General features: G+C 69.6%; 108 protein-coding genes, 1 tRNA gene and 1 pseudogene (2 of these 110 running past the window's edge). 68 read left to right on the top strand and 42 right to left on the bottom strand.

What is annotated here, in order from left to right; genetic code table 11:
• Together ACWGLC_RS05175 and ACWGLC_RS05170 are read left to right on the top strand one after the other, a co-directional pair.
• Positions 1-363 carry the 3' end of an ABC-F family ATP-binding cassette domain-containing protein gene (locus ACWGLC_RS05175; RefSeq protein ID WP_452098882.1) on the top strand. The gene continues 1269 nt to the left of window position 1, outside the view, so 363 of the gene's 1632 nt are visible here — the last part of the coding sequence; its start codon lies beyond the left edge, outside the window; it ends in the stop codon at positions 361-363.
• A 136-nt stretch (positions 364-499) separates the two neighbouring features.
• A complete protein-coding gene (locus ACWGLC_RS05170; protein WP_452098881.1) occupies positions 500-847 on the top strand; it encodes a hypothetical protein in 348 nt (115 codons plus the stop codon).
• Positions 848-991: 144 nt separating this feature from the next.
• Here ACWGLC_RS05170 and ACWGLC_RS05165 read toward each other — a convergent pair whose 3' ends face one another.
• Together ACWGLC_RS05165 and ACWGLC_RS05160 are read right to left on the bottom strand one after the other, a co-directional pair.
• Entirely contained in the window at positions 992-2185 is a 1194-nt protein-coding gene (locus tag ACWGLC_RS05165; RefSeq protein ID WP_452098880.1) for an alpha/beta fold hydrolase, read from the bottom strand.
• 52 nt (positions 2186-2237) lie between these two features.
• Positions 2238-3449 (bottom strand): carbamoyl-phosphate synthase large subunit, encoded by a 1212-nt coding sequence (locus ACWGLC_RS05160; RefSeq protein ID WP_452098879.1) that lies wholly within the window; start codon positions 3447-3449, stop codon positions 2238-2240.
• A 103-nt stretch (positions 3450-3552) separates the two neighbouring features.
• Here ACWGLC_RS05160 and ACWGLC_RS05155 point away from each other — a divergent pair, with 103 nt between their 5' ends.
• Together ACWGLC_RS05155 and ACWGLC_RS05150 are read left to right on the top strand one after the other, a co-directional pair.
• Positions 3553-3834: a hypothetical protein gene (locus ACWGLC_RS05155; protein WP_452098878.1), complete on the top strand. Its 282-nt coding sequence runs from the start codon at positions 3553-3555 to the stop codon at positions 3832-3834.
• On the top strand, positions 3795-4301 hold the full coding sequence (locus ACWGLC_RS05150; RefSeq protein WP_452098877.1) for a hypothetical protein: 507 nt from the start codon (positions 3795-3797) through the stop codon (positions 4299-4301). Before ACWGLC_RS05155 ends, ACWGLC_RS05150 begins: the two co-directional genes overlap by 40 nt.
• Before the next feature lie 42 nt (positions 4302-4343).
• On the opposite strand, the gene ACWGLC_RS05145 is transcribed toward ACWGLC_RS05150, so the two are convergent.
• The 5 genes from ACWGLC_RS05145 to ACWGLC_RS05125 form a co-directional block, all read right to left on the bottom strand.
• A complete protein-coding gene (locus ACWGLC_RS05145) occupies positions 4344-5858 on the bottom strand; it encodes a pyridoxal phosphate-dependent decarboxylase family protein (RefSeq protein ID WP_452098876.1) in 1515 nt (504 codons plus the stop codon).
• On the bottom strand, positions 5855-7225 hold the full coding sequence (locus ACWGLC_RS05140) for an MFS transporter (protein ID WP_452098875.1): 1371 nt from the start codon (positions 7223-7225) through the stop codon (positions 5855-5857). Before ACWGLC_RS05140 ends, ACWGLC_RS05145 begins: the two co-directional genes overlap by 4 nt.
• Before the next feature lie 60 nt (positions 7226-7285).
• Entirely contained in the window at positions 7286-8128 is an 843-nt protein-coding gene (locus tag ACWGLC_RS05135) for an aldo/keto reductase (protein ID WP_452098874.1), read from the bottom strand.
• Positions 8129-8151: 23 nt separating this feature from the next.
• Positions 8152-8721 (bottom strand): TetR/AcrR family transcriptional regulator, encoded by a 570-nt coding sequence (locus ACWGLC_RS05130; protein ID WP_452098872.1) that lies wholly within the window; start codon positions 8719-8721, stop codon positions 8152-8154.
• A 93-nt stretch (positions 8722-8814) separates the two neighbouring features.
• Positions 8815-11622, bottom strand: a complete 2808-nt coding sequence (locus tag ACWGLC_RS05125; RefSeq protein WP_452098871.1) for an aconitate hydratase — start codon at positions 11620-11622, stop codon at positions 8815-8817.
• Positions 11623-11864: 242 nt separating this feature from the next.
• Here ACWGLC_RS05125 and ACWGLC_RS05120 point away from each other — a divergent pair, with 242 nt between their 5' ends.
• From ACWGLC_RS05120 to ACWGLC_RS05085, 8 genes are all read left to right on the top strand, one after another.
• Positions 11865-12404 carry an Rv1476 family membrane protein gene (locus ACWGLC_RS05120; RefSeq protein ID WP_452098870.1) on the top strand — a complete coding sequence of 180 codons (540 nt, stop codon included), beginning with the start codon at positions 11865-11867 and terminating at the stop codon, positions 12402-12404.
• A 348-nt stretch (positions 12405-12752) separates the two neighbouring features.
• Positions 12753-14312 (top strand): NlpC/P60 family protein, encoded by a 1560-nt coding sequence (locus tag ACWGLC_RS05115; protein WP_452098869.1) that lies wholly within the window; start codon positions 12753-12755, stop codon positions 14310-14312.
• 141 nt (positions 14313-14453) lie between these two features.
• Entirely contained in the window at positions 14454-15518 is a 1065-nt protein-coding gene (locus tag ACWGLC_RS05110; protein ID WP_372459525.1) for an AAA family ATPase, read from the top strand.
• Positions 15515-16492 (top strand): DUF58 domain-containing protein, encoded by a 978-nt coding sequence (locus tag ACWGLC_RS05105; RefSeq protein WP_452098868.1) that lies wholly within the window; start codon positions 15515-15517, stop codon positions 16490-16492. Before ACWGLC_RS05110 ends, ACWGLC_RS05105 begins: the two co-directional genes overlap by 4 nt.
• Positions 16489-17469, top strand: a complete 981-nt coding sequence (locus tag ACWGLC_RS05100; protein ID WP_452098867.1) for a VWA domain-containing protein — start codon at positions 16489-16491, stop codon at positions 17467-17469. Before ACWGLC_RS05105 ends, ACWGLC_RS05100 begins: the two co-directional genes overlap by 4 nt.
• 69 nt (positions 17470-17538) lie before the next feature.
• Positions 17539-18270, top strand: a complete 732-nt coding sequence (fabG1, locus tag ACWGLC_RS05095; RefSeq protein ID WP_230928934.1) for a 3-oxoacyl-ACP reductase FabG1 — start codon at positions 17539-17541, stop codon at positions 18268-18270.
• A gap of 1 nt (position 18271) precedes the next feature.
• Positions 18272-19111: an NADH-dependent enoyl-ACP reductase InhA gene (inhA, locus tag ACWGLC_RS05090; protein WP_452098866.1), complete on the top strand. Its 840-nt coding sequence runs from the start codon at positions 18272-18274 to the stop codon at positions 19109-19111.
• Position 19112: 1 nt separating this feature from the next.
• Positions 19113-20156: a ferrochelatase gene (locus tag ACWGLC_RS05085; RefSeq protein WP_452098865.1), complete on the top strand. Its 1044-nt coding sequence runs from the start codon at positions 19113-19115 to the stop codon at positions 20154-20156.
• Positions 20157-20166: 10 nt separating this feature from the next.
• Here the strand turns inward: ACWGLC_RS05085 and ACWGLC_RS05080 are convergent, their stop codons facing one another.
• On the bottom strand, positions 20167-20994 hold the full coding sequence (locus tag ACWGLC_RS05080) for a hypothetical protein (RefSeq protein ID WP_452098864.1): 828 nt from the start codon (positions 20992-20994) through the stop codon (positions 20167-20169).
• Between the two features lie 67 nt (positions 20995-21061).
• Here ACWGLC_RS05080 and ACWGLC_RS05075 point away from each other — a divergent pair, with 67 nt between their 5' ends.
• Positions 21062-21883, top strand: a complete 822-nt coding sequence (locus tag ACWGLC_RS05075) for a DUF3097 domain-containing protein (RefSeq protein WP_452098863.1) — start codon at positions 21062-21064, stop codon at positions 21881-21883.
• On the opposite strand, the gene ACWGLC_RS05070 is transcribed toward ACWGLC_RS05075, so the two are convergent.
• Positions 21867-22502, bottom strand: a complete 636-nt coding sequence (locus ACWGLC_RS05070; protein WP_452098862.1) for a TVP38/TMEM64 family protein — start codon at positions 22500-22502, stop codon at positions 21867-21869. The genes ACWGLC_RS05075 and ACWGLC_RS05070 overlap by 17 nt on opposite strands.
• A gap of 232 nt (positions 22503-22734) precedes the next feature.
• Here ACWGLC_RS05070 and ACWGLC_RS05065 point away from each other — a divergent pair, with 232 nt between their 5' ends.
• The 3 genes from ACWGLC_RS05065 to meaB all read left to right on the top strand — a co-directional run bounded on the left by ACWGLC_RS05065 (position 22735) and on the right by meaB (position 27873).
• Positions 22735-24480 carry a methylmalonyl-CoA mutase family protein gene (locus tag ACWGLC_RS05065; RefSeq protein ID WP_452098861.1) on the top strand — a complete coding sequence of 582 codons (1746 nt, stop codon included), beginning with the start codon at positions 22735-22737 and terminating at the stop codon, positions 24478-24480.
• Between the two features lies 1 nt (position 24481).
• Positions 24482-26773, top strand: a complete 2292-nt coding sequence (gene scpA, locus ACWGLC_RS05060; RefSeq protein ID WP_452098860.1) for a methylmalonyl-CoA mutase — start codon at positions 24482-24484, stop codon at positions 26771-26773.
• A 65-nt stretch (positions 26774-26838) separates the two neighbouring features.
• Complete coding sequence (gene meaB / locus ACWGLC_RS05055) at positions 26839-27873, top strand: methylmalonyl Co-A mutase-associated GTPase MeaB (protein WP_452098859.1); 1035 nt, start codon at positions 26839-26841, stop codon at positions 27871-27873.
• Positions 27874-28041: 168 nt separating this feature from the next.
• On the opposite strand, the gene ACWGLC_RS05050 is transcribed toward meaB, so the two are convergent.
• On the bottom strand, positions 28042-28836 hold the full coding sequence (locus tag ACWGLC_RS05050) for a class I SAM-dependent methyltransferase (RefSeq protein ID WP_452098858.1): 795 nt from the start codon (positions 28834-28836) through the stop codon (positions 28042-28044).
• Positions 28837-28960: 124 nt separating this feature from the next.
• Positions 28961-30394 (bottom strand): acyltransferase family protein, encoded by a 1434-nt coding sequence (locus ACWGLC_RS05045; RefSeq protein WP_452098857.1) that lies wholly within the window; start codon positions 30392-30394, stop codon positions 28961-28963.
• A 167-nt stretch (positions 30395-30561) separates the two neighbouring features.
• Between ACWGLC_RS05045 and ACWGLC_RS05040 the strand changes: the two genes are divergently transcribed.
• Complete coding sequence (locus tag ACWGLC_RS05040; RefSeq protein WP_452098856.1) at positions 30562-31635, top strand: NAD(P)/FAD-dependent oxidoreductase; 1074 nt, start codon at positions 30562-30564, stop codon at positions 31633-31635.
• A gap of 17 nt (positions 31636-31652) precedes the next feature.
• On the opposite strand, the gene ACWGLC_RS05035 is transcribed toward ACWGLC_RS05040, so the two are convergent.
• From ACWGLC_RS05035 to ACWGLC_RS05020, 4 genes are all read right to left on the bottom strand, one after another.
• Positions 31653-32702 (bottom strand): nucleoside hydrolase, encoded by a 1050-nt coding sequence (locus ACWGLC_RS05035; protein ID WP_452098855.1) that lies wholly within the window; start codon positions 32700-32702, stop codon positions 31653-31655.
• Positions 32699-33211 (bottom strand): mycothiol transferase, encoded by a 513-nt coding sequence (locus tag ACWGLC_RS05030; protein ID WP_452098854.1) that lies wholly within the window; start codon positions 33209-33211, stop codon positions 32699-32701. Before ACWGLC_RS05030 ends, ACWGLC_RS05035 begins: the two co-directional genes overlap by 4 nt.
• A gap of 2 nt (positions 33212-33213) precedes the next feature.
• Entirely contained in the window at positions 33214-34662 is a 1449-nt protein-coding gene (locus tag ACWGLC_RS05025; RefSeq protein WP_452098853.1) for an SDR family NAD(P)-dependent oxidoreductase, read from the bottom strand.
• Positions 34663-34847: 185 nt separating this feature from the next.
• Positions 34848-34933: transfer RNA gene (locus ACWGLC_RS05020), tRNA-Leu, on the bottom strand.
• A gap of 190 nt (positions 34934-35123) precedes the next feature.
• On the opposite strand from ACWGLC_RS05020, the gene ACWGLC_RS05015 reads away from it, so the two are divergent.
• A complete protein-coding gene (locus ACWGLC_RS05015) occupies positions 35124-35666 on the top strand; it encodes a YbhB/YbcL family Raf kinase inhibitor-like protein (protein ID WP_452098852.1) in 543 nt (180 codons plus the stop codon).
• Positions 35667-35685: 19 nt separating this feature from the next.
• Here the strand turns inward: ACWGLC_RS05015 and ACWGLC_RS05010 are convergent, their stop codons facing one another.
• Together ACWGLC_RS05010 and ACWGLC_RS05005 are read right to left on the bottom strand one after the other, a co-directional pair.
• Positions 35686-36771: a quinone-dependent dihydroorotate dehydrogenase gene (locus ACWGLC_RS05010; protein WP_452098851.1), complete on the bottom strand. Its 1086-nt coding sequence runs from the start codon at positions 36769-36771 to the stop codon at positions 35686-35688.
• 37 nt (positions 36772-36808) lie between these two features.
• Complete coding sequence (locus ACWGLC_RS05005) at positions 36809-37837, bottom strand: YncE family protein (RefSeq protein WP_452098850.1); 1029 nt, start codon at positions 37835-37837, stop codon at positions 36809-36811.
• A 187-nt stretch (positions 37838-38024) separates the two neighbouring features.
• On the opposite strand from ACWGLC_RS05005, the gene ACWGLC_RS05000 reads away from it, so the two are divergent.
• The 5 genes from ACWGLC_RS05000 to mshC are packed head-to-tail and all read left to right on the top strand — an operon-like array spanning position 38025 to position 42316.
• Positions 38025-38870, top strand: a complete 846-nt coding sequence (locus tag ACWGLC_RS05000) for an undecaprenyl-diphosphate phosphatase (RefSeq protein WP_452099059.1) — start codon at positions 38025-38027, stop codon at positions 38868-38870.
• 41 nt (positions 38871-38911) lie between these two features.
• Positions 38912-39616, top strand: coding sequence for a histidine phosphatase family protein (locus ACWGLC_RS04995; RefSeq protein WP_230928951.1), 705 nt, complete (start codon positions 38912-38914; stop codon positions 39614-39616).
• Positions 39617-39671: 55 nt separating this feature from the next.
• Complete coding sequence (locus tag ACWGLC_RS04990; protein ID WP_452098849.1) at positions 39672-40259, top strand: DUF3090 domain-containing protein; 588 nt, start codon at positions 39672-39674, stop codon at positions 40257-40259.
• Positions 40256-41035 carry an SCO1664 family protein gene (locus tag ACWGLC_RS04985; RefSeq protein ID WP_452098848.1) on the top strand — a complete coding sequence of 260 codons (780 nt, stop codon included), beginning with the start codon at positions 40256-40258 and terminating at the stop codon, positions 41033-41035. Before ACWGLC_RS04990 ends, ACWGLC_RS04985 begins: the two co-directional genes overlap by 4 nt.
• Positions 41036-41062: 27 nt before the next feature.
• Positions 41063-42316 carry a cysteine--1-D-myo-inosityl 2-amino-2-deoxy-alpha-D-glucopyranoside ligase gene (gene mshC, locus ACWGLC_RS04980; RefSeq protein WP_452098847.1) on the top strand — a complete coding sequence of 418 codons (1254 nt, stop codon included), beginning with the start codon at positions 41063-41065 and terminating at the stop codon, positions 42314-42316.
• 6 nt (positions 42317-42322) lie between these two features.
• Here the strand turns inward: mshC and ACWGLC_RS04975 are convergent, their stop codons facing one another.
• Positions 42323-43249: a PAC2 family protein gene (locus tag ACWGLC_RS04975; RefSeq protein WP_452098846.1), complete on the bottom strand. Its 927-nt coding sequence runs from the start codon at positions 43247-43249 to the stop codon at positions 42323-42325.
• Between the two features lie 50 nt (positions 43250-43299).
• On the opposite strand from ACWGLC_RS04975, the gene metH reads away from it, so the two are divergent.
• The 4 genes from metH to hisG all read left to right on the top strand — a co-directional run bounded on the left by metH (position 43300) and on the right by hisG (position 48871).
• Positions 43300-46860, top strand: a complete 3561-nt coding sequence (metH, locus tag ACWGLC_RS04970) for a methionine synthase (RefSeq protein ID WP_452098845.1) — start codon at positions 43300-43302, stop codon at positions 46858-46860.
• Between the two features lie 136 nt (positions 46861-46996).
• The gene (locus tag ACWGLC_RS04965; RefSeq protein ID WP_452098844.1) at positions 46997-47713 is read left to right on the top strand and encodes an HAD family hydrolase; all 717 of its coding nucleotides are present in this window, start codon (positions 46997-46999) and stop codon (positions 47711-47713) included.
• Positions 47710-47973, top strand: a complete 264-nt coding sequence (locus tag ACWGLC_RS04960; protein WP_230928958.1) for a phosphoribosyl-ATP diphosphatase — start codon at positions 47710-47712, stop codon at positions 47971-47973. The genes ACWGLC_RS04965 and ACWGLC_RS04960 overlap by 4 nt, the downstream gene beginning before the upstream one ends.
• 46 nt (positions 47974-48019) lie before the next feature.
• Entirely contained in the window at positions 48020-48871 is an 852-nt protein-coding gene (gene hisG, locus ACWGLC_RS04955; protein WP_230928959.1) for an ATP phosphoribosyltransferase, read from the top strand.
• Between the two features lie 116 nt (positions 48872-48987).
• On the opposite strand, the gene ACWGLC_RS04950 is transcribed toward hisG, so the two are convergent.
• Both ACWGLC_RS04950 and ACWGLC_RS04945 read right to left on the bottom strand, forming a co-directional pair.
• Positions 48988-49755, bottom strand: a complete 768-nt coding sequence (locus ACWGLC_RS04950) for a thioesterase family protein (RefSeq protein ID WP_452098843.1) — start codon at positions 49753-49755, stop codon at positions 48988-48990.
• Entirely contained in the window at positions 49752-50654 is a 903-nt protein-coding gene (locus ACWGLC_RS04945; protein WP_452099058.1) for a RecB family exonuclease, read from the bottom strand. The genes ACWGLC_RS04950 and ACWGLC_RS04945 overlap by 4 nt, the downstream gene beginning before the upstream one ends.
• Before the next feature lie 115 nt (positions 50655-50769).
• Here ACWGLC_RS04945 and ACWGLC_RS04940 point away from each other — a divergent pair, with 115 nt between their 5' ends.
• From ACWGLC_RS04940 to ACWGLC_RS04895, 10 genes and pseudogenes are all read left to right on the top strand, one after another.
• Complete coding sequence (locus ACWGLC_RS04940; protein ID WP_344996005.1) at positions 50770-51609, top strand: tRNA (adenine-N1)-methyltransferase; 840 nt, start codon at positions 50770-50772, stop codon at positions 51607-51609.
• 103 nt (positions 51610-51712) lie between these two features.
• A pseudogene (arc, locus tag ACWGLC_RS04935) lies at positions 51713-53383 on the top strand (proteasome ATPase); the annotation flags it as partial.
• 26 nt (positions 53384-53409) lie between these two features.
• Entirely contained in the window at positions 53410-54915 is a 1506-nt protein-coding gene (dop, locus tag ACWGLC_RS04930) for a depupylase/deamidase Dop (protein ID WP_452098841.1), read from the top strand.
• A 43-nt stretch (positions 54916-54958) separates the two neighbouring features.
• A complete protein-coding gene (locus tag ACWGLC_RS04925; RefSeq protein ID WP_452098840.1) occupies positions 54959-55135 on the top strand; it encodes a ubiquitin-like protein Pup in 177 nt (58 codons plus the stop codon).
• A 5-nt stretch (positions 55136-55140) separates the two neighbouring features.
• On the top strand, positions 55141-56547 hold the full coding sequence (gene pafA, locus ACWGLC_RS04920) for a Pup--protein ligase (protein WP_452098839.1): 1407 nt from the start codon (positions 55141-55143) through the stop codon (positions 56545-56547).
• A gap of 11 nt (positions 56548-56558) precedes the next feature.
• Positions 56559-57527: a helix-turn-helix transcriptional regulator gene (locus ACWGLC_RS04915; RefSeq protein ID WP_452098838.1), complete on the top strand. Its 969-nt coding sequence runs from the start codon at positions 56559-56561 to the stop codon at positions 57525-57527.
• On the top strand, positions 57524-58498 hold the full coding sequence (locus ACWGLC_RS04910; protein ID WP_452098837.1) for a helix-turn-helix transcriptional regulator: 975 nt from the start codon (positions 57524-57526) through the stop codon (positions 58496-58498). The genes ACWGLC_RS04915 and ACWGLC_RS04910 overlap by 4 nt, the downstream gene beginning before the upstream one ends.
• A gap of 108 nt (positions 58499-58606) precedes the next feature.
• Positions 58607-58993 carry a Sec-independent protein translocase subunit TatA gene (gene tatA / locus ACWGLC_RS04905; RefSeq protein WP_452098836.1) on the top strand — a complete coding sequence of 129 codons (387 nt, stop codon included), beginning with the start codon at positions 58607-58609 and terminating at the stop codon, positions 58991-58993.
• A 12-nt stretch (positions 58994-59005) separates the two neighbouring features.
• Complete coding sequence (tatC, locus tag ACWGLC_RS04900) at positions 59006-60082, top strand: twin-arginine translocase subunit TatC (RefSeq protein ID WP_452098835.1); 1077 nt, start codon at positions 59006-59008, stop codon at positions 60080-60082.
• Positions 60066-62744 carry a DEAD/DEAH box helicase gene (locus ACWGLC_RS04895; protein ID WP_452098834.1) on the top strand — a complete coding sequence of 893 codons (2679 nt, stop codon included), beginning with the start codon at positions 60066-60068 and terminating at the stop codon, positions 62742-62744. The genes tatC and ACWGLC_RS04895 overlap by 17 nt, the downstream gene beginning before the upstream one ends.
• A 127-nt stretch (positions 62745-62871) precedes the next feature.
• Here ACWGLC_RS04895 and ACWGLC_RS04890 read toward each other — a convergent pair whose 3' ends face one another.
• Positions 62872-63801 carry a 5'-3' exonuclease gene (locus ACWGLC_RS04890; RefSeq protein WP_452098833.1) on the bottom strand — a complete coding sequence of 310 codons (930 nt, stop codon included), beginning with the start codon at positions 63799-63801 and terminating at the stop codon, positions 62872-62874.
• A 90-nt stretch (positions 63802-63891) separates the two neighbouring features.
• Here ACWGLC_RS04890 and ACWGLC_RS04885 point away from each other — a divergent pair, with 90 nt between their 5' ends.
• Positions 63892-64998, top strand: a complete 1107-nt coding sequence (locus ACWGLC_RS04885) for a M24 family metallopeptidase (RefSeq protein WP_452098832.1) — start codon at positions 63892-63894, stop codon at positions 64996-64998.
• Between the two features lie 5 nt (positions 64999-65003).
• On the opposite strand, the gene ACWGLC_RS04880 is transcribed toward ACWGLC_RS04885, so the two are convergent.
• The gene (locus ACWGLC_RS04880; protein ID WP_452098831.1) at positions 65004-65411 is read right to left on the bottom strand and encodes a PPOX class F420-dependent oxidoreductase; all 408 of its coding nucleotides are present in this window, start codon (positions 65409-65411) and stop codon (positions 65004-65006) included.
• 85 nt (positions 65412-65496) lie between these two features.
• Here ACWGLC_RS04880 and ACWGLC_RS04875 point away from each other — a divergent pair, with 85 nt between their 5' ends.
• Both ACWGLC_RS04875 and ACWGLC_RS04870 read left to right on the top strand, forming a co-directional pair.
• Entirely contained in the window at positions 65497-66270 is a 774-nt protein-coding gene (locus ACWGLC_RS04875) for an SDR family NAD(P)-dependent oxidoreductase (RefSeq protein WP_452098830.1), read from the top strand.
• Entirely contained in the window at positions 66267-67517 is a 1251-nt protein-coding gene (locus tag ACWGLC_RS04870; RefSeq protein WP_452098829.1) for a cobalt-precorrin-6A reductase, read from the top strand. The genes ACWGLC_RS04875 and ACWGLC_RS04870 overlap by 4 nt, the downstream gene beginning before the upstream one ends.
• A 7-nt stretch (positions 67518-67524) precedes the next feature.
• Here the strand turns inward: ACWGLC_RS04870 and ACWGLC_RS04865 are convergent, their stop codons facing one another.
• Positions 67525-68733, bottom strand: coding sequence for a precorrin-3B synthase (locus ACWGLC_RS04865; protein WP_452098828.1), 1209 nt, complete (start codon positions 68731-68733; stop codon positions 67525-67527).
• A 74-nt stretch (positions 68734-68807) separates the two neighbouring features.
• Here ACWGLC_RS04865 and ACWGLC_RS04860 point away from each other — a divergent pair, with 74 nt between their 5' ends.
• Genes ACWGLC_RS04860 through ACWGLC_RS04850 form a run of 3 tightly spaced genes read left to right on the top strand, consistent with a single transcriptional unit; the run spans position 68808 to position 72097 of the window.
• Positions 68808-69722 carry an amidohydrolase gene (locus ACWGLC_RS04860; RefSeq protein WP_452098827.1) on the top strand — a complete coding sequence of 305 codons (915 nt, stop codon included), beginning with the start codon at positions 68808-68810 and terminating at the stop codon, positions 69720-69722.
• Entirely contained in the window at positions 69719-71317 is a 1599-nt protein-coding gene (gene lnt, locus ACWGLC_RS04855; protein ID WP_452098826.1) for an apolipoprotein N-acyltransferase, read from the top strand. The genes ACWGLC_RS04860 and lnt overlap by 4 nt, the downstream gene beginning before the upstream one ends.
• A 15-nt stretch (positions 71318-71332) precedes the next feature.
• The gene (locus ACWGLC_RS04850; protein WP_452099057.1) at positions 71333-72097 is read left to right on the top strand and encodes a polyprenol monophosphomannose synthase; all 765 of its coding nucleotides are present in this window, start codon (positions 71333-71335) and stop codon (positions 72095-72097) included.
• A gap of 97 nt (positions 72098-72194) precedes the next feature.
• On the opposite strand, the gene ACWGLC_RS04845 is transcribed toward ACWGLC_RS04850, so the two are convergent.
• Entirely contained in the window at positions 72195-72539 is a 345-nt protein-coding gene (locus ACWGLC_RS04845) for an RNA polymerase-binding protein RbpA (protein ID WP_230928980.1), read from the bottom strand.
• 99 nt (positions 72540-72638) lie between these two features.
• On the opposite strand from ACWGLC_RS04845, the gene ACWGLC_RS04840 reads away from it, so the two are divergent.
• From ACWGLC_RS04840 to ACWGLC_RS04830, 3 genes are all read left to right on the top strand, one after another.
• Positions 72639-73055 (top strand): hypothetical protein, encoded by a 417-nt coding sequence (locus ACWGLC_RS04840; RefSeq protein ID WP_452098825.1) that lies wholly within the window; start codon positions 72639-72641, stop codon positions 73053-73055.
• Positions 73052-74764 (top strand): alpha/beta hydrolase, encoded by a 1713-nt coding sequence (locus tag ACWGLC_RS04835; RefSeq protein ID WP_452098824.1) that lies wholly within the window; start codon positions 73052-73054, stop codon positions 74762-74764. The genes ACWGLC_RS04840 and ACWGLC_RS04835 overlap by 4 nt, the downstream gene beginning before the upstream one ends.
• Before the next feature lie 107 nt (positions 74765-74871).
• On the top strand, positions 74872-77235 hold the full coding sequence (locus ACWGLC_RS04830) for an ATP-binding cassette domain-containing protein (RefSeq protein ID WP_452098823.1): 2364 nt from the start codon (positions 74872-74874) through the stop codon (positions 77233-77235).
• Positions 77236-77279: 44 nt separating this feature from the next.
• Here the strand turns inward: ACWGLC_RS04830 and ACWGLC_RS04825 are convergent, their stop codons facing one another.
• The 3 genes from ACWGLC_RS04825 to ACWGLC_RS04815 are packed head-to-tail and all read right to left on the bottom strand — an operon-like array spanning position 77280 to position 79271.
• Positions 77280-77444 carry a hypothetical protein gene (locus tag ACWGLC_RS04825; protein WP_452098822.1) on the bottom strand — a complete coding sequence of 55 codons (165 nt, stop codon included), beginning with the start codon at positions 77442-77444 and terminating at the stop codon, positions 77280-77282.
• 24 nt (positions 77445-77468) lie between these two features.
• Positions 77469-79049, bottom strand: a complete 1581-nt coding sequence (locus ACWGLC_RS04820) for an FUSC family protein (RefSeq protein ID WP_452098821.1) — start codon at positions 79047-79049, stop codon at positions 77469-77471.
• 15 nt (positions 79050-79064) lie between these two features.
• Complete coding sequence (locus tag ACWGLC_RS04815; protein WP_452098820.1) at positions 79065-79271, bottom strand: hypothetical protein; 207 nt, start codon at positions 79269-79271, stop codon at positions 79065-79067.
• A 117-nt stretch (positions 79272-79388) separates the two neighbouring features.
• Here ACWGLC_RS04815 and ACWGLC_RS04810 point away from each other — a divergent pair, with 117 nt between their 5' ends.
• The 6 genes from ACWGLC_RS04810 to ACWGLC_RS04785 all read left to right on the top strand — a co-directional run bounded on the left by ACWGLC_RS04810 (position 79389) and on the right by ACWGLC_RS04785 (position 85052).
• Complete coding sequence (locus ACWGLC_RS04810) at positions 79389-80006, top strand: pyridoxamine 5'-phosphate oxidase family protein (RefSeq protein WP_452098819.1); 618 nt, start codon at positions 79389-79391, stop codon at positions 80004-80006.
• A gap of 171 nt (positions 80007-80177) precedes the next feature.
• The gene (locus ACWGLC_RS04805) at positions 80178-81797 is read left to right on the top strand and encodes an ABC-F family ATP-binding cassette domain-containing protein (RefSeq protein WP_452098818.1); all 1620 of its coding nucleotides are present in this window, start codon (positions 80178-80180) and stop codon (positions 81795-81797) included.
• A gap of 15 nt (positions 81798-81812) precedes the next feature.
• The gene (locus ACWGLC_RS04800; protein WP_452098817.1) at positions 81813-82466 is read left to right on the top strand and encodes a GyrI-like domain-containing protein; all 654 of its coding nucleotides are present in this window, start codon (positions 81813-81815) and stop codon (positions 82464-82466) included.
• A gap of 95 nt (positions 82467-82561) precedes the next feature.
• Positions 82562-83464 (top strand): P1 family peptidase, encoded by a 903-nt coding sequence (locus ACWGLC_RS04795; RefSeq protein ID WP_452098816.1) that lies wholly within the window; start codon positions 82562-82564, stop codon positions 83462-83464.
• A gap of 208 nt (positions 83465-83672) precedes the next feature.
• Positions 83673-84416, top strand: a complete 744-nt coding sequence (locus tag ACWGLC_RS04790) for a DUF981 family protein (RefSeq protein ID WP_452098815.1) — start codon at positions 83673-83675, stop codon at positions 84414-84416.
• 132 nt (positions 84417-84548) lie between these two features.
• Positions 84549-85052, top strand: a complete 504-nt coding sequence (locus ACWGLC_RS04785; RefSeq protein ID WP_452098814.1) for a DUF309 domain-containing protein — start codon at positions 84549-84551, stop codon at positions 85050-85052.
• 128 nt (positions 85053-85180) lie between these two features.
• Here the strand turns inward: ACWGLC_RS04785 and ACWGLC_RS04780 are convergent, their stop codons facing one another.
• Positions 85181-85615 (bottom strand): nitroreductase family deazaflavin-dependent oxidoreductase, encoded by a 435-nt coding sequence (locus ACWGLC_RS04780; protein WP_452098813.1) that lies wholly within the window; start codon positions 85613-85615, stop codon positions 85181-85183.
• Positions 85616-85665: 50 nt separating this feature from the next.
• Positions 85666-86202, bottom strand: a complete 537-nt coding sequence (locus tag ACWGLC_RS04775; protein ID WP_452098812.1) for a GNAT family N-acetyltransferase — start codon at positions 86200-86202, stop codon at positions 85666-85668.
• Positions 86203-86412: 210 nt separating this feature from the next.
• Between ACWGLC_RS04775 and ACWGLC_RS04770 the strand changes: the two genes are divergently transcribed.
• From ACWGLC_RS04770 to ACWGLC_RS04755, 4 genes are all read left to right on the top strand, one after another.
• The gene (locus ACWGLC_RS04770; RefSeq protein WP_452098811.1) at positions 86413-87330 is read left to right on the top strand and encodes an SDR family oxidoreductase; all 918 of its coding nucleotides are present in this window, start codon (positions 86413-86415) and stop codon (positions 87328-87330) included.
• Positions 87331-87374: 44 nt separating this feature from the next.
• Positions 87375-87653 carry a hypothetical protein gene (locus ACWGLC_RS04765; RefSeq protein ID WP_452098810.1) on the top strand — a complete coding sequence of 93 codons (279 nt, stop codon included), beginning with the start codon at positions 87375-87377 and terminating at the stop codon, positions 87651-87653.
• Between the two features lie 100 nt (positions 87654-87753).
• Positions 87754-89184: an L-lactate permease gene (locus tag ACWGLC_RS04760; RefSeq protein ID WP_452098809.1), complete on the top strand. Its 1431-nt coding sequence runs from the start codon at positions 87754-87756 to the stop codon at positions 89182-89184.
• Between the two features lie 503 nt (positions 89185-89687).
• Entirely contained in the window at positions 89688-90179 is a 492-nt protein-coding gene (locus ACWGLC_RS04755) for an N-acetyltransferase family protein (protein WP_452099056.1), read from the top strand.
• Positions 90180-90192: 13 nt separating this feature from the next.
• On the opposite strand, the gene ACWGLC_RS04750 is transcribed toward ACWGLC_RS04755, so the two are convergent.
• Positions 90193-90960 carry a thioesterase family protein gene (locus ACWGLC_RS04750; protein WP_452098808.1) on the bottom strand — a complete coding sequence of 256 codons (768 nt, stop codon included), beginning with the start codon at positions 90958-90960 and terminating at the stop codon, positions 90193-90195.
• Positions 90961-91025: 65 nt separating this feature from the next.
• Here ACWGLC_RS04750 and ACWGLC_RS04745 point away from each other — a divergent pair, with 65 nt between their 5' ends.
• A complete protein-coding gene (locus tag ACWGLC_RS04745) occupies positions 91026-91508 on the top strand; it encodes a MaoC family dehydratase (RefSeq protein ID WP_452098807.1) in 483 nt (160 codons plus the stop codon).
• Between the two features lie 64 nt (positions 91509-91572).
• On the opposite strand, the gene ACWGLC_RS04740 is transcribed toward ACWGLC_RS04745, so the two are convergent.
• Together ACWGLC_RS04740 and ACWGLC_RS04735 are read right to left on the bottom strand one after the other, a co-directional pair.
• Complete coding sequence (locus ACWGLC_RS04740) at positions 91573-92052, bottom strand: nitroreductase family deazaflavin-dependent oxidoreductase (protein WP_452098806.1); 480 nt, start codon at positions 92050-92052, stop codon at positions 91573-91575.
• 33 nt (positions 92053-92085) lie between these two features.
• A complete protein-coding gene (locus tag ACWGLC_RS04735) occupies positions 92086-93402 on the bottom strand; it encodes a class I SAM-dependent methyltransferase (RefSeq protein ID WP_452098805.1) in 1317 nt (438 codons plus the stop codon).
• Positions 93403-93627: 225 nt separating this feature from the next.
• On the opposite strand from ACWGLC_RS04735, the gene ACWGLC_RS04730 reads away from it, so the two are divergent.
• Positions 93628-95088: an NAD(P)/FAD-dependent oxidoreductase gene (locus ACWGLC_RS04730; protein ID WP_452098804.1), complete on the top strand. Its 1461-nt coding sequence runs from the start codon at positions 93628-93630 to the stop codon at positions 95086-95088.
• Positions 95089-95209: 121 nt separating this feature from the next.
• On the opposite strand, the gene ACWGLC_RS04725 is transcribed toward ACWGLC_RS04730, so the two are convergent.
• Together ACWGLC_RS04725 and ACWGLC_RS04720 are read right to left on the bottom strand one after the other, a co-directional pair.
• A complete protein-coding gene (locus ACWGLC_RS04725; protein WP_452098803.1) occupies positions 95210-95623 on the bottom strand; it encodes a PaaI family thioesterase in 414 nt (137 codons plus the stop codon).
• 112 nt (positions 95624-95735) lie between these two features.
• Entirely contained in the window at positions 95736-96500 is a 765-nt protein-coding gene (locus ACWGLC_RS04720) for a hypothetical protein (RefSeq protein ID WP_452098802.1), read from the bottom strand.
• 300 nt (positions 96501-96800) lie between these two features.
• Between ACWGLC_RS04720 and gndA the strand changes: the two genes are divergently transcribed.
• The 3 genes from gndA to ACWGLC_RS04705 are packed head-to-tail and all read left to right on the top strand — an operon-like array spanning position 96801 to position 100626.
• Positions 96801-98273: an NADP-dependent phosphogluconate dehydrogenase gene (gene gndA, locus ACWGLC_RS04715; protein ID WP_452098801.1), complete on the top strand. Its 1473-nt coding sequence runs from the start codon at positions 96801-96803 to the stop codon at positions 98271-98273.
• Complete coding sequence (locus tag ACWGLC_RS04710) at positions 98240-99661, top strand: DEAD/DEAH box helicase (RefSeq protein ID WP_452098800.1); 1422 nt, start codon at positions 98240-98242, stop codon at positions 99659-99661. The genes gndA and ACWGLC_RS04710 overlap by 34 nt, the downstream gene beginning before the upstream one ends.
• The gene (locus tag ACWGLC_RS04705; RefSeq protein WP_452098799.1) at positions 99658-100626 is read left to right on the top strand and encodes a hypothetical protein; all 969 of its coding nucleotides are present in this window, start codon (positions 99658-99660) and stop codon (positions 100624-100626) included. The genes ACWGLC_RS04710 and ACWGLC_RS04705 overlap by 4 nt, the downstream gene beginning before the upstream one ends.
• A 3-nt stretch (positions 100627-100629) precedes the next feature.
• Here the strand turns inward: ACWGLC_RS04705 and ACWGLC_RS04700 are convergent, their stop codons facing one another.
• On the bottom strand, positions 100630-101565 hold the full coding sequence (locus ACWGLC_RS04700) for a hydrogen peroxide-inducible genes activator (RefSeq protein ID WP_452098798.1): 936 nt from the start codon (positions 101563-101565) through the stop codon (positions 100630-100632).
• 154 nt (positions 101566-101719) lie between these two features.
• Here ACWGLC_RS04700 and ACWGLC_RS04695 point away from each other — a divergent pair, with 154 nt between their 5' ends.
• The 3 genes from ACWGLC_RS04695 (at position 101720) to ACWGLC_RS04685 (ending at position 103998) form a co-directional block, all read left to right on the top strand.
• Complete coding sequence (locus tag ACWGLC_RS04695; RefSeq protein ID WP_230929008.1) at positions 101720-102316, top strand: peroxiredoxin; 597 nt, start codon at positions 101720-101722, stop codon at positions 102314-102316.
• Entirely contained in the window at positions 102313-102837 is a 525-nt protein-coding gene (locus ACWGLC_RS04690; RefSeq protein WP_230929009.1) for a carboxymuconolactone decarboxylase family protein, read from the top strand. Before ACWGLC_RS04695 ends, ACWGLC_RS04690 begins: the two co-directional genes overlap by 4 nt.
• 183 nt (positions 102838-103020) lie before the next feature.
• Positions 103021-103998, top strand: a complete 978-nt coding sequence (locus ACWGLC_RS04685; protein WP_452098797.1) for a hypothetical protein — start codon at positions 103021-103023, stop codon at positions 103996-103998.
• Positions 103999-104088: 90 nt separating this feature from the next.
• Here the strand turns inward: ACWGLC_RS04685 and ACWGLC_RS04680 are convergent, their stop codons facing one another.
• The 4 genes from ACWGLC_RS04680 to dut form a co-directional block, all read right to left on the bottom strand.
• Positions 104089-104874: a DUF3159 domain-containing protein gene (locus ACWGLC_RS04680; RefSeq protein ID WP_452098796.1), complete on the bottom strand. Its 786-nt coding sequence runs from the start codon at positions 104872-104874 to the stop codon at positions 104089-104091.
• Positions 104861-105271, bottom strand: a complete 411-nt coding sequence (locus tag ACWGLC_RS04675) for a single stranded DNA-binding domain-containing protein (RefSeq protein ID WP_230929011.1) — start codon at positions 105269-105271, stop codon at positions 104861-104863. Before ACWGLC_RS04675 ends, ACWGLC_RS04680 begins: the two co-directional genes overlap by 14 nt.
• 25 nt (positions 105272-105296) lie before the next feature.
• Entirely contained in the window at positions 105297-106214 is a 918-nt protein-coding gene (locus ACWGLC_RS04670) for a DUF3710 domain-containing protein (RefSeq protein WP_452098795.1), read from the bottom strand.
• 79 nt (positions 106215-106293) lie between these two features.
• Positions 106294-106773 carry a dUTP diphosphatase gene (gene dut / locus ACWGLC_RS04665; protein WP_452098794.1) on the bottom strand — a complete coding sequence of 160 codons (480 nt, stop codon included), beginning with the start codon at positions 106771-106773 and terminating at the stop codon, positions 106294-106296.
• Positions 106774-106826: 53 nt separating this feature from the next.
• Here dut and ACWGLC_RS04660 point away from each other — a divergent pair, with 53 nt between their 5' ends.
• A complete protein-coding gene (locus tag ACWGLC_RS04660) occupies positions 106827-107333 on the top strand; it encodes a DUF3093 domain-containing protein (protein WP_452098793.1) in 507 nt (168 codons plus the stop codon).
• A 109-nt stretch (positions 107334-107442) separates the two neighbouring features.
• Here the strand turns inward: ACWGLC_RS04660 and ACWGLC_RS04655 are convergent, their stop codons facing one another.
• On the bottom strand, positions 107443-107745 hold the full coding sequence (locus ACWGLC_RS04655; protein WP_230929015.1) for a DUF4193 domain-containing protein: 303 nt from the start codon (positions 107743-107745) through the stop codon (positions 107443-107445).
• A 204-nt stretch (positions 107746-107949) separates the two neighbouring features.
• Here ACWGLC_RS04655 and cei point away from each other — a divergent pair, with 204 nt between their 5' ends.
• The gene (gene cei / locus ACWGLC_RS04650) at positions 107950-108588 is read left to right on the top strand and encodes an envelope integrity protein Cei (protein WP_452098792.1); all 639 of its coding nucleotides are present in this window, start codon (positions 107950-107952) and stop codon (positions 108586-108588) included.
• A gap of 51 nt (positions 108589-108639) precedes the next feature.
• On the opposite strand, the gene ACWGLC_RS04645 is transcribed toward cei, so the two are convergent.
• Positions 108640-109494: an inositol monophosphatase family protein gene (locus ACWGLC_RS04645; RefSeq protein ID WP_452098791.1), complete on the bottom strand. Its 855-nt coding sequence runs from the start codon at positions 109492-109494 to the stop codon at positions 108640-108642.
• A 160-nt stretch (positions 109495-109654) separates the two neighbouring features.
• On the opposite strand from ACWGLC_RS04645, the gene ppgK reads away from it, so the two are divergent.
• Together ppgK and ACWGLC_RS04635 are read left to right on the top strand one after the other, a co-directional pair.
• A complete protein-coding gene (gene ppgK, locus ACWGLC_RS04640) occupies positions 109655-110500 on the top strand; it encodes a polyphosphate--glucose phosphotransferase (RefSeq protein WP_452098790.1) in 846 nt (281 codons plus the stop codon).
• Between the two features lie 104 nt (positions 110501-110604).
• Positions 110605-112047 carry an RNA polymerase sigma factor gene (locus ACWGLC_RS04635; protein ID WP_452098788.1) on the top strand — a complete coding sequence of 481 codons (1443 nt, stop codon included), beginning with the start codon at positions 110605-110607 and terminating at the stop codon, positions 112045-112047.
• 113 nt (positions 112048-112160) lie between these two features.
• Here the strand turns inward: ACWGLC_RS04635 and ACWGLC_RS04630 are convergent, their stop codons facing one another.
• On the bottom strand, positions 112161-112875 hold the 3' end of the coding sequence (locus ACWGLC_RS04630) for a DEAD/DEAH box helicase (protein ID WP_452098787.1). The gene runs 1124 nt beyond the window's last position; only the last 715 of its 1839 coding nucleotides appear in the window; its start codon lies off the right edge, out of view — the gene reads right to left on this strand; its stop codon occupies positions 112161-112163.

The raw sequence follows: 112875 nt of genomic DNA, 5'->3' as shown, positions 1-112875 counted from the left end.
GCCGCCCCGGACGCGGGGGAGCAGGACCTGCGGGGGCTGCTCGGCGCGTTCATGTTCTCCGGTCCGCAGCTCGATCAGCCGGCCGGAACGCTGTCGGGCGGTGAGCGGACCCGCCTCGCGCTCGCCGGCCTCGTCTCGTCCGCCGCGAATGTGCTGCTGCTCGATGAGCCGACGAACAACCTCGACCCGATCTCGCGTGAGCAGGTCCTCGATGCGCTGCGGACCTACGAGGGCGCCGTGGTTCTGGTGACACACGACCCGGGTGCGGTGGAGGCCCTGGAGCCAGAGCGGGTCATCATCCTGCCGGACGGCACCGAGGATTTGTGGAACCAGGAATATATGGAGATCGTCGAACTGGCGTGAGCGTGCGAACGCCACGTTCGCTATGTGACCGTCGAACTGGCGTGAGCGTGCGCCTCTGGCCACGCGATGTGTAGCCCCCGACACTTAGCAGACCCTTACCTCCTGCGCAGTGTGGTTGCCCTGAGACTATGAGGGCATGGACATCGCCATCAAGATAGTTCTCATCCTGCACTTCGTCGGTCTCGCCGGCATCATCGGTGGCTGGATGGCCACGATGAAGGCGCCCGCGGTCAACAAGGCAATTCTCCACGGCTCCATCCTTCAGGTCGTCACCGGCCTCATCCTCGTGGGCCTGAACGAGATGAACGATGCCGACATGAATCACATGAAGATCGGCATCAAGCTGGTCATCGCGATCGTCATCTTGGTGCTCGCCATCGTCGGCACCAAGAAGGAGGCCAAGGCTCCCGGCAGCACCGGCACTCTGGCGATGTCTGCGGGCCTTCTCGCCATCCTCAACGTGATCATCGCGGTGTTCGTCTGACACCTCGAACGTCTCAGCGTCGCGCGCCCCCGGACATCACGTCCGGGGGCGTTGCTTCATGTGGCTCGGTCGCCCAGATCCGACCGGCGGATATGCGTCGGCCGGCTCGGCGCTGGCCGCCGGCGATGTGATCGAGCCACCGTCTCAGAGCCCTGCCCGGACCATTGCCGCGAGAAGCGCCGGAGATCGTGCGGCGAACCCCCGGCGAGGGAGCCGGTTCAGTTCCGCCGCCTGCTGCTCGAGCTGCGCGTGTGTCCCTGCGGCCAGCGACCCGGCCACCGCGAGCAGCGCCTCGGGGTGGGTCTCCAGCGCGCTGTGGCCGTTCTCGATGCGAACCAGCGTCGTGCCCGGCGCTGCCGACGCCACCCGCTCGGCGATCGCGGGAGGGGTGCGCAGATCCCGATCACCGGTGAGAAGCACTATCGGCCAGGTGAATCCGGTGGCTGCGGACTGTAGGTTCATCAGCTCCGCCTCGAAGGTCGGGAACCTGGGTGCGAGCGGTGCGTAGGTGAGCGCCGGATCCAGCGGCAGTCCGTCCGCCTCGGCCCCGTACCCCAGTTCGCGGAACCCGATCGCCCCGACGAGGTCGAACTCGTAGACACCGGGGACGTGGACGATCGACTCTCCCCGGGAGGCGTAGGCCTCCACAGTCCGCCACGCCACACCGCCGCGCCGACGAACCTGCGAACGGAGCAGCGGGCCCAATAGGTCCGGCCCGCCGAGTTCGTACGCAGCGCGGGAGACGTCGAGGAGCTCGCGCCCGCCCACCCCGTCGGCGTGCAGCCGCCGGATGTCCGCGGCGATGTCGGTGTCGGCGTCCCAGAACAGCGATCTGACCGCTCTCCGCTCGACGTCGATGTCCGCCGCTGACTGCAATGCCGAATCCAACACCATGCCGGCAACACGATCGGGGTGCAGCGCACCGAAGCTCGACGCGAGGTAGCTGCCGTAGGACGACCCGACCAGCAGCGCCGACTCAACCGACTCGCGATCCAGGACGGCGGCGATGTCGTCGACGACCGCCCGGATCCACATCGCCGACATCGGCAGGTCCCGGCCGGTGAGGTCGACCCGGGACAGTCCGACACCGCGGTGCTCGATCATGATCACGTCATGTCCGAGGCTCGCGGCCCGCCGTCGGAACGACCGGTAGGGCACCACCGATCCGAGCCCGGGCCCTCCGGGCACCACGACCAGCGGGGGCGCTCCGTTCCGCGGACCGACTCGGACATAGGCCAGATCGAAGGCGGGGCCGTTCTCGTCCGCCGGGCGTCTGACCCGGTCGAGGCCCGTAGTTCGCGCTGTCAACGCGCGCAGAAAGCCGCTCCGCACGGTCATCCCCGCACCGATCCTCGGTGGGGGATGACCGTGGCAGGAATCGAGGAGATCGTCAGACCCTCTGTTCGTGAACGTCCTCGAGCAGGGCCGCGTCCTCGTCGGTCATCCCGCTGATCGGCTCACCGTTCCACACGATGTCGTCGCCCAACGCCTCGAGCACGGCCTCGTGCTGGCCGCGACTGAGCTTGGCGCCGTGGACGAGGGTGGCGGGGCTCCACATCATCGCGATGGAGTCGTGCCACCCGGCGCCCACGTTCTTCACGTGGGTCAGGTCCTGTAGCGAGATCGGCAGGTGCTTGAGCGGCTCGGCGAACGCATCGGCGAGCACTGCCAGGCTGATCTGGCGCTCCACGCCGGGCTCGACGACGAACGTCTCCGCATTCTCTCTGGTGAGTGCCTGCTCCAACTGGTCCGCTTCCAGGAGGATCACGCCGTTGGTCGGACGGGGGTTGCATTCGATCGCGTAGAGCTGACCGTCGTTGTCCACGAAGTCGAACGAGAGCTGACCCGTGAAAGTCGGATCGAGCGCGTCGATGATGCGCTGCGTGTAATCGAGGGTGTCGGTGCTGTCCACGGCCAGGAACGCGATCCCGGTACTGTGCGCCCACTGTTCCGGCGCCCGATAGGTGCACTGCGAGGTCACCCGGCCGTTGACGACGGTGCTGTAGGTGCAGACCATCGGGCCGTCCACGAACGGCTGGACCAGCCAGGGCTGATCCTCGGTCGGGTGGCACTCCTCCACGGTCATCTTCCCGGCCAGCGGCCCGGTGTTCGTCAGGAGGGCGACACCGCCACGTGAGAACGCCGCCCGGGCGAAGTAGCGGGGGTATTTGGCGATGGCGGCCGTCAGCGAGTCGTGATCCGTCGCTACGATCGTCTCGGGGATCGGCACACCCGCTTCCTCCACCAGTCGCTGGAAACTGGCCTTGTCGTGCAGTCGTGCGAGCTTCGCGAACTTCCCGGCGAACAGTGTCACGCTCTCGGGCAGGTCCGCCGCCCGGGCGGTGAGGTAGAACGCCTCTTCGAACGTCGGGATGATCAGATCGATGTCGTACTCCGCGACGATCTTGTTCACATCCGCGATGAACTGATCGGTGTCGTATCGGGGAGAGGCCGTCACCGCATGACCCGCGAGGTACTTCGAGTGGCTGCCCGACGCACCGCCGTAGGTGTCCGCGGCCACGACCGTGTGGCCACGACTTCCGAGCTTGCGGATGATGTCCAGGGCGAAGGTGTTCCTGGAGCTGGTGACGAGTACGCGCATTGCCGACCTCTCGACGTGGGGTTTGATGCGCTTAGGTTAACTGTGAACCGGCGGGTCCACTTCCGCCTTGAGTGTTAACCGCCCCTGAAGGGAGCGAGCGCAGATGACGCACGTGACGACCTGGTTCGCCGCTGTACGGACGCTCGTCGGTCTGGGACTCGCCCTGGGTATGAATCCGGTGCTCTACGGGGCCACCGCCGACACGCTGGCGCGTGGCCGGGGTGTCCGGTCCGGACTCGCCGCGCTGCTTGCCGGGGTGATGACCGGGGCGACGGTTCTGGTGTTGGTCGTCCACGGTCTCAATCCCGCGAACCTGGTCTCGCGGGTCCCGCATCGTGCGGACGCGTGGTGGAGGATCGGGCGGTCGACCTGGTCGTCGGCGTGATCGTTCTGGTTGCCGCGGGTGCGATCGCCGTATGGGCTCGTCTGGCGCCCGCCCCTGCCTCTGCCCCGACAGCTCGCGACGACGCCGCGGGAGCGTCCGGTCCGACGCCCCACCCGGCTCCCGATTCTCATAAGAACTCCAAGGCCACCAGCTTGTTCGTTCTCGGAGCCACCTCGTCTGTGGTGGGGTTCACCACCCTGCCGATCGCCTATCTGGTCGGGCGGGCAGTCGAGAGCGTCAGCTCCGATCCCGTGCTCAGACTCCTTGTCTACGCCGTCTTCCTCATGTCGCTGATCGCACCTTTCGTCCTCTTGGCCTGGGTGTGGTCGCGTTTCCCCGCCGCCACGCGGAAGGTCACGGCGACGTACGACCGGATGCTGGCGTGGGATTCGCGGCTCGTCGCGGTGGTGATCATGGTGATCGTCGGTCTGATCCTGCTCGCCCTCGCCTTGTTCGGCCATCACTGAACCGGCCGTCGAGCCCTCCTCCGCGATGCGCGGGTCGCATTGTCACGTCTCCGTGACAGCCGCGAGATAGGCGCGGACGAGCCGCGACCCGACCTCGTCAGGGAGGCGCTCGATCGCGGCGATCAGTGTCGCCATCCCGGCCTCGTCATCGTCGTCACCGGTCAGAACATCGACGATCATCGCGTGGACGTCGTCCTCGGGCAGTGCGAGCACGTCCGCCGAGGAGAGGTCCCCGGATTCGAGGGCGTCCAGGACGCCGGCCAACCCCGGCGGTGGGGTGGGGGCCGCCAGGCCGCGGACGTCGTCCGCCGCCGCGACCGCGACCCGGAGGATCTCCTCGACCATCCGGTGGGTCACGGGGGTGATGGTCAGGTGCGACGACGACGGCAACGTGCCCCGCTCCTGACGGAACGCCGGTTGCGCCTGCACGGCTATGCCGAGACGCCCGCACGCGTCCGCCCACAGGTGAGGATGAACGCGTCGATCGTCGGGAACCGATTCGTCGATCGCGACCGCGATGATCGGACCGGGGTCGCGATCCAGGATGGCCAGCCCCTCGATGGCGCCCAGCCCTTCCAGGAGTTCATCGGTGGCCCGGGCCGTGCGCGCCACCAGTTCGCACTGCCCCTCCTCGCCGAGTGCCTCCATCACGACCCACGCCGCCGCCGCGGGTTCGAGAGGCTTGGACCCGGCCAGGGTGGGGTTGACGACCGGGTACCCCGGCCAGTCGACGGTGGCGAACCACGAGGCACGGTGCCGTGCCCTTCCCCGGGACAACAGCACCGAGCTTCCCTTGGGTGCGAACCCGTACTTGTGCAGGTCCGCAGAGATGCTGGTGACCCTCTTCAGACGTAGATCCCACGCCGGCGCCGTCCGTCCAGGCGGGGCCGGCCAGTGGGGGAGCACCAGGCCGCCGAGGCACGCGTCCACGTGCAGACCGATCCGGGCGTCATGGGCTGCCTCGAGTCCGGCCGCCACCTCCGCGACGGGATCGATCACGCCGCTGGGATAGGCGGGAGCCGAGCACACGACGAGCACCGTGTCCTCGTCGACGGCCGCGAGGAGGTTCGCTGCCGCGGCTCGGCCACTGCGCGGGTCCACCTCGACGCCTTTGAATCGCAGGCCCAGCAGGTGCGCGGCCTTCCTGAATGCGGCATGCACGCTCACCGGCGCGACGATCGTCCCACCGTCCCCGGGGGCACGGCCCATGACCTCGCGGGCAGCGAGGCACGCCAGGAGGCAACTCTCGGTCCCTCCCGAGGTCACCGTGCCGAAGACTCCGTCATCGCCGTTGAGAAGCTCTCGGATTCGCGCGACGATCCCTTTGTGGATGTGCGCGACCGATGCGAAGACAGTGGGGTCCAGCCCGTTCACGCCGTGAGCCAGGCGCGCGGCCCGGATCGCGAGGTCGTCCAACTCCGGCAGACCCGAGTCGTATACGTAGGAGAGAATCCGCCCGCCGGTGGTCGGTGGATCCTGCTCCCGAAAGGCCGCCAGTCGCGCCAGCGCGTGTTCGCCGCGGTCGATGACCCGGGTGGTCAGGGAATCTGAACTCATGCTCTCTCCGTCCATCGGGGGTAGGAGTTACCCAGCGCACGGATCATCAGCAGGCTCGCACCCGCCAGCAACGCGGGAACCAGCGAGAAGGCGAGCACTATCGCCCAGACCGCCGACCCCGGCTGTTCGTCCACCCCGCCGGAACGGAAGCCACCGACTGCCAGCAATGCGAGTACGAGAACCGGGCCCAGTGCCATCGATCCGGTCTCGGATGCGGTCCACAGTCCGCTCATGGCGCCACTTCGTCGCCGACCACCCAACGCACGGTCGAGGTCGGTCGCGTCGGGCAGCATCGACATCGGTAGGGCCTGCATCCCCGCGTAGGCGACTCCCGCCAGCGCCACCGGAACGTGCACCCACGCCCCGGGCGCGATCCCGGCGGGGATCAACAACAGCGCGGCCACGGTGAACAGTCCGGTCGACGCTGCGAGCGCCCGCACCTTCCCCCGCGCGTGTGCCAGACGGGTCCACAAGGGCATCACCACCAGCGCGGGACCGACCAGCGCCAGGAACAGACCCGTCAGCGCGGACTCGTCTCCGAGTACATACGTGGCCACGTACTGCCCACCTGCGAGCATCACCGCCGTGGCCACCGCCTGCAGGCAGAACACCGCGACCAGCAGTCGGAACGGCCGGGTCACCCGCAGCGCGTCGATCCCGTCACGATAGGCGAAGGCGAGATTCCGGGCGGGGGCGTCGGCACGCATGATCGTGCGGCGACCTGCGACGAACGTGGACCACAGCATCCCGAGCAACATCAGGGCGGCGACACCGATCGCCATCACCACATATCCGCGCGCGCCACCACCCGCGGCGTCCCTCAGTGCCGGGCCGCCTCCGCCGGAGACGAGGATCGCCGCCGCCAGCACGGCCACACGCCAGGCCAGCAGCGTCACGCGACGGGCGGAGTCGTCGGTCAGTTCGGCCGGCAGCGCCAGATACGGCACCTGGAAGCACGAGTACGCCAGCGATGCCGCGAGAAAGAAACCCATCACCCACAGGCCGGCGGCGCCCGTGCTCCAGTCCGCCGGCGCCGAGAACGTGGCGATGAACAGCAGCGGTAGCGCCAGTGCCCCGAACAGCATCAGCCCCGTGCGGAAACCGGTGCGGTGCGAGGCCCGATCGGAGAGCGCGCCGATGAGCGGGTACGCCAGAACGTCGATCAGCTTGGGAACCAGCACCAGAACCGAGGCCAGCGCCGCGGCGACCCCGATCGAATCGGTGAGGTAGTACGCCAACACCAGCCCGGGCAGCGTGCCGAACGCCCCGGTGCCCAGGCTGCCCGCCGCGTAGGCGGCCAGCACGGGCGCGGTCGTGGAGCGGTCCGGCGGCGCGTGGCCGGGCGCGCCCGCATCGGAGGTGGGCATGGCATGACTCTAGGCCGCTCCGCGGCCCCGGCGAGCGCGATTCGTCACCCCTCGCCGGGCTCAGCCGCGCCAGTCGAAGGAGTCCGGGTCCGGGCCCGATCGGGACCCGTTGTGCAACGACGAGATCGAGGCCATCTGTTCCTCGGTCAGCTCGAAATCGAACACCTCGAGGTTCTCGCGCATCCGTGCCGGATCAGAGGACTTGGGAAAGACGATGTCACCGCGCTGAACGGTCCAGCGCAGGACCACCTGTGAGACGCTGCGACCGACTTGTCGTGCCAGCGCCTCGAGCTGGGGATCACCGAACACCGTGCCCTGGGCCAGCGGGCTCCAGGCCTCCACCGCGATCCCGCGGGCGGCGCAGGATTCCCGCAGCTCGTCGTTGACGAAGTAGGGGTTGGACTCGATCTGGTCGACGACCGGCGTACTCAGGCCGGCCTCCGCCAGCCTTGCGAGGTTCGCGTCCGTGAAGTTGGAGACACCGACCGAGTCGACGGGAAGGTCGGCCCTGATCTCCTCCATGACCTCCCAGACCCGGGCGACATCCCCGTGCATGGCCAGCGGCCAGTGCACCAGGTACAGGTCGATGCGACCGCCGAGGGCCTCCAGAGAACGTTCGGTGACCCCGCGCGCGGCATTTCTCTCGTGGAACGGGTTGTTGAGTTTGGTCGTGACCCACAGATCCCCGCGCTCCAGCCCCGAGGCCGCGATAGCGCGCCCCACTCCCTCCTCGTTGCCGTACATCTGCGCGGTGTCGAGGTGCCGGTACCCGGCCTCGAGCGCGTGGGACACCACCCTCTCCGTGTCCTCGGGCGGGACCTGGAACGTGCCGAACCCCAACTGCGGGATCGCGCGCCCGTCGTCGAGGAGGATGGTGGGGATCTGCGACTCCGTGGTGCTCATGCACCCCAACCTACGCCGACCGCTCAGTCGCGGGTGACACGGAGCGACGCCTCCACCAGATCCAGCATCTCGGCCACGTGGTCGGTGCCGCGCCCGGTGGCCAGGTGGGTGATGAGGCCGTCCAACACGATGTCGAGATAGACCCGCAGCACGTCGGCGGGGATATCGGTGCGCATACGGCCCGAGGCCTTCTGCTCTCGGAGCCGGGCGACGATCGCGGCATCGACCTCCGCCTGACGGTCCGTCCAGCGCTCGCGGAACTCGGGGTCGGTGCGGATCCGCCGGGCGATCTCCAGCCGGGTGCCCAGCCAGGAGAACTCCAGCGGGTCGGTGAGGATCTCCCGCATCACCTGGACCAGCCCCTGCTCGGCGACGGTGGCGGCCATCGCCGCGGCGTCGTCGTCCGCCAGCGCGAGGAAGAGCGCGTCCTTGTCGTCGAAGTGGTGGAAGATCGCGCCCCGGCTCATCCCGGTGGCCTCCTCCAGCCGGCGCACGGTGGCACCCTCGAACCCGTACTCCGCAAAGCACCCGCGCGCCCCGGACAGGATCTGGCGACGTCGTGCGTCGATGTGGTCCTGGCTGACCCTGGGCAATGTCAGTCACCTTCCTTCAGATACACCGCGGCGGTGCGCAGTCGCCCCGCATCGAGCAGGTCGACCACACACCGCCGTCGATGTGAGAGGGGATCAGCCCTTGATCATGTTGCGCAGCACGTACTGCAGGATGCCGCCGTTGCGGTAGTAGTCCGCCTCGCCCGGGGTGTCGATGCGCACCTTGGCGTCGAACTCGACGGTTCCGCCGTCCTGCTTGGTGGCGACGACCTTGACCGTCTCGGGCGTGGTGCCGTTGTTCAGCTCCTCGATGCCCGAGATGTCGAACGACTCGGTGCCGTCGAGGCCGAGGGTCTCGTGCGACTCGCCCTCGGGGAACTGCAGCGGGATGACGCCCATGCCGATGAGGTTGGAGCGGTGGATACGCTCGAACGACTCGGTGATCACGGCACGCACGCCGAGCAGACGGGTGCCCTTGGCGGCCCAGTCACGGGACGAACCGGTGCCGTACTCCTTGCCGCCGAGCACGACGAGCGGGATGTCCTGCGCCGCGTAGTTCTGGGCGGCGTCGTAGATGAACGCCTGCGGCGAGCCCTCCTGGGTGAAGTCCCGGGTGTAGCCGCCCGACACACCGTCCAGCAGCTGGTTCTGCAGACGGATGTTGGCGAAGGTACCGCGGATCATGACCTCGTGGTTGCCACGACGCGAACCGAAGGAGTTGTAGTCCTTCCGCTCCACGCCGTTCGCGTCGAGGTACTGCGCAGCCGGGGTACCCGGCTTGATGGTCGAGGCCGGCGAGATGTGGTCGGTGGTGACCGAGTCGCCGAGCTTGGCCAGGACGCGTGCGCCCTTGATGTCCGAGACCGGGTCCGGCTCCATCTCCATGCCGTCGAAGAACGGGGCCTTGCGCACGTAGGTCGACTTGTCGTCCCACTCGAAGGTCTTGCCGTCCGGAGTGCTCAGGCCACGCCAGCGCTCGTCACCGGCGAACACGTCGGCGTACTTCTCCGTGTACTCCTTGGAGGAGATGGAGGCCTTGATGGTCGACTCGATCTCCTCGGAGGAGGGCCAGATGTCCTTGAGGTAGACGGGGTTGCCGTCCTTGTCGTTGCCCAGGGCGTCGGCCTCGAAGTCGAAGTCCATCGTGCCGGCGATCGCGTACGCGATGACCAGGGGCGGGGACGCCAGGTAGTTCATCTTGACGTCCTGATTGATCCGGCCCTCGAAGTTGCGGTTACCGGACAGCACCGCGGTGGCGGTGAGGTCGTATTCCTGGATCGCCGACGAGATCTCCTCCGGCAGCGGGCCCGAGTTGCCGATGCAGGTGGTGCAGCCGTAGCCGACCAGGTAGAAGCCGAGCGCCTCGAGGTCGGGCCACAGGCCGGCGCGCTCGTAGTACTCGGTGACGACCTGCGAGCCCGGGGCCATGGACGTCTTGACCCACGGCTTGGCGGTGAGGCCCTTCTCGTGGGCCTTGCGCGCGAGGAGACCGGCGCCGATCATGACCGACGGGTTGGAGGTGTTGGTGCACGAGGTGATCGAGGCGATCGTGACGATGCCGTGGTCCAGGATCATCTCCTTGCCGCCATCGACCGTCACCGGCACGGGCAGCGAGGGGCGGCCGTCGGACCCGACGGAGGCGTCGGCTCGCACGGAACCGTCGTCCGCGAAGGACAGCTTGGCGCCGTGGGGGACGGGCGGGGTGGCCCCGCCCTCGGCGACCATGTCGCGGACGTCGTCGTTCCCGCTGCCGCTGTGGACGTAGTTGTGGATGTCCTTGCGGAACGCGCTCTTGGAGTCGGACAGCTCGATGCGGTCCTGCGGGCGCTTGGGGCCGGCGATGGACGGCACGACCTCGCCCAGGTCCAGCTCGAGGTACTCGGAGAACACCGGCTCGGTGCCCTCGGGGTCGAGCCACATGCCCTGCTCCTTGGCATAGGCCTCCACGAGGGCGAGCTGCTCCTCGTCGCGACCGGTCAGGCGCAGGTAGTCGATGGTCTCGCCGTCGATCGGGAACATGGCACAGGTCGAACCGAACTCCGGGCTCATGTTGCCGATGGTGGCGCGGTTGGCGAGCGGCACGGCCGCGACACCCGCACCGTAGAACTCCACGAACTTGCCCACCACACCGTGCTTGCGCAGCATCTCGGTGATGGTGAGTACCACGTCGGTCGCGGTGACGCCCGGCTTGATCGAGCCGGTGAGCTTGAAGCCCACGACGCGCGGGATGAGCATCGAGATGGGCTGGCCCAGCATGGCGGCCTCGGCCTCGATGCCGCCGACGCCCCAGCCGAGCACGCCGAGCCCGTTCTCCATGGTCGTGTGCGAGTCGGTGCCGACACAGGTGTCCGGGTACGCCTGGCCGCCCCGCACCATAACCGAGCGGGCGAGGTACTCGATGTTGACCTGGTGGACGATGCCGGTCCCCGGGGGGACGACCTTGAAGTCGTCGAAGGCGCCCTGGCCCCAGCGCAGGAACTGGTACCGCTCCTCGTTGCGCTGGTACTCGATCTCGACGTTCTTCTCGAAGGAGTTCGGTCCGCCGAACGACTCGATGATCACCGAGTGGTCGATGACCATCTCGGCGGGCGCCAGCGGGTTGACCTTGTTCGGGTCGCCACCGAGGGTCTCGACGGCCTCACGCATGGTGGCCAGGTCGACGATGCACGGCACGCCGGTGAAGTCCTGCATGATCACGCGCGCCGGCGTGAACTGGATCTCCGTGTCGGGTTCGGCGCTCGGATCCCAGCCGGCGAGCGCCTCGATGTGCGCCTTGGTGACGTTGGCGCCGTCCTCGGTACGAAGGAGGTTCTCCGTCAGTACCTTGAGGGAATAGGGGAGCTTCTCGGCTCCCTCGACCGCCGAGAGGCGGTAGATCTCGTAGGCCTCGCCGCCGACCTCAAGGGTCCCCTTGGCGCCAAAGCTGTCAATGCTTGCTGTCACGTCAGCTCCACTCGTGGTGTGAATGTCGGTTAGTCATCCCTCCCGGTGTCGCCTGTGTCGTACTTCGGGCGACGCCGGGTCGGACACAGGATCCATTGTGGACCCTCTGCCCGGTCTGCGACCACCAATTTAGCAGTACGCCCGTCCTGTTTAGCGCCCGGCACGCCCGAACGTGGGGAGCGGTACCGGATCTGACGCCGTTCGGCGCGTGCGCTCCCGGACGACGACGACGAGGTGGCACCATGTCCGACGTGGACGACCCCGATGACGCCGTGACGACCCTCGCCTATGTGGACGAGCCCCTGTTGTCGTTGCAGTTGGGCGAGGTCCCGTACTGGCTCGACTACCAGGCCGTCGTCGCCGACCTCGCGGACGACGGGGTGGCCGCGCCGGAGCCGTTCGTCGACGGGCTCCGCACCGTGGTGGACGACGCGGCCGAGCGCGGCCTCGACCTGAAGGTCGTCTACACCGAGGCGCCCGCCGCCGTATACACCGACGCCAGGGATCTGGCGGCGTTCCTCAACGAGGAGTTCGAGGGCACCATCTTCGTCCGGACGCCGGCATTCGTGGGCAGTTCCAGCGACACGATCCCGCGCCACCGCCTCGAGGCAGGGCAGGACGACGCATGGGAGGAGTTCGATCCGGTCGCCTCGGCATCGGTCTTCGCCCACAAAGTCGCCGCCCCCGCCCCGCCCTGGGGTGCACTCACCGCGATCACCCTCGTCCTTGCCATCGTGGCCGTGATCGCGTTCGCCACGGTCCTGCGCCGCCGACGCCGCTGACCCACCCGGAGCACGTCTCACCTCCGCGTTCACGACCGGCCGCTCCACCGCCGCCCCGCCGCGTCTCGCCCGCCATCGGAGGCGAGGCCATCGGTACCACATCCACGGCGACACGCCGCCGCGAAACCGGTTTTTCAAGTTACAGCAGTGTATTTTGCCGCCTGATGTTTCACATGTGCTCGCTGTGACCTACGGTGCTTAAGGAACCATAGGTTCTACCGAGCCGGTTGTGACTCCAGTGGCGCAGGGGAAGGCATCACGGGACGTCCTCCACCGACTCGGGCACGCGACCCGTCGAACGGGCCGCGCGAGACGCCGCACCCCGGTGCGGTCAGCGGAAGGTGAAACGTGGAGCCCGACCATTCGTCGCGGCGCACCCGTGGGGTGCGCAACCGTAGAAGCCCCGGCCGTGCGCCCGGGCGCGCCGCCGTCGCCGCGGCTCTCGTCCTGGCGACCGGCACCGCCGTCGTCCAGGTACCTGTCGCCACCGCCCAGGAAGCCACCCGGGTCGCCCCGGGTGACATCAGTGGTCTGATCCGTGCGGTCGCCGACGCCACAGCTCGTCTCGATGCGAAACGCGAGGGGATCGCCGTCGCGCGCGAGGACGTCAACAAATCGCTGGTCGATCTGCAGATGGCCCGCGTCGAACTCGATCGCGCCATCGCGGATGCCGACCGCACCGTGACCGAACGCGAGAAGGCCGAGTCGGGTGTCGAGTCGGCGCGCGGAACCCTGGACGACTACTCGCGGCTCCTGCACCGCCAGGGCACCGCCCCTGGCGCCGCATCAGCGCTACTCGACCCCGGCGACCCGGCCGACGCCGGCCTCCGCCAGGAGTACCTGCAGCGGGCAGCAGCCGATCAGCGGAGCGTGGTGGGCGACATGGTCGCCGCCGCCGATGAGGCCGCCCGCAGGGAGAGTGAAGCGCTCGGCGCCCGGGAGGCGGCAGCGCAGCGATACGACGACGCCTCGGCTCGCCGTGACGGCGCAGCGGCCCAGGTCACGTCAGTCTCGAGCGAGGTCACCACCCTCGAATCGGAGGTCGAGCAGCTCACCCGCGACCTCGAAGAACAGCAGACCGCACTCGCCGCCGCCGGGGCGTCCCCGGCGGGGCCCGCCACAGGCGGCGCGAACGAGGTCACCGTCGACGAGACCGCGATGCGCGAACATGCCGTCCGTGCGCTCGCCGACCAGCCCGAAGCCGGCCGGCAGGCGGCTGACATCGCCTTTGCCCTGCCCTCCCACCTCGATCTCGGCGCCATCCGGCAGTTCGCCGGCGGGTCCTCGGATGAGCTCACCCGTGCTGCGGGCGGGGCGATCGACGCCGGCAGTGTCGGGGCAGCCGTGGACGCCGGCATCAACGGCGACACCGAGGCCATCGTCCAGCAGGTCGCCGACGCTATCAGCGCGGCCGACTTCGGCTCACTCGCCGACGGTCCGGCCGCCCCGACCAGGCCGGGCCAGGGCAATGGCGGCGTCGACGCCGGCACACCGTCGAGCTCGGCCCGCGTGGAGACCGTCGTCAACCGTGCGCTGTCACAGCTCGGCGTGACCTACGCCTGGGGCGGCGGCGACGCCAACGGCCCCACCAAGGGCATCCGCGACGGCGGCGTGGCGGACAGTCACGGGGACTACAACAAGGTCGGCTTCGACTGCTCCGGACTGATGATCTACGCGTTCGCAGGTGTCGGGAAGGCGCTGCCGCACTACACCGGCTACCAGTACACCGCGGGACCGCAGGTTCCCGTGGCCGATCGCAAGCGCGGCGACATGCTGTTCTGGCCCGGGCACGTCGCCCTCTACCTCGGCGACGGGAAGATGGTCGAGGCACCGCAGTCCGGCGACGTCGTCAAGATCTCACCCGTCCGTATGGCCGGCATCAGCCCGATGGCCGTCCGACTGGTCTGACGCCGCACCGCGGTGACGCGCCCGCCGGGCGACGGTGACCGGTCGGTGGCAGGCGCATCCCGGTAGGGTCGTCCCCATGTCCGCCCGACGGCAGCGCCCCGGGCGACCGGAACATCCGATCACGCGAAGGAGCCCGCCGCGGTGAGCGATACCCACCCCGACCAGTTGACGTCCCAGGGCGAGCCTCCCGCCGGATCCGCGGCCTCCGCGGCCGAGGACGCGCGGCTGCTCGAGCGGGCGGTCTACGAGGTCAAGAAGGTCGTGGTGGGCCAGGACCGGCTCATCGAGATGATCCTCGTCGGTCTGCTCTCCCGCGGACACATCCTTCTCGAAGGTGTGCCGGGCGTGGCTAAGACCCTGACGGTGGAGACCTTCGCCACGGTGGTGGGCGGGTCCTTCCGGCGCCTCCAGTTCACCCCGGACCTGGTGCCCGCCGACATCGTCGGCACCCGGATCTACCGGCAGGGCCGCGAGGAGTTCGAGGTGGAGCTCGGACCGATCCTGGCCAATTTCGTGCTGGCCGACGAGATCAACCGCGCCCCCGCCAAGGTCCAGTCGGCGCTGCTGGAGGTCATGGCCGAAGGGCATGTCTCGATCGGCGGACAGACGTTCCCCATGCCGTCACCGTTCCTGGTCATGGCCACCCAGAACCCGATCGAGAGCGAGGGCGTCTACCAACTCCCCGAAGCACAGCGCGACCGGTTCCTGTTCAAGCTCGTCGTGGACTACCCGAGTCCAGAGGAGGAGCGGGAGATCGTCTACCGGATGGGCGCCACCCCGCCAGAGCCGACCCGGATCCTGGGTGTGGACGCGCTGCAGCGACTACAAGCGTCCGTACGCGAGGTCTTCGTCCACCACGCACTCGTCGACTACGTGGTGCGCGTGACGATCGCGACCCGCGAGCCCGCGCGCCACGGACTCGAGGACGTGGCCCGGTGGCTCGCCTACGGCGCCTCGCCCCGAGCCACCCTGGGAACGGTCACCGCGGCGCGCGCCCTCGCCCTTGTCCGCGGACGCGACTACGTGGTGCCCCAGGACATCGTCGACGTCCTGCCCGCCGTGCTGCGCCATCGGCTCGTCCTCACCTACGACGCGCTCGCTGACGAGATCACCGCGGACACGGTCGTCCGCCGGGTGCTCGAGGCCGTCCCGCTGCCGCAGATAAGCGCGGTCCCGGCCCAGGCCGGCCCGCCGCCCTCACCGTGACCTCCGCGGAGGGGGAGCGGCGCGACGACCGGGGCGACGTGTCGTCCCGTGCCGCCCTGAACCAGCTCGAGTTGCTCGTCACACGGCGACTGGACGGTGTCCTCAACGGTGATCACCGGGGTCTGCTCCCCGGCCCCGGTACCGAGCCTGGGGAGGCCCGCGCCTACGAGCCCGGTGACGACGTCCGGACGATGGACTGGTCCGTGACCGCCCGGACGACCATCCCGCATATCCGACAGACCATCGCCGACCGCGAGCTGGAGACGTGGCTCGTCGTCGACCTGTCCGCGTCGCTGGACGTCGAGGGCCGGCACGGCGCCAAGCGCCGGCTCGTGGAGGCCGCTGTCGCGACGGTCGGATTCCTCTCCGCCGGTGGCGGCAGTCGGGTGGGCATGATCCTGACCGGTGACGGTCGGCCCCGCGTACTGCGCGCCACCGGGGGGCGGGACCACGTCCGGCGGCTGCTCGAGGATGTCTCCCGCGCCGCTCCGGAGGTCGCACCGGGAGGTGCGCTCGTCGACTGCCTCCACGCCGTCCGCAACGCGGCGCGGCGGCACGGACTGGTCGTGGTGATCTCGGATTTCCTGTCCGAGATCGACTGGGAGCGCTCGCTCCGCGTCCTCGGCACCCGCCACGAGTTCCTGGCCGTGCACGTGGCCGACCCACTCGACATCGCCCTTCCGGCCGTCGGCGCCGCGCTGCTGCAGGATCCCGCAACTGGAGAGGTCCTCGAACTCGAGGTGGACGATGCTCTCGCGGCGGATTATCGGCGTGTGGCCGCCGAGCATCGCGCCGCGGTTCACACAGCGCTACGCCGCTGCGGCGCCCCCGTCCTGGCGCTGCGCACCGACCGCGACTGGGTCCGTGACGTGATCGACTTCGTCGGTGTCCGCAGGCAGGGCGGGCTGCCCACCGGGGAGAACCTGGACCGCGACCTGCCCGGTGAACAGCCCGCGGAGGAGGCGACCCCATGAGCTTGTCCGAGTTCCAGCACCCGCTGTGGTTGCTCCTGCTCGCCGCGCCGTTGGCCATCACGATCGGGTACATCATCGCCCTGCGGTCCAAGAAGCGCAGGACGGTCCGCTTCGGCAACTTCGGCGTTCTCCGGTCGGTGGACACCCGGGGCCGGCGGTGGTTCACGCATGTCCCGGCGGTGCTGCTCATCCTGTCGATGGTCAGCCTCGTGATCGCGATGGCCGCGCCCCAGAAGGAGCAGAAGGTCCCCCGTAACCGGGCGACGGTGATGCTCGTCGTCGACGTCTCCCTCTCCATGGAGGCCACCGACGTCGCCCCCTCGAGGATCGAGGCCGCGCAGCAGGCGGCGACGACCTTCGCCAACAACCTCACCCAGGGCGTCAACCTCGGCCTGGTCTCGTACGCCGGGACCGCCTCGATGCTCGTGGCACCCACCACCGACCGGGGCCCCGTGGTGCGCGCGGTCGAACGACTACGCCTCGACGAGCGCACAGCCACCGGCGAGGCCATCTACACCGCCACCCAGGCCATCACGACCTTCACCGAGAGCCTCGGCGGCCCGGATCAGGCGCCGCCGGCACGGATCGTGCTCCTGTCCGACGGCAAGGAGACGGTCCCCGCGCAGCCGACCGAGGAACGGGGCGCCTTCACCGCGGCCGAGCGCGCCGCGGAGGCCGGAATCCCCGTGTCCACCATCTCGTTCGGCACCATGTACGGCACCGTCGACATCCAGGGACGCCCGCAGCCGGTGCCGGTCGATGACGCCTCCCTCAAGACCATCGCCGAGTTGTCCGGCGGCGACTTCTTCACCGCCTCCAGCCTCGAGGAGCTCGACTCGGTCTACCGGACCCTCGAGGAGCAGATCGGCTACGAGTGGAAGAAGGCGGACGCCTCCCGGCCGTGGCTCATCGCCGGTTCGCTCTTGGCGATGCTCGCGGCCGCCGGCTCGCTCACCGCACACAGGCGTATCCCCTGACGCCGACCCCCCTGCGTAACCGGAGCACTCGCGGTCCGACCCGGGGGAGCCGCTCGCTAGGGTGGGCACATGGTTTCCGAGAGCAGGCGCGACACCGCGCCACGGACAGTCCTCGTCACCGGCGGTAACCGGGGGATCGGCAGGGCGGTCGCCGAACGACTCCGCGCGGACGGCCACCGGGTCGCGGTCACCCACCGCGGCTCCGGCGCCCCCGAGGGCCTCTTCGGGGTCCGGTGCGACGTCACCGACGCCGACTCGGTCGATGCCGCGTTCACCGCGGTCGAGGCGGAGTTCGGGCCCGTCGAGGTGATCGTCTCCAACGCCGGCATCACCGACGACACCCTGCTGATGCGCATGAAGGACGAGCAGTTCACGCGAGTGGTCGAAGCGAACCTCGCCGGGGCGTTCCGGGTCGCCAAGCGCGCATCGCGCGGGATGCTGCGGGCCAGGTTCGGGCGGATGATCTTCATCGGCTCGGTGGTCGGGCAGTCCGGCACCGCCGGCCAGGTCAACTACGCCTCCTCGAAGGCCGGGCTGATCGGCATGGCACGGTCGCTGACCCGCGAACTCGGTTCGCGCAACATCACGGCCAACGTCGTGGCCCCCGGGTTCATCGACACCGACATGACCGCGGACCTCGACGACAAGACCCAGGAGCTCGCAGTCGCGGCGATCCCGCTCGGCCGCAAGGGCTCGGCGGACGACGTCGCCGGGGCCGTGAGCTTCCTCGCCGGTGACGACGCCGGCTACATCTCCGGGGCCGTGATCCCGGTCGACGGCGGAATGGGAATGGGGCACTGACATGAGCCGGACCGACACCGACAACACGGGCGCGGGCACCGGGCTGCTCGCCGGTAAGACGATCCTCGTCACCGGCGTCATCACCGACGCGTCGATCGCCTTCCACATCGCCAAGCACTGCCAGCTCCACGGTGCGAAGGTCATCCTCACCGCGTTCGGACGGCCGTCGCTGGTCAAGGCCATCTCCAAGCGACTTCCGGAGCGCCCGCCGGTGGTCGAGCTGGACGTGCAGAGCGACGAGGACCTGGCGGCTCTGGTCGGCCGGGTCCGCGAGCACACGGGTTCACTGGACGGCGTGGTGCACTCCATCGGCTTCGCTCCGCCGAGCTGTCTCGGCGACCCGTTCCTCGACGCCCCGTGGAAGGACGTGGCGGTGGCGCTGGAGGTCTCCGCCTATTCCTACGCGTCCCTGGCCAAGGCCGTTCGACCGCTCCTGAACCAGGGTGCGTCGATCATCGGACTGGATTTTGATCCGCGGTTATCGATGCCGTTCTACAACTGGATGTCGGTCGCCAAGAACGCCCTCGAAGCAGTGAACCGCTACGTCGCCCGGGAGCTGGGGCCGGATCAGGTCCGCTCGAACCTCATCGCGGCTGGGCCGATCAAGACCCTCGCCGCCAAGGCGATCGCCGGTGATGCGCTCGGTCCGGGCGGGGAGCTCGACCAGATGCAGGGGGAGTGGGCGCGACGGGCGCCCCTCGGCTGGAACGTCGAGGACCCGACCGCAGTCGCCACCACCGCCGTCGCCCTGCTCTCGGATCTGATGGCGGCGACCACCGGCACCGTGGTCTATGCCGACGGCGGCGCCGGCACCGTGTCCTTCAGCGAACAGGGACAGTGACGTGACAGACCCGAACCCGGCCGCGGGCCCGGTGGACGCACTGCTGCTCCTGTCCTTCGGCGGCCCCGAGGGGCAGGAGGACGTGATCCCGTTCCTCGAGAACGTCACCCGGGGCCGCGGTATCCCGAGGGAGCGGCTCGAAGAGGTGGCCACGCATTACCGGCACCTGGGCGGGCGTAGCCCTATCAACGACCTCAACCGCGAGATCATCGCCAACATCGAGGCCGAGTTGGCCGATCGGGGACGCGACCTGCCGGTGTATTTCGGCAACCGGAACTGGACGCCGATGGCCGAGGACACCGTCCGCCGGATGGTGGCCGACGGGGTTCGCCACGCCGCGGTGTTCGCCACCTCCGCATGGGGTGGTTATTCCGGGTGCGCCCAGTACAACGAGGACATCGAGCGCGTCCGGCAGCAGGTCGCGGGCGCGCCCACGATGATCCGGCTACGCCAGTTCTATGACCACCCGCTGTTCGTGGAGCGCTTCGCCGCGGACCTGCGCCGGGCGATCGACGCCGCGGCCCCGGGTGCGCGGGTGGTCTTCACCGCCCATTCCGTCCCCGATGCGGCCGACGAGGTGGCGGGCCCGCCCGCGCTGGGCGGCCACCTCTACAGCCGTCAGGTCCAGGAGGCCTCGCGGCTCGTCGCCGGGGCAGCCGGGGTGGCGGAGTACGACGTCGTGTGGCAGTCGCGTTCCGGGCCGCCGAGCGTCCCGTGGCTCGAGCCGGACGTGGTGGACCACGTCAGCGATCTCGCCACCAGCCGCGGCACCCGCGATGTCGTCGTCGTCCCGATCGGGTTCATCTCCGATCACGTGGAGGTCATCTGGGACCTCGACACCGAGCTCGTGGACGAGGTCCGCGAGCTGGGCGTGACCGTCACCCGCTGCGCGACGCCCGGCCCGAGCCGGGAGTTCGCCCGGATGGTCGTCGAGCTGCTCGACGAGGTCGAGTCCGGCACCACGCAGCCACGACCGGGCAGCGTTCCCGCGCTCGGTCGCAACCGCAACGGGGCCCGCTGCGGGATCGGCTGCTGCGCCCGCTGAACAGTGACGTTCAGCGGGGTCCCCACTCCCGTAGCGCCGATTCGCCGGCGGCGGCCACGGCGGACCGACGCGCCGCGTCCTTCACCGCCACCAGGCGGCGCAGGATCGGCTCGCGCGTCGCGGGGTCGACGCCGAGCCCCGGCCGGGCCAGGGCGAGCGAGGTGATCGCCTCGACCCTGTCGATGCGATCGACGAGTTCGAGCACGCGCGCGGGCAGTCCCGCGGGGACGCGGGTGACGGCTGCGTGCACGTCTATCGGGCCGGCGGCGCCTGCCCCCTGAGCGGCCGCGGACCGTTCGATGAGCTCGGCGGCGTCCTCCACGGCACGGCCGAGTTCGTACAACGCCTCCGACGGCCCGGCCGGCTGGGGCGCCACCGGGCAGTCGGTGACGCCCCGGATCCGCCACCGTAGGACGTCGACATGCGGCCGCACACAGGTCAGGCACAGCCCCTCGCGGCTCTGCGGATCCCGGATCAGAACGCCCCATCCGGCCTCCGCCACATCGGCACGCACCGCGGGAACGGGCGGAAGGCTCGACGAGTCGCCGGGCGCGGTGGTGAGGAGCGAGAGGATCTCCGCGGCGGGGTGGGACGCGCCGACACGGCGCAGGTGCCGCACGATGTCCGGCAGCATCCCCACTGCCCCGGCCGCCGGATCCACGTCGGCGAGCCCGGCGACCGGCTCGCCGACGATCTCGACCAGGTGGGACTGGGCGAGGCCGCTGACGTACGAGCTCAGGGCATCGAACGGTTGGTCCGCCCACGCGGTGCGCAGCAGGTGCAGGGGCAGCGCCCACGCGGGGGAGAGCGCGGTACTGGTGGCGAGGGGTCGTGACATGACGATCGATCCTACCGCCGGTGCGCCACCGCCCCGATCGTCGTCGCGGCGGCTACGGTGTCACGCCATGGCTGATATGTACGGCTCCGACGTCCTGTCCGGAACTGCGCGGCGACGCCGCCCGCAGGTCCCCGTCGTGGACGCCGAGCGGGATCTGGTGGTCGAGGACGCCGGGTCGGGATTCTGCGGCGCGGTCGTGGGCTTCGACCGGAGTTACGACGGCGAGTTCGTCAAGCTCGAGGACCGACACGGCCGGGTCCGCCTCTTCGCCATGACGCCGTCGGCGTTCCTCCTCGACGGATCACCGGTGACACTGCGCAAGCCCGCGCCCCGAGCGACCACCGGGCCCGCGGTGACGGCCTCGGGTTCGCGGAAGGTCGAGGGACTCCGCGCCCGGACCGCCCGTGCGGGCCGGATCTGGGTGGAGGGGATCCACGACGCGGCGCTGGTGGAGAAGATCTGGGGCCATGACCTCCGGGTCGAGGGCATCGTGGTGGAGCCGCTCCACGGCATCGATGACCTGCCCGGGCTCGTGGCCGACTTCGGCCCGACGCCGCAGGCGCGCCTCGGCGTCCTGGTGGACCACCTGGTCGAGGGCAGCAAGGAGTCGCGGATCGTGGCCGGGCTGGGCGGGGACGTCCTGGTGACCGGTCACCCGTACGTCGACATCTGGCAGGCGGTCAAACCCGCCGCCGTCGGTATCCGCGAGTGGCCGGTCGTCCCCCGCGGCGAGGACTGGAAGACCGGCATCTGCTCCCGCCTGGGTTGGGGCGAGCCCGCCGACGGGTTCCGTCACGTGCTGTCGTCGGTCAGCAGCTACCGCGACGTCGAGCCGACGTTGCTCGGCGCGGTGGAAAGGCTGGTGGATTTCGTCACGGAGCCCGCGTGACCGGCATCCGCGCATCCAGCGCCATCCCCGCCAGGCCTACTGCGGCGAACCCGGCGGTCGCCCACAGTGCCGCGGTGCCCTCGCCCGCGGTGAGCGAGTTGCCGAGCATGATCGCGGCGACCGTGCCGGGTGCGCTGCCGATCACGGTCGCCGGCAGGAACTGACGTCGCCGGATCGAGGTCAGCGCGGCGGCGTAGTTGACGACCGAGAACGGCACGGCCGGGACGAGTCGCAGGCTGCCCACCGACAGCCAACCCCGGCGCTGCAGGCGCGCGTCCACCTTCGCGATCCGCGGGTCGGCGCGCAGCGCCGCGGTGCGTTTGTGTCCGAGCCGCCGTACGAGTTCGAAGGCGAGCGCTGCGGCGATGCCGGTCGACACGAGGGACCACGGGATGGCCACCGCGGGCGGGAAGAGCACCGCCGCCGAATAGGTGAACGTCGAGCGGGGGACCGGCGCGACGGCGACCACCGCGTACGCCGCGAAGAACGCCGGTGCGAACCACGGTCCGAGCTGGCCCGCCCAGGAGCGAAGCTGTTCCAGCCCCGGGGCGGGAACGAGGGTCGCGAGGACGACGACGACAACGACCGCCACCACCCAACCGATCACCCGTCCGCGCACCGGGATGACTGTAGCCCCACGGGCCCCGGGGTTCTCCCCCCGAGAACTCCCCGCACTCCAGGGCGTGTTCCTGCGGTGTGAAGCGCTGCACTAGAGTCCCGAGGTGACCCCCTTCACTCCACAAGAGAACGAGGTACCGGTGACCAGTCCGACCCCAGGTCCTGACCTTCACTCCTGGTACGCATCTGTGGGAGCCGTCCTCGCGAAGGCCGCCCGCAAGGATCCCGCCGACATGCCTGATGACGCCTGGCGTTCGCTGATCGCGACCACGCGGGACGGGATCGAGATCAACCCGCTGTACACGCGGGCGGACGAGATCGCAGAGCGTCCGGCGCCGGGGGAGTTCCCCTACGTCCGTGGCGGGCACCGTGCGGGACTTCCGGAGAACGGCTGGCACGTCAGTGCCCGCGTCGAGGCCACCGGTGACGTCTCGCAGGTCAACACGCGGATCCTCGACCAGCTCGAGCAGGGTGTCTCGGCACTGTGGCTCACCGTCGAGGCCGCCGATCTGGCCGCCGTCCTCAAGGACGTCTACCTGGATCTGGCGCCGGTGACCTTCGAGTCCGGAACCGATCTGGTGGAGGTCGCCGAGGCCTACCTCGAACTACTCGACCAGCGCCGGACCGCCGGTGACGGGGTGCAGGACCGCTCGGCCGTGGTCGCCGATCTGGGTGCCGCCCCGGTCACCGCCGCCTACGCCGGGGTCGGCTCCATCGGACTGGACGCCGCCGTGCGTCTGGCCGCCCGGGTCTCAGAGCGCGAGGAGACCATCCGGACGTTCGTCGCTGACGGCACCGTGTTCCACGCCGAGGGCGCCGGGGACGCCCAGGAGCTCGCCTACGCCGTCGCGGCCGGGCTCGAGTACGTGCGTGCCCTGATCTCGGCGGGAATGCCCGCCGACGCCGCGCTCCGCCAGATCTCGTTCCGGTTGGCCGCGACCGACGACCAGTTCGCCTCGATCGCCAAGTTCCGCGCCGGTCGCCTCATGTGGGCCCGTGCCGCGGAGCTCCTCGGCGCCCCGGAGGCCGGCGGCGCCGCGCAGCACGCGGTCACCTCCTCTGCGATGATGTCGCGTCGCGACCCGTGGGTGAACATGCTCCGCACCACGCTCGCCGCATTCGGGGCGGGCGTCGGCGGTGCCACCTCCGTCACGGTCCTGCCGTTCGACGCCTCGGTTCCCGGCGGTCTCCAGAGCACGTCCCGCTCCTTCGCCGACCGCATCGCCCGCAACACCCAGCTGCTGCTTCTCGAGGAGTCCCACCTGGGCCACGTCGTGGACCCCGCCGGTGGCTCCTGGTACGTCGAGTCGCTCACCGACTCGCTTGCCGACGCCGCGTGGTCCGTCCTGCAGACCATCGAAGCCGCGGGCGGCCTCACCGCCGCGATCGGCTCCGGCTCCGTGGCCGAGTCCATCGCCCGGGTTCGGGACGCCCGTGACGCCGACATCGCGCACCGCAAGGCCCCGATCACCGGTGTCTCGGAGTTCCCGAACCTCGGTGAGCCCGCGTTCGACGAGTCCCGTCGAAGAGGCGGGGGCTACCGTTACGGTCGCGCCTTCGAGGACCTGCGTGACCGCTCCGACGCCCATCTCGAATCAACCGGATCGCGTCCGACGGTCCTCGTCGCCGGCCTCGGCCCGCAGGCGGAGACCACGCCCCGCGTGACCTTCGTCGCCAACCTTCTCGCCGCCGGCGGAATCGAGGCCCGCAACCCGGGCGTCACCGAGGCCGGTCAGTACGCCGATGCTCGCGAGAACGCCGAGGTCGCCGTGATCTGTGGCGCCGACAAGCGCTACGCCGCCGAGGGCTCGGATGCCGTCGCCGCCCTGCGCGCCGCCGGTGTGACGACCGTGTACCTCGCGGGTGCCGAGAAGGGCTTCCCCGCCGACGCCACCGACCGCCCCGACGGGTACCTGGGTCTCGGCATCGACGCCGTCGCCGCCCTGTCCACCCTCCTCGACCAGCTGGGAGTGAAGTGAGATGACGACCTTCCCCGATTTCAGCACCGCCCCCCTCCGCGAGGCCGCCGCCGACACCGAGGCCGCGGGCACCGCGGTCGAGGGCGGCGTCGCCGCCGACGCACACTGGGAGACCCCGGAGGGCATCGACGTCAAGCGCGTGTACACCAAGGCCGACCGTGACGGCGTGGAGAAGGGCACGGCCGGCGCCGCGACCGAGGAGGCCGCAGGCGACGAGGTCACCCCCTTCCCGCTGGACACCGTGCCCGGCGCCGCCCCGTTCCTGCGCGGGCCGTACCCGTCGATGTACGTCAACCAGCCGTGGACGATCCGCCAGTATGCGGGCTTCTCCACCGCCGCAGAGTCCAACGCCTTCTATCGTCGCAACCTGGCCGCCGGCCAGAAGGGCCTGTCGGTCGCGTTCGACCTGGCCACACACCGTGGCTACGACTCCGATCACCCGCGCGTGGCGGGCGACGTCGGTATGGCCGGCGTCGCGATCGACTCCATCCTCGACATGCGTGAGCTGTTCGACGGCATCGACCTGTCGGCGGTGTCGGTGTCCATGACGATGAACGGCGCGGTGCTACCGATCCTGGCGTTCTACGTCGTGGCGGCAGAGGAGCAGGGGGTGACGCCGGAGCAGCTCGCGGGGACCATCCAGAACGACATCCTCAAGGAGTTCATGGTCCGCAACACCTACATCTACCCGCCCAAGCCGTCGATGCGGATCATCTCGGACATCTTCGCGTACACCTCGCAGAAGATGCCGCGGTTCAACTCGATCTCGATCTCCGGCTACCACATCCAGGAGGCTGGGGCGACGGCCGACCTCGAGCTCGCGTACACGCTGGCCGACGGTGTCGAGTACATCCGCGCCGGGCTCGAGGCCGGACTCGACATCGACAAGTTCGCGCCGCGGCTGTCCTTCTTCTGGGCCATCGGTATGAACTTCTCGATGGAGATCGCCAAGCTGCGTGCCGGCCGCCTGCTGTGGAGCGAGCTCGTCGAGAAGTTCGGTCCGAAGAATGAGAAGTCCAAGTCGCTGCGTACCCACTCGCAGACCTCCGGCTGGTCGCTGACCGCCCAGGACGTGTTCAACAACGTCGCCCGCACGGCGATCGAGGCGATGGCCTCCACGCAGGGCCACACGCAGTCTCTGCACACCAACGCCCTCGACGAGGCGCTCGCGCTGCCGACCGATTTCTCCGCACGCATCGCCCGCAACACCCAGCTGCTCCTGCAGCAGGAGTCGAACACCACCCGGCCGATCGACCCGTGGGCGGGTTCCTACTACATCGAGTGGCTCACGGCTCAGCTCGCCGACAAGGCCCGTCTCCATCTCCTCGAGATCGAAGAGGCCGGCGGCATGGCGCAGGCGATCGGGGAGGGCATCCCCAAGCTGCGTATCGAGGAGGCCGCGGCCCGCACGCAGGCCCGTATCGACTCCGGCCGCCAGCCGGTCATCGGCGTCAACAAGTACGTCGTCGACGAGGACCAGGAGATCGAGGTCCTCAAGGTCGAGAACTCCCGGGTGCGCGCCGAGCAGGTCGCCAAGCTCGAGAAGCTCCGTGCGGAGCGCGACGAGCAGGCCTGCCAGGCCGCCCTCGCCCGCCTGACCGAGGCCGCCTCGGGCGGCCCCAGCAGCGACCTCGAGAACAACCTGCTCGCGCTCGCGATCGACGCCGCCCGGGCCCAGGCCAGTATCGGTGAGATCTCGGACGCTCTCGAGAAGGTCTACGGTCGACACAAGGCCGAGATCAAGACCCTGTCCGGTGTGTACCGGCAGGAGGTCACCAAGGAGGGCGCCGTGGACAACGTCACCCGGGCCATGCAGATGGCCGACTCATTCGCCGAGCAGGAGGGACGTCGTCCCCGCATCCTGCTGGCCAAGATGGGTCAGGACGGCCACGACCGCGGCCAGAAGGTCGTGGGCACCGCGTTCGCCGACCTCGGCTTCGACGTGGACATGGGCCCCCTGTTCCAGACACCGGAGGAGGTGGCCCAGCAGGCCGCCGACGCCGACGTCCACGTCGTGGGCGTGTCCTCGCTTGCCGCCGGCCACCTCACGCTGGTCCCGGCGCTGCGCGCGGCGCTGGCCGAGGTGGGCCGTGAGGACATCATGGTCACCGTCGGTGGTGTCGTCCCACCGGGCGACTTCCAGGAGCTCTACGATGCCGGCGCGGCCGCGATCTACCCGCCCGGCACCGTGATCGCGGAGGCCGCGATCGAGTTGCTCGGTTCGCTGGCGGGCGAGCTCGGGCACGAGCTGACCGCCTCGGGCGAGGAGGCCGGCACGGAGGTGGGGTCCTGACCCGCCTCGGCTCCGGACCCGACCCCGCGGGGTCGGGCAATTTCTCGGGCAGTCTGTCCACCACCTTGGGCACCGGTACGGTGCGCGGGCCGGTCCCGGCGGCGACCGGTCCGCGCCCGCGTCGTGAGATCGACGTCGACGCCCTGCTGGCGGGCGTCCTCGAGGATCGCCGCCCGACTCTGGCCCGGGCGATCACGCTGCTCGAGTCCACCAACCCGACGCACCGGGAGAAGGCGCAGCAGCTCCTGCTAGGGGCCTTGCCCCACTCGGGCGGCGCGCTACGTATCGGGATCACCGGGGTACCGGGGGTCGGCAAGTCAACGTTCATCGAGTCGTTCGGGTTGTACCTCGTCGAGCAGGGACACAAGGTCGCGGTCCTGGCGGTCGACCCGTCATCCACCCGGACCGGTGGCTCGATCCTCGGGGACAAGACCCGGATGGCGACGCTCTCCACGGAGCCTCGCGCCTACATCCGGCCGTCTCCGACGTCGGGAACCCTCGGTGGCGTCGCCAAGGCGACCCGGGAGTCGATGGTGCTGCTGGAGGCCGCCGGTTTCGACGTGATCCTCGTGGAGACCGTCGGCGTGGGCCAGTCCGAGGTCACCGTCGCCGGAATGGTCGACTGCTTCACGTTTCTCACCCTCGCGCGCACCGGCGACCAGTTGCAGGGCATCAAGAAGGGCGTGCTCGAGCTCGCGGACCTGGTGGCCGTCAACAAGGCCGACGGACCGCACGTCAAGGACGCCCAGCGGGCCGCGCGTGAACTCGGCGCCGCGCTCCGGCTGGTCCGCCCCGCCGATGCGGTGTGGAAGGTCCCGGTCCTCACCATGTCGGGGCTCGAGGGAGAGGGACTCGACGGCTTCTGGGACGCCGTGCAACGGCATCAGTCCGAGATGGACAAGGTCGGGGAGGTCGTCGGCCGTCGTGCCCGGCAGCAGGTCGAGTGGACCTGGTCGATGGTGCGCGACACGCTCATGGCGCGGCTCGAGGCCGATCCCGACGTGCGGAAGACCGCCACGGACGTGGAGAGGCAGGTCCGCGAGGGCACCCTCACGGCGGCGCTGGCGGCCCAGGCTATCATCGACGCGTTCGACTCCTGACCGCGCGCACGTTTCCGGTCGAGACTCGCCCACCCCTGGCATCCGCGCCAGCGCGTGTGCACCACACGCACAGCCGCTCCTCTTCGTGAACTCCCGCGTGCCCGGAGGCGGGAGCGGGCGTTCATGCCGAGGAGCGGTTGCGAGAAGTGCCGGGGATGGCGGGGCGGGTCAGCGCTTGCGCAGGACGAACCCGACGGCGCTGATGTGCTCGTCATGGGTGGTGAAGGTCTTGCGCATCGCCAGCACCCGCTTTCGGGCGTCGGCGTCACGGAGGAGGTTGCGGACTATCCGGGCGAGGCCGACGACGCCCTCGTCGGCGAGCATGCGCCGCGGCTGGAGCAGCGCCATGGGGCGGAGCTCGGTGGCCTCTACCTCGAATCCGGCTGTCTCGAACAGTTCGCTCCACTCCGAGACGGTGAGCGGGCGTGCGTTGACGCGGATCGACCGGGCCAGGTCCTTGCGGATCTCGGTCTTGATCGAGTCGTCCAGGTCATCGGGAACCAGACACAGCTCATGAACGAGGTAGCGGCCGTCCGAGTCGAGCACACGGGCGGCTTCGTCCACGATCTGCTTCTTGGTCGAATCGCCCTGCATCGTGAGCATCGCCTCGCCCACCACGACGTCGGCTGACGCCGACTCGAGGCCGGTCTCCTGCGCAGAGGCCACGACCACGGCACCCCGTCCGCCGATGGCGGATCGCGTGACCTCGACGGCCTCCGGGTCGGAGTCGACCCCGGTGTAGGACGACGGAGACTCGTCCAGCAGCAGCGACGCGGTCAGGCCCAGGCCCGGCGCGAACTCGACGACGCGCTTGCCGGTGACGGTGGATGCGTGGACCATCCACTCCGACAACTCGCGGCCGCCGGGGCGTAGGACCTTCTTGCCCACCCGGGCGAGAAGCCAGTGGCCCGCGACGGACTCTGAGTCGCGCTCGTGCTGGGGGAGCGGCGGGCTGGAGGTCATGGGAGGTCCCTTCGTCTGCGTCAGCGCCCACCAAGGCAGGCCTTCTTTAGGAAAGGCTACCCTGACCAATAGTCATCGCGATAGGCGAACCTCACCGACGGAGGTCGGAAATCGGGACGGCGCTTCAGCGACGCTCGAGTGCCCGGCGCGCGGGCTCCTCGAGGAAGCGGTGACTCGCGGCGCCCGCAGCGAGCGAACCGGCCACCGTGACCGGCCAGATGACGTACATCCGGCGGGCCCACAACGACGTACGGGTCAGGGGGAACGAGGCCAGCAGGATCAGCTGGTGCCACAGGAAGATCCCGTACGACCACGCGCCGACCTTCTGCAGGGGCATCGATTCCAACACCGGGAACCGCGTGCCCTCCGGCGCCAGGACCACCGGCGCGAGCACCAGGAACGCCATCGCCCCCGCGAGCCCGGTGCGCGCCGCGAACTCGACGGGGCCGGGGTGGACGAAGCCCTCGGAGAACCACGCCGGCACGGTGGTGGCCACCAGTGCCGCACCGCCGACGACCCACCAGCCCCACCGGGCCAGACGGTCACGACAGAGACGGACGAGGGTTCCGGGAGGGGCAGTTGCCACCTCGGCCAGCAGCATGCCGGCGGCGAACCACGCGGTGAACGCGGGCGGCAGGATCTGCTCGTTGACGTACGGCGGCAGGATTCCGAGTCCGTGCCAGGGGAGCATCGGGAACACCAGGCCCGATGCGCCGAACGCCGCGATCACGGGGATCCGCCAACCGGCGGCGTCGCCGCGCAGACCCTTCATCGCGGTCCACAGGACGGGGAAGGCGAGGTAGTACGCCATCTCCACGGCCAGTGACCAGGCGTGGGTCAACCCGGCGACCAGGAACTCGGAGGTGTAGATCTGCGTGAGGGTGAGGTTCACCAGCCAGGAGGTGGGGCCGTTGACGTGGTTCTGCTTGAGCAACAGCATCGCGGCGGCCACCAGCACCACGTAGGCGGGCATGATCCGGACCAACCGGGAGCGTAGATACTCCCTGGTCGGCCGGGCCGCCCCGGGCTCGTCCCGCCGGGCATGGGAGGCGTGGGTGCGCCACAGGAGGAATCCTGATTTGGCGAAGAACACCGCCACCGCGAGGTCCAGACGCCCGAAGACTCGCTTGAGCGGCGACCCCGAGGACGACCGGGTGACGAACGCGACGTGCGTGGTCAGCACCCCCACTGCAGCCAGGCCCCGGATCCCCTCGAGTGCGGGCACGAAGCCCCGGGCGCCCGCGGGCCGCCGCGATGCCGAGCCCGTCGTCCCGTGCTCGGTCACAGGCCGCCACGGCCCCGCGATCGGCGCCGCCGAACCGACTCCCCCTGACGTCGCCGCGCGGGGCCCGGCCGCGGGCACCGCCGACTCCGCCCGCTGCCGCACCCGGCGTCGCACGGACCCGCGGACGCTCTCCCGCGCGTTCGTCACGGCTGTTCGCACCGAGGCCGTCAGGGGCTCCACTTCACCCCGGGCCACCGCCGCGCGCCGCGCGGAGACCCCGGCAGCGACCGCCCCGCCCGCGACGATGATCAGAGCGGCGGCGACGGACCTCATGGACTCTCCCGGGGCGGTGAAGGGGACGACGGCGAAGTGCGACGACGCCAGCGCCCGGGCACCTCCACAGGCCGCCCGGCACATCCGCAGGAGCCTAACACCGGTTCTAGTTCCGCCCGGCGACCACCCGCTAGGGTGGCAACACCCCTCCCCAGATCGGAGTGCCCATGACCGACGACTCCGGCGAGGCCGACCATGGCGTTACCGGCACGAGCGACGCGGTGGCCGACCATGGCGTTACCGGCACGAGCGACGCGGTGGCCGACGCCGTGGACGTTCTCGTGGTGGGCGGCGGGCCGGCCGGGGTGTCCGCTGCCACCTGGGTGGGCCGGTACCAGCGCTCGACCGTGCTCGTCGATGCCGGGGCTCAGCGGAACCTCTCGGCCCGGCGGATCCACGGCATGCTCGGCACCGGCCCCACCACTCCGGCCGAGTTCTACGCCGACATCAACACAGGTCTCGACGAGTACCCGACGGTCCGCCGGCTCGGCGGGGCCGTCACCAGTCTGATCAAGGACTCCGACGACCGGTTCCTCGCCCGGATCGCCCCCTCTGACGGTGATGGTCAGATCATCGTGACCGCCAAGCGGATCATCCTCGCCACCGGGGTGCGCGACCGACTGCCCGACATCGCGGGTATCGAGGAGCACTACGGGGTCGATGTGCACCACTGCCCGGCCTGTGACGGCCTCACAGCCGCGGGTCGGCGGGTCATCGTGCTCGGCGCCGGCGCGCACGTACCGGCGTATGCCTCCGAACTGTTGGACTGGGCCTCGGAGGTCGTGATCATCACCGAGAGCGACTCCGACCCGTCCTTCGACGACGATCAGCGCGCGGCCTGCGCCGAACACCAGATCGAGGTGATCGACGGCGTCGCGCGCGAACTGGTCGGGGTACCGGACGCACTGGACGGTGTGCGGCTCGCCGACGGGAGGGTGATCGCGGGGTCGAGGGTGTTCTTCTCCTACGCGCATCACCCGACCAACGAACTCGCCACGTCCCTGGGCTGCGAGACGGACGACGAGGGCGGCTTGGTCGTCAACGCGCTGCAACTGACCAGCGTCGACGGCGTGTACGCCGCCGGCGACATCGTGACCGGACTGCAGCTGGTACCTATCGCCGTGGGCACCGGCGCCGCGGCCGGCGTGGCGTGCGCGACCTCACTGCGCGGGCACGCCACCGCTCCTGACGTGCCTGACCCGGCGCCTCCGACACGGAACTTCACCAGGCCGACCGACTGACAGGCCGACCGGCTGACTCAGCCCGGACCGCCCGGTGAGCCCGACCCGGCGAGCGAGGCGATCGCCGCACAGATGTCGTCCAGCACCGCGTCCGGGCCGCCCGGCGTGCGCACGTCGGTCGCGATCCGCGCGCTGGGCGCCCGCCCCCGGTGCCCGCGCCGGTCCTCGACGGTCATACCCCGTGTGTGCTCACCGCGGCACTCCACCCGCACGCTCGCCGGCACGGACTCGACCGCGTCCGGATGCAGGGCCAGCCAGGCCACGAACGGGTCGTGCACCTGCGCCAGGTACCCCTCGCCGACGGACTCGTGGAACTCGAAGTAGAACCGCAGCGCCTCGGCCAACGCCCGCGTCAATGACGTGTCCGACGCCGCGACCAGTCGCGCGGACCGCTCCGGCGTCCACACCGCCCGCTCGGTGAGGTTCAACCCGCACCACAGCGGCCCCGAGACGTATGCGTCAGCGTTGTTCGCGTCCTCCCACGCCCGGCACACCGCGTCGGCGGCTTCCGGGTCGACGTCCACGTTCCATTCGCTGACCGGGGTGGTGTTGCCCGGATGGCCACGGAACGTTCCGCCCATCACCACCAGGTCGCCCACCAGCCCGGGCAACGCGGGTTCCGCCGCCAGCGCGCCGGCCAGCGTGGACGAGGGGCCGGTCACGATCGCCACCAGCTCACCGGAGTGAGCGCGTGCGGCGTCCAGCCAGAGATCGGCGCCGTCGCGGGGATCGGCGCGCCTCGTCGTCGCCGTCTCCGCCCCGGTCCCGACCTCGAGAACGGCGTGCCCCGCACCGCGGGGGCCGTGCGTCTCGGGCGTGAACACGTGCGGGACGGCGATCGCACCGGCCGCACCAGCGCAGACCGGTAGCGGGGGAGCACCGGCCAGGTCCAGCCACGCCAGCGCATTGGCCACGGTGTCATCGAGTCCCACGTTGCCGGCCGTACAGATCACGCCGACCAGCTCGATGCGCCCCGCCAGGTGCTCGGCCACGAGGTAGGCGATCGCCAGCGCGTCGTCGATGCCGGGGTCGCAGTCGAGCAGGACCGGGGTCGGGGGCCGGCTCACGGGCCCGGCGCGCGGTCCAGCAGCACGTCCCGGGTCACCTCGAGGTGTCCCAGGTGCCCGGCGACGTCGTGCAGGATGTGCGCGAGCACCCAGTCGACGGTCAGCGTCCCCGCCCGGCGCGCCGCGGCCACGTCGAACGCCGTCCCCGTGGGGTGCGCGAGGGTCCCGCGGTCGCGGGCGGCCGCCGCCCACCCGGGCAGCCGGTCCACCAGATCGGCGAGCCGGTCCAGCTCCGGACCGACCGGCCCGGCAAACTCGAACTCCGCGGCCCGCTCGCGGACGACCTCCTCGGCGCCCAGGCAGGCCGCACCCCACGAGGTGATCACCCCGCACAGGTGGTGCACGAGGGCGGCCGCGCTGTTCGACGGCCACCTGGACCCGGGGCCCGTCGGCGCCACGTGGACCAGCGTGCCCGGCCCGTCCCCACCGAGGTCGGCGATGGCGGACCGGATGCCCGGGACCAGCTCGGTGCTGAGCACCAGGTGCGCGGCGGCGGCAGCGGGGTCCACGCTCACCACGGACTCGGCTCGAAGTCCTTGAGGAAGCAGCCGTACAGGTCCTCGCCGGCTTCGCCGCGCACGATCGGGTCCACCACGCGCGCGGCGCCGTCGACCAGGTCCAGGGGCGCGTGGAAGCCTTCTTCATGCAGGCGGACCTTGGTCACGTGCGGGCGCTCGTCGGTGATCCAGCCGGTGTCGACGGCGGTCATGAGGATGCCGTGCTCGGCGAACATCTCCTCCGCGGACGTGCGGGTGAGCATGTTCAGGCCCGCCTTGGCCATGTTGGTGTGCGGGTGGCCGGCCCCCTTGTAGCGGCGCGAGAACTGGCCCTCCATCGCCGAGACGTTGACGACGTACTTGCGCCGCGCCTTCGACGCCGCCATCGCGGGGCGAAGGCGGGAGACGAGGATGAACGGCGCCACCGAGTTGCACAGCTGCACCTCGAGCATCTCCATCGGCTCGACCTGCTCGACGGTCGCCACCCAGCTGTTGTGGTCCACCACGTCCGGCAGGAGCCCGCCAGCGTCGATGGCCGTGCCGGCGGCCATCCGCTCGAGGGACGACGACCCGGCCTGTAGCGCGAGGGTCGCGATGTGGTCGGCCTCCCGTTCGGCCTCCGCGCTGCCGATGAGGGCCGATTCGCCACCCATGAGGGCGGCGGGGTGGAGCTCGGAGGTGCGTCCCATCGTCACCATGGGGATGTCGGCGGCCCGGCCGGTCAGCGGCGCCGTCTCGCCCTCCACGAGTCCGGAGTAGGAGCCGGGGGAGCGGCGCACCGTCTGCGCCGCGTTGTTGATGAGGATGTCCAGCGGTCCGGCGGCGGCGACCTCGTCGGCCAGCGCCACCACCTGCGCCGGGTCACGCAGGTCCACGCCCATCACGTGGATCCGGTCGGCCCAGTCCGCGTAGTCGTCCATCTTCGCGAAACGGCGCACCGCGTCGCGGGGGAAGCGGGTGGTGATGGTGACGTCCGCACCAGCGCGCAGCAGCATCAGCGCGATGTACATGCCGATCTTCGCACGACCACCGGTGAGCAGCGCGCGCCGCCCGGACAGGTTCATCGCCGGGTCGCGCCGGGCCCGGTTGGCGGCAGCGCAGTCGGGACACAGCTGGTGATAGAAGGCGTCGACGCGGGTGAAGCGCTGCTTGCAGACGTAGCAGGCCATCGCGCGCTGCAGATGGCCCGCGACGGCGCCCGGGGTGGTGGAGACGAGGCGGATACCGGCCGTCTCGTCGTCGATGCGGGTGGGCGAGCCGGTCGCGGTGGCCTCGATGACCGCCTTGTCGGCCTCCTGGCGTGCGCGGCGCACCTCGGAGCGTCGGGTCTTCTTGAGGAGCTTGAACATGTGGCCCACCGACCGCTGCACGCGGATCGAGTCGGGATGATCGACGTCGAGCGCCGCCGCCTGGTCGAGGACCTGTAGGAAGGTGTCGAAGTCGTCTGGATCGATGCCGGTCACCAGGACACGGTACGACGACCACGTCGCCGGACCCTAAACCGAGCGCCGCGGGTGCGGCCCCCGTCACGCCGGTCCCACCCCGGTGTTGCGAGGTCCCCCGAACCGGAGCCCGGGAATCCCCTGGAAACGAGAGCGGGCCCCGGATCCAATCGGATCCGGGGCCCTTCTACTGTCTCGACACAGTGTGCGCGAGGGGGGACTTGAACCCCCACGTCCGTTAATAGGACACTAGCACCTCAAGCTAGCGCGTCTGCCATTCCGCCACTCGCGCTTGCACACCTGCTCCGCCGGTGCGGGGATCTCCCCGCCTTGGCCGTGCGAGGAATGACATTAGCCGATGCCTGATCCGCTGACCAAATCGGGCGCCGGATCCTCCCGGCGCGTCCCGGTCATCGCTGGTAGACAGGGACGTGACCGGCTGGAGGACACCCTCCGGTGGAGTCCGATTCAGGAGGATGACGATGACCGAGTTCCGTGTGCCCGATCCCTACCTCGCATTGCCGGATCTGCCGTTGCTGAAGGTGGCCAGCGAGTCCTACACCGAGGGCGCCACCCTCAGCCCGGCACAGTTGGGCGGCGTGATGGGCGTCGAGGGAGGTGCGGACAAGTCACCGCAGGTGAGTTGGAGCGCAGGCCCCGAGGGCACGAAGAGCTACGCCGTGACCGTCTTCGACCCGGACGCGCCGACCGCCTCCGGGTTCTGGCACTGGGCCGTGGCCAATATCCCGGCGGACGTGACGTCCGTTCCGGAGGGCGCGTGCACCGCCGGCGACACCTCGGGGCTACCCGAGGGGGCCGCAGTGCTGCGCAACGACGCCGGCTTCAAGGGCTTCGTGGGTGCGGCGCCCCCGGCCGGCCACGGACCGCACCGCTACATCCTCGCCGTCCATGCGGTGGGGGACGTGATCGAACTCGGCGATGACGCCTCGTGCGCCTTCCTCGGCTTCAATCTGTTCGGCCAGGGCCTCGCCCGCGGAACCACCACCGCGCTCTACGAGCAGTAGGACGGCGCGCTGCGCGGGCTCAGCGATCAGCTGGACCGGATCGCACGGCCGACCCGACCGCCTCCGCCAGGGAGCTGTACCCGCCCTGGCGGAGGCGTCGTGCCACCAGGCGGCTGGATTCCCACAGCAGTGACGGGCCGGTGAAGATGAATCCCGTGTAGGTCTGCACGAGATCCGCACCGTGGGTGATCCGATCCCAGACGTCCTCCGGCGTCTCGACCCCGCCCACGGAGATGATGACGATTCTGCCGCCCGCCCGGGAGTAGATGCGCGAGAGCACCTCACGCGAACGGGCGGCGACGGGTGCCCCGGAGATGCCGCCGGCGCCCAGCGTCTCGACGTCCGTCGCGCGCGTGCGCAGCCCGTCGCGCGAGATCGTGGTGTTGGTCGCGACGATCCCGGACAGACCCAGTTCCAGGACGAGATCGGTCACCGAGTCGATGTCCCGGTCGTCGAGATCGGGAGCGATCTTCACCAGGACCGGAATCGTCGCCACATCGCGTACCGCCGCGAGGATGGGCCGAAGCGATTCGACGGCCTGCAGGTCCCGCAGCCCGGGCGTGTTGGGGGAACTGACGTTGACGACCAGGTAGTCGGCGAGCCCGGTGAGCATGGTCGCGGAGGCGACGTAGTCACGTACCGCGTCCTGCGCGGGGACGACCTTCGTCTTGCCGATGTTGATGCCCACGGGATCGCTGCTGCGTCGCCGGCGCAGGTTGTTGGCCGCGTTTCCGGCCCCGTGGTTGTTGAACCCCATCCGGTTGAGGATCGCGCGGTCCTCCGCCAGCCGGAACAGACGGGGGGCGGGATTGCCGGGCTGGGCGGAGGCCGTGACGGTGCCGACCTCACTGAACCCGAACCCGATCGCGCCCCAGGAATCGACCGCGGCAGCGTTCTTGTCGAACCCGGCGGCCAGCCCCAGCGGACCGGGGAAGGTGCGGCCGAGCACCTCCTGCGACAGAACAGGGTCGCGCACCCCGAGGATCCGCCGGACCAGGGACCCGAGCGGCGGGATCAGCGTCAGGAGTTTGATCAGACCGAACACCAGGTGGTGGATCCGCTCCGCGGGAAAGCGAAACAGCAGCTTCTTGAGCAGCGCGTACACGGTTCTCCTCAGGTGAGACGTCTGCGGTCGGCGAAGGTCAGCCGGCCGGGCCGGCCAGGTTCGGTCGGATCAGGTGGAGCCCGGCGCCATCCGCGGACCCCACCACCACGGTGCCGGAGTCGGTGACCGCCAGGGCGTCGGGCTGGCGCACCGTCGGGATCTCCGCGCGCAGCACACCGATCCCGTCGCCGAGATCGTACGCCTGAACCGTGTTGGTCCCGGTAGAGGTGACCCACACGACGGACCGGGAGGGGTCCTCGGCGACCGCCCACGGAGCTGCCCCTACGGGGAACTGTTGATGGAGGCGCACCGGGGAGGTCGAATAGACCAGGAGCGTGTTTCCCACAGTGTCGGAGGCGACCAGGGACCCCTCGCCGAGGTCGCTCATCATCCCGGCCCCGCGACCGGCCCGCAGCAGCGGGCCCGCGACCTCCTCGGACGGGTCGATCGAGGCGATCACGGTGTCCGTACGACTCAGTGCGGTGACGGACCCGTCCCGTGCCACGGTGAGTGAGTCCACCGAGGTCAGACCCTCGAGCCGCGTCTCCTCGACACCCTCGGCGTCGCGGATCACCACCTCACCCTCTGCGGTGCCCGTGATCAGCTTCCCCTCCTGCGTGACCGCAGCGGCGGTGACCGGCCCCATCCCGGATATCTGCCTCGACCGCCCCTCCGGGGAGACCACCACGACGCCGTCGGGGTAGGGGACGACGAACGACCCGTCGTCACCCCCGGTGGCGGTACCCGCGTCCGCGGGGAGTTCGACGGAGCGCTCGGGGATCCACCTGGTGCCGTCGACACGGCCGATCTGGAGATCGCGCCCGGTCTGCGACTGGACGGCGACCCGATCACCGACCGCCACGACCGCCCGGACCGATCCCGGGACCGGAACGAGCTCTCCGCCCTCGGGTTCGAAGACCTGCGGGGACTCCGCCGGAGCCGCGCTGCCCTGGGCGAGCTGACCCTCCTCGAGTTGGCTGGTCGCGGACGAGCAGGCGGAGAGCCCCACAACGAGCGCGAGAAGTGCGGCGGGCACGCCTGATCGGCGGAGGACACGACGGGTCACGGTGTTCCTTTCGACGCGCTCTATTGTCCACCACGCAGGTCACCAGGCGCCGATCAGGGCCGGGCGACTACCCTCACGGCGTGCGACCGGCACACGAGTGCGTCGTGACCCCCGCCCATGCCTGACCTCTACGAGAAAGAGCCGCACCGTGAACACAACGGTCCTCGCCGCACCGACGCTGGAAGGCATGTCCTGGATCCAGGTCATCGTGCTGTCAGCGCTCCAGGGACTCACCGAGTTCCTCCCCGTCTCCTCCTCCGGCCACCTCCGGATCTTCTCGACCTGGTGGTTCGGGGCCGACGCCGGAGCGTCGTTCACCGCGGTGGTCCAGCTGGGCACCGAGGCCGCGGTCCTCGTCTTCTTCTTCAAGGACATCGTCCGAATCCTCGTGGCGTGGTTCCGAGGGGTGTTCGACTCGTCGCGTCGCGACGACCCGGACTATCGCCTCGGGTGGTTCGTCATCGTGGGTTCCATCCCGATCGCGATCATCGGGTTCGTCGGCAAGGACCTCATCCGGGACGCCGCGCGGAACCTCTGGATCACCGCCATCGTGTTGATCCTCTTCTCCTTCGTGTTCCTCATCGCGGAGAAGGTCGGCAGGCAGGACCGTCCCGTCGACGGAAAATCCCTGGCCGGGTTGAAGATGAAGGACGCGATCGTGATGGGGCTGGCCCAATGCCTCGCGCTCATCCCGGGGGTGAGCCGCTCGGGCGGCACCATCTCCGCAGGTCTGTTCCTGGGCATGTCCCGCGAGGCGGCGGCGAGGTTCTCGTTCCTCCTCGCCATTCCCGCCGTCCTCGCCTCGGGGCTGTTCAGTCTTCCGGACGCGTTCGAGCCGTCGGTCGGACAGTCGGCGAGCGCGGTCCAGTTACTGGTCGGCTCGGCGATCGCTTTCGTCATCGGCTACGCCGCGATCGCCTGGCTCCTGCGTTTCGTCCAGAAGCACTCGCTGGCGTGGTTCGCGGGCTACCGCATCATTCTCGGCCTGCTGGTCATGGGCCTGCTCGCCACCGGCACCATCCCCGCGACCTGACGTGACCGCCTGATCGGTGCCGCGTCGGTAATCTGCCTCCTATGACCGTCATCCTGCTCCGGCACGGCCGCTCCACCGCCAACACCGCGCTCACTCTCGCCGGGCGGACGCCGGGGGTCGGACTCGACGAGACGGGCCTCGCCCAGGCGACCGAGCTCGGCGGTCGGTTGTCCGGACTCCCGGTCGGGGCGATCGTCCGATCCCCGCTCATGCGATGCCGCCAGACGGTGGAACCGCTCGCCGGCGCCCTCGGTCTGGATCCCGTGATCGAGGACGGTCTGACCGAGGTCGACTACGGGAGTTGGACCGGGCGGCCGCTCAAGGAACTCGCCTCCGAACACATGTGGTCGGTGGTACAGCAGCATCCCTCGTCCGCGGTGTTCCCGCGGGGCGAGTCGCTGGCGGCCATGGCGACCAGGGCCGTCGACGCCGTCCGTCGCCATGACCGGCACCTCGCCGAGCAGGCGGGCCGGGACGTGCTGTGGGTGGCCTGCAGCCACGGCGACGTGATCAAGTCGGTCCTGGCCGACGCGTACGGGATGCACCTGGACCAGTTCCAACGGATCGTCGTGGAACCTGCGTCCCTCTCGGTGGTGCGGTACACCCCGCACCGCCCGTTCGTACTCCGGGTCAACGACACCGGCGGCGACCTGACCGGTCTTCACGGCGACCCGGCCGGACACGTGGGCACCCCGACCGACGGGCACTCTGAATCCGATGCCGTGCCGGGCGGGAACGTACCCTGATGAACCGCACCACCACCCGCACAGATCCACACACCGACACGAGGAGACGACCGGCATGAGCAGGGCAGTCCACGAGTTCCGCGAGCCGACCCGGTTCGTGGTGGGCACGGTCGGCCAGCCCGGCGAGCGGGTCTTCTTCGTCCAGGCCACGGAGTCCGGACGCACCATCACCGTGAGGTGTGAGAAGCAACAGGCAAAGATCCTGTCCGACCGGATGGGGGATCTGCTCGACGAGATCGCCAGCAAGTCCGACTTCCCGGTACCGCCGGCGGGGGGGATGGTCGATGACCTCGACCCGCTAGAGATGCCGGTCGACCCCGAGTTCAACGTGGGCACGATGGGTCTGGGCTGGGACGGCGACAGGGGTCAGGTCGTCGTGGAGCTCCTGGCGATCGACCCGTCGGCCACGGACGAGTCGGTGGTGCTGTCGGACTCCGAGGACGCACCCGATGCACTCCGCGTGTTCCTCACCCCGCAGCGCGCCCGGCAGTTCGTCCTGCGCAGCGACAAGGTGGTCTCCGCGGGCCGCGAGCCCTGCCCGTTGTGTGGTGAGCCGATCGACACCACCGGCCACTTGTGCGTCCGGCTCAACGGTTACCGTCCACGATCCGGTGAGGCACTGACCGAGCTCATCGATCCGTGACCAGATCGTCAGCCGGCCCCGAACTCACCGTCCTGCACCGGATCCCGTCCGGCAGCAACGCCGTGTACCGCTGTGTGGATCAGCACGGAGACGGATGGGTGTACAAGCCGTCGGCGGGGGAGAGGCCCCTGATGGATTTCCCGGACGGGAGCCTCGCAGCCCGGGAGGTCGCGGCCTTTGTGGTGTCCGCGGCCCTGGGGTGGGATCTGATCCCCGAGACGGTCACGGCACACGGCCCGGGTGGCCGGGGGATGGCACAGCGGTGGATCGACGAACGCGACAGCGTGGGCGGCGCCTACGACCCCGTGGATGTCCATCCGGTCGACTCGGTTCCGGAGGGCCGCGCGGTGGTCCTCCGGGGTGAGGGCTCCCGGGGCGAGGAGGTCGTCGTCGCCCACGGCACCGACGACAGACTTCGCCGTATCGCCCTGCTCGACCTCGTGGTGAACAACGCCGACCGCAAGGGCGGCCACGTCCTGGTCGACCGCGCCGGTCGCTCCTGGGCGATCGACCACGGGTTGTCGTTCCATGTGGACCCGAAGGTCCGCACCGTACTGTGGGGGTGGGCCGGTCAACCCCTCGTCGGGGGTGACGTGGCAGACCTGACGAGGCTCGCCGGGGAGTTGGCCTGGGAGGGCGGCCTCGCGAGCCGACTGACACACCTGCTCTCGTCCGACGAGATCGATGCGCTGGCAAGGCGCGTGGACGGGCTCCTCACCGACGGGCGGTTCCCCGTCCCGGGCCCGGGTTACCCCTTACCCTGGCCGCTCTTCTGATCCGGCCGGGTCTCTAGACTCGGCCCCATGCACTCGTGGTCCTCGCCTGTCGTCCCCTCACTTCCCGGCGACGGCGTTCCCCTCAAGTTGTTCGACACCGCGGGCGGTGCGGTCCGTGAGGTGGCGGCCGGGCCTCTCGCACGGATGTACGTCTGTGGGATCACCCCGTATGACACGACTCATCTCGGTCACGCCGCGACGTACCTGACCTTCGATCTGGTCTACCGACAGTTGCTGGACGCGGGCCATGCCGTCCACTACGTCCAGAACACGACCGACGTCGACGATCCGCTGTTCGAGCGGGCGGACCGCGACGGCGTGGACTGGCGCGAGCTCGGCGATGCCGAGACGGATCGGTTCCGTGCCGACATGGAGGCGCTGCGCGTCCTCCCACCACAGCAGTACGTGGCGGCCACCGAGACGATCGACGAGGTGGTCGAGATGGTCGGCGAGCTGATCGAGCGCGGGCACGCCTACCGCATCGACCCGGAGGTCGACGGATACTCGGATGTCTACTACCGCCATCGAGCGACGCCGGATTTCGGTTACGAGTCGGGATATGACGACGACGAGATGGCGGCTGCATTCGCCGAGCGCGGGGGCGATCCGGACCGCAGTGGCAAGGAGCACCCCCTGGACGCCCTGCTGTGGCGGGTGCAGCGACCCGGTGAGCCCTCGTGGCCCTCGCCGTGGGGTCAGGGGCGCCCCGGCTGGCACATCGAGTGTTCTGCGATCGCACGCAACCGTCTCGGGATGAACTTCGACATCCAGGGCGGGGGCAGCGACCTGGCGTTCCCACACCACGAGTTCTCCGCTGCCCACGCCGAGGCCGCCTGTGACGAGCGTCCCTTCGCCCGGTTCTACGTGCATTCGGCGATGATCGGCCTCGACGGCGTCAAGATGAGCAAGTCACTCGGCAACCTCGTCCGCGTGCAGACACTGCGCGAGGAGGGCGTGGACCCGGCGATCATCCGGCTGGGGCTGGCCGCCGGCCACTATCGCACCGACCGTTCGTGGTCTGCCGAGATCCTCGACGAGGCCCGCGTCCGCTACTCGACCTGGAACACCGCTATCGCCCGTGGCGCCGGTGCCGATGCCGGTGCCAGTATCGCAACCTTGCGGGCGCGGCTGGCCGACGATCTCGACACCCCGGGCGCTCTCGAGGCGATCGATTCCTGGGCGGCGGCGACGTTGGCCGGGGAATCGACCGACCCCGTGGCGGGAGAGCTGATCTCCACCGCCCTGGACGCCCTGCTGGGCGTCCGTGCATCCGCCGACTGACCCGCGTCAGCCGGCGTCCGGCTCGTCCCGGTCCCCGCGCAGGAAGCGCTCGAACTCCGCCGCGATCGCGTCGCCGTCGACGAGCGGCATCGCCTCACCGCTGGAGGCACGTCCCCGGTCCGGCTCCGGGTCGTCCCCGTGGTCGATCTCGTTCTCCTCGTCCATCCGCTCCTCCAGGGAGCGGATGTAGTCACGGAGGTCCTCATCCTCGCCCGAGGCGGTGTCGACCTTCTCCACCCAGGTCCTGGACTGCGCCCGGAGGGCGTCCATCGCCACGGCCATGCCCAGGTTCTCCGCGAGCCAGGACAGCATCGCCTCCGTGCCGCGGGGATTGGGCGGCGACGCCACGTAGTGGGGGACCCCCGCCCACAGGCTCAGGGTGGGGACACCGGCCTCGGTCAGCATCTGCTGCAGCACCCCGGTCATCCCGGTGGGCCCCTCGTAGTCGGAGGCCTCGACCCCCATCGACGACATGCGCTGACGGCTGAACGCAGTGCCGGTCAGCGGCACCGGACGCGTATGCGGGACATCCGCCAGGTACGCCCCGAGCAGAACCACCTGGGACACCCCGAGAGTGTCCACGAGGTCGACGAACTGGGAGGCGAAAGTGCGCCACCTCAATGCCGGCTCCGGGCCGCGGACGAGCAACACGTCATTGGCCACGCCATCGGGACGACACGCGGACACGACGATGCGCGGCCACTCGATCGACCGCGATACCCCGCCCGAATGCCGGATGACAGGGCGCTGATCCAGGTAGTCGAAGTACTCGTCGCCGCCGATCTCCGCGATCTCCCGCGCCTCCAGGTTGAGGGCGAGATGCTCGATCGTCCCGGTCGCGACATCCGCGGCGTCGTTCCAGCCCTCGAAGGCCACGATCATGACCGGGCTCTCCAGATCCAGATGCCCGTCAGGACTCCATTCGACAGTCATCAGTACAGCCTACGTACGTCCGATTCCGCCTCACCCATACACTGGGGCCCATGTCTGTCGATTTCGATTCGCCCTTATTGGATGCCGCACGTGGGCGTGTGCTGATCGGCGACGGGGCGATGGGCACGATGTTGCAGGCTGTCGACCTCACCGTCGACGGCGACTTCCTCGGCCTCGAGGGTTGTAACGAGATCCTCAACGCCACCCGGCCCGACGTCGTCGAGAACATCCACCGCGCATTCTTCGAGGCCGGCGCCGACCTCGTCGAGACCAACACCTTCGGCTGCAACCTGTCCAACCTCGGTGATTACGACATCGTCGACCGGATCGGCGAGCTCGCCGAGAAGGGGGCGGCCATCGCCCGCAAGGTCGCCGACGAGATGGGCCCGTCCGAGGACGGGACCCCCCGCATGGTCCTGGGGTCACTCGGTCCGGGCACCAAACTGCCCTCGCTCGGTCAGACCACCTTCGAGGAGATCCGTAGCGCCTATGCCCAGGCCGCAGAGGGCCTCGCCCGCGGCGGCGCCGACGCCTACCTGATCGAGACCAGCCAGGACCTGCTCCAGGTCAAGGCGGCCGTGCTCGGCTGCAAAGACGGAATGGCCGCCGCCGGCCGTCGGCTGCCGATCATCTCGCACGTGACCATCGAGACAACCGGCACGATGCTGCTCGGCTCGGACATCGGCGCCGCCCTCACCGCGCTCGAGCCCCTGGGGATCGATATGATCGGGCTCAACTGCGCGACCGGCCCGTCCGAGATGGTGGAGCACCTGCGCTACCTGTCCCAGCACTCCGAGATCCCGGTGTCGGTCATGCCCAACGCCGGCCTACCCGAGCTGGGCCCGAACGGTGCGATCTACCCGCTCGGTGCCGAGGAGTTCGCGCCCCAGGTCGCGGACTTCGTCTCCGAGTTCGGCCTGACGATGGTCGGTGGCTGCTGTGGCACCACCCCCGAGCACATCACGCGGCTCAAGGAGCAGGTCCTGTCCCGCACGAAGGCCGAGCGACCCGTCGAGCCGATCAATGCCGTCTCCTCGCTCTACACCTCCACGCCGATGCGGGCCGACGCCGGCATCATCATGATCGGCGAGCGCACCAACGCCAACGGCTCCAAGCGGTTCCGTGAGGCCATGCTGGCCTCCGACTGGGACACCTGCATGGATATCGCCAAGGAGCAGATGCGCGACGGCGCCCAGATGGTCGATCTCTGTGTCGACTACGTCGGGCGCGACGGCGCCGGCGACATGGCCGAACTCGCGGGCCGCTTCGCCACCGCCTCCACGCTCCCGATCATGCTCGACTCCACCGAGCCCGAGGTGATCAAGGCGGGCCTCGAGCACCTGGGCGGCCGCTGCGCGGTCAACTCGGTGAACTACGAGGACGGTGCCGGGCCGGACTCCCGGTTCCAGAAGATCATGCGTCTGGTCGCCGAGCACGGTCCCGCCGTGGTCGCACTCACCATCGACGAGGAGGGCCAGGCGCGCACGGCGGACCGCAAGGTCGAGATCGCGGAACGTCTCATCGCCGACCTCACCGCGAACTGGGGGGTGGCCGAGGACGACATCATCATCGACTGCCTGACCTTCCCCATCTCCACCGGTCAGGAAGAGGTGCGTCGCGACGGTATCGAGACGATCGAGGCCATCCGACGACTGACCGACGCGCACCCGGCGATCCACACCACGCTGGGACTGTCGAACATCTCGTTCGGCCTGAACCCCGCGGCCCGTCAGGTCCTCAACTCCGTGTTCCTCCACGAGTGCATCCAGGCCGGCCTCGACTCGGCGATCGCGCACAGCTCCAAGATCCTGCCGATGAGCAAGATCGACGAGCGCCAGCGTGAGGTCGCATTGGACCTGGTCTACGACCGCCGCCGCGAGGGCTACGACCCGCTCCAGGTGTTCATGGAGCTGTTCGAGGGAGTCTCCGCCGCCAGTGCCAAGGACGCCCGGGCCGCCGAACTCGCGGCGATGCCACTGATGGAGCGCCTTGCCGCACGCATCGTCGATGGTGAGCGAAAGGGTCTCGAGGCGGACCTCGACGCGGCGATGGAGCAGATCCCGCCGCTGCAGATCATCAACGAGCACCTGCTGAACGGCATGAAGACCGTCGGCGAACTCTTCGGGTCCGGGCAGATGCAGCTACCGTTCGTGCTGCAGTCCGCGGAGACGATGAAGGCCGCGGTCGCCCACCTCGAGCCCCACATGGAGGCCAGCGACGAGGACGGCAAGGGCCGGATCGTCCTGGCGACGGTCAAGGGCGACGTCCACGACATCGGCAAGAACCTGGTGGACATCATCCTGTCCAACAACGGTTACGACGTCGTCAACATCGGCATCAAGCAGCCGATCGCGGACATCATCTCCGCGGCCCGCGAGCACAAGGCCGACGTGATCGGCATGTCCGGCCTGCTCGTGAAGTCCACCGTGGTGATGAAGGACAACCTGTCGGAGCTCAACACAGAGGGGATCGCGGACGAGTTCCCGGTGCTGTTGGGCGGAGCCGCATTGACGCGCGCGTACGTCGAGGTCGACCTGGCCGACATGTACAAGGGCGACGTGTTCTACGCCCGCGACGCGTTCGAGGGCCTGCGTCTGATGGACGAGGTGATGACCTCCAAGCGCACCGGTGTCCCGATGGCCGAGTCGTCGGAGTCCGCGGCCAAGGCCGCCGAACGTCGTGAGCGCCGCGCCCGTTCGGAGCGGATCGCGGCCAAGCGCGCGGCGGAGGCCGAGCCCGTGGTCGTCCCGGAACGGTCGGACGTGGCGGCGGATCAGCCCATCGCGACGCCGCCGTTCTGGGGAACGCGGATCGCCAAGGGCATCCCGGTCGCCGACTACGCCGGCCACCTGGACGAGCGCGCGCTCTTCTTCGGCCAGTGGGGACTGCGCGGCACCCGCGGCGGCGACGGGCCCGACTACGACGAGCTGGTCGCCACGGAGGGCCGTCCGCGGCTGAGGGACTGGATCAGCCGCCTGACCACCAAGGGCATCCTGTCCCACGCCGCCGTGGTCTACGGGTACTTCCCGGCGTACTCGGTCGGCGACGAGATCTGGGTGCTGGCCGAACCGCGGCCGGACGCCGAGGTGATCCACAAGATCGCCTTCCCCCGTCAGCAGCGACCACGATTCCTGTCCATCCCCGACTTCCTGGCATCCCGCGAGCGGTGCCAGGCGGAGGGCGTGGTCGACGTGCTCCCGTTCCAGCTGGTCACGATGGGCACCCCCATCGCGGACTTCGCCAACGAGCTGTTCGCGGGCGACAACTACCGCGACTACCTCGAGGTGCACGGCCTCTCCGTCCAGCTCACCGAGGCCCTCGCCGAGTTCTGGCACCGCCGCGTCCGCGACGAACTCCGACTGCCGGAGGGTGCCGTCTCCGCCGAGGACCCGGACAGCATCGATGAGTACTTCAACCTGAAGTACCGCGGCGCGAGGTACAGCTTCGGCTACGGGGCGTGCCCGGATCTGGAGTCCCGCAAGGTCGTGATCGACCTGCTTCAGCCGGAGAGGATCGGAGTCGAACTGTCCGAGGAGCTCCAGCTGCACCCCGAGCAGTCCACGGACGCGTTCGTGCTGTACCACCCGGAGGCCAAGTACTTCAACACCTGATCGGTGTGCGACGCGGCCCGGACCCACAGCGGTCCGGGCCGCGTCGTCGTTTCCGTGTGCTCGCCGGGGGAGTGGGCGTGCCCCCGTCCGCGCACGCCCACTCCTCGGGTCGGGGCGTTCGGGTAGACAGTAGGCCGTGACCAGCATCGCGTGTGATCGTGCCCCGTCCGCCATCTGTCTCGACATGGACGGGACCCTCGTCGACACCGAACGACTATGGGACGTCGCCGTCTATGAGCTCGCCGAGCACATGGGGCGCCCCCTGGACGAGTCGACTCGAGAGCGGACGCTCGGAAACTCATTGCACGGCTTCTTCGAGATCCTCGGTGAATACACGGGCCACCGGATCGAGGGGGAGGAGTTCGATCGTCTCGCGCACCGGCTCAATTCACGGGTCACCGAACTGATGCGGACCGACATGACGTGGCGCCCCGGGGCGGAGGAGCTCCTCGCGGAGATCGCGGAGACCGGAACCCCGGTGGCGCTGGTCACCAACACGACGGCAGACGTGGCTCAGGTGCCCCTCGAGTTCATCAACCGGTCGCGATTCGACGTGGTGGTGACCGGGTGCATGGTCCCCGACGCGAAGCCCGCGCCGGACCCCTATCTCCTCGCCTGCGCGCGTCTGGGTGTGGACCCCCGCTCCTCGGTGGCGATCGAGGACTCCGTCACCGGCGCCACCGCCGCCGTGGCCGCCGGCTGCCGCGTGCTGTACGTGCCGTCCACTGATGGTCAGCCCGACGTGACCGGCGCACACACCCACCCGACACTCGTGGGTGTCGGGGTCTCCGCACTGCACACGCTCACCTCAGGGACACCCGCCGCTGTCGCTGTGGGAGAATCGGGCGTGTGAAGACCTTCGACTCGCTGTTCGCCGAACTGTCCGAGCGGATCGCCGCGCGCCCTGAGGGCTCCGGGACCGTCACCGCATTCGACAAGGGCGTACACCATCTCGGCAAGAAGGTCATCGAGGAGGCCGGCGAGGTCTGGATCGCAGCCGAATACCAGTCGGACGCCGAACTGGCGGAGGAGATCTCCCAGCTTCTCTACTGGACGCAGGTCATGATGCTCAAGCGGGGCCTGGGCCTCGAAGACGTCTACCGACATCTGTAGACCGTCACCCACGCCCACCCCTACGCACCTATTCCCAGGAGCCACCATGCTGCGCGTCGCAGTGCCCAACAAGGGCGCCCTGTCCGAGTCCGCTTCCGAGATGCTCTCCGAGGCCGGGTACCGCCGCCGACCGGAGGGCAGCAAGGATCTCTCGCTGATCGACCGCGAGAACGATGTCGAGTTCTACTTCCTCCGCCCGAAGGACATCGCCGTCTACGTCGGCTCCGGCCGTCTCGATCTGGGTATCACCGGCCGGGATCTCGCGGCCGACTCGATGGCCGAGGTCGACGAACTGCTGGAGATGGGCTTCGGCCGTTCGACCTTCCGCTACGCGGGCCCGGCCGGCGAAGGCTGGTCGGCCGAGCGTCTCGCGGGCTCCCGGATCGCGACCTCGTACCCCAACATCGTCCGACGCGATCTCGCCGACCGCGGGATCGAGGCCGAGGTCATCCGTCTCGACGGCGCCGTGGAGATCTCGATCCAGCTGGGCGTGGCGGACTGCATCGCAGACGTGGTGGGCTCCGGTCGGACCCTCAAGGTCCACGGACTTGAGGCGTTCGGCGACATCCTGTGCGATTCCTCGGGTGTGCTCATCTCGCGGATCGACGCCGATGTGTCGCCGGCGATGGCCCAGATGCGCGCGCGGTTGCAGGGCGTGGTGTTCGCACAGCAGTACATGATGCTCGACTACAACTGCCCCCGTGAACTGCTCGACGAGGTCTCGACGATCACCCCCGGCCTCGAGTCGCCGACGGTCTCGCCGATGGCGGACCCGGCGTGGATCGCGGTGCGGTCGATGGTGCCGCGCAAGCGGGTCAACTCGATCATGGACCAACTCGCCGTGGCCGGCGCGAAGTCGATCATCGCGACCGATATCCGTTCCTGCCGGATGGGCTGACGCCCACAACACTCGGCGAATCGCCGTCAGCCCCGGAGGACCGGACGCCACGCGTTCAGGCTTTCCGGGGCTGTCCGGCTTCCCAGCCCCTTTCGACGGCGCCCGCCGGCAGGGATCTACACCGGCTCGATGAGCAATGCCTGGAGCGTGTGCCCGAGCGCGCCCGACGCGTCATAGAGCGTTCCGGACGTCGCACCGACCCCGTCGGGTCCGATCGAGGCGTGGGCGTCCACCCCGATCCACTCGCCCCGGGGCAGGCGATGGAGGTGCGTGACGAGATCGGTGTTGAGGAAGCGCCACTCGGTCGGTTCCAGCACCGCTCCGACCCCGTTGGCGATGTCCGCGATGCACATGACGTGCTCGACCGGTGACATTGTCTCGCCGGCGACCAGCGGATACCTGGGGCGCGCCCACACGATCCCGTCCTCGGCACCGCGAATCTGCAGCGAGTCGATGTATCCGCTGGTCCACCGGGTGAAGAACGAGCTGTCGAAGTCGGCCGCGGGCAGTACCCGTGGGCTGTCGACCGTCTGTTCCACCGCCGAGGTGTCCCCGGCACGCATCCGCCACGCGCTGGCGCGGGCCACCACGCGGCCGCCCGCTTCGAGTTCCGACTCGACGAGCTGGATCCGCTTGCCCGGGCGCGCGATCCGCGCCCGCGTCCGCAGTTCACCGAGCGGTACCGGGCCCAGCAGGTCCACCGCGATCCGGGAGATGCGGGTCCCGTCGGTTCCGTCGAGTCGGTCCATGGCGCGGGTGAGTATGGCCGACGGCGGCGCCCCGTGCTGGAGCTCCGGCCCCCACGCGCTCACGGTGTGCTCGGACGCCCGGAACACCTCCCAGCCGTCCTCGGCACCCAGCCGCTCGTAATAGGCCTCCGTCATGACCGCTCCTCGGTTCGTTGATCACCGGCCAGCAGATTCGGGGCATCGACCGGCACCACTCGCGACCCGGGCCAGCCCGGGTACTCCGGCGGGGTCCCCCCGAACGCCGGACACAACGCCTGATGATCGCACCAGCCGCAGAGCTTCGACGTACGGGGGCGGAAGTCCCCGGTCCTGCCGGCCTCCTCGATCTCCGTCCACAGGGCGTCCAGCGTGGACTCCGTCTCGACCATCGTGGCCAGATCCGGTGTGAGGGTGAGCCAGCTGCCGTTCTTCAGGTAGATCAGCTTCAGCTGGGCGGGCAGGACCCCGTGGATGCGCTGGTACATCAGCGCGTAGAACCGCATCTGGAACATGGCCTGGTCCTGGAAACGCGGGTGCGGCGGCTTGCCCGTCTTGTAATCCACCACCCGCACCTCACCGGTCGGCGCCAGGTCCACGCGGTCGAGGTAGCCGTGGAGCGGGGTGCCGGCGGAGGTGGCCGTGACGAGGTACTGCTCACACGAGGCGGGGGAGAAGCGCTGCGGGTCCTCGACGCCGTAGAGCCCGGCCACCATCGCGGCGACATCCGATTGGAACTCGTCCCGCCCCGCGAGCGGGACGACCTCCGCGCCGCCCTCGACCTCGTAGAAGCGCTCCACGGCGCCGGGCACCAGCTGCGCGGCACGCTGCGGGGCCCGCTCCGACTGCTCGAGTCCGTACAGCTCCTCGAGCACGGAGTGCACGACCGTGCCGAGCACCTGTGCGCGCGTCTTTGGCTCCGGGATCCGGTCCACGGTACGGAACCGGTACTGCAGGGGGCACCGCTGGAAGTCCGACGCGCGCGAGGCCGAGAGCGCCAGCGGCTTACGCTCGGGGACGACCGGGCCGGTGCCACCGACATCCTCGCCGCCGCCGATGTCCCGGGCGGCGCCCACATTGTTACCGTCACCGATTTCGAGGGGATCAATCACACCTGGCAGGGTAGACAACCGGTCGGACATCCGGCCCCCACCGTCACCCTGGAGGTCCACAGTGCAGCGATCCGGCCCGTTCGCGATCGGCGACCGCGTGCAGCTCACCGACACCAAGGGGCGCAAGTACACCGTCGTCCTGGTCGAGGGGGCGGAGTTCTTCACCCATCACGGCGCGGTGAAGCATGACGATCTCATCGGTGCGCCCGAGGGGTCGATCATCACCTCGACCAAGGACGCCGACTACCTGGCACTGCGGCCGCTGCTCACCGACTATGTGCTGTCGATGCCCCGTGGCGCCCAGGTCATCTATCCCAAGGACGCGGCGCAGATCGTGCACGAGGGCGACATCTTCCCGGGCGCACGCGTCCTGGAGGCCGGAGCCGGTTCGGGCGCGCTGACGTGTTCGCTGCTGCGCGCGGTCGGCCCGTCGGGCCGGGTGTTCTCCTACGAGATCCGCGAGGACCACGCCGAACACGCCGAGCGCAACGTCCGCACCTTCTACGGCGACCTGCCCGACAACTGGGATCTGCGGGTTGCGGATCTGGCGGAGACGTCGGTCGAGCAGCTGGACGGTCAGGTCGACCGGGTCATCCTGGACATGCTGGCGCCGTGGGAGTGCCTGCCCACCGTGAAGGACGTCCTGGTCCCGGGCGGCGTACTGGTGGTCTACGTGGCCACCACGACGCAGCTGTCGGATGTGGTGGAGGGCCTGCGCCGCCAGCAGTGCTGGACGGAGCCCCGCGCGTGGGAGTCGATCAACCGCGGGTGGCACGTGGTGGGTCTGGCCGTGCGCCCCGAGCACCGCATGCAGGGCCACACCGCGTTCCTGGTGACCGCGCGTCGCCTCGCCGAGGGTGTGACCACCCTCAAGCCCAAACGCCGCGCCGGAAAGGGCTGATCGGATAACAGCCTGGCCGGCGCGCCCGCGCCTCACCGCGGCGATAGGGTGGAGGTGACGACGACGAGGGGTCTCGTCGGCGAACCGGAGGGCAGGTGATCGCGTGACCGAGGGACGTTCCCCGGCCGGACAGGGTGATGATCGGGTCTCGGTCGACCGGGCGGAGCTGGTGCGGCTGCGCAAGGCGGCCGACGAGGGGGCCCGGTCGGATCGCGAGAAGACGGTCAAGATCGATGCCCTCGGCGCCCGCAACGTGCGTCTCGCGGAGCTGCTGAAGGACTCCCGGGACCAGCTCGAGGCCCTCAAGGGCGAGGTCGAGCGGCTCGGCAATCCGCCCAGCACCTACGGGGTCGTTCTCTCGAAGCCGGTGGACGGCGACACCGTCGAGGTCATGACCTCCGGCCGCCGTATGTTGCTGACGCTCGCGCCCGGCGTGGAACCGGCGACGCTCACGGTCGGCACGACGGTCCGCCTCAACGAGGCGCTGACCGTCCTGGAGGCCTCGTCCGACCTGCCCACCACCGGCGTCACGGCGATGTTCCGGGACGTCCTGGCGGACGGGCTGCGTGCCCGGGTCGTCATGGGGAACGACGAGGAGCACATCGTGCACCTGGCCGATCACCTCCGGGGCAGCCGGACCGCCGACCATCCGGCGCCGGTACGGCCCGGTGACGCGGTCCTGGTGGACCCGAAGGCGGCCGTGGCGTACGAGGTGGTGCCCAAGGCGGAGGTCGACGAACTCCTGCTCGAGGAGGTCCCGACCGTCGACTACTCGGACATCGGCGGGCTCGGCCAGCAGATCGAGCAGATCCGCGACGCGATCGAGCTCCCGTTCATCCACCATGACCTGTACCGCGAGTTCCATCTCGCGCCGCCGAAGGGCGTGCTGCTCTACGGCCCGCCCGGCTGCGGCAAGACACTCATCGCCAAGGCTGTGGCGAATTCGCTGGCCCGGGCCGCGGCGGTGTCGCGGGGCGACGACGTGGACGACGGCCGATACCCGAACTCGTACTTCCTGTCGATCAAGGGCCCCGAGCTGCTCAACAAGTACGTGGGCGAGACGGAGCGGCACATCCGCTCGATCTTCGAACGGGCCCGCGAGAAGGCCACCGAGGGCAATCCGGTGATCGTCTTCTTCGACGAGATGGACTCGATCTTCCGGACCCGTGGATCGGGCGTCTCCTCGGACATGGAGACCACGATCGTCCCGCAGCTGCTCGCGGAGATCGACGGCGTGGAGGACCTGCGCAACGTCATCGTGATCGGCGCCTCCAACCGGGAGGACATGATCGATCCGGCCATCCTGCGCCCGGGCCGGCTGGACCTGAAGATCAGGATCGACCGCCCGGACCGGGAGGCGGCGGTCGACATCCTCGGCAAGTACGTCACCACCGATCTGCGCTTCGACCCCGACGACATGGCGGGGGCCGCCGCCGACCAACACGTGGCGGCTCTGATCCAGCGCGTCACCGAGCGCCTCTACACCCGTGATGCCTCGACCACGTACGCACACCTGGTGTTCGCCTCCGGCCGCCGCTCCTCGATGTACCTGGCAGATCTGACGTCGGGGGCCATGCTGCGCAATATCGTGGACCGCGCCAAGAAGCTCGCGATCAAGGACATCGTGCACGGCACCGGTAAGGGCCTGACCACGGACGACTTCCTGGACGCCGTGGAGGCCGAGTTCGCGGAGAACACCGACCTGCCCAACACCTCCAACCCACAGGAGTGGGCGCGCCTGACCGGCGTGCGTGGCGAGCGGGTCGTGGAGGTCACCGTGCCGAACAGGGAAGAGAGCGCATGAACGCGAGTGCCCGCCCGCCCCGCCCCGTGCGCGGCCGGATCATCGGAACCGAGATCGAGTTCGGGATCGTCGCCGTGGGCCAGCCGCTGCTGAGCTCGGTCGTCACCTCGACCCAGGTGGTCAAGGCCTACACCGATCCGGGTGAGGGCGCGGGCGGCGCCGACGAGGCGCGGTGGGACTACGAGTCCGAGTCGCCGCTTCGGGACGCCCGCGGGTTCGACCTCGGCATCGCCCGGGCGTACGACCCCAGCGAGTTCGGTGTGACCAACCGGGTGCTCACCAACGGCGCGCGCTTCTACGTCGATCACGCCCACCCCGAGTACTCGGCCCCGGAGGTCGACTCGCCGCGGGACGCCGTGATCTGGGACAAGGCGGGCGAGGTCATCATGCACCGGGCCGGCGTGGAGTCCTCGACCACGGAGGACAACGCGGAGCTCAAGCTCTACAAGAACAACGTGGACGGCAAGGGGGCCTCGTACGGCGCCCACGAGAACTACCTCGTGCGTCGCGACGTGGACTTCGACGCGCTGACCCTCAGTCTGGCCACCCACCTGCTGTCGCGGCAGGTGTACACCGGCGCGGGCAGGGTGGGCATCGGTCAGGAAGGGCAGACCGCCGGGTTCCAGATCTCCCAGCGGGCCGACTACATCGAGGTTCTGACCGGGCTCGAGACCACGCTGCGCCGCGGGATCATCAACACGCGCGACGAACCGCACGCCACCGACGAGACGTGGCGACGCCTGCACGTCATCATCGGTGACGCCAATATGGCGGAGCTGTCCACCTACCTCAAGATCGGCACCACCTGCCTGGTGCTGGACGCGATCGAGACCGGCGTCGACTTCGCGGATCTGCTCCCCACGGACCCGGTCGAGGCCGTGCACACGATCAGCCACGACCCGGGCCTCACGGCGACGGTGCCGCTCGCCGACGGCCGTGAGATCACCGCACTGGCGATGCAGCGGGAGATCCTGGCGCGGGTCACCGAGATGGTGGGCGACGGCTCCGGCCGACCAGCGTGGGCTCTCGAGGTGCTCGCCGAGTGGCGGGAGATCCTCGACGCCCTCGAGGAGAACCCGATGTCGTGCGCGGACCGGCTCGACTGGCCGGCCAAGCTCCGGCTGCTGGAGGGCTTCCGAACCCGTGACGGCCTGGGCTGGGACCACGCCAGGCTCGCCCTGATCGACTTCCAGTACCACGACATCGACCCCGGGCGTGGCCTCTACAACCGACTGGTCGCCAAGGGCGCGATCCGCCGGCTCACCGGTGATGCCGAGATCGACGCCGCCATCACGACACCCCCGGAGACGACGCGGGCCTGGGCCCGCGGACGTTTCCTGGCCGAACTCGGGGATCGCGTCCACGCCGCCGGATGGGACCACGTCGTCGTCGACACCCGCGGCCGGGAACGGCACGTCGACCTCTCCGACCCCTACACCGGCAGCCGGGAGTTCTGCGAGGCCAACCCCGGCTTCCTGGGGCCCGACGGCCCCACCACCTGATCACCGCCGACAGCAGAGCACCAGCGAACAAGGAGCAACCACCATGGCCCAGATCCAGAAGAACGCCGGCGGCCCCGGCGACGGTGACGACGAGGCCGGCCAGGTCGCCAAGGCCACCGACACCAGCGCCGCCGACTCGCTGCTCGACGAGATCGACGACATCCTCGAGACCAACGCCGAGGAGTTCGTGAAGTCCTACGTCCAGAAGGGCGGGCAGTAGACCCCATGTTGCGTCGCATCGTCGGGATCGAGACCGAGTTCGGGATCACCAGCGTTGGGGGAGAGGGTGCCCGGTCGCTCGGCGCCGACGAGATCGCGCGCTACCTGTTCCGCCCCGTCGTGGAGCGCTGGCGTAGCTCGAACGTCTTCCTCGAGAACGGCTCGCGCCTCTACCTGGACGTCGGCTCGCACCCCGAGTACGCCACGGCCGAATGCGACGGCCTGCGCCAGCTCGTGGCCCACGACCGGGCGGGGGAGCGGATCGTCGACGACCTCGGACTGTGCGCCGAACAGTCGCTGGCCGCCGAGGGGATCGACGCGAAGGTCTACCTGTTCAAGAACAACACCGACACGGTGGGCAACTCCTACGGGTGCCACGAGAACTACCTGCTCGACCGCGCCACCCAGGTGCGCAGCATCGGCACCACACTGCTGCCGTTCCTGGTGAGCCGGCAGCTCTACTGTGGCGCCGGCAAGATCCTGCCGGGCACGCCCCCCGGGGTGGGGCTCGACCAGACCCCGGGACCGACGTTCTGCTTCTCGCAGCGGGCCGAGCACATGTGGGACGGGGTCTCCTCGGCCACCACCCGTTCCCGGCCGCTGATCAACACCCGCGACGAGCCCCACGCGGACTCCACCCGGTTCCGGCGCATGCACGTGATCGTGGGCGACTCCAACATGATCGAGACCACCACGCTGCTGAAGATCGCCACCACGCGGCTGGTGTTGGAGATGCTCGAGGCCGGGGTCGAGCTGCGTCCCATGGCCGTGGCGCACCCCGTGCGTGCGATCCGCGAGATCAGCCGCGACCTGACCGGCACCCGCCCCGTGGCCATGACCGACGGCACCACGATGAGCGCCCTGGAGATCCAGCGGGAGTTCCTGGCCGCGGTCCACCGGTACCTGGACGCGGGCGGCTGGGAGCGCGACGACCGCGACGTGGTGACCGAGTGCGTCGCCCTGTGGGAGCGCGTACTCGACGCCGTCGAATCGGGTGACCACGATTCGATCGCCGCCGACATCGACTGGGCGGCCAAGCTCCGGCTGATCCGGCAGGTCCAGGACAGGACCGGCGTCGACCTTGACCACCCCAGGCTCGCGCAGATCGACCTGACCTACCACGACATCCGGCCCGGCCGAGGTCTGCACTCCATCCTGGAGCGGCGCGGTCTGGTCTCCCGGGTGGTGGACGACGCCGAGGTCGAGCACGCACGGGCGGTCGCCCCCGAGACGACCCGGGCGGCACTACGTGGTCGATTCATCACCGCCGCGCGCGAGGCCGGGCGGGACCACACCGTGGACTGGGTGCATCTCAAGGTCACCGACGGCACCCTCCCGACCGTCGCGCTGACGGACCCGTTCGCCGACGAGGACCCGCGTGTCGACGACCTGATCTCCGCGCTCGGACGATAGCGTTCCTGCCCGTGTCCACCTCGAAGTCACAGCGACTGGTCAACCTGGTGATCTGTCTGCGCTCGACCAACGCCTACCTGTCGGCCGACGAGATCCGCCGGATGGTGCAGGGCTACGACGACTGCGAGAACGAGGCCGCCTACCTGCGCATGTTCGAGCGGGACAAGCGCGAACTCCGCGACGCCGGCGTGCCGCTCGAGCAGGGGGCGTCGCTGGCCCACGGTTCGCCGGCCGGGTACCGGATCCCGGCTCGTGACTACGAGCTCCCCGAGATCACCCTGACGGCCGAGCAGACCGGAGTCCTCGCGGTGGCCGCCGAGGTCTGGCGCGAAGGGGAGCGGTCCGCCCGCGCGGACGGGGCGTTGGCCAAGCTCACCGCCGCGGGCATCGATCCGGTGCGGGACGTCGGTACGACCGTCTCCGTCGAGGACCCCGCCGAACTGGCCACCGCGGCGGTCGTCGCCGAGGCTGCAGCGGAGGGCGCCGTGGTGATGTTCTCCCACACTCCCGCGGGGGCCACCGAGTCCAGCGACCGTCGCGTGGAGCCCTGGTGGACCGGTTCACGGCACGGGCACTGGTATCTCGTGGGCCATGACCAGGACCGCGGCGAGCCCCGTACGTTCCGGTTGATCCGCATGTCGGACGTTCGTCTCGGCCGCGGCAGGCGCACCGCCCCGGTGCCGCCCACCGAGCGCGTTCTCGAACTGCTCGACGATGCGGTCTCGAGGCTCAACCCCGTCGTACAGGCCACGGTGTGGGCGGCCAAGGCTCGGGCAGCGGAACTCCGCGCCATGGCCCGCTCGGAGACGTCGGCCCATCGCTTCGATCGCAGTGGTACCGATCTCGAGCTGTCCGCACCATTGGGTGAACTGTCCTCGCTCGTCGCGGCCCAGGGTGCCGACGCGGTGGCCCTGCGGCCGGCCGAGCTCCGCGTCCGCGTGGTGTCGATCCTGACCGCCGCCGAGGAGGCGATCCGATGAGCACTCGTTCGGTCCCGCTCGCGACCCTGCTCAGCGTGGTCCCGTACTTCCACAGCCGCGGCGCCGTCCCCGTCTCCGAGGCCGCGCGCGACCTGGGGATGACCGACAAGGCGCTGCGGTACGCCCTGTGGCAGCTGTGGTCCTGCGGCCTACCCGGTTACGGCCCCGGCGACCTCATCGACCTCGCCTTCTCCGCGGAGGATCTGGACGACGCCGAGATGGTGGAGGTGACGTTCACCGCCGGCATCGACCGGCCCGTGCGGCTGACCGCCGCCGAGGCCGTGACCCTGGAGACCGGGCTGGCCGTGTTCCTGGACCGCCCCGAGGTCGTCGAACAGGCCGCGCTGCGCGATCTGCTGGCCACGTTGCGGACGGCGGCCGGCGCCGAGAGCGCCCCCGCGCCCCACGGATCCGACACAGGGGATTCCGACGCCGACGTGGTCCGCACCGCCGTCCACTCGGGTCGCGCACTGCGGTTCGTCTACCACTCCGCGAGCTCGGACAGCTCGACCATCCGCGTGGTGGACCCGGCCAGGCTGTCGGTCGCGGACGGCCACTCCTACGTCCACGGGATGGACCGTGGCTCGGGCGCGTGGCGCACGTTCCGGACCGACCGGATGAGCCGTGTGGAGGAGGTGGGACCGCGCCGCGCTTTGGGACCCGAGCCCCAGGACGACGGCGAGGGTGAGCGCCGCCTGGAGCGGGCGATCGTCCCCGCGGCCGGTGCCTGGTTCCTCGACGAGTTCGGTTTCCATTCCGTGGCCCGCCGCCCGGACGGCGATCTGGACGTCGAGATCGCGTATTTCGACCGGGCCTGGCTCGTGCGGTTCCTGCTGGGCCACGCCGACGTGGTGACACCGGCCGATCCCGTGCTCGCGAGGGAGATCGCGGAGCGTGCCACCGCGGGTCTGGCCGTCTACACCGGAAGTGTGTCGGAACCGACGGAAGAAGAGCCCGCGCCAGGGATGTGAATTTTCCGTGAACGTGCAGGTCACCGCCGGTAAACGCCGATACCGCGGTGTCGGCGGTCGCGCGGGGTGCGCTAGCATGGAAACGTTGTCAGACAAACGGAGGTTGACATGGGTGCGTTGAGCATCTGGCACTGGCTCATCGTTCTCGCGGTGGTGCTCCTGCTGTTCGGTTCGAAGAAGCTCCCGGACGCCGCGCGCGGTCTCGGGCGGTCGATGCGCATCTTCAAGTCCGAGATGAAGGAGATGCAGAACGACGGCTCCCCGGCGGAGAACGACGAGCCCCAGGCCCTCACCCAGGGCCAGCCGAACGCGGCCCAGTACGTGCAGCCGCAGAGCCAGCAGCCGGCACCGGCACCGGCACCGGCCCCGCAGTATCAGCAGCCCGTCTCCCAGCCGCAGCCCCACCCTCAGCAGCACCGGACTCCCGCCGCGCCGCATCAGCCGCAGCAGCACTCGGACCCCACCGCTCCGTACCAGGGCGGGCAGGGGCAGTAGGTCTCCTCATCGATGACTGATACCGGGTCCCCGACGACCGGCGCCTCCCCACAGGGGGGCGCCGGTCGCCTGCTGTCCAAGCGCCGTCGTCGTCGGCGTAACCCGGACGGCACGATGCCGCTCATCGAGCACATCTACGAACTGCGCACCAGGCTGCTCATCGCCATGGCGGCGATCGTGGTGTTCATGGGTTTCGGCTTCTGGTGGTACGGCAGTGGCATCGGCGTGATCCCGTCACTCGGTGGGATCCTCACCGGCCCGTACTGTGACATCCCGCCGGGCGCCCGGCTTCAGCTCGGGGACGGCGACCAGTGCCGCCTCCTGGCCACGGGCCCGTTCGAGCAGTTCATGCTCCGACTCAAGGTGTCGGCCACCGCGGGCATCGTGATCTCCAGTCCGGTCTGGCTCTACCAGTTGTGGGCGTTCATCACGCCCGGGCTGCACAAGAACGAGAAGCGCTACGGCATCGTCTTCACGACCCTCGCCGCCGTGCTGTTCATCAGTGGCGCGGTGCTGGCGTACATCGTGATCGTCCACGCCCTCGAGTTCCTGCTGTCGATCGGCGACAACGTCCAGACCACAGCACTGTCGGGAACGCAGTACTTCACCTTCCTCATCCAGCTCATCCTCATCTTCGGCGTGAGTTTCGAGATCCCCCTGCTGCTCGCGATGCTCAACGTGGCCGGGGTGCTCAGCTACGAGATGCTCGCCAAGTCCCGTCGCGGGATCATCATGGGCATCTTCGTGTTCGCCGCGGTCGCCTCGCCCGGGCAGGACCCGTTCTCGATGCTCGCGCTCGCCGTGGCCGTGTGCATCCTGGTCGAGTTCTCCATCCAGTTCGCCCGCCTGCGCGACAAGCGCAAGAAGAAGGCCCGCGCGGAGTGGCTCGAGGTGGACGACGAATCGGCGTCCCCGATCGAGGCGTCCGGGGGCATCGACTCCTCGGGTGGGATCGGCGCCTCGGGGCCGCTGGGTCGTCCGGCTCCGGTACCCACCTCCGCTCCCGCCGGTGGCGCCCCCGCGCCGCACAACTCCAGCCCGCTCCAGGCGCCCACCGGCGGCGGGTCACCGTATGACGACATCACCTGACATCACCGGCCCCGACGAGGGAGACCATTCCGGAGAGCTGCTCGACTCGTTCCTCTCCGGCGAGGGATTCACCCCGGACCCGTTCCAACTCGAGTCGTTCACCGCCCTGGACGCCGGGCGCAACCTCCTCGTGTCGGCTCCCACAGGCTCCGGCAAGACGCTGGTGGGCGAGTACGCGGCCTATCGTGCTCTCGCCGGCGGGGGCCGGTGCTTCTACACGACGCCGATCAAGGCCCTCAGCAACCAGAAGTTCCGTCAGTTCCGCGAGCGGTTCGGCCCGGAGAACGTCGGCCTGCTCACCGGCGATCACTCCATCGATGCGGACGCGCCCATCGTGGTGATGACCACCGAGGTCCTGCGGAACATGATCTACAGCGGATCATCGGCGCTGCACGATCTCGACTGCGTGGTGATGGACGAGATCCACTACCTGGGGGATCGGTCACGAGGCGTGGTGTGGGAGGAGATCATCCTCACCCTCGATCCCGCGGTGCGGCTGGTCGGCCTGTCGGCCACGCTGAGCAACACCGACGAGCTGGGCGACTGGATCACCGAGATCCGCGGTGACACCGCCGTGGTGCTCTCCGATCACCGGCCCGTGCCCCTGGCCCACATGCTCTACACCGACGGAGACCTGGTCCCCGTCCGGGCGGCTGCCGAACAGCGCCGGCGAACCCACGCCGGTTACCACGACGAGCGGGTGGCCCCCCGTCAGGGCGCGCAGTGGGCCCGCCGTCGGGATGTCATCGACAAGCTCGACGACGAGCGTCTGCTGCCCGCCATCTACTTCGTCTTCTCCCGCGCCGGGTGTGACGGTGCGGTCGCGCAGATGCGCCGCGCCCGGCTGCGGCTGACGACCGGGGAGGAGTCCCGGCGCATCGCCTCTCATGTGGACGCCGCGTGCGCCCCGGTCCCGCAGCACGACCTGGACGCCCTCGACTACCCGGCGTTCCGGGCCGGGCTGGTCAGCGGGATCGCGGCGCACCACGCGGGGATGCTCCCGCTGTTCCGCACGGTCGTGGAGGAGTTGTTCTCGGCGGGGCTCATCAAGGTCGTGTTCGCCACGGAGACCCTGGCGTTGGGAATCCACATGCCGGCGCGCGCCGTGGTGCTCGAGAAGACCACCAAGTTCAACGGCGACACCCACGCGATGCTCACCTCGTCGGAGTACTCACAGATCACCGGCCGCGCCGGCCGGCGCGGTATCGACACCAAGGGCACCGCGGTCGTCCTGAGTCAGCCCGATCTCGACCTCGACGCGTTGGCGGCCCTCGTGGACACTCCGCGCTTCCCGTTGCACAGCGCTTTCGCACCCGACTACTCGATGGCGGTCAACCTCGTCGAGCAACGTGGAGTCGACGAGGCCACCTCGCTGATCGGCCGGTCCTTCGCGCAGTTCCAGACGGACCGGACACTCGTCTCACGCTCCCGCGCGATCGAGCGCCGCGCCGACGAGCGTGACCGGATGCGCGCCACCCTCGTCGAGGCGGGAGGCGACGAGGAGCTCGATGAGTACATGGCGGCCCGTTCGAATCTGAGTCGGCTCGAGCGCAAGGTCGAGAAATCCTCACGCGACGACCGGCTCTCCGCCGTCCGTGAGGCGATGCTCAGGCAGACCGCGGGCTCGGTCATCACGGTCGGCCGCAAGCGATGCGGGATCGTCGCCACGGTCCTGCAGGTGCGCACCGACATCCCGTCCGACCCGGCCTTGCTGTGCCTCACCGACACCGGCTGGACAGGGTGGCTGCACCAGCACGACTTCTCCGTACCGCCCGTTCCCGTCGGCCGGGTGGACCTGCCCAGAGGCCGACGCAAGCTCGACGGGCGCGCCAAGAGAGCGCTCGTCCAACGCATGGAGCACCTGCGGGGCAAGGCCAAGGGACGCATGAAGAACTCCGGCGGGAAGCCGATGCGCAAGGATCCCCGCATCGCCGCCGCGCGCCGTGAGCTGCGCCAGCATCCGCTCCACGACGATCCCGGCATCGACAAGCTCGCCCGCCTACACGAACGCTGGGCGAAAGCCGATGCCGATGTCGCCGCCCTCACCGCCGAGGTCGATGCGGATTCCGACTCGCTGGCCCGCCGGTTCCGCCGCATCGTCGAGCTGCTACAACAGCTCGGGTACCTGGCGGAATACGAGGGCGCGCTGCGCGCCACCGATGCCGGCAGACTCCTGGCAGGAGTGCATACCGAACAGGACCTCTTCGTGGCCGAGTGCCTCCGACGCGGCGTCTGGCGCGGACTCGACCCGGCAGGGCTGGCCGCCGTGATCGCCACCGTGGTCGCGCACCCGCGCAGCGAATCGGCCGTTCGCGAACCGTCGGACGAGACCCTGCGCACCGCCCTGGCGGACACCGAACGGGTGGCCTCGGACGTCGCCGGGGTCGAACGCGCGCACCGGCTGCCCGCGACCCCCGACCTGGATGCCGGTCTCGCGCCGGTGCTCCACCACTGGGTATCCGGCGGCGCCCTGTCCTCGATCCTGGCCGCTTCGTGGCAGGAAGGCGTGGAGCTGACCGCCGGCGACTTCGTCCGATCCGCCCGCCTGGTGGTGGACGTACTCGCGCAGGTGGGCCAGGTCGCGGAACCCGACCTCGCCCGGACCGCACGATCCGCGGTCGGCTCGCTGCGGCGGGGCGTCGTCCTCGACCACATGGCCTGACCCGCCCACTCCCGCGCCCACTCCCGCATCGACAAGAGTGTTCGGCACACAAAACGCGAGAGACAGGTGCGTCGAGCGCTCTTCTCGATGTTGGCCGAAGCGGGGGAATATCAGGAGAGGGACGGGTTCAGGCCTCGTCCAGCGTCGCCGTCGTCTCGACCAGCCGGCCGATCGCCCGGGCCTGTCCGGTCGCCCGACCGAGCTCGTCGAGTCGCCCATCGTCGACCGGACCGCGTCGGCCGTCGGTGTCGCCGTCGAACTCCAGCTCGAACGCCCGCCCGCCCAGACGGACCACCCCGCGGGCCGCGTCCAGATAGTCGGTGCCCGCCAGGACGGAGCTGCGCTGGCGTGCGGTCAGCCCCGATCCCGGGTCCGTCGCCGCGGCCACGATCCCGTCGAGATCGCCGTACTCGCGCAGCAGAGTCGCCGCGGTCTTGGCACCGACGCCCGCCACACCGGGCAGCCCGTCCGAGGCGTCACCCACCAACACCGCGTAGTCGGCGTACACGCCGGCATCGGCGGCCTCGGGCAGATCGAAGCGCTCGGCCACCACCCCCGGCGTGTACGCCAGCCGCTTCTTCATCCCGGCGCCCACGTACACCACCGTGGTGGACGCCGATGCGAGCTGGAACAGATCACGGTCGCCGGTGACGACCAGTACCTCTCGATCGCGGGCGGAGAGCTCGGCGAGCACGTCATCGGCCTCCGCGTCCTCGGCCCACGCCTGGGTGATGCCCGCCGCGGACAGGACCGCACGGATCGAATTCACCTGTGGCGCCAACGAGGCGGGGGCGTCCTCCTCGCCGTCGTCGCCGACCCGATGCGCCTTGTACGACGGCAACAACTCCACACGCCAATCCGGCCGCCACTGACGGTCCAGCGCGGCCACGAGCCCGCTCGGCGAGTACTCCTCGACCAGAACCGCCACCATGTCGCAGAACCCACGCACCGCATTCGCCGGGGCGCCGTCGGGGCCGGTGATCTTCTCCGGGACCGAGTGGAACGCCCGGAACCACAGCCCGGCGCTGTCGAGAACCATCAACGGACCCTGGGACATCGCGCCTCCTGGAGATCTGGTCTGGACCACCCCGCAAGGCTAGCCGCCGACGGAGGCGGGCGAAGCGCGGCTCGGCCTACTCTGGGGGACATGAATGCCGACTCCCCGGATCTCCACCCGAACCGCCTCGACGCCGTCCGCGCCCGCGCGCGGGAGATCGGGATCGACCACGTGGTGGTCTATTCCGGGGAGGACATGGCCTACCTGACAGGTCTACGGATGGACTCCCACGAGCGGCTCACCGCGCTGGTGGTCCCCGCGGCCGGTGACGCGCCGCTGCTGATCCTGCCGTCACTCGAGCTCACCGATCCGGTCCGCCGTGCCGCCGAGCAGGTCGGCGCGACCGTGCACCCGTGGGCGGACGGGACGGACGCGGTGGCGCTGGTCGCGGGGAAGGTGTCCGGACGGGTGTCGGTGTCGACCGCCATGCCGGCGTTGCACCTGGTGCCGCTACAGCAGGGCGTCGACGGCGAGGTGGTGCTGGCCTCGGACGTGATCGATCACGTCCGGGCCGTCAAGAACGCGCACGAGGTGGGTGAGCTCGCCGAGGCCGCCCGCCGCATCGATGCCGTGCACGAGCGAATGGGCGAGTTCCTGCAGGTGGGACGGACCGAGTCGGAGGTCGGTGAACTCATCACGGCCGCCATCGAGGCGGTGGGGCTCACGCACGCCGAGTTCGTGATCGTCGGCTCCGGCCCGCACGGTGCGGACCCGCACCACGGGGTCTCCGACCGCGTGGTGCAGGCGGGTGACGTCGTCGTGGTCGACATCGGCGGGCCGCTGCCCAGCGGCTACCACTCCGACTGCACCCGCACCTATTCGATGGGCCAGCCGTCCGAGCAGGTCACCCGCGAGTACGCCGCGTTGCAGGAGGCGCAGCGACTGGCACGCGAGGCCGTGCGGCCCGGGGTGGCCATCGGCGAGGTCGACGCGGCGGCACGTGAGTACCTGGCGGCGGCCGGGCTGGGGGAGCGGTTCATCCACCGCACCGGTCACGGGATCGGGCTCGGGCTGCACGAGCCGCCGTTCGTGGCGCCCGGGGCGGACACCGTGCTGGCCGAGGGGATGACCTTCTCCGTCGAGCCGGGCATCTACCTGGACGGGCACTGGGGTGCGCGGCTGGAGGACATCGTCGCGGTGACCGCGGACGGCCGTCGCGATCTCAACAACGGCGAGCGGGGACTCCGGGTCTTGTAAAGGAACTAGGCGTCGGAGAACATCCGGGCGGATCCGAGAACGCGGTCGACCTCGATCGCGACCACCACGCGCTCGGGGTTCGGGCGCGGCTCCCGGTACCGGAGTGCGTAGCGGCGCTCACCTTCGTGAACGGCGTCCGCATCGGTCAGCAGCCGGACCGGGCCCTCGAAGGTCAGCCAGCGGCTGCCGTCGACGTGGGACACCGCCGCCCGGCCGCCCCGCTCGGCATTGCGCGCCTTCTGTGACCCGCGCCTGGTGATCACCCGGGCGAGCCCGCCCTCGGTATCGATCGTGAAGCCCACGGCCACCACGTGCGGGGACCCGTCGCCACGGAGGGTGGTCAGGGTGCCCAGATGGTAGGTCGACAGGAACTGGTGAGCCTCGTCGGACAGCTCGGTCAGGGTGCGGGCCATGCGCTCGAGACTGCCACAGCGGTCAGGAATCGCCGAGGTGGCCCGTGGGGCCCGCCGGCGCGGGCCTGCGTGAAACACTGAGCACATGCCCACACCCGCATCGTCGTCCTCCCGGCCCGGTGGCGAGGTCGTCGTCATCTTCGGCGGCCGCAGTGAGATCGGATTGGCCGTGGCGCGCCGCCTCGCGCCCGGTCGTACCGTCGTGCTGGCGTCCAGGCCGGGCGGCGACGTCTCGACGCTTGCCGCTCCGCTCGAGGCGGCGGGCGCTGCCGCGGTCGAGACCATCGACTTCGACGCCGACGACATCAGCTCCCATACCGCGGTGGTCGACCGGATCGAGTCCCGGGTCGGCCCCGTCGACATAGCGGTCCTCGCATTCGGCATCCTCGGTGATCAGGAGGTCGCCGAGCGGGACGCCGAGGCCGCCGCGCAGATCCTCCACACCGACTTCGTGGCCCAGGCCGCACTGTTGACGACGCTGGCCGAGCGGATGAAATCCCGCCGGCAGGGCGTTCTCGTGGCGTTCTCGTCGGTCGCCGGGCAGCGCGTCCGGCGCGCCAACTACGTGTACGGGTCGGCCAAAGCGGGACTGGACGGTTTCGCCTCCGGGATGGCCGACGCTCTGCACGGCACCGGCGTCACCCTGGTGATCCCGCGGCCGGGCTTCGTGATCGGTCGCATGACCACGGGCATGGATCCCGCACCGTTCTCCTCGACCCCGGACGAGGTGGCGGACGCCGTGGTCGCCCGCGTTCTCGCGCGCCGCGCGGGTGTCGTGTGGATACCGTGGCAGCTGCGGGTGATGTTCGCCGTCGCCCGTCTCGTACCCCAGCCGATCTGGCGACGGATGCCCCGGTGAGCCGCCCGGGAGGGCCCGCGTCCGGCGAGCCCGCGCAGGTGCACCTCGTCGGGGTGGGACCCGGCCCTGTCGACCTGCTCACGGTACGGGCCTCACGCCTGATCGCGATGAGCGGGACCTGCCTCCACGCCCACGGCCTCGTGCCCCGGGAGGCCATGTCCCTGATGCCGCCCACCGCGAGGGTCGTGGACGGTTCCGGGCTCTCGGACACCCGGGCGCTCGACGAGATCCGAACCGCTCTCGAGCGCGGTGACCGCGTCGCGTGCCTGTTCGCCGGGGATCCCGGTCAGCATGACGAGGCCTCGCAGCTGAGGGATGCACTGGACGCCGCCGGGGTCTCCTGGGAGGTCGTGCCCGGGATCCCGCATCCCGGTTTCCCCACACCCCTCGAGGCATCGCGCGCAGACGCGGCCGGCGACCACACGAGGGCCGCCCGACCGGCCGGTGGAGCTGCCGCGTCGGGGCTGCCCGTCGGCGGACCCGGCCTCATCCTCGTACTGGGCGGCACCGGTGAGGCCCGCGATCTCGCGGAACTGCTCGTCACCGCGGGACTCGAGGTGGTGACCGCCCTGGCCGGGAAGGTGGCCCGCCCCCGGCTTCCCCGGGGAGAGGTACGGATCGGCGAGTTCGGCGGCGCCGAGGGACTCGCGCACTGGCTGCGGGAGAACTCCGTGAGCGCGGTGATCGACGCGACCGACCCGTTCGCGGAGCAGATCTCGGTCGACACACTCCACGCCGCCGCGGCGACCGGGGTCCCGCTGCTGCGATTGGAGCGGCCTGAATGGTCGGAGACCGGGGGCGACGAGTGGATCCACGTCGCGGACGTGCAGGGCGCGGTCGCGGTGGTGCGGGAGCGGTTCCGGCGCCCCATGCTCACTGTCGGCAAGCTCGGGGCATCGGCGTTCGCCGACGACGCCCGCGGTTCGTACCTCATCAGGTGCTCCGAACCACCGCCCGGCCCGCTACCGGACCGCTACCTGCTCGTCCTGGACCGCGGGCCGTTCGGCGTCGAGTCCGAGCGCACGCTCATGTCGCGGCACCGGATCGACGTGCTGGTCACCCGAAACAGCGGCGGCCGCGCGTCCGCGGCCAAGCTGGAGGCGGCTCGGGCCCTGCGCATCCCGGTGGTGATGGTCGACCGGCCGCGCAGCCCCACCACGACCGCCGACGCCCCGCCCGCCCCCGAGACCGTTCACCGGATCGAGGATGCGGCCCGCTGGCTCGTCGACCGCTTCGGCTCGCGCTGACCCGCGCCTACCGCCCCACGTGGTAGCCGCTCGGCGACGCCGTGACGCGCTCACCCGCCCCGGTGTCACCGCAGGCCCGTTCGCAACCCACCCAGTGCTGTCTGCCGACCACGGGTAGCGTGCCGGCGCGCACCGATTCGGCGGCGTCGGCGCGCACGTCGGAATGTGAGCGGGAACACCCGGGCAGGCCGGTGCAGGCGCTCACCTCCACCCACGGCGACGCCGCGTCGAAGACCATGCCCATCGGGGCGAGGACCCGGACGACCTGCTCGGCCATGCCCTCGGTCAGACCGTGCAGGCCGATCACGCGCTCCGCCGAGATCGTGCTGGGCCGCTCGATCGCGCCGAGGAACTCGGCCAGGCGGGCGGGGACCACGCCGAATGGCACCACGGCCAGGAGGGTGACCAGGCCGTCGTCGGTGTCGATCCAGCCGACCGGCGGCACCTCCACCGCCGCAATGTGGGCGCCGCCCCCGGCGGGGTCGCCGACCTCATCGAGGGGACCTCCCGAGTTGGACTTGCCGCTGGTGCCCGCCTGGCCGGTGGTTAGTGGGTGCTCGGACAGTGCGCCGACGACGAGGTCGTTCAGCTCCCCGACCGGCGGGACGCGCCACTGCCGTTCCGCGCTCCGGTCGAAAGCGGCGGCGGCGTCCGCGAGGACGGTCGCCGCGTCCGCCATCGCGGTGCCGATCCCGGTGTCACGGCCACGGACGTGCAGGCGGAGGAACCCGTCGGGGTGCCCGGCGACGGCCGCCAGGTCGGGCCGGTGGGCCAGGACGTCCCCCGAGCCGTCGTCGAACCCGAACAGGAAGCGCCCGCTGAGCGCCGTCACGTCCTGCCTCGACAGGAGCTCCGCGTCGAGCCGCTCCGGCAGATCGCCGAGGCGATGATGTCCGGCGAGTCGGCCGGCCATCGGGGAGGCCAGGATGTTGCGTACCCGGTCGTGGGCGGCGCTCGGCAGGAGCCCCGCCTGCGCGACACGCTCGTGCAGGAGCGCCTCGTCCCGCACGCCCCGGATCTGCACGTTGCCCCGCGAGGTGAGGTGAAGATCGCTGCCGTGGTCTGCCGCGATCCGGGCGAGCGCGGCCCAGTCCGTGGGCTCCAGTCGGCCGCCGGGGAACCGGAGGCGGGCCAGTCCGCCATCCGCGGCGGCGTGCACCCGCCGGACTCCCGGACAGCGGTCGGCGGAGCCGGTGGGGGAGTCGGGGGCCGTCATGACTGCCGAGCCTAGTTCAGCCCTACGGGTGGCCGGGTTCCGCGCAGCGGGCGAGGCTCGGGGATACTCGGATCATGCCTGCAACTCTCGCCACCGGAGGCCGCGTCCTCACCCCCGCCTCGCGAGACGCCACCGCGCTGGCGTGGGAGGAGGGGCAGGTCGTCTGGGCCGGAGCCGATGCGCCCGGTCCCGCGCTGTTCCCCGGGGCCCACCACCTCGATCTGGCGGGGGACTGGGTCGCTCCGCCGTTCGTCGAGTGTGTCGTTGGCGGGGTCGATACGGATACCACCATTGACGCGGCCAGCGCGGCAGCCTCGGGCGTCGTACTGACGGGGCTGGCCGCAGCCCACGGACCGGACGCCGTCGCGGACCGGGCGCGCGAGGGGGAGCGGGTCGTCCTCGAACCCGGGACCGACCCCACTCGGCTCGCCGGGGAGCTGACGCGGCTCGCCGACGAGCTGGGCGGTCCGGCCGTGGCGCGGTGCACGCCGATCCTGATCGGCGCGGCCGAGATCGGTGACGACGACCTGGCGGCGCTCTCGGCCGTCGGCACGGTCCTGCTGCTGCGCCCGCTCGTCGATGACCTCACCGGTCTCGACCTGGTCCGGATCGCGGCCTCGGGCGTGGCGCTGGCCGCCTCCGTCCGCGCCGGCAGCGAAGCACGCCCTTGGGACGCTCTGCGTGCCCTGACCAGCGTCCCCGGTGGGCGGGGGCTGTCGCCCCGGGCCGCGTTCACCGCCACCACCCGCGGCGCCCGCCGCGCGGCCGGCGCCCGGGACGGGCTGTCCGGGACGCTCGCGCCGGGGGCCCCGGCCTCCTTCGCCCGATGGCAGACCGGTGATCTCGCCGTGGTCGCGGCCGACGACGCCGTCCAGCGCTGGTCCACCGATCCGCGCTCCGGGGTGCCCCCGATGCCCGATCTCACCGGCCCGGACCCCGTTTTGCGGGCCCTCGTCGTGGACGGCGAGCCCGCCGGCCGGGCGGAGTGATCCCGCTTCTGCTCCGGCTGGTCGGAGCCGCCGCTTCCGGTGCGCTGCTGGCCGCCTCGTTCCCTCCGGTCGGCCTCTGGTGGACGGCACTGCCGGCGATCGCCGTTCTCGTCGTCGTCCTCTCTCCTGTCCGGGGCACCGCGCCCCGGGCGCGCACCGGAGCACTCGTCGGGTTTCTCGCCGGCCTGGTGTTCTTCCTGCTCCTCGTGCCGTGGGTCGGCCTGTACGTGGGCGCCTACGCCGCCTGGGGCCTGTCCGTGGTCGAGGCCCTGTACCTGGCGGCGTTCGGCGCCGGCGCGGCGGTCATCCTGCGCGCAGGGCTGACCCCCGGCGGCCACGACGGCCGGCGCGCAGCTGCTGCTCTGCTCGGCGTCGCGGGATGGTGGTCGCTGTGGGAGTGGATCCGCTCGTCGTGGCCGTGGGGTGGTTTCCCGTGGGGGAGGCTGGCGTTCGGCCAGGCCGACGGCCCCCTGTTGCCGCTCGCCTCGCTCGGGGGGACACCGCTGATGGGCTTCGTCGTGGCGGCCCTCGGCACGGCACTCGGGTTCGCCGTCGTCCTGCTTCTCCGACGCGACCGGCCGGTGCGGACCGCCACCGGGCTCCTCGCGGTCCCGCTGGTCACGGCCGGGCTGGTCGCCGCCACCGCGATCGACCCCGGTGACGAACACCCCACACAGACACTCGACGTGGCGGTCATCCAGGGCAACGTTCCGCGCCTCGGGCTGGACTTCAACGCCCAGCGACGCGCCGTCCTCAACAATCACCTGCGCGTGACCGGCGAACTCGCCGACCGCGTCGACGCCGGTGAGGTACCGAGGCCGGATGTGGTCATGTGGCCGGAGAACGCCTCCGACATCTCGCCGCTGGCCGATCAACGAGCCGCCGACCAGATCTCGGCACTGTCCCGCCGCCTCGGGGCGCCGATTCTCGTCGGCACCGTGCTGCCGACCGGCGAGGGGCGGGAGGCGACGAACTCCTACCTGGTGTGGGACGGACAGTCAGCCGACCGCGGCGAGGACCCGGTCGCGGACCGCCACGACAAGAAGTACATCCAGCCGTTCGGCGAATGGCTACCGCTGCGCGCGCCTCTCGAGGCGCTGTTCCCGATCGCCCGCACCGCCGGGCATTTCGTGCCCGGCGACGGCGACGGCGTGGTGACCGCCGCCGGGGTGGACATGGGGGTGGCCATCTGCTTCGAGGTGGCGTTCGATTACGCCGCGCGCGAACCGGTCGCCCACGGCGCGCAGTTGCTCACCATCCCCACGAACAACGCCACGTTCGGCCGGTCACCGATGACATACCAGCAGTTGGCGATGTCGCGGGTGCGTGCGGTCGAGCATCACGTCCCTGTACTCATCGCCGCGACCAGTGGGGTCAGCGCCGTGATCGGACCGGACGGCGCCGTTCAGCAGGAGACGGAGATCTTCGAACCCGCGGCGTTGGTGGCGCAGGTGGAGATCGGTTCGGCCGGTACAGTGGCAACCCGATCGGGCAGCATCCCGCAGGTGGCGTGTTGCCTCATCGGGCTCGTCGGACTGGCCTGGGCGGTCATCCACTCCCGACGCCGGCCCGTACACGACCACAAGGAGAGCTAAGTGACCGATCCGTCGATGCCGGGCAGCACCGCGCCAGCGGAGCGCACTCTGGTGATCATCCCGACCTACGACGAGCGGGACACCCTGCCGGTCGTGGTCGAGCGGCTGCTCGCCGCGGCGCCCGACGTCTCGGTCCTCATCGCCGACGACAACAGCCCCGACGGCACCGGCGAGGTCGCCGACCGGCTGGCCGCCGAGGACCCGCACGGCCGCATCACCGTTCTGCACCGCAAGGGCAAAGAGGGGCTCGGGGCCGCGTACATCGCGGGTTTCCGTTGGGGACTGGCCCGCGACTACACGGTCCTGGTCGAAATGGACGCCGATGGCAGCCACCCGCCGGAGCGGCTCCCCGCCATGCTCGAGGCGGTCGACGCCGGCGCCGACCTGGCCATCGGATCGCGGTACGTGCCCGGTGGCAGGGTCGTGAACTGGCCGTGGCAGCGGCACGTCATCTCGCGCGGAGGCAATGTCTACTCCCGCATCATGCTCGGGGTGGGCATCAAGGACATCACGGCCGGTTACCGGGCCTACCGCGCCGGCGCCCTCGCCGAGCTCGACATGGATTCGATCGAGTCCAAGGGGTACTGCTTCCAGATCGACATGACCTGGCGTCTGCTGGGCAACGGCCGCAAGGTCGTCGAGGTGCCCATCACCTTCACCGAGCGCACCGTCGGGCACTCCAAGATGAGTGAGTCGATCTTCCGCGAGGCCGCGGTCAACGTCGCCCGCTGGGGCTGGCAGAAACGGCGGCGGCAGCTCAGGGAACTCCTCGGCCGCTGACGGCCTGACGCCCGGGCCCGCCCCGCGAGCCCGAAAAGAGAACTCCCCGTCCCTGGGCTTCAGGGACGGGGAGTTCCGGCTCGGCGCGACGGGAGCGTCAGCGCGACCCGGCGCGACGACGCTTCTTGAGCAGGTCCATGCGCTCCTTGAGCAGGTCCTCGAGATCCTCGAGGGACCTGCGCTCGAGCAGCATGTCCCAGTGGGTGCGTGGCGGCTTGCCCTTCTTCACCTCGACGGCCGGGCCGTCGATGAGCTGGCCCTCCTGGCCGTTCTTGCACATCCAGGCGCCGGGGATCTCCGCGTCATCAGCGAACGGGACCTCGTACACCTCCCCGTTGGGGGTCTGGTACTTGGCCATCCGGCGGGGGGCGAGGTCGTGGTCCCGGTCCGTCTCGTAGCTCACCGCACCGAGGCGGCTGCCCCTGAGCACTCGATCTGCCATGCGAACTCCTTCTGCCGTGTCGCGTCTTCGGTCGATATCCGCGGATCGACACAGACGCTGCGTGGTACCTGCTCCTGTCAACGCCAAGAGAACCCCGAAATGTTCCCACGCCCCCGTGTCCCGTGCTACCCCGGGGGCCTCGTGGGTAGCCTGACATGCGTGGAAACCGACGTCAGGGCAGAGCAGGCCCCGCCCAGGCGGGGAGAGGCCTCGTGCGCGTGGTGCGGTCGCCCGGTGGACGAGGGCAGCACCGGGCGCCGCCGTCGGTACTGCCGGCGATCGTGCCGACAGCGAGCATATGAGCAGCGTCGGTCCCTGCTGATGCAGGATCTCCCGGAGGGCACGGTCGTGCTCACCGAGACGGAGTCAGCCGACCTGATGGACCGGATGTTCCAGTTGCGCTGCGCCTGTGAGGACCTGGACACCGCGATCGCCGAGGGTGAGGACCCGGCCGAGGTGGCCCGGATGTCCGCCGATCTGGTGGCCGCCGCGAGAAGGGCCGAACGGCTGCGGTGAACACGATCGTCACAGTTCTCCGGGGGTGGTGGGTCCGGTGGCACCCCTCGGTCACCGGGCTCGTGATGGCGGCCCTGGCCGCGTGGGTCTCGCTCATGCCGTCGCTGTTGCCCCGCGCATGGCACTACCAGGGGATCGTCACCGGGGTCTCCATGGCCGTGGGCTACGGCGTCGGCGTGGCCCTGCGGACCCTCTGGCAGCGACTGGCAGCTCCCCGCATCAGGGTCCACCCCGATCTCGACGCACTCGGCGATCGCCTATTGGCGTTTGCCCGCCTGTCAGCGCCGTATGTGCTGGTCGTGTACCTCATCACGGCCACCGCGACCGCGATTCGCTGGCAGGATCAGGTCTCGGACCTGGTGGAGTCACCCCGGCCCCCGTGGGCCGACTACATGCGCATCCCCTGGATCGCCCTCGCGGTGTTCGTGGGGCTGCTCGTACTCGCCCGCGGCATCCGGGCCGCATACCGGGCGTTTGTCCGCACGATCCGCCGTCGGTTCAACCTGGGGGAGTACACCGCCCGACTCACCGGTTTCGTCGTGATCGCGGCACTGCTCTTCGGCGTGGTGGACGGAGTGGTGCCCCGGCTGTTCTTCGAGGCGGCCAACCGGGTCTCCGGGGTCCAGAACGACGAACGCGTACCGGGCGCGACGCGTCCGACGACGCCCGAGCGATCCGGAGGACCGGGCTCGGTCGTGGATTTCGACGATCTCGGCATGCAGGGCCGGCGTTTCATCAGTGGTGGGCTCGACCAGGCGGCGTTGACCGACCTGCTGGGCGAGGACGCTCTCGAGCCGATCCGCCTGTACGCGGGCCTGCAGTCGGCCGCGACCGACGACGAGCGCTCCGCCCTGGTGGTGGAGGAACTCAACCGCACGCGGGCGTGGGAGCGCGATTCCGTGGTGATCGTCCCGACCACCGGAACCGGCTGGATCAATCCCCACGCGGCCCAGGCGATCGAACTGCTCAGCGGGGGCGATGTGGCCATCGTCGGAACCCAGTACTCGTACCTACCGAGCTGGATCTCGTTCCTTGCCGACAGGGAGAAGGCCGAGGCCGCGGGCCAGTCGCTCATCGAGGCCGTGGTGAACTGGCGGGAGTCGCTGCCGCTGGATGCACACCGTCCGAATCTGTACGTCTACGGCGAGAGTCTGGGCACCCAGGCGGGAGAGGCCGCGTTCTCCGGGATCCGGGACATCCGGAACACGGTCGACGGCGTGCTGTGGATGGGGCCGCCCAACTCCAACCGCATCTGGAAATCTCTCGTCGAACGACGGGACCCGGGGTCGCCCGTCACCGAACCGGTCTACGCGGACGGGCTTCTGGTCCGGTTCTCGGAGGATCCGGCCGAGTTCCGGAGCGATGACACCCCGTGGATACCGCCGCACGTGCTGTACGTCCAGCACGCGACCGACCCGGTCGTGTGGTGGACCCCGAACATGCTGTTCGAGCGCCCGGCATGGCTGGCCGAACCCCCGGGGAAGGGCCGCCACCCCGGGATGTTCTACATGCCCGTCCTCACCTTCTTCCAGGTGACCGCAGACCTGGGCAATGCGATCGGAGGATCGCAGGGATACGGGCATCTCTACGATCACCAGATCCTCGACGGGTGGGCGGCGGCCACCGGCCGAGAAGGTTGGGACGACGACGAGTTCCGTCGCTTCGCCCGCCTTCACGACCTGGCGATGGAGACCCAGGCGCGCGGATGAGGTCCGACGCGCCGTGCGGTGGCAGGACTGCGGTCGCGCGGCTGTTCCACTTCTCGCCCGGCCGGGTCTAGCGTATCGGGGGTACCGACCCGACGAGGAGAACCGCGATGAGCATCCACACCGCAGACAGCCACGACATCATCCGCGTCCTCGGTGCGCGAGAGAACAATCTCAGGTCGGTTGATGTCGAGCTGCCCAAGCGACGCCTGACCGTGTTCACCGGCGTGTCCGGCTCCGGGAAGAGCTCGCTGGTGTTCGCCACCATCGCGGCCGAGTCCCAGCGGATGATCAACGAGACCTACAGCGCCTTTCTCCAGGGCTTCATGCCGACGCTCGCCCGGCCCGACGTGGACGTCCTCGAGGGGTTGACCACGGCGATCGTCGTCGACCAGGAGCGGATGGGGTCCGACCCCAGGTCGACCGTGGGGACCGCCACGGACACGGGCGCGATGCTGCGGATCCTCTTCAGCCGCCTGGCCGAGCCCCACCTGGGCGGGCCCAAGGCGTACTCGTTCAATGTCGCGTCGGCCACCGGCTCGGGGGTGCTCAAGAAGGCCGACGGGACGCGGGAGAAGGCGGAGTTCTCGATCACCGGCGGTATGTGCGTGCGCTGTGAGGGCCGGGGCAGCGTGTCCGACTTCGACATCGACGCCCTGGTGGACCGATCCAAGTCGCTCGCCGAGGGCGCGATCACCGTGCCGGGGTACTCGATGGACGGCTGGTACGGCCGCATCTATGCCGGCTCCGGGTACTTCGACATGGACAAACCGGTGAAGGACTTCTCGGACGAGGAGATGCACCGTCTCCTGCGGCTCGAGCCCACCAGGATCAAGGCCGAAGGCATCAACGTGACCTTCGAGGGGCTGATCCCCAAGATCCAGAAGTCGATGCTCGCCAAGGACGTCGAGGCGATGCAGCCCCACATCCGCGCCTTCGTCGAGCGCGCGGTCGTGTTCACCACCTGCCCGGACTGCGGCGGCACCCGCCTCAACGAGGGCGCCCGATCCTCGCGCATCGGCGCGATGAACATCGCCGACGTCTCGTCGATGCAGATCACCGACCTCGCGGAGTGGCTGCGTGGCCTGGACGAGCCGTCGGTCGCCCCGCTGCTGCAGTCGTTGCAGCACACGCTCGACTCGTTCGTCGAGATCGGTCTCGGCTACCTCTCGTTGGACCGGCCGGCGGGGTCGCTCTCCGGTGGCGAGGCGCAGCGGGTCAAGATGATCCGCCACCTCGGGTCGGCCCTCACCGACGTCACCTACGTCTTCGACGAGCCGACGATCGGCCTGCACCCGCACGACATCCAGCGGATGAACAACCTGTTGCTGCGGCTGCGGGACAAGGGCAACACGCTTCTGGTGGTGGAGCACAAGCCGGAAACGATCGCGATCGCGGACCACGTGGTGGACCTCGGACCCGGTGCCGGCTCCGAGGGTGGTGAGATCTGCTTCGAGGGCTCCGTCGAAGGACTGCGCGCGAGCGGGACCGTCACCGGTCGGCACCTCGACGACCGCGCGAGGCTCAAGGACGCCGTGCGCCCGGCCTCCGGTGTGCTGGAGGTGCGGGGCGCGACCGCGCACAACGTCCGCGCGGTGGACGTGGACATCCCGCTCGGCGTGCTGTGCGTGGTGACGGGAGTCGCGGGGTCGGGCAAGAGTTCGTTGATCCACGGCTCGGTCTCGCCCCGCGACGGGGTGGTGGCGATCGACCAGACAGCGATCCGCGGATCCCGCCGGAGCAACCCCGCCACCTACACCGGGCTGCTCGAGCCGATCCGCAAGGCCTTCGCCAAAGCCAACGGCGTCAAACCCGCCCTGTTCAGCCCCAACTCGGACGGCGCGTGTCCCACCTGCAAGGGCGCCGGGGTGGTCTATTCAGATCTCGGAATGATGGCGGGCATCGCCACCACGTGCGAGGACTGCGAGGGCAAACGCTTCCAGTCGGAGGTGCTGGACTACGAGTTCGGCGGTCGGAACATCGCCGACGTCCTGGGGATGTCGGTGGCCACCGCCGAGGAGTTCTTCGGCCAGGGGGAGGGGCGCATCCCGGCCGCCCACAAGATCCTCGTCCGACTGCGCGATGTGGGGCTGGGGTACGTGACGATCGGCCAGCCCCTCACTACACTGTCCGGCGGCGAGCGGCAGCGGCTCAAGCTGGCCGCCCAGATGGCGGACAAGGCCGAGGTGTACGTCCTCGACGAACCCACCACCGGTCTGCACCTCGCCGACGTACAGAACTTGTTGGGGATGCTCGACCGGCTGGTCGATTCGGGCAGGTCCGTGATCGTGATCGAGCACCACCAGGCCGTGATGGCGCACGCGGACTGGATCATCGATCTCGGTCCCGGTGCCGGCCACGACGGCGGGCGCGTCGTGTTCGAGGGGACACCCACCGAACTCATCACCGACCCCTCGACCGTGACCGGCGAGCATCTGGCCGAATACGTGGGGAAGGCGCCGTCGCGGTCCTGACCTGTCACGAACCGGGGCCAGGCTCCTCCTGTCGCTGCGGAGCCTCAGTCGATCGGCGCGCCGGCCCGCCGGCACTCGCGGCGGATCGCCACGTCCGCCGGGTGCTCGGCACCCACCGACCGCGCCCCCGAGGGCAACTCGGCCGCGGCGAGCGCGACCCAGCGCGGTGCGGACATGCGGACGGTCTGCCGATCGAGCGTGCCGAGCATGAGGTACCCCGCGTAGGTGATCGCCTAGGCGGTGCGGGCCTCGGCCGAATCGCCGTGCCCGTCCGCGATCAGGAGGGTCGTGCTGGTGTTGAGGTCGCGCAGCGCGGAGGCCAGTGTCGGTTCCGTCGGGGTCTGCGCGTCGCCGCGGGCGAACTCCGCGAGCTCTGCGAGGGCGCGACGGGTGTCGCCTCGGACCGCCCGGTGGGGCGCTCGACGTCCGAGCGTCCACAGGACGACGACGGCGACGACGACGCCGATCACCGTGTCGAGCAGCCGCTCACCGGTCAGCGCCAACGGGTCCTCCGGCATCTGCCCGCCGGTCGCGACGAGGAGGGCGAGCGGGGTGATGAGCGTAACCGCCAGCCCGTAGTTGCGGGTGACGAGCAGCTCGATGGCGAACTGCAGCGTGACGATGAGGACGATCAGCCACCACCCCGACGGATCGGCCAGCGTCAGCAACAGGAACAGACCCAGCCCGAGCACCGTCCCCGTCAACCGGTGGAGAGCGCGGTGGGTCCGGGCGACACGGGGACCTCCCTGGTGGAGCACGAGCGCCGAGAAGGCCACCACCCAGTACAGGTGCGGCTGATCCGGTCCACTGAAGGCCAGCAGTACGAGTATCGAAATCGCCGTGGCCACCCCCACGGAGAGCGCCACCGACCACGGCTCACCCGGCCACCGCAGTCCGTCCGCCAGCCGACGTCGCAGCGAGCCCGTGCTGCGCAGCTCATCGTCGGAGAGCGCGTTCTCGACACGTTCGGCGACCTCCGCCGTCGGCATCTCGACGTCCGCATGCCCCGCGTCGTCCTCGATCCACCGACCGGCGTCGGGGTTGCGGGGATCCCACCCGAGTTCCTCCCCGGGAACGACGTGCAGCTTCGCCCGAGCACTGCGCTCGGCGTAATCGCGGTGCGCACTCTCCAGCGCGGCGGCGAGCGACCGGTCGGCGGTCCACATCCCTTCGGCGACGGCTTCCTCCGCGGACGCGAGGGCGTGGGCGGCTGCCCGGTGCAGCGGGCGACCGTCCGGCCCCGGTTCGGAAGCGGCGTACGCGGTCACCGCATCGGCGGCAGCCTTCACGGCGAGGCGCTCGGGCCGTCGCGGGTCGGGTATGAGCTCGGCCATCGTCACCGCCCATGCGACGGTCGCACCGACCGCGGTCATCGCCGGCACGAGCCACGGCGCGGTTCCGTGCTCACCGACGAGGAGATAGGCGATTCCCGCGCACAGGACGAGGAAGTAGGAACCGGGCGGCCCGACCCGGAGTGCGAGGCACAGGCCGGCGGTCACCATGGCGAGGAGGATCGCCGACACGGCGAAGAGCGCGACGGACCCCGCGGTGAACGCCCCCAGGGCCGTCGCGCCGATCAGTCCGAGGCCGATCCCCGCCACCGTGACCGCGCGTCGGCGCAGGGGAGCAGCCGGGGCGTACAGGACCGCGAAGGTCCCCGTGACCGTCAGCAGTCCCAGGTCCGGCCGTCCCAGCAGCGTGGGGACCGACAGGCACAGGAGAACCGTCAGTCCCGCCTTGATCGCGTTCGGCAACCGCGGCGGGCTCGGTGCGAGCGTCACCAGTTGCCGGAGGAACTCCGCCGCCGGCCTCATCGTCCTCGACAGTGATCAGCCCACCTTCCCGAAGCGCTTGTGCAGCGCCTGCTTGCTCACGCCCAGCACGAGTCCGATCTCCGCCCAACTCATCCCGTGAATACGGGCGTGGCGGACGGCCGCCGCCTCCTCACGGGCGAGATCTGCTTTGGCTCCCGCGATCGCGGCCAGTCGGGCGACCGGCCCGCCCTCGTCGTCGTCGTATTCCAGTGCGGTTTCCACCGTAACCACCCCCGACGTCAATCTACGTTGACCCCGCCCCCCTCGTCAACGTTCATTGACGGAGCGGTCCGTCTCGCGGCTGCCGAGTCCGGCGCCGACGCCGTTAGTGTCGATGCCATGACCGCCAACCGTTATCCGGAGATCGCATTCGGCCCCGCCGCACGCGCCAGGCAGGAGGCCGTGGGCGTCAACCGACCCGAGCAGACCGGCGAGTTCGCGCTCGAGGGCACGGACATCGCCCAGATCAGGCGGGCCGACCACTTCTTCCTTTCCACGGTCACCGAAACGGGGTGGCCCTATGTGCAACATCGCGGCGGGCCCGCGGGATTCGTCCATGTCGACGGTGCCACCACGCTGTCCTGGGTGGAGTTCCGCGGCAACCAGCAGTACGTGTCCACCGGCGGCATCGACTCCGACGGGCGGGTCTGCCTGTTCTTCGTGGACTACCCCACGCGCAGCCGGCTCAAGGTGTTCGGCCACGCGCGGATCGTGGAGCCGGAGCAGGAGCCCGCGCTGATCGAGCGACTGCGCACGATGGGGGAGAAGACCTACACGGGCCACGTGGAGCGGGCGATCGTCGTGGAACTCGTCGCCTCGGACGCCAACTGCAGCAAGCACATCACGCCACGGTGGGACCGGGAGTACATCGACAGACTCACCGGCCTGTACCAGCGTGATATCGACCAATTGCAGGCGCGACTTGATGAACTCCGTGGACACGGGCGCACCGACTGATGTACCTTGACCGCCATGAATCCCGGTGCGTACTCACTGAAGCCCTGGTCCCGCCGCTGACGGCGGCAGGGCCCACACTTCACCTCTGATCTCTGCACGCCGTCGACGGCCCACCGGCCGGGCGGCGGATTCGTGCTGTCCGGCTCCGCGACGAACTCTGCAGAGAGCACGATGCCTGACACACCGAACAATCATCTTCCTGCGGGCACCCACGCCCACATCCGTCTGACCGGCGCCTCAGTGGCCCTGGGGGGCCGGCCCGTCCTCACCGGGGTCGATGTGACCCTGTCCGCCGGCACCGCACTGGCGGTGGTGGGGGAGAACGGGCGGGGCAAGACCACCCTGCTCGAGGTTCTGGCGGGAGCCCGGCGCCCCGATGCCGGCACCATCACACGCCGCGGGAGCGTCGGCACCGTGGAACAGCATCTCGACATCTCGGAGGGCCGCACCGTCGGAGATGCCGTGAACCTGGAGATCGCCGACAGCATCAACGCTCTCCAGGCGTTGGACAGTGCCACCACCGCGATGGTCGAAGGGCGGCCCGGCGCCGACGACGCGTACGCCACCGCGCTGGACCGCGCCATGCTGCTGGACGCATGGGACGCCGACCGCCGCGTGGACGTGGCACTGGAGGGACTGTCCGCCTGCACGGATCGGGCACAACCGCTGTCATCGCTGTCGGTGGGGCAGCGGTACCGGGTGCGACTGGCATGCGTCCTCGGCGCCCGGCACGACATACTCCTGCTGGACGAGCCCACCAACCACCTCGACGCGTCCGGACTGGCGTTCCTGACGGAACGACTGCGGGAACACCTCGGCGCGCTCGCCCTGGCCAGCCACGACCGGGCCCTGTTGCGCGACGTCGCGACCCACTTTCTGGACCTGGACCCTAGCCAGGATGGCGTACCGCGACTCTATGGGGGCGGCTACGAGGGCTGGATCGAAGGCCGACGCCGAGAGAGAGTGCGATGGGAACAGATTCATGCGGCGCAGGTGGACGAGCACGACCGACTCAGTCGTGCGGCAGAAGACGCGCGTGGGAGACTCCATGATTCGTGGCGTCCCGCCAAGGGGCACGGTCGGCACGAGAGGGCGACACGGGCCGCCGGTGCCGTGCAGGCGTTCAACCGGCGACGTGAGGCCCTGGATCGCCACCGGGTGACCGTGCCACCGCCGCCCGCGCGGTTCCTGTGGCCGGAATGGTCGGTGCCCGCCGGACGTGCCGTGCTCACCTGCTTCGAGCCGCGGGTCACCGGCCGACTCACCGGCGCGGTGTCCCTGTCGATCGATACCGGCGACCGAATACTGTTGACCGGCCCGAACGGCGTGGGGAAATCCACCCTGCTGGGTCTGCTGGCCGGAGAGTTCGAACCCGACTCGGGCCGAGTGGATCGACGCCCGGACGCCCGGGTGTCGCTCCTCAGCCAGGAGGTGCCGGGGTGGGATCCGCACCGGACCGGGGCGGAGATCTATCGCGACCACGTGGACCGGCTCGGAGCGACGTCCGCACCCGGCCTGGTGACCACCGGACTACTCGGCTCCGACACGGTGGGGACCCCCGTGTCGCGTATGTCGCAGGGACAGCAGCGGCGGCTCCACCTGGCACTGTGCCTCGCGGAGAAACCAGATCTGCTGATGCTCGACGAGCCGACCAATCATCTGTCATTCTCCCTGGTCGACGCCCTCACGGCCGTCCTGAGGACGGCGTCGTGTGCCGTCGCCGTAGCCACTCACGACCGGCAATTGCTTCGCGATCTCAGCGATTGGCCCACGCTCGTGATACGGAGGTAGCGCTAGGGTCGGTGTATGTCAGGTGACCCCGGGGCCTCGAGTCGGCCCACCGCGAACTACGACGTCAAGAAGGACCGTCGGGACCTGTACAGCGGACGAGCGGGCAGGTTCGATGTGGTGGACGTACCCGAGATGAGTTTCCTCATGGCGGACGGCCACGGCGATCCGAACCTCGCAGACGACTATCGCCGTGCCGTCGAGGCCTTGTATACAACGGCCTATGCGATCCGGGCGGCAGCACGGTCCCGGTTAGGACTTGTGCACACCGTAGGACCACTCGAGGGCCTCTGGTATGCGGACGATCTCAGTGTGTTCACCGCACGGGACAAAGGCGCATGGTACTGGACCATGATGATCTGGCAGCCCGAGTGGATCACCCCGGATGTGGCAGCGTCTGCGTTGGACACGGTGGGTACGAAGAAGATCCCGGGTGTCAAGGATCTCGTACGGTACGCGACCCTCGTTGAGGGGCCGGCGATCCAGACGCTCCATGTGGGCCCCTACGACGCCGAGGGCCCGACCATCGCGCGGATACACGACGAGGTCCTGCCGGGACACGGCATGGTCGCCGCCGGACGTCATCACGAGATCTATCTGTCCGACCCGCGGAAGACACCACCGGATCGCCTCCGCACCATCCTCCGCCAGCCTGCCAAACCGTCACAGTGAAGTTTCGAGTACGACCCCAGAGACGAGACGTTACAACCCGGGGAACCGTGGGCAATTCGCCATCACCGAACCCGACAGCCGGATACCGTAGCGCCGTGAGCCATTCCGACAGCGCCATACTTCAGAGCACCGGACTGCGGGGCGTCTCGGTCGGACATTGGTCGGACCACGCCGCCCGAACCGGGTGCACCGTGCTGATCCTTCCCGAAGGGACAGTCGCGTCCCGCGAGGTCCGAGGCGGCGCGCCGGCCACCCGGGACCTCGACGCGCTGGCTCCGGACAAGGCCGTGAGCTCAACCGACGCGGTCGTACTCACGGGCGGATCGGCATTCGGACTGGCCGCAGCCGACGGGGTGATGCGATTCCTCGAGGCCGCCGGCCGCGGCGTGCCGACGCCCGGCGGCCGCGTGCCCATCGTTCCGACACTGGCGTTGTTCGACCTCGGAATCGGAGATGCCTCCGTGCGGCCGACCGCGGACAACGCGTTAACGGCCGCCCGGGCGGCCTCGGGTCCGGAGTTCGAAGTCGGCCAGATCGGCGCAGGTACCGGCGCGATGACGTCCTGGTGGCGTGGCCGCGACGCGGCCCGCCCGGGCGGGCTCCGGTATGCGGAGACCGTTCTCGGAGAAGCCGTGGTGGGTGCATGGTGCGCGGTCAACGCGTTCGGGGACATCGACCACGGCGGCGAAGCCGAGGTCGACCTGTCGGCCGTAGCCGACCTGGCTCCACCATTCGACTTCGGCAGCGAGCGAACCCACACGACCATCGGCGCGGTGGTGACGAACGCCCGGCTCGACAAGACCGCGTGCTACGTCATGGCGCAGGGTGCGCACGACGGACTGTCACGCGCGCTCACGCCGCCGCACACGCGGTACGACGGTGACGCATTCATCGCTGCGGCAACTGGCGAGGTACCGGCGGACGTCGACACGGTCCGGCTGATGGCCTTGGACGCGGTGAGCCGGGCCATTCGGAGCGCGGGAACGCGACCCGCGTAGCTCCAGGTCAGACACTCGCCCCGAGTGCCGATAATCTACATTATGTAAAGTAAACCCAGCCCGCCCCTCCCGGCGGCGGCCGCGAGACGGCGCCGGATGCGCTCCGCCCGCGGCTGGTCCTCGCCCCAACCCTTCGCGCGAGTCGGCACCCCGTCGTATCGTCTCTCACAGCGACTGCCGCAGAACCTCGGTTGACGAAAGGAATCTCATGGAAACCCAGGATTCGATAGGCGATTTCTTCCGGGGTGTCGAAACACCCGGCATGATCGACTGGACGACGATGCCGACGTACAACACGGTTATGGCGCTAGCCGTCGGCGCAGCCCTTGTGGGACTGGTCTTCTTCTTCCGGGCATTGCATGCAGACCCCGCAGAGGTCAGCGTTACCGGCTGGTCCCTCAACTTCGGTGTACTCGGCCTGATCCTCACCGTCACGGGTCTGCACATGACGCTCACCTGGCCTCTCGCCGCCGGCGGGTTTGCGTTCGACAACATCATCTTCGGCGAGCCCAGTCTCGCTTTGGGCGTGCTCCTGCTGGCTGCGGCTGTGTATCTCTGGTCTAAGCGGGAAGTCGGTGTCACAGTACGTGAGGTAGCGAGAGACTCACGACCGATGACGATTTTCGTGGTGGGGCTCGGATTGGCAATGTTCGCAATCGCCCTCGCCGGCGTGGTCTATCAGCTGTTCGCGGCACCCCCGCAGGAACCGATCTCCGGGTTCTTCGGTGAGTGGGCGATTATCGAGGCGATTTTCATATCGGCGCTCTACACGGCAATCGGTGTCGGTGCACTCCTCACACCCTTTGCCACCGGGCGCCTCGCTCGAGGCCTCGATGGCGGCGTCGTGACCAGCATTATCGGCTGGTGCTGGGCCGTTACGGGCACCATCTGGTTACTCTTCGCCGCCCTCAATTTCTATTCGCATATCGGGCTGGTCGTCAACACGATGTAAGGCCGTTGCCTCTGAGGGCAACGGGTTGACTCGCCCAGCGTCAGCGGCGGATCACGTCGTCAGGAGATCACTGCGCTCGGTCAGAAAATTCGGAAGTGGCAAGCGGCCAGTCATGGATGGGACGATGTGGGCATGCTGACCCCGGGTGGAATCGAGCGCGATCGTGACGCCGACGGTCGCGCACGTAACTCACGTCCCCGCGACGAGCTCGGCCGCCCGCTACCGCCAGGAAGCGTCGGGGTCGAGCGTATCCCCGAGGATCTCGATCTGACGCCCGCCGAATCGTTGGTGTGGGCGCAGGACCTGTTGGACCGGGGCCTCGCCTTCAATGCGCACGAAGTACTCGAAGGCGCCTGGAAAAGCTGCCCCGACGACGAACGCTTGCTCTGGCAGGGTCTGGCCCAACTGGCCGTCGGCATCACCCACATTCAGCGCGGCAACGCCAAGGGCGCATTGACGCTGCTCGAACGCGCGGCCGAGCGCATCCGACACAGCGATGGCCCCGCACCTCACGGAATCGATGCGACCGGACTCATCTCCTACGCCGACGAGCTCACTGCCGAGCTTCGGCGAGGCGTCGACCCCTCGCCTGCCCGGCTCAGACCGCGTCTGGTCGACCAGCCCACTGAGGTTTGACATGCTCGCTGTGGACGCCGCGCGTTCAGTCGCCCTCGGCCGGGCGCCGAGTTCATGGGCGAGCGCAGGCCTTCCCCGGTACTGTGCGATGCGGTTGATCCACCGACGGAGCCGGGGCTCTCTGAGTGTCACATCGGCGAGAGCACAAACACCGGGATCTCACGATCGGTCTTGGCCTGGTAGTCCGCGTAGTCGGGGAACGCCTTCACCGCCCGCTCCCACCAGCGGGCCTTCTCCTCCCCTGTCACCTCGCGGGCACGCATGTCCTGCCTCACGCGGCCGTCCTGGAGCTCGACGTGTGGCTCTGCCTTGACGTTGAAGTACCAGACCGGGTGATCGGGCGCCCCACCCATGGACGCGACGATCGCATACTCGCCGTCGTGCTCGACGCGCATCAGCGGGCTCTTGCGGAGCTTGCCGCTCTTGGCCCCCCTGGTGGTCAGAAGAACAACGGGCCGCCCCTGGAGGCTGGTGCCCTCGGTACCGCCGGACGACTCGATCAGTTCGGCCTGATCAGCGGCCCACGCGCTCGGACTCGGCTCGTACTCCCCTTGAAGTGGCATGGCGCCAGTATGACACCGCACCAACCGGCGTCACCAGGGCCGCGACTCGTTCAGACCGCGTCGAACGGCGCCGCGTAGCGGAACAGCCCGGAGTGGCCGCGGTAGGTGGTGAGGGCACGAACCTGGAAATAGTCGCCCCAAGCCGGGTCCGGCGACTCGACGCCGAAGGCGACGGCCGGCGCGAAGCCGAAACGCCCGTAGTAGGCCGGATCGCCGAGCAACCCGACCAGCGGCTCGCCGAGCGCATCCGCCGCGCCAAGGACCGCGTGCACGAGCGCAGCACCGATTCCGGACCGTTGCAGTTCCGGCTCGACACTCAGCGGCCCCAGACCGATCGCGGGCACGTCACCGACGAACGCCCTCGACCCGACCACATGGCCCACGACGCGCCCCGCCGTCTCCGCCACCAGTGACAGTTCCGGGATCCAGCCCCCGTCCTCGCGCAGTCGGTCGATGAGGTTCACCTCACCCGGCGGCCCGCCCGGCTCGACCGGCGGCGCGCTGTGTTCGGCAGCGCGAAACGCCGCCGCGGTGACATCCCTGATGGCAACGACGTCGTCGCGGTGTTCCCTGCGGATGAGTGTCATAGCCTCTTCCTCTCCCCTGCATACTTCGGCAGCCACACGGGCCGGTGAACGACCACCGGGATCGCGCGATCCGTCCAATATGACCCCCGGGCGCCCGTTCAGCGTAGTGCTGCTCGACCAGTTGCAACGGGATCGAACCACCGTAGGGTCGGTTTGGTAGAAGCACCGAGCGGGCCTTCGACCGTCGGTGCAGCACCGAGAGGAGCAGCGATGACGCGAACGAACACCGCAGCCGGCAGTGATCAACTGACGTTCCAGAACCCCGTCACGCGTTATCCGACGGTGGAACCGCCGATCCAGCACCAGCCGGAGCCCGGACTGGATGCCGAACTGGAGCCGAAGGCCGATCACGGCGAGTCCTCCTACCGCGGAACCGGACGACTCACCGGACGTAAAGCGCTCATCACCGGCGGAGACTCGGGTATCGGAGCGGCAGTCGCCATCGCCTTCGCCCGCGAGGGCGCGGACGTGGCACTCAACTACCTCCCCGACGAACAAGCCGACGCGGACAGGATCCGCGAGATCATCGAACGAGAGGGCCGCAAGGCCGTGCTCCTGCCGGGCGACCTGACCGATAAGGCGCTGTGCTCCTCGGTCGTCAGCGACGCCGTCGACGGTCTCGGCGGTCTGGACATCCTCGTCAACAACGCCGGCAAACAGGTCGTCGCGCCAAGCCTTGAGGAGTTGCCCGACGAGCAACTGACCGATACGTACACGGTCAACATCCTGGCGATGTTCCGGATCACCAAGGCGGCGCTCGCGCACCTGACACCCGGTTCCACGATCATCAACACGACCTCGATCGAGGCCTATCAGCCGGCACCCAACCTGCTCGACTACGCGTCCACCAAGGCGGCCATCAACAACTTCACCAAGGGGCTGGCCCAGCAGCTCGCGACCAAGGGCATCCGGGTCAACGCGGTCGCGCCCGGACCCATCTGGACCCCACTACAGGTGTCGGACGGACAGGAGAAGGAGGATCTGCCGAAGTTCGACCAGGTCTCCCCCATGGGCCGTGCGGGCCAGCCGACCGAGCTCGCACCGGCGTATGTCTTCCTCGCCTCGCCGGAGTCGAGCTACGTGATCGGCGAGACGTTGCACGTCAACGGCGGCATGCCCACACCCTGATCCACGGACTACGGTAGGTCTCAACCCGAAGGAGTTTCCAGGCCATGGCGTCAGAGTCGACCACCACGACGGACCACGACGAGATCCGCAACTGGGTCGAACGCAACAACGGCAAGCCCGCCTGCGTCCGGGACACCGGGGGCGGGGATGACCCCGGTGTCCTGCGGTTCGACTTCCCCGGCGGGGCCGGTGACGAGTCGCTTGAGCAGATCAGCTGGGCCGAGTGGTTCGACAAGTTCGAGTCCCAGAATCTCGCGCTGCTCTACCAGGACCACAAGTCCGACGGCGAGGGCAGCACCTTCTTCAAGCTCGTCAACCGCTGACCGGCACTGACAGGTCGGTCGGGCCGATAGTCGGCCCGGCCGGCCGCACGTTCCCACCGCCCTCGGACGCCGGGGCCGACCACCGACCCGGGTGGCCGCGGTGAGTCAGCACTTCGATTCCGCGGCCGCACTCGCCCCCATCGCCCTGGTGTTGGCGCTGTTGGCCCTCCGGGTGCCCTCCCTCGTCGCCGGGGCGGCCGGACTCGGCGGCACGGTCCTGGCCGCCGTCGCGGTGTTCCGCCCGACCGCCGACCAGATCTCCATATCCTTCGGCCAGATGGGACCGACCGTCCTGGAGGTCGCCCTCATCCTGCTCGGCGGCGTCGTGCTCTCCGTGGTCATGTCGCGGGCCGGAGCGCAGGAACGCATCGCCGGATGGCTGGAAAGCGTCGAGCCAGGGCCCGACCGGATCGTGACGATCCTTCTGCTGGTCTTCGGACTGACACCGTTCATGGAGTCCGTCACCGGCTTCGGACTGGGCGTGGTGATCACCGCACCGCTGCTCGTCCGTATGGGGCTCGGACCGGTCAAGGCGGTCGTCACCGGCCTGCTCGGACTGGTCCTCGTCCCGTGGGGCTCACTTGCCCCGGGCACCCTGGTGGCCGCCGAACTCGGTGGGCAGGGCTTCGCGGAGCTGGGCTACCGGTCAGCACTGCTGACCCTGCCGGTGCTCGTCGTGAGCATGATCGGCGTCCTCGTGGTGCTCGGCCGCCGCCCCGCCGTGTGGCTGGTTGGTCTGGCCGCGGCGGTCATCCTCACCCAGTGGATCGCGCTGGTCGGTGCCAATCTGTTCGTCGGGGCACCGCCCGCAGGGATCATCGCCTCTCTCGCGGTCACCGTGCTTCTTCTCGGTATCTCGCGGGCCCGTCACGGCGCGCTCCCGGCGGTCGATCGTGCCCTCGTGCGGGCCGTGGTCCCCTATCTCGTCCTGCTCACCGGCATCCTCGGCACGAGCGCGGTGATCGGGTTGGCCGGCTCCCCGCCGGGGCTCGAGTGGATCGCCGGTCCCGCGGTGTGGATCAACGTCGCGGCGCTGATCGCGATCAGCACGTCGGGTGTTCCTCGACCCGCCGTCGTCCCGTTGGTCCGCGAGGCGCTGCGGACGTGGGCGACCGTCGCCGGCAACGCGGTGGTGTTCATGCTGATCGGAGTGGTGATGGCCGCGACCGGGATGGCCGGCCACCTCGCGTCCCTGGCGACCGGCGCGGGCGACGTCTTCGTGGGCCTGATCCCGGCGATCGGCGCTCTCGGCGGGTACCTCACCGGGTCCAACACCGGCGCGGCCGCGATGTTCTCCGCCGCCACGACCGGCGCGGCCGCGAGCCTGGGGGCAGATCCCCTCACCGCCCTCGCTGGTCAGAACGTCGCGGGGTCGTATGCCATCATCGTCTCGCCACCGCGCGTCGCGTTGGCGGTGGGCGTGGTCATGGCCGGCCGATCACGCCTTCCCGGTGCGGCGACCCGGATGCTGGCCACCGCCGTCGTATGCGCGACGGCCCTCCTGGGCGCGGTCGTGGCCGTGTCGGCGTGAGTCCGCGACATCGTCCAACGGTGCCCCCACCCGCGTTGTGGCCGTAGGATCTGCAGGCCATGCGGAGCCGCCACCTCAGTGTCGTCGTCCACCGCCCCGTCGATGAGGTCTATGGCCTCGCCGGGGACCCGACCCGCCTACCGGAATGGGCTGCGGGCCTGGCGACCGGCGAGGCGACGATCCACGACGACGAGTTCGTGGTCGAGTCCCCGATGGGACGCGTCCGCGTGCGTTTCGTCGATCGCAACCCGCTGGGTGTCCTCGACCATGAGGTGACGCTGCCCGACGGGACGCGCGTCCACAACCCGATGCGCGTCCTCCCCCACCCGGCCGGCGCCGAGGTCGTGTTCTCGATCCGACAACTCGAAGACGACGACGACGAGGATTTCGAACGCGACTGCGCGATGGTGGCCGCTGATCTCGGCCGTCTCAGGCGTCTCCTCGAGAGATCGCCGGTCAGCGGCGCCACCAGAGCAGCCGGGGGCGGGGCCACAACGGCCGAGATCAGGATCGCGTCCCCGGCAGACGCGGCCGGGATCGCGCTGCTGCTCCACGAGTTCAACACAGAGTTCGACTGCCCCTCCCCGACCCCGGCGGAGGGGGAACGTCGATTCGATGCCCTGCTGCGGCGGAAGGACGTCCTCGTCGTCGTCGGCGGTCGTTCCTCCACGACGTCCGCGCACGGCGACGGCTGCGCGGGCGACCCCGAGGACATCGGCTTCGCACTCCTCACCTTCAGGCCCACGCCCTACTGGGACGGGCCATTGGCCCAACTCGAGGACCTCTACGTCCGTCCGGCACACCGATCGGCCGGCGTCGGGAGCGCGATACTCGACCGGGTCCTCGCCGAGGTCCGGATCCGGGGAGGTAAGGAGCTGCACATCAACGTCGACTCCGACGACATCGACGCTCGCAGGTTCTACGCCCGACACGGGTTCTCCGACGTCGACCCGGAGTCCGGGTCCGGGATGCGCTGTTATCTACGTCAGCTGTAGAGGAGGCGGCCGATCACGGCCGAACGGTGAGTGACTGCGCGATGGTGCCGAGCGGGCCGGACTCGTCGTGGATCACGCTCGCGGTCAGCCCCAGGCCACCGGGACCGAAGGTGACCCGGGTGTCGTAACCCAGCCACTCCCCCTGTGGCGGGCGGACCAGGTGCGCCGACAGGTCGATGTTCGGGTAGTGCACAGCGGTCGGGTCCGCGCGGATCGCCATACCGTTGGCGATGTCGAACAGCGCAGCCATCCGCGCGGTCGCGCTGACCTCCTCGCCCGCCAGCAGCGGCACGTCGGTGCGCACCCAGTAGCGCGACCGCCCCGGGCCGTCGGAGATGCGGCGGACCTGAGCTGACGCGAGGTATCCGCCCCGCCAGACCGTGGTGGGATCCCAGGGCTCCATCTGATCCGGGGGCGGAATGGGGTCGAAGCCGTCCCCGGCGATAGCGGCGGTATCGCGGGGCTGCTGCAGCCACGCCCGCATCCGGATGCCGGTACGACCGTCGTGCGAGTAGGTGGCCTCGACCAGTTCGATTGTCCGTCCCGGCCGGATCACCTCGACCGCCACGTCGACCGCGTCCATGGGGACTACCCCCAGGAGTTCGTAGGACAGACGGGAGATGACCATGGGATCGTCGCGACGGGCGGTGAAGTCCGACTCAACCGCGTGGACGAGCAGCCCCAGGGCGGGGCCGATGTGCTGGGTCGACTCGTCCCACGCGCCGCTGACGTGCTCGGTCGGGCGGAACCGGGCCGCACCGAGTCGTTCGAAGTAGGCCATCCCCGCCCTCCAGTCGGTGAATCGTGATTAACTCAAACCCTACACGCGCTACGCGAGGAGAAGACATGAACGACGAGACCTTCGACGAGTTCACCGCACCGATCGACGACAGGTACCTCGAGGACTACACCGAGGGGGGCCGCTACCGCTTCGGCGAGGAATCGGTGGACGCCGACGAGATCGTGGCGTTCGCCCACAGGTACGACCCCCAGAGCATCCACACCGACCCGGAAGCCGCGGCGGGCGGCCCGTTCGGCGGGCTCATCGCCAGCGGGTGGCAGACCGCCGCGCTGATGATGCGGCTGTTCGCGGACAACTACCTCACCAGCGTGGCCAGCCTGGCCTCACCCGGCGTGGACGAGCTCCGATGGGTCCGGCCCCTGCGCCCGGGCGACCGGCTCACCCTCATCTGCGAGACCACGGGAGTGCGTCCGTCTCGGACCAAGCCGGACCGCGGGATCCTCACCACGGACGTCACGCTGGTCAACCAGGACGCGGAGCCGATTCTCACCGCGACCGCGATGAACATGGTCGCCCGGCGACGTTGAGACCCTCAAGCCGGTCCCTGCTGACCGCGGTTGGCGGCACCGGCTACGGGCGGACCGGCTCAACTCACAACCGCGGCGTGAGATGGAAGATCGGCAGTAGTCGGGTCGTGCGCGCGGCGTAGTGCTCGTAGTTCGGCCACACCCGGACCGCCGCGGCCCACGCCGAGTCCCGATCAGCGTCCGAGAGTTCGCGGACGTCCACGGGCAGCCGGGCCCCGTAGACGCTCATCTCAACGAGCCCGTCGGCCGCCGCGCGGAGGTTGTAGACCCATGCCGGGGTCTTCTCTCCACCCCAGTTGGAGCCGATGATGATCAACCCGTTGTTCCACGACGCGCACAGAAGCGGTGTGCTACGCATCGCGCCACTCCTACGGCCCGGCACGTGGAGAGTGAGAGTAGGGAGTCCGGCGACCCGCAGTAGGGGCAGGCGCCCCCCGGAAACGCGGGACATCCAGGTGTCGACCGTCACCACGAGAGAGGAGTTCTCTCGGGTCGCGTCCTGCCGCCCCAACCAGATCGCGACCGGGGTGAGAATATTGCTCATGGGCAGAGCCTATTGCCCCGGCTGCCTCATGGGCTAGACGACGGTGTCGGGGACGTCCGCCAACACCTGGACGGACTCCACCCAGCCGTGGCGCATCCCCGCCTCCATCGCGGCCAGGTGGAACGCCCACATCCGACGATAGACCGCGTCGAAGCCGAGCGCCGCGGCATCTCTTCCTCTGAGCGCGAACGACTCCGACCAGAGACGGACCGTTTCCGCGTGATGCGCGGTCATCTCGATCCGTCCGCGCAACCGCAGCCGGGACGAACGGGCGATCACCTCGACGAGGTCCGACCACAACGGCGCCGGCCCCGCTTCGGCCACGTACTTCGATCCCCACGCCGCGAGTTCCACGTGGGCGCGTTCAGGCCGCCCCGGGCACACCAACGCCTGGAATGCCATCCGGCCGCCCGGTTCCAGAAGGCGCTCCGCCACGCCGACGACCCCGCCGATGCCGGCCAATCCGGATTCGACCCCGGGTTCGGTCGCCACCACCGCGTCGAGGGCGCCTCCGGCCTCCGACGGCTCCCCCAGGAAGAGGGAGACGCTGTCCTCCAGGCCCGCGGCCGCGAACCGCGATCCCAGCGCAGCGAGTCTCTCCGTGGACCCCGTCATTGTCCGCACGTGCGCACCTCGCTCGGCCGCACGCATCGGCAATTCACCCCAGCCGGGTGTCGCGACGAGCACCCGGGCCCCCTCACCCACCGCCGCGAGGGTCAGGAGCATGTCCGCGGATCGTCGCTGGGCGTCGCCGAGGTCATTGCGTCGCGGCGGGGAGGCCGGGGCCTCGAGGTGGACGACATCTGACCCGTCATCGAGACGGGTTCGTGTCCGAGCGCCTGAGGCGAAGACCGCGCCGGAGGTCGACATGGTCTCATCGGTGTACAGCGACGTGAGCGCACCCGGGACCGAGTCCTCCAGCGGTACCTGCTGCGCCCGATCGCGGCGCCTCCCGGCTCCGGAGTGCCCCCGCCCGTCGCGACCGAACGCCCGCTCCCCCGGGTCGGCACAGTCCGGATTGTCGGCGATCCACGGCGCGAGAGCGGCGATAGCCGCACCGAGCTCCGCGGTCGCCCACTCGCCCGCCATGAAGGACTCGCCGAGCCCCACGACTCCGGCGGCGGCCAGTCGCGCCCAGAAGTGGTCAGGGTCCCTCAAGACCACCCGCACGTCCGCGTCGTAATCACCTGCAGCCGACGAGTCCGGGTAGTCGATGCGTATGCCGAGATCACGTGCGGCGCGGCGCAACGACTGGGCGACGAGACCGGCTGGACTCCCCCCGACACCGGCGGGCGGGGCCAGGGCAGGCCAGCGTTCCAGGTCGACGGTCTGCGGTTCGACTCTGACCACCGGTTCCCTCCTCACGGGGCTCGCCTGAACCTGGACCGTACCGCCGCCGGTCGACGGGGACGGGCAGGCGCGTCGGGGGCGCCGGACTGTGATCCTCCCGCCTCCTCGTGCGCGCTGTGCGCGCGACCACTATCCTTGGAACCCGTGCCCGCGCGATTTCCGCGAGCCCTGAACAGCGATGAGGCCACTGCGCCCCGACCTACACCGAGCCTCACAGGAGCCACCATGACCGAGCCCGCATCCGACCAGGTCACCGCAGCCACGCCGGTGCCCCGCCGGCACCGTGTCGTCATCATCGGCTCCGGCTTCGGCGGCCTGTTCGCTGCGCAGCAGTTGGAGAAAGCCGACGTCGACGTGACGCTGATCGCCAAGACCGGACACCACCTCTTCCAGCCCCTGCTGTACCAGGTGGCGACCGGGATCCTGTCCGTCGGTGAGATCGCCCCGCCGACGCGGTTGATCCTGCGCGACCAGAAGAACGCGACCGTGGTCCTGGGCGATGTGAACAAGATCGATGTCGCCGGCAAGCGTGTTCACGCCACCGCCGGTCACATCGCCTTCGACCTGGAGTACGACAGCCTGGTCGTGGCCGCCGGCGCCAACCAGTCCTACTTCGGTAACGACCACTTCGAGCGCTGGGCGCCCGGCATGAAGACGGTCGACGACGCCCTCGAGCTGCGCAGTCGCATCCTGGGCTGCTTCGAGCAGGCCGAGGTCATCGACGACGAGGACGAGCGCCGCCGGCTCCTGACCTTCATCATCGTCGGCGCCGGCCCCACGGGCGTCGAGATGGCCGGCCAGGTGGCCGAGCTGGCCCAGCACACCCTCAAGGACAGTTTCCGGCGTATCGATCCCGCTTCGGCCCGCGTCATCCTGCTGGACGCCGCGCCGGCCGTGCTTCCTCCCTTCGGCAACAATCTCGGCAATGCGGCCCGTGCCCGTCTGGAAAAGATGGGCGTCGAGATCCAGCTCAACGCGATGGTCACCGATGTCGATTACAACGGCATCGAAGTGAAGGATCCCGACGGTTCGGTTCGGCGAATCGATGCCTCCTGCAAGATCTGGTCCGCCGGTGTGAAGGCGAGCCCGCTCGGACGGATGCTCGCCGACCAGACGGACGCGGAGATCGATCGAGCCGGCCGCGTCCTCGTCCGTAAGGACCTCTCGCTGCCCGGGCACCCCGAGATCTTCGTGGTGGGCGACATGATGAGTCTGGACAATCTTCCCGGCGTCGCCCAGGTCGCGATCCAGGGCGGAAAGTACGCCGCCAAGCAGATCATCAACGAGGTCGAGAAGGGCAAGACGCCGGCCGACCGGCCTCCGTTCAAGTACTTCGACAAGGGCTCCATGGCCACGGTCTCCCGGTACAGCGCCGTGGTGAAGATGGGAAAGATCGAGATCTCCGGCTTCATCGCCTGGGTGATGTGGCTGATCGTCCACCTGGCGTACCTGATCGGCTTCAAGAACCGCATCACCACCATGTTCTCCTGGGGAATGCACATGGGTGGCGACCATCGCTCCCAGCTGACCTCGACCAAGCAGTGGGTGTACGCGCGACAGGCGATCGAGCGGGTCGCCGCCGACGAAGCCGCGGCGCTGCGCACTGCGGAGCAGGCCCGGCGCGACTCGGCGGCGACCGATAGCAATTCCGACCGCGCAGGACAGGACGCCGAGTCCGTGCATTAGCCGACGAGGCCGCCCGCCCGCTCCGGACTTCGACAGCTGGCCGCGGGTGGATGCGAGAAACCCCCGGCGGGAAGTGTCCCGCCGGGGGTTTCTCGGATCGTGCGATGATGCGTGCCCGGTGCTACTGGAGATTGGCGAGACGAACCTGACCGACCGCGACGACCCGGTCCCGATCGTCAGCGATCTCAACCCGCCAGAGCTGCTGAGACCGCCCGCGGTGCACCGGGGTCCCGGTCGCGGTGAGTGTCCCCTCGGTGACCGCGCGCAGGAAATCGGTGGAGTTGTTGACGCCCACGACCCGACCCTCGCCGCCCAGCCACACGGAGCCCGCCACGCTCGCGACCGTCTCCGCGATCGCGCAGTACACGCCGCCGTGGACGATCCCGTGCGGCTGATGGAGGTGCGGGCCGACCGGAACGGTCACGACGACTCGATCCGGGGTCACGTCGCGGTACTCCAGACCGATCACCCCGCCGAAGCCCACGTCCTCATGCTCGCGGACCTGCCTGATCACATCGCTGTTCATCTCCGACATCTGACCTCTTCTCCCGGCCCGGACACTCCGGGCGACCGTCCGGCCCGGAGTGCCCGGGCGACCGTCCAGAGGCTACCCGCGCGCTCGACATGGAGAGGCGCGTCAGGAGATGTCAGCGGACCGAACGCCACCCGCGGTCGCGGACCGGGATCGGACCGGCGCCCGGCGTACGGGGCAGGCGGCTCCGCTTTCGCACCGCCAGACCGGAGTCGTGCAACGCCTGCAGCACGAGCTGCCCGCGTCGGTACCCGACCTCGGGGCTGGTCCCCGCGAAAGTCGGGACGATTGTTGCGGCACCCAGAACGCTCTCGCCGGCCACCGACCACAGCGTCTCCTGGCTACAGTTGCTCACCTCGGCGAGTCCGGCGAACACGGTCGACAGCGTGCCCCGCGCGCGGCAGGCCAGCCACTGGGCGAGCGCCTGCTCGCACGGCAGCACGACCGTGCCGGGCGAACCGGCGCACGGGTCGCCCGGAAGGACCCGCAGCGTCGTGTCGCGAACGCCCGCCCAGTCGAGGCCCCCCTCGATGTCCGTCCGCACAGCCATGTTCTCGGCGCCGGTGTCCCAGACCCGTCCGATGGTCACGAAACTCGCGACCGCACGGCCGAGAACTCCATGGGTGAACGCCTCCGCCACGAGATAGGTGGAAAATCGCATATCGCCGGAGTCCGCGAAGTAGTTGCGGAACATCAACTCCACCCGACCGCCGTCCACGGCGTCCTCGAGCGGGACCCAGCGGCGACGGGACTGGGTCCCGAGGTCCGCCATCGAATAGAACTTCGGGTATCCGGCCCGGAACGTGCCGAGCTTCTCGGTCGTGTCCTCGAACACCGTGCTCATACCAACCATCTGCTCAGGCAGAACGGAGCTGGTCATATCTGGTCTTCCCCCTGTGTATATCCCCACTTGACAGTGGCCGGCACCCCTCGGGATGGCGCACCACGCGGTCCGATCCCCCCCGTCCCGCAGTGGCGCCCGTCACCCGGCCCGGTACTAAGTGTTACAACACATCGCCACGCAACTCCAAGGATTTCCGGTCGGTTCCGGCAAACTCTGCACTGAGTGCAACAGTGATCTGTCAGATAGTTCATAGAACCCTCTCAGTAACGAGTCCCCACCGGATCCTCCATCACCGCAGGTCCGCCGTGTCGACCGGCGTCGACTACCCTTGTCCCCATGAGTACTGAGCGCGAGGACGCGCAGACCGCGACCGCCACGACCGGAACCGCCGATATCGGGGTCACCGGACTTGCCGTGATGGGCTCCAACATCGCCCGAAACTTCGCCCGCCGGGGTTACACGGTCGCCGTACACAACCGGTCTGCGGGCAAGACCGACCTCCTGCTCGACGAGCACGGCTCCGAGGGCAGCTTCATCCGCACGGAGACGATCGAAGAGTTCGCCGCGGCGCTGAGCTCCCCGCGTCGGGCCCTGGTGATGGTCCAGGCGGGCGCGCCCACGGATGCCGTGATCGACGCTCTCGCCGACGCCTTCGACGAGGGCGACATCATCATTGATGGCGGAAACGCGCTGTACACCGACACGATCCGCCGCGAGAAGGCCATGGCCGAGCGCGGTATCCGATTCATCGGCGCCGGCATCTCCGGCGGCGAGGAGGGCGCCCTCGAGGGACCGTCGATCATGCCCGGCGGCCCGGCCTCCAGCTATGAGGTCGTGGGGCCGATGCTCGAGTCCATCTCCGCAAAGGTCGACGGCACGCCCTGCTGCACCCACATCGGTGAGGACGGTTCGGGCCACTTCGTGAAGATGGTCCACAACGGCATCGAGTACTCCGACATGCAGCTGATCGGCGAGGCCTACCACCTGCTCCGCGGGGTCGCGGGAATCGAGCCCGGCCCCATGGCCGAGGTGTTCCGGGATTGGAACACCGGCGAGCTCGACTCCTACCTCATCGAGATCACCGCAGAGGTGCTCGCCCAGGTCGACGCGGCGACCGGCGGGCCCCTGATCGACGTGATCGTGGATCGAGCAGGTCAGAAGGGCACCGGGCGCTGGACGGTCAAGTCGGCACTCGACCTCGGCGTGCCGGTCACCGGTATCGCCGAGGCCGTCTTCGCACGCGCGCTCTCGAGCTCTGTCCCCCAGCGTGAAGCCGGTCAGGGACTCCCCTCAGGCAGTCTGTCCATCCCGTCGGAGCCCGGTGCCGATTTCGTGGAGGACGTCAGGCGGGCGCTCTACGCGTCGAAGATCATCGCCTACGCGCAGGGTTTCGATCAGATCACCGCCGCGAGCGCCGAGCACGGGTGGGACGTGGCACGAGGCGATCTGGCGACCATCTGGCGCGGTGGATGCATCATCCGGGCCACCTTCCTCGACCGGATCCGTGAGGCCTACGCGCAGACCCCGGACCTGCCCACCCTTCTCGCGGCTCCGTACTTCGCCGAGGCTCTCGCCGACTGTGTCGACAGCTGGCGTCGTGTGGTGACCACGGCGGTGGGCGCCGGAATCCCGGCGCCCGGGTTCTCGGCGGCACTGGCCTACTACGACGGTCTCCGCACCGAGCGTCTTCCCGCCGCCCTCATCCAGGGCCAGCGTGACTTCTTCGGTGCCCACACCTACCTGCGCACCGACAGTGAAGGCAGCTACCACACCCTGTGGAGCGGCGATCGTTCGGAGGTGCGGGCCTGACCGGCGACGCACGCCCCGGCCTGGATCGCCTGCTCACCGAGCTCGGGGTCGCGGTCCCCATCCGCCATGCGGTCTCCGGGATCGTCTCGGGACCGGTGAGCGCAATCCAGGCAGCCGCGTTGAGCGACGCCGTCAACGGCGAGAATCTCCTCGCCGTCGCACCGACCGGTTCCGGCAAGACGCTCGTCTTCGCCATCGGCGTCGTCCACCGGATCTCCGGCGCACCGAGCGTCCCGGGTAGACCGCGGGCGATCGTGGTCGCCCCGACCCGGGAACTGGCGCTGCAGAACGATGAGGTCCTGGCCGAGGTCGGTGCCGGAGCCGGGCTCCGGACCGCCAGCTTCGTGGGCGGGCAACCCCTCGCCAAGGACAAACGCGCGTTGATCGCTCCCGTCGACATCGCGGTGGGCACGCCTGGACGCCTCGTCGACCTCATGCGCAGCGGGGCCCTCGACCCCGCTGATATCCGGATCGTCGTCCTGGACGAAGTCGACCGGTTGTTGGATGCCTCGTTCGGGGAGCAGACCGCCGCGCTACTGGCCCGATGCGCCGGTGCCACCTTGATGGCGACCACCGCCACAGCTGATGCCGACGTCGAAGCCGCGGCTCGTCGTCGTCACCCCGACCTCCGGATCCACCGCATCGAAGGCGGTGGCGACCAGGTCCCGGGCGCTGGCGAGCTCGGCGCGCCCGAGCCGGCAGCCGTTGTCGCCGTCCCGGACTACCGGGGCCAACCACCCGCCACATCGCCGAAGGCCGCCGTACCCGCGGACAGCAGCCAGCCCCGTCACCTGATCGTCCTCACCGCCGACGATCCCGAGCGATGCGCGACCTCGCTGTCCGCACGATGCAGACGCGCACTGTTCTTCGTCGCCCGAAGGGACGCTGTCGAACCGCTCCGCGCGTCGATCGCCGACGTCGGCGTCCCCGCGGCCGGCGTGTCGGGTTCCGCCTCTCCTCACCGCCGCGCGACCGCATTCGGAGAACTCGCCAGCGGCGCCGTCAGGGTGCTCGTCACCACTGACCTCGCCGGACGGGGCCTGGACCTCGAGGACATCGGGCAGATCGTCCACGTCGGGCCTCCCCATTCCATCCAGGACCTCGTGCACCGTTCCGGTCGGACCGGCCGCGGCGGCAATGCGGCCGGCACGGTGGCCGCGGTCGTGCGGCCCGGAGAGGCCATGCGGGTGATCGAGCAGGCGAGGAAAGCCGGCATGAGCATCGACCGGGTCGATGCCGACGCCACCGGCGCGCAGGCCAGGCTCGACGCAGTGTTCGGGCCCGAGATCGAGGTCCCCCGTCGGCGGCGCGAACCCGCGCCCAAGCCCGCCACCCGGCGTCCAGCCCGATCGCGGGTCCACCGTCCCAAGAGGAAAAAGCGGTTGTGACGGTGGCGCGGGAACCGAGGCGGGCGCCGACCCGCTCCCCCGTTCTGCTGCCGGAATCACTCTGGCGAGCCAGGGAGCGCCGTCATCACCAGCTCGTCGACGCGATGACCGGCGACCACCTGGATCGTCGACGGCGCGGCGCCGAGCACCCGGTCGTCGACTTCCTCTTCACCTACTACCGCACCAGCGTCGGTACCGTTCGCCGATGGCATCCCGGGCCGGGCGTGATCCTCGAGAACGCACACCACGATGACAGAGCGGAATGGCGCCACTATCGTCGGGACTCCCTCTACGGACGTTGCGGATTGGTCGTCGACCCGGATTCGGTGATGGCTCGACGCGGGGACCGGATTCGACGCGCGCGGAGCGTGGTCGAGTCAACCGCCACCCGACCCGGGGCGACCGGCTGCTTCGGCCTTCACGAATGGGCGATGCTCTACCGCTCAGGGGCCGACGGGGCGCGGCACCGACAGGTGCCCCTGCGGATTTCGCCCGACGCGATCGATGACGTCGTGCGCGACTCCCGCCTGCGTTGCACCCACTTCGACGCCTACCGTTTCTTCACCGAAGCCGCTGCCCCACTCAACGAGCTGGCCCTCTCCCGGGACGGGCAGATCGCGAACGAGCAACCCGCGTGCCTACACGCCGGGATGGACATCTACTCGTACACGGCGTTGCTGGAAGCCGGCGCACCCGGCGAACTCCTGTTGGACGCCCTCGGCGCAGCGTTCGATGCACGAGAGGTCGACATGAGGTCGTCTCCCTACGACCTGTCGGAATGGGGGCTGAAGCCGATTCCGGTGGAGACCGCGCGAGGCCGAGCCGAGTTCGTCGCTTTTCAACGCGGGTGGATCGTCCGGACAGGGTCCCTGCGTGCACGCTTCGTGCGGGCGACGGACCGGCTCGAAAGGATGTCGCCCACCGCCCCCACCGGCCCGGCAGCGACCCCGGACGACGCGGGCTGAACGTTATACGGCCCGTGCGCCGAAGACCTCCGCGGCGACCTCCGTGACGACGTGGCCGAACTCCCTGTACGCGTCGTCCGCGGCGGCCGCGGTCCGCAAGAACAACGCCATCGTCCGCCCCGGCGAAGGATCGGCGAACGTCGCGACCCCGATCCCGGGATCCCGCGTCTCGGGCCCGACCGCGGATTCGGGGACGATCGTCACCCCGAGACCACCGGCGACGCATTGGACGGCCGTGGCAAGCGACGCCGCACGAGACTCTTCCCGGCCCAGGACCGGAACCGAGACACGTCGACACAGCTCGACGGTCTGTTCCCGTAGGCAGTGCCCCTCGTCCAGCAGCAACAGCGGCTCGTCGGCCAGAGCTTCCGGCGATATCCCGTCAACGCCGTCCAGATCATGTCCGGCCGGGACGAGCAGGGCGAACCGCTCGGTGTACAGCGGGATGGCCACCACCCCTGCCGCATCCGTCGGAACCGCCATCAGCGCCAGATCGACAGCACCGCTGCGCAGCGCCTCGACCAGTCTAGCGGTCTGGTCCTCCACGATCCGCGGCCTGAGGCTCGGGAACCTCTCGGCGAGCGCGGGCAACAGCCCGGGGAGGAGGTACGGTGCGGCCGTGGGGATGACGCCGATTCGAAGCTGGCCCACGAGCGGTCCGCCGCTGCCTGCCGCGGCATCGGCGACCGCGTCCATCGCGGCCACCGCGGCGCGCGCAAACGGCAGCAGTTGCTGCCCCGCGGGCGTGACGAGCACTGACCGCGTACTGCGCTCGACGAGATGAAGGCCCAGCCCCTCCTCCAGCGTCGCGAGCGCCTGCGACAACGAAGGTTGACTCATGCCCAGTTCCTCCGCGGCGCTCCGGAAGTGGAGCCTCTCCGCGATCGCGAGGAACACCCTGAGCTGCATCACGCTCGGAACGAACCGTTGATCAACCATGCCGATCAGCCTAGGCCGATCGATAGCCCGAAGTCGATGACTATTCGGCTTAAGCTATGAGTGATCTCTGTCTCATTAGGCTTTACCTGTTGAAGAGGCTCATGCATAGTGGTCGTTGTCCGTCCCACAACGGCCCAATCCTCAGGAGGATCACATGGCACTTCTCACCATCGGCGACCAGTTCCCCGACTTCGAGCTGACCGCTCTGAAGGGCGGCGACCTCCGCGAGGTCAACGCGCAGCAGCCCGAGGACTACTTCGAGACCATCTCGAACCAGTCCTACGCCGGCAAGTGGCGCGTGATCTTCTTCTACCCGAAGGACTTCACCTTCGTCTGCCCCACCGAGATCGCCGCGTTCGGCAAGCTCGACGAGGACTTCCAGGACCGCGACACGCAGGTCCTCGGCGGCTCCATCGACAACGAGTTCGCGCACTTCAACTGGCGCGCGACCAACGACGAGCTCAAGGGCGTCCCCTTCCCGCTCCTGTCGGACATCAAGCATGAGCTGATCCGGGCCCTGGGTGTCGAGAACGCCGGCGGCGTGGCCGATCGCGCCACCTTCATCGTCGACCCGGACAACGTCATCCAGTTCGTCTCGGTCACCCCCGACGCCGTGGGCCGCAACGTCGACGAGGTCCTGCGAGTGCTGGACGCCCTCCAGTCCTCCGAGGTCTGCGCCTGCAACTGGCAGAAGAACGACCCCACCAAGAACATCGACAAGATGGAGATGCTGCAGGAGGGCATCAAGTGAGCATCGAGAACCTGAAGTCCGGACTCCCCGAGTTCGCGAAGGATCTCAAGCTGAACCTCAGCTCGCTCGCTCGCTCCACGGAGCTCAACGAGCAGCAGCTGTGGGGCACCTTCCTCGCGACCGCCGCGGCCACCCGCTCGGCCACCGTGCTGTCGGAGATCGCGGATGAGGCCCGCGGGCACCTCTCGGACGAGGCGTTCAACGCCGCCCTCGGCGCCGCCTCGATCATGGCGATGAACAATGTGTCCTACCGTGCCAAGGAGTTCCTGGGCGAGGACTACACCCAGGTCCGTATGGGCCTTCGGATGAACATCATCGCCAACCCGGGTGTCGAGAAGGCTGATTTCGAGCTGTGGTCGATGGCCGTGTCCACAATCAACGGCTGCGAGAACTGCACCGCCGCTCATGACGCGGTCATCCGCAAGGAGGGCCTCACCAAGGAGCAGGCGTGGGAGGCCGTCAAGGTCGCCGCCACGGTCGCCGGTGTCGCACAGGCCGTCGAGATCGACGCCAACATCTGACCTCACCTCACGGTGATCGGGATAGCCCCGCTGACGATCGGTCAGCGGGGCTATCTCGTATTTCCCGGGATCGGGCTCGCGCTCCACGGCGGGTTGGACCTCCCCAGAAGCCCCCGTCGGCACTAGGTTCGTAGGAGGTGTCGTGGAAGGTATCTGCGGCCACTCTGACGATATGGAGACGACATGACCACCGGAGGCGGAGGCTCCCCGACCGGAGACGGTTCGCACAACGACCCGTACAACACCGGGTCGGGCCAGCAGGGCTGGGAGCAGCAGGGCGACTCGAACTACGGGCAGGGCTACGGCCAGCAGGGCCAGGACCCCTACCCTGACCAGGGTTATGGTCACCAGGGCTACGATCAGCAAGGTTACGGTCATCAGGGCTACGGTCAGTCACCGCAGGAGCCGTACCCCGGCCAGGGTTATGGCCAGCAGGATTACGGGCAGCAGGATTACGGGCAGCAGTACGGAGCGCCCGGTTACGGCGCCGCCTACCCGCACGCAGGAGCAGGCGGAGGCGGTGTAGCGATCGGGAGGCCGTCCGCCACCGAGGCCATCGGCGCGGCCTGGCAACTGTTCAAGAACAACCCGCTGCCGTGGGTGCTCATCACCCTCGTGTCGTTCCTCGCCAACGCCATCACCAGCTACTTCTCGAATTCCGAATCGGTGGGCGTCTCCCTTATCGGCTCGATCCTGACCATCGTTGTCGGGTTCCTGATCCAGGCCTTCTCCATCCGGGGCTCCCTGCTTGAAGTCGACGGATACAAGCCGGACATCGGCAGCTTCTTCAAGCTCACCAACTTCGGGTCGTTCGTCGTCGCCGGCATCATCGTCGGAATCGCCACGACGATCGGGCTGGTCCTGCTCATCATCCCGGGTATCGCGATCATGTTCTTCCTGTACTGGACGTTCCACTTCGTGATCGACCGCAACATGGGCCCGGGCGATGCGATCAAGTCGAGCTTCAACGCCATCAAGTCTGATGGCGGAAATCTCTTCCTGCTGGCGATCCTGAACGTCCTGATCATCATCGTCGGGTTCATCGCCCTGCTCGTCGGCCTCTTCGTCGCAATCCCGATCACGGCACTGGCCTCCACGGTCGCCTACCGAGCCATCACCGGACCGAGCGACTTCTCCCGTACCGCGGCCAGCGCCGTCTGACCACATCCAGCACCCTTCCGAGGGGACTCAGAAGCCCCGGTGGCCATCCTGGCCACCGGGGCTTTGCGGTATCACTCGTCGCCGAAACAGTCAGCGCTCCTGCCCGCCCACCGTCGTGTCATTCTCCGGCGAGTCGTCCACCTTACTCGCGACGGGCTCACCACGGGCTTCAATTCCCTGCCCCGTCGCCTCCTGCGATTCCCCGACGGTGTCATCCGTCTCCACGGGTTCTTCATGCGTCATCGCACGGCGTATGGCCCACACCGTGACCACGAACGCCACCAACGCCAGCGGCCATCCCATCCCGATGCGGGCCGCGCCCAGCCAGTTGACCTCGTCGTTGAGGTACAACACGTACTGGAGGACGGCGCGGATCGCGAAAAGCGCCGCCCAGACCCAGGTCGCGACCGCGTACCAGCGCCTTGCCTGGGGATTGCGACGCCAGGCCATCCCCCTACCGTCCAGGAAGCCCCAGATCACACCGGCCAGGGGCCACCGGATCAACGCGGAGATCGCGAACGCTCCGCCGTACACGGCCTGGGTGATGATCCCGTACAGGAAGTACCCTTTCGCGCTTCCGGTCCGCCACGCGATGAAGACACAGATGGCGACACCGATGAACCCGGAGATCGCCGGCTGCGGGTTCTCACGCCGAACCAGCGACCAGCCGAGCATCGCGACCGCCACACCCAAAGCGGCCCAGATCGCCGCGGTCAGTCCCCAGATCGCATTGATGGGTACGAACGCGAGGATCGGGATCGAGGAGAACACCAATCCGCGTATCCCGCCCATCTGGTCGATCAGCGACGCGTCGGGGTCGCCGAACGCCGATCGGGGGCCGGAGGTCCGGCCTGCCCGCTGCTCAGGCTCGGTCATCTGATTCCTCCACGGTGTGGCCCGGCCGCCCTGCGAGCAGTTCATAGCGCGGGTTGAACATGATCTTGCGGCCGTGCCGTTGTCCGACACGACCGGTGACACGGATATACCTGCCCGTGTCGATTCCGGGAATGGACCGTCGCCCCAGCCAGCAGACCTCGATCGCGCCCGTTCCGTCGAAGACCTCGGCGGTGACGCCGAGATGGTGATCGCCCCCACCGGAGACGACTGTGCGAATGCGACCGGTCAGGCTCGCCCGGTCGCCCCGGGACGCGTCCACGACACACAGTGATCCGGAGCCTGTGACCCGACCCGCCAGTTCGGCCGCGTCGAGTACCTCGACCGGGTCGGTCAGGCGCGCAGAGATCTTTCGCAGCGCTCGCGCCAACGTGGACATCAGCTACTCGCCATAGCCGGGCGGGTTACAGATCGTCGCCGTCACGGAGCCGGTCCATCGCGCTACCGTCGCGCCGCGGCGCGGCCGGACGCCCCTCGTTCCGAGCCGGGCCGGACGGTGCATCCTGAGCCGGAGCAGCCTGGTTCTGGGCAGACTGGTTCTGAGTAGCCGGGTTCGGAGCAGCCTGCTGCTGCGCTGGCGTCGGCGCTGTGGCGGCTCGTGCCTGCTGTCCGGAGTCGACCTGCGTCGCCTGCCGGCCCGCGCCCCCGGCTGCCATCTGCTGCTGGAACGCCTGGGCCTGCTGTTGCGCGGCGAGCTGTGAACGCGCCTGGGTCAGGGCCGACTGGATCTCCTCGGGGATGGTCAGCGCGAGTTGCTCCTTCACGGGCATCGGGCCGTCACCTCGGTTGATCACCAGATGACGGAAGACCTCGCGGCCCTCGTCAGCCGCCTGCTCCGCGAGCTCCGGGGTGGCCATGACCCGGACCTCGGCCGTCCAACGGTTCCCGTCCACTCCGATCGCGCGGAACACCGCGCCGGGGAGCTCTGCCACCAGTTCCCGACCCCACGGGCCGTCCACGACTGATACGTCCGCTCCCTGCTGCTCGAGCTGCTCACGCATGTCGGAGACCATGGTCCGCCACTGTCCCGCCGACTTGGGCGCGGCGAACGCGCGCGGGATGACCCGCGACACCTGGGTGACGACGTGGAACTCGGGCTGCCCGTTGGGGTCCAGGGCGACGTTCAGGTCACGACCCGGCGGGACACCGATGACCAGGGAGCCGAGGTCGATGTGCCCGTAACCGAGGTCGGTGTAGTACTCGCGGACATCACCGATGAACGAACGGTCGTGGGGCCCCTCGGCCGGCGGGGTCGAGGCAGCGGCCGCGTCCGCTGCCGCGGACTCGCGGGCCCCGGTCGCCGCCTTCTTACGTCCGAACATGGTGGAAATCCTCTCCCCGTGCGCCCCGGTCCCGGACAGGACCGTCTCGGTCGACGCTACCCAACAGCCGCCTCCCCGGTCAGGTCAGGCGGGCGTGCCCACCCGTGGATCCGTGGCCACCGGCACCTCGTTCGGAGTCCTCGAGGGTCTCGACCTCCACCACATCCCACAATTCGACCTGCTGGATGATCAGCTGAGCGATCCGGTCACCGCGGACGATGTGCACCGTCTCGGCGGGGTCCAGGTTGATCAGGTTCACCTTGATCTCGCCCCGGTAACCGGCGTCCACGGTGCCGGGGGCGTTGACGATGGACAGCCCCGCGCGCGCGGCCAGTCCCGAGCGGGGGTGCACGAGCCCCACGTAGCCCGCCGGCAGGGCGATCGCGACGCCCGTACCGACCAGGGATCGATGACCGGGCGCCAACTCGCACTCGTGCGCGGCGTGGAGATCGATTCCGGCATCGGTCGGGTGGGCCCGTACCGGCAGCGGAAGACCGGCATCGAGTCGCTGCAGACGGAGCATCTGACCCGATCCGCTCGTGTCATGGTCGTGGTTCATGGTGTCTGTGCCCTCCTACGGCGTCGCGCCGGATAGTAGCTAGTCTGGTTCACGTGACCGAAGACGATCTCCGCCCACCCCGCGACCGTGCTCCTCGTCCGGTTCACTCGGAGTCTCTCCGGGTGCCCGTGTGGTGGTGGATCGCCCTGGTCGCCATCACCGCTGCAGCAGCGGCCCTGGCGGCCGCGCTCGGGGCCCGATGGTGGATGTGGCTGCTGATCGTGGTCATCCCGGCGCTCATGGCCTGGCTTTTCGTCACTGTCAGCCGCGAGAAGATCGAGGTCGAGTCGGACGGGCAGGGCGGCGGGACCCTCTACGCTGGCCGCGCCCGGCTTCCCTTCGACGCCATCTCCCGCACGGCCGTGGTCCCCGCCACCGCCAAGCAGGCCGCCATGGGCCGGCAGCTGGATCCCGAGGCCTTCGTGGTTCATCGCGGCTACATCCCCACGATGGTGATCGTGGTGTTGGACGACCCGCTGGATCCCACGCCGTACTGGCTGATCAGCACCCGGGACCCGGAGGGACTCGCCGCGGCGCTGCCGGACAACCACTACTGCTGACACCACACCTGATGCGCTGATCCCGGGCCCGTCGGGCCCGGGATCAGTGCTCTGCAGGGGCAGCGCCCGACCGGCTGCCGGGATCACCCGGTGGCCGGTCAGCGGTGTCTCAGCCCGCGCAGTCCACGCAGATCTGCAGGCCGTCGCGCTCCTCGGCGAAGCGGCTCCGGTGATGAACGAGGAAGCACTCGCCGCACGTGAACTCGTTGTCCTGCTCCGGCACCACACGGACCGTCAGTTCCTCACCGGAGAGATCTGCGCCCGGCAGTTCATAGGATTCGGCGGTGTCGGTCTCGTCCACGTCGACCTCGCCCGTGGCGCCCTCGGCGCGTCGGGCCTTGAGCTCTTCCAGCGAATCGCCGGCGAGCTCGTCCGCCTCTGTCCGGCGGGGTGCGTCGTAGTCGGTTGCCATGAGTCTCTTTTCTGCGGGTCCGAGTCGAGGGGTTCGCGCATCGGTCGTGGTCCGACCGGCGCACGCATATTAACGGAATCCCCACGGAATTTCATCCACGGGTTCCTTCCGTGTCCCGGCGGCGGCGCGACTGCGTCGGCGTTTACAGTGTTGCCGAAGGGCCCTGCCGGGCCGTCACGCCGCCCACCTGCAGGAAGGCCATCGATGGTCGCCCACCTGAGCACACAGAGCACTCCGAGCCCGTCCCCCGCTCGGGGGATGGCGCGCCTGCGGGCCCCCTACGTGCTGTTCGTGGTCGCGGTGCTGGTCCTCGGAGGCCTCGTGTGGGCGTTCGCGCTCCGTGGAAATGACGCCGCGACCCAGGCCGTCGCCTGTCCGATCCCGGAGGCTGCGGAGGGGGCCGGCCTGGAGTCGCAGTCGGCCAACGCTCTGGACGAGGTCGAGCCGGCGTTCCTGGACGACACCCGTGTGCGGGTGCTCAACGCCAACGGGCAGAGCGGTCAGGCGGGCGCCGTCGCCGCTCAGCTCGCGGAGAGCGGTTTCCAACCCGCGGGCACCGACGCGACCGGCAACGACCCGATCTACGGCCAGGCACTCGAGTGCCACGGGCAGATCCGCTACGGCGAGGCGGGCGAGGCCAATGCCCGTTCGCTCTCCCTGACGGCGCCGTGCATGCAGCTGGTCACCGATGGCCGGGACGACGCGTCCGTGGATCTCGTGCTGGGCACCACCTTCTCGAGACTGTCCGATTCGGTGTCCTCGGTGGGGGCGCTCGACGAGCTGAAGGTGGGGCGCCAGCCGATCTCCACCGAGCTCGCGGCCGCCCGTTCCGTCAGCTGCTGACCCCTTCCGGGGTCTGAAGCTGCCGGTTGGTCTCCGGCCGGCCCGACGACCCTAGAGGGCCCCGCAATCCCGTAGCGCCTGCCGGAACGCCTCCGAGACGCCCGGGCCCGCGGCGACGGTCGGCACGGCGTCGTCGCGGGAGGTCGAGACGATCGCTCCAGACTCCGCCGCGATGAGGCCCCCTGCCGCATAGTCCCAGGGCTTGAGGCAGCGCTCGTAGTAGGCGTCGAGACGGCCGGTGGCGAGCATGCACAGGTCGAGCGCCGCGGATCCGCACCGTCGGATGTCGCGGACCGCGGGCAGGAGTGCCGCGACCGCTCTGCCCTGTTCGGCCCGCAGCTTCGCGTCGTAGGAGAACCCGGTGCCGACCAGGGCGAGAGACAGGTCGTCGCAGCCGGATACACCGAGCGTGGTGACCTGACCGTCCGCTGCCCGGAGGGTGGCCCCGCGGTCGAGCGCGGCCGTCCAGGTCTCCCGGGTGACGATGTTGTGAACGGCGCCGACGACGACGACACCGTCGAGTTCAGCCGCGACCGATACCGCGGTGAACGGGATGCCGTAGAGCAGGTTCACCGTCCCGTCCACCGGGTCGACCACCCACCGCACCCGGCTGGCTGCACCCGAGCCGGGGGCCTCGCCGGTCTCCTCACCCAACACCGCGTCGCCGGGCCGGTGCGCGGTGATCTCCCCGCGTAGATGATTCTCCACCGACGTGTCGATGACCGTGACCGGGTCCGTCGCCGAACTCTTTGACCGAGCACCCAGCCCCTGGCCCTCGAATTCGGCGAGCATCCGCCGCGCCACCTCGCCCCCGGAGGTAGCCAGCCGGTCAGCCAGCTCCCGCAACTCGTCGATGAACCCGGGACGACCGTCGTCCGACCTCGCCGATGCCGTGTCTCCAGTCATGCGATCCTCATCCTCGTCGTCGTTGTCGTCGTCCAATCGGCCCGCTCCGACCGGCCCCGCGGATAGCCTGTCGGGCGGGCGACCACCGCCCATCGTGCCCCGTCCCGCGGGGCCGGATCCATCCCCGCCGCGTATCGCGGCCCGCACCCGGGAGCCCTCCTTGGCCGACACCACCTCTGACCCCTCCGGCACCGTCCCCGTCGGCCTGGGGGTGGACGTGGGCGGCACCGGCATCAAGGTCGGGCGGGTGAACCTGACCGACGGCGAGCTGATCGGCGACCGTCTGCTCAGGCCGACCCCGCAGCCCGCCACCCCCGACGCGATCGCCGCGACGATCCGGGAGATGGTCGACGAGTTCAACTGGGACGGGCCGGTGGGGGTGGCCGTCCCCACCGTCATCCACGAGGGGATCGCAAGGATCGCGCCCAACATCGACGAGTCGTGGATCGGTTGCGACGTGGTGGACCTGTTCGACCGCCATCTGCCCGGGCGCACGGTCGTCATGCTCAACGACGCCGATGCCGCCGGGCTGACCGAGGTGCACTACGGGGCGGGCGAGGGCGTCGACGGGCTCGTGATTCTTCTCACGATCGGAACCGGGATCGGCTCCGCGCTGCTCATGAACGGGCGGCTCATCCCCAACAGCGAGTTCGGCCATCTGATGATCGAGGACATCGCCGGCCGGGGCTTCGATGAGGCCGAACACCTCGCGTCGGGCGCCGTCCGGGCGCGCGAGGAGATGTCCTTCGCCGAATGGGCCCCGCACCTGTCCAACGTGCTTCGCGCGATCGAGGACCTGCTGTGGCCTCGTGCATTCGTGCTGGGGGGCGGGGTCAGCGAGGCCGCCGACGAGTGGTTCCCGCTTCTGGAGAACCGCACCCCCGTTCGCGCGGCCGTGCGTCTCAACGACGCCGGGATCATCGGTGCCGCCCTCTATGCCGCGGCGCACTCCGGCGCCATCGACCTCGGAGAGGCGCTCTCCGTCACCGAGGACCGACCCGGTTAACCCCGCCGGATGCGACCCTCGCGCCGGTTCCTCGTTACAATGGCGCAGGCCGGACTCATGTACCGGCCGGGGACGGGCCCGGTACCGCAAGGCGGACGGCTCGAGTGTCTGCAGAGCACGCGGCACCGATCCCCGATTCCTATCTAGCAACCGGTTGTGAAGGGGCGTTTGTGGCAGCCACGAAGACCACCAGTTCGGATCCCGCAGAGAGCGGCGATCCGTCAGGCACCGAGGTCACGGGCGCAGCCCCCGCCAAGAAGACCGCCGCCAAGAAGGCGCCCGCGAAGAAGGCCGCGGCCAGGAAGGCCCCCGCCAAGAAGACCGCGGCAAAAAAGACGGCGGCGAAGAAGACCGCCGCCAAGAAGACGGCGGCCAAGAAGACCACCTCCCCGGCGACGTCCGAGGTCGACGAGGATCAGATCGACGAGTCGGCGGAGAACCTCGAGGCCGAGCCCGACACCTCCGAGCTGGAAGACGTCGAGGTCGAGGATGTCGAGGACGACGAAGAGGCCGACGAGGAAACCAAGGAGGAGCCCTCCGCCAAGGACAAGGCCTCCGGTGACTTCGTCTGGGACGAGGACGAGTCCGAGGCTCTGCGGCAGGCCCGCAAGGACGCCGAGCTCACCGCGTCCGCGGACTCCGTGCGCGCATACCTCAAGCAGATCGGCAAGGTCGCCCTCCTCAACGCCGAGGAGGAGGTGGAGCTCGCCAAGCGCATCGAGGCGGGCCTGTACTCCACGTGGTGGATGGCGCAGGTCGCCGAGCGCGGCGAGAAGCTCACCACCGCTCAGCGGCGCGACTACAAGTGGATCGAGCGGGACGGCGTCCGCGCGAAGAACCATCTGCTCGAGGCCAACCTCCGGCTGGTCGTCTCCCTGGCCAAGCGCTACACCGGGCGTGGCATGGCGTTCCTGGACCTCATCCAGGAGGGCAACCTCGGTCTGATCCGCGCGGTCGAGAAGTTCGACTACACCAAGGGCTACAAGTTCTCCACATACGCCACCTGGTGGATCCGCCAGGCCATCACCCGCGCCATGGCCGACCAGGCCCGCACGATCCGTATCCCGGTGCACATGGTCGAGGTCATCAACAAGCTCGGTCGCATCCAGCGTGAGCTGCTCCAGGATCTGGGCCGCGAGCCCACCCCGGAGGAGCTCGCCAAGGAGATGGACATCACCCCGGAGAAGGTGCTGGAGATCCAGCAGTACGCCCGGGAGCCCATTTCGCTCGACCAGACCATCGGCGACGAGGGCGACTCGCAGCTCGGCGACTTCATCGAGGACTCCGAGGCCGTGGTCGCGGTGGACGCGGTGAGCTTCACGCTTCTGCAGGACCAGCTGCGGTCCGTGCTCGACACGCTCTCCGAGCGTGAGGCCGGCGTGGTCCGGCTTCGCTTCGGCCTCACCGACGGCCTCCCCCGGACCCTCGACGAGATCGGCCAGGTCTACGGCGTGACCCGCGAGCGGATCCGCCAGATCGAGTCGAAGACCATGTCGAAGCTGCGGCACCCGTCGCGCTCGCAGGTCCTGCGCGACTACCTGGACTGACCCGCCCCGGAGAGATCCGCTACTCCCCCGCACGATCCGCTACCCGCAGGCAGGTAGCGGATCGGGCATCCGAGTAGCGGATTTCTTGGATTTGGTGAGGCCGGTCGGCGGACCTACCAGCTGCGCAGGGTCGAGATCCTCTCGCGGATCTGCTCGGTCGAGGCCATCGGCACGGGCGGCCCACCGCAGGCGTTGCGCAGCTGGGAGTGGATCGCCCCGTGGGACTTGCCCAGGCGGCCCGAGTACACGGAGACCAGGGTGTTGAGCTGGCGCCGCAGATCCTTGAGCTCGGCGGCCGAGGCGACCCGCTCGGCGGCGGCGCCGGCGTGGGCGCCGGGGCCCGCGGCGTTGCCCGGCAGAGTCGCTCCCGACACGGCGGGGTCGGCGCCCACCACGGACACCGCCCCGGGCCCGGAGGCCTGCGCGGAGGAACGATGCCTCAACTGCTCCTTCTCCCGCTGCCGCAGAAGGGCCTTCACGTCGTCCGCTCCCAGCAGGCCGGGGAGCCCGATGTAGTCGGCCTCCTCCTCACTGCCGGCGAATGTCGCGGTGCCGTACGAAGACCCCTCGTACACGATCTGGTCGAGCTCGGCGTCCGCGCCCAGGGAGATGTAGCCGCGGTCCTCTTCGTCCTCCGTGTTCTCGTCCTGCTGTTGGTTCGCCTGGGCGAGCAGCTGGTCCTCCAGCCCCTCCTCCCGATGCGGCTTACCCAGCACGTGATCGCGCTGGGCCTCCATCTCCGAGGCGAGCTTCAACAACACAGGCACCGACGGCAGGAACACCGAGGCGGTCTCCCCCGGGCGCCGCGAACGCACGAACCGCCCGATG

The sequence above is a fragment of the Dietzia sp. NPDC055877 genome (genome assembly GCF_053615975.1).
The sequence above is the reverse complement of the archived record's forward strand: the minus strand, read 5'-3'. Positions and strand labels throughout refer to the sequence as shown.

What these genes read in the sequence shown, in the direction of transcription:
- ACWGLC_RS05170 (WP_452098881.1), top strand. Translation starts at nt 500, where the DNA reads ATGGACATCGCCATCAAGATAGTTCTCATCCTGCACTTCGTCGGTCTC.
- ACWGLC_RS05165 (WP_452098880.1), bottom strand. Translation starts at nt 2,185, where the DNA reads ATGACCGTGCGGAGCGGCTTTCTGCGCGCGTTGACAGCGCGAACTACG.
- ACWGLC_RS05160 (WP_452098879.1), bottom strand. Translation starts at nt 3,449, where the DNA reads ATGCGCGTACTCGTCACCAGCTCCAGGAACACCTTCGCCCTGGACATC.
- ACWGLC_RS05155 (WP_452098878.1), top strand. Translation starts at nt 3,553, where the DNA reads ATGACGCACGTGACGACCTGGTTCGCCGCTGTACGGACGCTCGTCGGT.
- ACWGLC_RS05145 (WP_452098876.1), bottom strand. Translation starts at nt 5,858, where the DNA reads ATGAGTTCAGATTCCCTGACCACCCGGGTCATCGACCGCGGCGAACAC.
- ACWGLC_RS05140 (WP_452098875.1), bottom strand. Translation starts at nt 7,225, where the DNA reads ATGCCCACCTCCGATGCGGGCGCGCCCGGCCACGCGCCGCCGGACCGC.
- ACWGLC_RS05135 (WP_452098874.1), bottom strand. Translation starts at nt 8,128, where the DNA reads ATGAGCACCACGGAGTCGCAGATCCCCACCATCCTCCTCGACGACGGG.
- ACWGLC_RS05120 (WP_452098870.1), top strand. Translation starts at nt 11,865, where the DNA reads ATGTCCGACGTGGACGACCCCGATGACGCCGTGACGACCCTCGCCTAT.
- ACWGLC_RS05100 (WP_452098867.1), top strand. Translation starts at nt 16,489, where the DNA reads ATGAGCTTGTCCGAGTTCCAGCACCCGCTGTGGTTGCTCCTGCTCGCC.
- fabG1 (WP_230928934.1), top strand. Translation starts at nt 17,539, where the DNA reads ATGGTTTCCGAGAGCAGGCGCGACACCGCGCCACGGACAGTCCTCGTC.
- inhA (WP_452098866.1), top strand. Translation starts at nt 18,272, where the DNA reads ATGAGCCGGACCGACACCGACAACACGGGCGCGGGCACCGGGCTGCTC.
- ACWGLC_RS05080 (WP_452098864.1), bottom strand. Translation starts at nt 20,994, where the DNA reads ATGTCACGACCCCTCGCCACCAGTACCGCGCTCTCCCCCGCGTGGGCG.
- ACWGLC_RS05075 (WP_452098863.1), top strand. Translation starts at nt 21,062, where the DNA reads ATGGCTGATATGTACGGCTCCGACGTCCTGTCCGGAACTGCGCGGCGA.
- ACWGLC_RS05065 (WP_452098861.1), top strand. Translation starts at nt 22,735, where the DNA reads ATGCCTGATGACGCCTGGCGTTCGCTGATCGCGACCACGCGGGACGGG.
- scpA (WP_452098860.1), top strand. Translation starts at nt 24,482, where the DNA reads ATGACGACCTTCCCCGATTTCAGCACCGCCCCCCTCCGCGAGGCCGCC.
- ACWGLC_RS05050 (WP_452098858.1), bottom strand. Translation starts at nt 28,836, where the DNA reads ATGACCTCCAGCCCGCCGCTCCCCCAGCACGAGCGCGACTCAGAGTCC.
- ACWGLC_RS05045 (WP_452098857.1), bottom strand. Translation starts at nt 30,394, where the DNA reads ATGAGGTCCGTCGCCGCCGCTCTGATCATCGTCGCGGGCGGGGCGGTC.
- ACWGLC_RS05040 (WP_452098856.1), top strand. Translation starts at nt 30,562, where the DNA reads ATGACCGACGACTCCGGCGAGGCCGACCATGGCGTTACCGGCACGAGC.
- ACWGLC_RS05015 (WP_452098852.1), top strand. Translation starts at nt 35,124, where the DNA reads ATGACCGAGTTCCGTGTGCCCGATCCCTACCTCGCATTGCCGGATCTG.
- ACWGLC_RS05000 (WP_452099059.1), top strand. Translation starts at nt 38,025, where the DNA reads ATGTCCTGGATCCAGGTCATCGTGCTGTCAGCGCTCCAGGGACTCACC.
- ACWGLC_RS04995 (WP_230928951.1), top strand. Translation starts at nt 38,912, where the DNA reads ATGACCGTCATCCTGCTCCGGCACGGCCGCTCCACCGCCAACACCGCG.
- ACWGLC_RS04990 (WP_452098849.1), top strand. Translation starts at nt 39,672, where the DNA reads ATGAGCAGGGCAGTCCACGAGTTCCGCGAGCCGACCCGGTTCGTGGTG.
- mshC (WP_452098847.1), top strand. Translation starts at nt 41,063, where the DNA reads ATGCACTCGTGGTCCTCGCCTGTCGTCCCCTCACTTCCCGGCGACGGC.
- ACWGLC_RS04975 (WP_452098846.1), bottom strand. Translation starts at nt 43,249, where the DNA reads ATGACTGTCGAATGGAGTCCTGACGGGCATCTGGATCTGGAGAGCCCG.
- metH (WP_452098845.1), top strand. Translation starts at nt 43,300, where the DNA reads ATGTCTGTCGATTTCGATTCGCCCTTATTGGATGCCGCACGTGGGCGT.
- hisG (WP_230928959.1), top strand. Translation starts at nt 48,020, where the DNA reads ATGCTGCGCGTCGCAGTGCCCAACAAGGGCGCCCTGTCCGAGTCCGCT.
- ACWGLC_RS04950 (WP_452098843.1), bottom strand. Translation starts at nt 49,755, where the DNA reads ATGACGGAGGCCTATTACGAGCGGCTGGGTGCCGAGGACGGCTGGGAG.
- dop (WP_452098841.1), top strand. Translation starts at nt 53,410, where the DNA reads ATGAACGCGAGTGCCCGCCCGCCCCGCCCCGTGCGCGGCCGGATCATC.
- ACWGLC_RS04925 (WP_452098840.1), top strand. Translation starts at nt 54,959, where the DNA reads ATGGCCCAGATCCAGAAGAACGCCGGCGGCCCCGGCGACGGTGACGAC.
- pafA (WP_452098839.1), top strand. Translation starts at nt 55,141, where the DNA reads ATGTTGCGTCGCATCGTCGGGATCGAGACCGAGTTCGGGATCACCAGC.
- ACWGLC_RS04910 (WP_452098837.1), top strand. Translation starts at nt 57,524, where the DNA reads ATGAGCACTCGTTCGGTCCCGCTCGCGACCCTGCTCAGCGTGGTCCCG.
- tatA (WP_452098836.1), top strand. Translation starts at nt 58,607, where the DNA reads ATGGGTGCGTTGAGCATCTGGCACTGGCTCATCGTTCTCGCGGTGGTG.
- tatC (WP_452098835.1), top strand. Translation starts at nt 59,006, where the DNA reads ATGACTGATACCGGGTCCCCGACGACCGGCGCCTCCCCACAGGGGGGC.
- ACWGLC_RS04895 (WP_452098834.1), top strand. Translation starts at nt 60,066, where the DNA reads ATGACGACATCACCTGACATCACCGGCCCCGACGAGGGAGACCATTCC.
- ACWGLC_RS04890 (WP_452098833.1), bottom strand. Translation starts at nt 63,801, where the DNA reads ATGTCCCAGGGTCCGTTGATGGTTCTCGACAGCGCCGGGCTGTGGTTC.
- ACWGLC_RS04885 (WP_452098832.1), top strand. Translation starts at nt 63,892, where the DNA reads ATGAATGCCGACTCCCCGGATCTCCACCCGAACCGCCTCGACGCCGTC.
- ACWGLC_RS04880 (WP_452098831.1), bottom strand. Translation starts at nt 65,411, where the DNA reads ATGGCCCGCACCCTGACCGAGCTGTCCGACGAGGCTCACCAGTTCCTG.
- ACWGLC_RS04875 (WP_452098830.1), top strand. Translation starts at nt 65,497, where the DNA reads ATGCCCACACCCGCATCGTCGTCCTCCCGGCCCGGTGGCGAGGTCGTC.
- ACWGLC_RS04865 (WP_452098828.1), bottom strand. Translation starts at nt 68,733, where the DNA reads ATGACGGCCCCCGACTCCCCCACCGGCTCCGCCGACCGCTGTCCGGGA.
- ACWGLC_RS04860 (WP_452098827.1), top strand. Translation starts at nt 68,808, where the DNA reads ATGCCTGCAACTCTCGCCACCGGAGGCCGCGTCCTCACCCCCGCCTCG.
- ACWGLC_RS04850 (WP_452099057.1), top strand. Translation starts at nt 71,333, where the DNA reads ATGCCGGGCAGCACCGCGCCAGCGGAGCGCACTCTGGTGATCATCCCG.
- ACWGLC_RS04845 (WP_230928980.1), bottom strand. Translation starts at nt 72,539, where the DNA reads ATGGCAGATCGAGTGCTCAGGGGCAGCCGCCTCGGTGCGGTGAGCTAC.
- ACWGLC_RS04840 (WP_452098825.1), top strand. Translation starts at nt 72,639, where the DNA reads ATGTTCCCACGCCCCCGTGTCCCGTGCTACCCCGGGGGCCTCGTGGGT.
- ACWGLC_RS04830 (WP_452098823.1), top strand. Translation starts at nt 74,872, where the DNA reads ATGAGCATCCACACCGCAGACAGCCACGACATCATCCGCGTCCTCGGT.
- ACWGLC_RS04825 (WP_452098822.1), bottom strand. Translation starts at nt 77,444, where the DNA reads ATGCTCGGCACGCTCGATCGGCAGACCGTCCGCATGTCCGCACCGCGC.
- ACWGLC_RS04820 (WP_452098821.1), bottom strand. Translation starts at nt 79,049, where the DNA reads ATGAGGCCGGCGGCGGAGTTCCTCCGGCAACTGGTGACGCTCGCACCG.
- ACWGLC_RS04810 (WP_452098819.1), top strand. Translation starts at nt 79,389, where the DNA reads ATGACCGCCAACCGTTATCCGGAGATCGCATTCGGCCCCGCCGCACGC.
- ACWGLC_RS04805 (WP_452098818.1), top strand. Translation starts at nt 80,178, where the DNA reads ATGCCTGACACACCGAACAATCATCTTCCTGCGGGCACCCACGCCCAC.
- ACWGLC_RS04800 (WP_452098817.1), top strand. Translation starts at nt 81,813, where the DNA reads ATGTCAGGTGACCCCGGGGCCTCGAGTCGGCCCACCGCGAACTACGAC.
- ACWGLC_RS04790 (WP_452098815.1), top strand. Translation starts at nt 83,673, where the DNA reads ATGGAAACCCAGGATTCGATAGGCGATTTCTTCCGGGGTGTCGAAACA.
- ACWGLC_RS04785 (WP_452098814.1), top strand. Translation starts at nt 84,549, where the DNA reads ATGCTGACCCCGGGTGGAATCGAGCGCGATCGTGACGCCGACGGTCGC.
- ACWGLC_RS04780 (WP_452098813.1), bottom strand. Translation starts at nt 85,615, where the DNA reads ATGCCACTTCAAGGGGAGTACGAGCCGAGTCCGAGCGCGTGGGCCGCT.
- ACWGLC_RS04775 (WP_452098812.1), bottom strand. Translation starts at nt 86,202, where the DNA reads ATGACACTCATCCGCAGGGAACACCGCGACGACGTCGTTGCCATCAGG.
- ACWGLC_RS04770 (WP_452098811.1), top strand. Translation starts at nt 86,413, where the DNA reads ATGACGCGAACGAACACCGCAGCCGGCAGTGATCAACTGACGTTCCAG.
- ACWGLC_RS04765 (WP_452098810.1), top strand. Translation starts at nt 87,375, where the DNA reads ATGGCGTCAGAGTCGACCACCACGACGGACCACGACGAGATCCGCAAC.
- ACWGLC_RS04750 (WP_452098808.1), bottom strand. Translation starts at nt 90,960, where the DNA reads ATGGCCTACTTCGAACGACTCGGTGCGGCCCGGTTCCGCCCGACCGAG.
- ACWGLC_RS04745 (WP_452098807.1), top strand. Translation starts at nt 91,026, where the DNA reads ATGAACGACGAGACCTTCGACGAGTTCACCGCACCGATCGACGACAGG.
- ACWGLC_RS04740 (WP_452098806.1), bottom strand. Translation starts at nt 92,052, where the DNA reads ATGAGCAATATTCTCACCCCGGTCGCGATCTGGTTGGGGCGGCAGGAC.
- ACWGLC_RS04730 (WP_452098804.1), top strand. Translation starts at nt 93,628, where the DNA reads ATGACCGAGCCCGCATCCGACCAGGTCACCGCAGCCACGCCGGTGCCC.
- ACWGLC_RS04725 (WP_452098803.1), bottom strand. Translation starts at nt 95,623, where the DNA reads ATGTCGGAGATGAACAGCGATGTGATCAGGCAGGTCCGCGAGCATGAG.
- ACWGLC_RS04720 (WP_452098802.1), bottom strand. Translation starts at nt 96,500, where the DNA reads ATGACCAGCTCCGTTCTGCCTGAGCAGATGGTTGGTATGAGCACGGTG.
- gndA (WP_452098801.1), top strand. Translation starts at nt 96,801, where the DNA reads ATGAGTACTGAGCGCGAGGACGCGCAGACCGCGACCGCCACGACCGGA.
- ACWGLC_RS04700 (WP_452098798.1), bottom strand. Translation starts at nt 101,565, where the DNA reads ATGGTTGATCAACGGTTCGTTCCGAGCGTGATGCAGCTCAGGGTGTTC.
- ACWGLC_RS04695 (WP_230929008.1), top strand. Translation starts at nt 101,720, where the DNA reads ATGGCACTTCTCACCATCGGCGACCAGTTCCCCGACTTCGAGCTGACC.
- ACWGLC_RS04685 (WP_452098797.1), top strand. Translation starts at nt 103,021, where the DNA reads ATGACCACCGGAGGCGGAGGCTCCCCGACCGGAGACGGTTCGCACAAC.
- ACWGLC_RS04680 (WP_452098796.1), bottom strand. Translation starts at nt 104,874, where the DNA reads ATGACCGAGCCTGAGCAGCGGGCAGGCCGGACCTCCGGCCCCCGATCG.
- ACWGLC_RS04675 (WP_230929011.1), bottom strand. Translation starts at nt 105,271, where the DNA reads ATGTCCACGTTGGCGCGAGCGCTGCGAAAGATCTCTGCGCGCCTGACC.
- ACWGLC_RS04670 (WP_452098795.1), bottom strand. Translation starts at nt 106,214, where the DNA reads ATGTTCGGACGTAAGAAGGCGGCGACCGGGGCCCGCGAGTCCGCGGCA.
- dut (WP_452098794.1), bottom strand. Translation starts at nt 106,773, where the DNA reads ATGAACCACGACCATGACACGAGCGGATCGGGTCAGATGCTCCGTCTG.
- ACWGLC_RS04655 (WP_230929015.1), bottom strand. Translation starts at nt 107,745, where the DNA reads ATGGCAACCGACTACGACGCACCCCGCCGGACAGAGGCGGACGAGCTC.
- cei (WP_452098792.1), top strand. Translation starts at nt 107,950, where the DNA reads ATGGTCGCCCACCTGAGCACACAGAGCACTCCGAGCCCGTCCCCCGCT.
- ACWGLC_RS04645 (WP_452098791.1), bottom strand. Translation starts at nt 109,494, where the DNA reads ATGACTGGAGACACGGCATCGGCGAGGTCGGACGACGGTCGTCCCGGG.